Consider the following 112,170-nt stretch of genomic DNA (forward strand, 5'->3'; position numbering starts at 1 on the left):
ACGACAAAATCCACCAGGTCGTCAATGGTCTGCGGCTGGTGATAGAAACCCGGAGAGGCCGGCAGAATGGTCACGCCCATGTTCGACAGCTTGAGCATGTTCTCCAGGTGGATGCTGGAGTAAGGCGCTTCGCGCGGCACCAGGATCAACTGGCGGCGCTCCTTCAGGGTGACGTCCGCCGCCCGCTCGATCAGGTTGTTGCAAGCGCCTGTGGCGATGGCCGACAAGGTGCCGGTGGAGCAAGGCACCACCACCATCGCCGCCGGCGAGCCGGAGCCCGAGGCCACCGGCGACATCCAGTCTTCCTTGCCATACACGCGGATCTGCCCGGCAGCGGCACCGGTGTACTCGGTGAGGAAGGCCTGCATGGTCTGCGGCTTGGACGGCAGGGTCACGTCGGTCTCGGTCGCCATCACCAGCTGCGCGGCCTTGGAGATCAGGAAGTGCACTTCACGGTCTTCGCGCACCAGGCAATCCAGCAGGCGCAGGCCGTACTGGGCGCCCGAGGCGCCGGTCATCGCCAGGGTGATGCGTTCCGGGCCGTTGTTCATCGCAGTGCCTCGGCCAGCTTGCCATGCAGGCCGCCGAAGCCGCCATTGCTCATGATCACCACGTGAGTGCCCGGCTTGGCCTGGCTCTTCACCCGCTCGATGATGCCTTCCAGGGAATCGCTGACAATCGATGGCACGGTGCACAGCGCGGCGGTGGCGCCCAGGTCCCAGCCAAGGTTGGCCGGCGAATACCAGACCACTTGATCGGCCTGGTTGACGCTTTCCGGCAGCCCGTCACGGTGAGCGCCGAGCTTCATGGAGTTGGAGCGCGGCTCGATGATCGCAATCAACGGCGCATCGCCGATGCGCTTGCGCAGGCCGTCCAGAGTAGTGGCGATGGCGGTCGGGTGGTGAGCGAAGTCGTCATAGATGGTGATGCCATGGACTTCAGCGACCTTCTCCATCCGCCGCTTGACGCTCTTGAATGCGCTCAGCGCAGCGATGCCCATGGCCGGCACCACACCGACATGGCGCGCCGCGGCCAGGGTGGCCAGGGCGTTGGCAACGTTGTGCTGGCCGGTCAGGTCCCACTCGACCACGCCTTGGGCCTCGCCCTCGAACATCACTTCGAACTTCGAGCCGTCTTCGCTGAGCAGCTTGACCTGCCATTGGCCGCCCGCGCCGGTGGTTTGCACCGGGGTCCAGCAGCCCATGTCGATCACCCGCAACAAGGCCGGTTCGGTGGTCGGGTGGATGACCAGGCCTTCGCTCGGGATGGTCCGCACCAGGTGGTGGAACTGCCGTTCGATAGCCGGCAGATCGGGGAAGATGTCTGCGTGATCGAACTCGAGGTTGTTCAGGATCGCCGTGCGCGGACGGTAGTGCACGAACTTCGAGCGCTTGTCGAAGAAGGCACTGTCGTATTCATCGGCCTCGATCACGAAGAACGGTGTGCCACCCAGGCGGGCCGACACCGAGAAGTTCTGCGGCACGCCGCCGATCAGGAAGCCAGGGCTCATGCCCGCATGCTCCAGCACCCAGGCCAGCATGCTGCTGGTGGTGGTCTTGCCGTGGGTGCCGGCGACCGCCAGGACCCAGCGGCCTTGCAGCACATGGTCGGCCAGCCATTGCGGGCCGGAAACATAGGGCAGGCCCTTGTTCAGCACATACTCCACCGCCGGGTTGCCGCGGGACATGGCGTTGCCGATCACCACCAGGTCCGGCGCCGGGTCAAGCTGGGCCGGGTCGTAGCCCTGGGTCAACTCGATGCCCTGGGCTTCGAGCTGGGTGCTCATCGGCGGGTAGACGTTGGCATCGGAGCCGGTGACATGATGGCCCAGCTCTTTGGCCAGAACCGCCATCGAGCCCATGAAGGTGCCGCAAATACCGAGAATATGAATGTGCATAGAAGGCCTCGTAAAACATCGAGGCAGGTTAGCGTAGAGGGCTGCAAATCGCACTCTTTAGCTGATGGGGGAACACACGGTTGTCATTGCCGGAGGCTATGACGAGTTCTGTGGGGCTTTTGCCGGGGAATCGCCCGAACGCGGTTGGGGGCTTGGACCGCGGTTACCGATGTATCGGCGGCTGCGCCGCCTGTCGCGAGCAAGCTTCGCTCCTACAGGTGCGCATTGCTTTGTAGGAGCAGCCGGTCGACGCTCGATTGCCCGCGATGAACGATGACACGGTGCCAGGCCTAGCGAGCGATCCCATGCTTGCGCAGCTTTCTATAGAGGGTGTTGCGGCTCACCCCCAGCTGCTTGGCGGTGTGGGTCATGTGCCAACGCTGTTGCTCCAGGGTGTTGAGCAAGGCCAGGCGTTCGGCATCGTCCAGCGGGTATTCCCCCGCCTCCTCGACAGCTGCCGGCACCGGCGCCGGGCGGCCCTGGCGAATCATCGCCGGTATATCCTCCAGGCCGATTCGCCCGTGGTCGCAGAGCGCCGCCAGGGTGCGCAACACGTTGCGCAGTTGCCGCACATTGCCTGGCCAATGGAAGTCCAGCAGGGCCTGGCGCGCCGGGCCGTCGAGCGACACCTGCTGATCGCCGGCTTCCTCCGCCAGGAGAAAGTCCAGCAACTGGGATTTGTCGCTGCGCTCGCGCAGCGCCGGCAAACTGATTTCCAGGCCATTGAGCCGGTAATACAGATCCTCGCGGAAGCTGCCATCCCGTACCCGCTCCAGCAGGTCCCGGTGAGTGGCGCTGATGATGCGCACGTTGACCGCCTGCGGCTCGCCGCCGATAGGCACCACCATGCGATCTTCCAGCACCCGCAGCAGACGGGTCTGCAAGGCCAGCGGCATATCGCCGATTTCATCGAGGAACAGCGTGCCGCCATCGGCCTGCTGCAACTTGCCGCGCATGCCTTCCTTGCGCGCCCCGGTGAAGCTGCCGCCGCGATAACCGAACAGCTCGCTTTCGATCAGGCTTTCGGGAATCGCCGCGCAGTTCAAGGCAACGAAGGCTTTCTCCGCCCGCTGGCTGGCCTGGTGCACCGCCTTGGCGAACGCCTCCTTGCCGGAGCCGGTCTCGCCGTTGATCAGCAGCGGCACATCGCGCTCGAACACCCGTAAGGATTTGCGGAAGTCTTCTTGCAGGGCCGCATCGCCCAGGCAGATCCCGGACAGGCGCGGCCGCTCTTCCACCAGCGCCCTCGGCGGCAACGGTTTCGGCACGCTGCGCGGCTGGCCGCGCAACACCGCGAACAGATGCCGGCCATCGCGGGTACGCAGCGGCCAGCTGGCGCTGGCATTGATACTGGCGCGGCCCAGCAGCTCGTCCAGCGAGCAGTCGAAAAAGGCTTCCACCGGTTTGCCCAGCAAGCCGCCGCGAATATGCCCCAGCAGGTTCAAGGCGCTCTGGTTCACCGCGCTGATCCGCCCTTCCCCGTCGAACGCCAGCAAGCCTTCGCTGAACAAGCCGACGGACTCGGCCTGCAGGTGAAAACGCAGCAACCATTGATTGTCGAAATAGCGCAGGAAATAGCAGCTCTCGATCATCTTCGCCGAGAGATTGACCAGGGCCATGGTGTGGAACTGGCTCTGCCGCGACACATCCGGGCGCGCCGAGGAAACGTCGAGCACCGCCAGCAGTTCGCCGTGGGGGTCGAACACCGGGCTGGCCGAGCAGGTCAGGCCGGTGTGACGGCCACGGAAGTGCTCGTCCTGATGGATGGTCAGGGACTGGCGCTCCACCAGGCAGGTACCGATGCCGTTGGTGCCCTCGCAGGCCTCGCTCCAGTCGGCGCCGAGCCAGAGCCCGGCACGCTCGAAAATCTTGCGCTCGGTGGGCGCGGTGACGCAGTTGAGGATCACCCCGCGGGCGTCGGTCAGCAGCACCGCATGACCAGCGCCAGACAGCTGCTGGTGCAGGCTGGTCATCTCATTGCCAGCGATCTGCAGCACCTGCTGCAGGCGTTCGCGGCTTTCCAGCAGGCGGCCATGTTCGAGCACGGTAGGCGCCATGCTCAGGGCCGGGTCGAGGTGATAGTCCTCCAGGCAACGCAGCCAGGAACGGGCGATGGAAGGATCGCTGCCAGGCCCCTGCAGATGGGCCTTGCCTTGGGTCACGGTCAGCACTTGCTGGGCGTGCCGGGTGAGGTGATTGCTGTGCATTTCTTATTGTTCTCCCCGAGAGGTAAGACCCGGATCGCTCGTCAAGCGAACCCTGTAGCCGCTGCAGAAGGCTGCGATAAGGTCCGCAGGGCCTTTAGCGGTTGCCAGAACGACGCCCGCTTTGCGGTCGATCGCAGCCTTCGGCAGCGGCTACATCGACTCCTTCAGATCAAGGCGAAGCCCAGCATCCTCCAGCCATGGACGCATTGCAATGCCGCTTCGACCAATGAGTCACGGGCTGTACCATAAAGGGTACAAAGTGTCACCTGCCATGTGCCACAACTGCCACAGACACTCGGCGCTCGGCCGCTGAAACATTCGCAAACCCTTGATTTACCTGGCCTGCAACGCAGTGGCCCGGGCTTTGCTCTACGCTTTTACAAGCGCAACAGCGCGTCCTCCCCTATAAGCACAAAAGCCAGGAGATACCCACCATGCGTTATGCACACCCCGGTACTGAAGGCGCTATCGTTTCGTTCAAGAGCAAATACGGTAACTACATCGGCGGCGAATTCGTCGCGCCTGTCAAAGGTCAGTACTTCACCAATACCTCGCCAGTAAACGGCCAACCGATCGCCGAATTCCCGCGCTCCACCGCCGAAGACATCGAGAAAGCCCTGGACGCCGCCCATGCCGCCGCCGATGCCTGGGGTGCCACCTCGGCACAGGCCCGCTCGCTGATCCTGCTGAAAATCGCCGACCGCATCGAGCAGAACCTCGAACTGCTGGCCATCACCGAAACCTGGGACAACGGCAAGGCCGTGCGCGAAACCCTCAACGCCGACATCCCCCTTGCCGCCGACCACTTCCGTTACTTCGCTGGCTGCCTGCGGGCCCAGGAAGGCAGCGCCGCGGAAATCGACGGCAACACCGTGGCCTATCACATTCACGAACCGCTGGGCGTGGTCGGGCAGATCATCCCGTGGAACTTCCCGCTGCTGATGGCCGCCTGGAAACTCGCGCCTGCCCTGGCCGCCGGTAACTGCGTGGTACTCAAGCCGGCCGAGCAGACCCCGCTGGGCATCTGCGTGCTGATGGAACTGATCGGCGACCTGCTGCCGCCGGGCGTGCTCAACGTAGTGCAAGGCTTCGGCAAGGAAGCGGGCGAAGCCCTGGCGACCAGCAAGCGCATCGCCAAGATCGCCTTCACCGGTTCGACCCCGGTGGGCTCGCACATCATGAAATGCGCCGCCGAGAACATCATCCCGTCCACCGTGGAACTGGGCGGCAAGTCGCCGAACATCTTCTTCGCCGACATCATGCAGGCCGAACCGAGCTTCATCGAAAAGGCCGCCGAAGGCCTGGTGCTGGCGTTCTTCAACCAGGGCGAAGTCTGCACCTGCCCGTCCCGCGCCCTGGTGGAAGAGTCGATCTACGACGAGTTCATGCAAGTGGTGATGAAAAAGGTCGAGCAGATCAAGCGCGGCGACCCGCTGGACACCGACACCATGGTCGGCGCCCAGGCATCCGAGCAGCAGTTCGACAAGATCCTCTCGTACCTGGAAATCGCCAAGGGCGAAGGCGCGCAGCTGCTGACCGGCGGCAAGGTGGAAAAACTCGAGGGCAACCTGGCCAGCGGCTATTACATCCAGCCGACCCTGCTCAAGGGCAACAACAAGATGCGCGTGTTCCAGGAAGAAATCTTCGGCCCGGTGGTGAGCATCACCACCTTCAAGGACGAAGCCGAAGCCCTGGCCATCGCCAACGACACCGAGTTCGGCCTCGGCGCCGGCCTCTGGACCCGCGACATCAACCGCGCCTACCGCATGGGCCGGGCGATCAAGGCCGGTCGTGTGTGGACCAACTGCTACCACCTGTACCCCGCCCACGCGGCGTTCGGCGGTTACAAGAAGTCCGGCGTCGGCCGTGAAACCCACAAGATGATGCTCGACCACTACCAGCAGACCAAAAACCTGCTGGTGAGCTACGACATCAATCCGCTGGGCTTCTTCTAAAGCCAATCAAGCCAGGGACAAGGGTGGAGCCGCCAGTGCGGCTTCACCCTTGGGGGCCGGTCGCGAACACGCTTGCGATGACGGCCTCAAGGCAAAACACACCATCGCCTTGCAACACCGATCCGGTCTGCCGACCGGGCACAACAATAAGAACAGGTGAACCCTTATGCCTAGCGAACATACCGGCGTGCAGCCGGCTGGCTCTTCGGTCGACTTTGAAAAAGTCGGCTCCGACTATTTCCAACAACGCGAACTGAAAAAAGGCGCGGCAGGCTGGGTCCTGCTGGTGGGCCTGGGTGTGGCCTACGTCATCTCCGGCGACTATGCCGGCTGGAACTTCGGCCTGGCCCAGGGCGGCTGGGGCGGCATGTTCCTCGCCACCTTGCTGATGGCCACCATGTACCTGTGCATGTGCTTTTCCCTGGCCGAACTGTCCTCGATGATCCCTACCGCCGGCGGCGGCTACGGTTTTGCCCGCAGTGCCTTCGGCCCCTGGGGCGGCTTTCTCACCGGGACCGCGATCCTCATCGAATACGCCATCGCCCCGGCGGCAATCGCGGTGTTTATCGGCGCCTATTGCCAGTCGCTGTTCGGGATCGGCGGCTGGATGATCTACCTGGCGTTCTACATCGTGTTCATCGCCATCCACATCTTCGGGGTCGGCGAGGCGCTGAAGCTGATGTTCATCATCACCGCCGTCGCCGCCCTGGCCCTGGGCGTGTTCCTGGTGGCGATGGTGCCGCACTTCTCCGTCGCCAACCTGCTGGACATCCCGGTCACCGAGGCCGTGGGCGCCAGCAGCTTCCTGCCGTTCGGTTATGTCGGCGTGTGGGCGGCGATTCCCTACGCCATCTGGTTCTTCCTGGCGGTCGAAGGCGTGCCGCTGGCCGCGGAAGAAACCAAGAACCCCAAACGCGACCTGCCGCGCGGCCTGATCGGCGCCATGCTGGTGCTGCTGAGCTTCGCCCTGCTGATCCTGGTGATCGGCCCGGGCGGCGCGGGGGCCAACGCCCTGCTGACCTCGGGCAACCCGCTGGTGGAAGCCCTGGCCAAGGCCTACGGCGGTTCGACCTGGATGGGCAGCTTCGTCAACCTGGTGGGCCTGGCCGGCTTGATCGCCAGCTTCTTCTCGATCATCTACGCCTACTCCCGGCAGATTTTCGCCCTGTCCCGCGCCGGCTACCTGCCGCGCAAGCTGTCGGAAACCAACAAGAGCAAGGCGCCGGTCCTGGCGCTGGTGATCCCCGGGATCATCGGCTTCGGCCTGTCGCTGACCGGCCAGGGCGACCTGCTGATCCTGGTGGCGGTGTTCGGCGCGACCATCTCCTACGTGCTGATGATGGCCGCGCACATCACCCTGCGCATCCGTCGCCCCAAAATGGATCGTCCGTACCGCACCCCGGGCGGTATCTTCACCTCCGGCGTGGCCCTGGTACTGGCCTGCATCGCCGTGGTGGCGGGCTTCCTGGTGGATCCGCGGGTGGTCATTGGCGCCGCGATCATCTATGGAGTATTAATTGCTTACTTTGCTTTCTACAGTCGGCATCACTTGGTAGCAGGCACGCCCGAAGAAGAATTCGCGGCCATTCAGAAAGCTGAAGAAGCCTTGCACTAACCGCCGAAAACCTCGACGCAGGGTTGGTTCCCTGCGTCGTCACGGAGAACCTGTATGGCAAGTTTCGCCCACACCGTCGGCGCCCAGACCTACCGCTTCGACAGCCTCAAGGACGTCATGGCCAAGGCCAGCCCGGCACGCTCCGGGGACTTCCTGGCCGGCGTCGCCGCCCTCAACGACGGCGAGCGGGTCGCCGCGCAAATGACCCTGGCGGACATTCCGCTCAAGCATTTCCTCGAAGAAGCACTGATTCCCTACGAAACCGATGAAGTCACCCGGTTGATCATCGACACCCACGACAAGGCCGCCTTCGCCACCGTCAGCCACCTCACGGTCGGCGGTTTCCGCGACTGGCTGCTCAGCGACGCCGCCGACGAACAGAGCCTGCGTGCCCTGGCCCCCGGGCTGACCCCGGAAATGGCCGCCGCCGTGTCGAAGATCATGCGCGTCCAGGACCTGGTGCTGGTGGCACAGAAGATCCGCGTGGTCACCCGGTTCCGCGGCACCCTGGGACTGCGCGGGCGGCTGTCGACGCGCCTGCAACCCAACCACCCGACCGACGAACCGGCCGGCATCGCCGCGAGCATTCTCGACGGCCTGCTCTACGGCAACGGCGACGCCATGATCGGCATCAACCCGGCCACCGACAGCATCGCCTCGATCTGCGCCCTGCTGGAAATGCTCGACGCGATCATCCAGCGTTATGAAATCCCCACCCAGGCCTGCGTGCTGACCCACGTCACCACCTCCATCGAGGCGATCAACCGTGGCGTGCCGCTGGACCTGGTGTTCCAGTCGATCGCCGGCACCGAGGCGGCCAACGCCAGTTTCGGCATCAACCTCAATGTCTTGCAGGAAGGCTACGAGGCTGGCCTGAGCCTCAAGCGCGGCACCCTGGGGCAGAACCTGATGTATTTCGAAACCGGCCAGGGCAGCGCACTGTCGGCCAACGCCCACTTCGGCGTCGACCAGCAGACCTGCGAAACCCGCGCCTATGCGGTGGCCCGGCACTTCAAGCCGTTCCTGGTGAACACCGTGGTCGGCTTCATCGGCCCGGAGTACCTGTACAACGGCAAGCAGATCATCCGCGCCGGCCTGGAAGACCACTTCTGCGGCAAGCTGCTGGGCGTGCCCATGGGTTGCGACATCTGCTACACCAACCACGCCGAAGCCGACCAGGACGACATGGACACCCTGTTGACCCTGCTGGGCGTGGCCGGGATCAACTTCATCATGGGCATCCCCGGCTCCGACGACATCATGCTCAATTACCAGACCACCTCCTTTCACGACGCGCTCTACGCCCGCCAGACCCTGGGCCTGAAACCGGCGCCGGAGTTCGAGCAGTGGCTGGCGAAAACCGGCATCTTCACCCAGCCCGACGGCAAGGTGCAGTTCGGCCACAACCTGCCGCCGGCCTTCCGCCAGGCGCTGGCACAGCTTCAGTAAGGACAGGCTTATGGACAAACACCCGACCGACAGCCAGAACCCCTGGCTGGAGCTGCGCCGCCTGACCCCGGCGCGCATCGCCCTGGGCCGCACCGGCACCAGCCTGCCCACCGGCGCCCAGCTGGACTTCCAGTTCGCCCACGCCCAGGCCCGCGATGCGGTGCACCTGCCCTTCGACCATGCCGGGCTGAGCAGCCAACTGGCCGAACGCGGCCGCGGCAGCCTGCTGCTGCACAGCGCCGCCAGCGATCGCCACAGCTACCTGCAACGCCCGGACCTGGGGCGCAAGCTCAGCGACGCGTCGGCCCAGGCCCTGCGCGAGCACGCCTGCGCCAACCCGGGCGGGGTGGATCTGGCGGTGGTGGTAGCAGACGGTCTGTCGGCACTGGCAGTGCATCGCCATACCCTGCCGTTTCTCGCCCGTTTTGAAGAGCAGACCGAGGCCGAGGGCTGGTCGCTGTCACCGGTCATCCTGGTGGAACAGGGCCGGGTGGCGGTGGCCGACGAAATCGGCGAGCTGCTCGGCGCGAAAATGACCGTGATCCTGATCGGCGAACGCCCGGGGCTCAGCTCACCGGACAGCCTGGGGCTGTATTTCACCTACAACCCGAAGGTCGGGCTCACCGATGCCTATCGCAACTGCATCTCCAACGTGCGCCTGGAAGGCCTGAGCTACGGCATGGCGGCCCACCGTTTGCTGTACCTGATGCGCGAGGCCTGCAGGCGGCAGCTCTCGGGGGTCAACCTGAAAGACGAGGCCCAGGTGAACACCCTGGACAGCGACGCGCCCGACACCCTCAAGGGCAATTTCCTGCTGGGGCCTGCAAAGCCGTGACTTTTCGAGACGATTGCGCTTTTTCCACGCTTTAGGCAGCATCGAAACACGGCTGCCCGAGTAATGAACCGTTTGCCGTCGTATCCATTCGAAGTTGAGGACAACTCATGCGGATTACTCAAGCGACCCTCGAACACCTGGATCTGTTGACCCCCCTGTTCGTCAAATACCGCGAGTTCTATGGCGCCCTGCCGTTTCCGGACTCGTCCCGGGCCTTCCTGGAAAAGCGCCTGCGCCGCAAGGAGTCGGTGATCTACCTGGCCCTGCCCGACGATGACGACAAGAAACTCCTCGGTTTCTGCCAGCTCTACCCCAGCTTCTCCTCCCTGTCCCTCAAGCGCGTATGGATCCTCAACGACATCTATGTCGCCGAAGACGCTCGCCGCCAGCTGGTGGCCGACAACCTGATCCGCACCGCGAAGAAAATGGCCAAGGACACCCATGCCGTGCGCATGCGTGTTTCCACCAGCAGTGATAACGAAGTGGCGCAGAAAACCTATGAATCCATCGGTTTTCGCGAAGATACCGAGTTCAAGAACTACATATTGCCGATCAGCGACGACTAAGCCCCCATCTGGAACACCCCCATCCCCCCTTCGACAGCGCCTGCCAAGACGCTGTCGAAGGCCATGCTCTTTCGCCTCTGGCCAGTCAGCGCCGCCAAGACACTCCCCGCTACAAACTCAACGCCCATTTCACCTATCAGGTCTTATAATGCCGACCTTTTCGGGGCGTAAGATGAATCTGCGCCAGCTGTAAGTTTTTGCCCCAGTCATTGCACAGACCCGCCGAGTCGGGCCGTCACCACAGGTGCCTCAATGGATTTCAACCCGATCGACCTCATCCTCCATCTCGACGTTTACCTCGACATGTTGGTGACCAACTACGGGCCATGGATCTACGCCATCCTGTTCCTGGTGATTTTCTGTGAAACCGGCCTGGTGGTGACGCCGTTCCTGCCTGGCGACTCCCTGCTGTTCATCGCCGGCGCGGTCGCCGCCGGTGGCGCCATGGACCCGGTGCTGCTCGGCGGCCTGCTGATGCTGGCGGCGATCCTCGGCGACAGTACCAACTACATCATCGGCCGAACGGTCGGCGAGCGTTTGTTCAGCAACCCGAACTCGAAGATCTTCCGCCGCGACTACCTGCAAAAAACCCACGACTTCTACGACCGCCACGGCGGCAAAACCGTGACCCTGGCGCGTTTCCTGCCGATCATCCGCACCTTCGCCCCGTTCGTCGCCGGCGTGGCCAAGATGCCTTACCCGCGTTTCTTCGCCTTCAGCGTGGCCGGCACCATCCTCTGGGTCGGCGGCCTGGTGACCCTCGGCTACTTCTTCGGCAACGTACCGTTCATCAAGAAAAACCTGTCGCTGCTGGTGGTGGGCATCATCCTGCTGTCGCTGGTGCCGATGATCATCGGCGTGGTGCGCAGCCGCCTGGGCCGCTCGGCAGCAAAGGCCGAAAGCCACTGATCGGTATGTGGCCCCTCAGCACCTGGCGCCGCCGGCGTCGGCTGGCCAAGCACCCGATTGCCGATGAAATGTGGCAACGGGTGCGCCAGCACCTGCCCTTTCTCGATGGCCTGAGCGCTGCCGAGGACCAATGGCTGCGGGAAACCAGTGTCCTGTTTCTCGCCGACAAGCACCTGAGCGCCCTGCCCGGGGTCGAGCTGCACCAGTTCGAGCGCCTGCTGCTGGCCGCCCAGGCCCAGTTGCCGCTGCTGCACCTGGGGGATTTGAACTGGTACCAGGGCTTTCACGAAATCGTCCTCTACCCCGACGACTTCCTCAGCCCCCAGCGCCATCGCGATGCCAGCGGCGTCGAACATGAATGGGACGGCGAACACAGCGGTGAAGCCTGGCAACAGGGCCCGATCATCCTGGCCTGGCCCGGCGTGCTCGCCAGCGGCGGCTGGGAAGCCTACAACCTGGTGATCCACGAGCTGGCGCACAAGCTGGACATGCTCAACGGCGATGCCAACGGCCTGCCGCCGCTGCACAGCGACATGCGCATCAGCGACTGGGCCCAGGTAATGCAGGCGGCCTACGACGACCTCAATCGCCAGCTCGACCACAACCCGGACGCCGAAACCGCCATCGATCCTTACGCCGCGGAAAACCCCGCGGAGTTCTTCGCCGTCACCAGCGAATACTTCTTCAGCGCCCCGGACCTGCTCCACGAGGCCTATCCGAAGGTCTACGAGCAACTGCAGCTGTTTTACCGGCAGAATCCCCTGGCCCGGCTCCAGCAACTGCAGGCCAGCGACCCGCACTACCAGCAACACTGAGGTGTCCACCAGAGCCAGTCTGCTGGCGAAATAATCGCCGGCCCTGACGAGTGCCGCTGAACTAAACGCGCCGCAGCGACTCTTCTTTTCGCAAGCAATCGAGCGTCGCGAGCCGCTCCTGCGCAGGGTTTTCGGCGTTTGGCCCAAGGCGTCCATACGTCCTTCGGTACGTGGCATAGCCCTTGGAATATGCCTATAATCGCCGCCACTTTTTGGTCAATCCGGCCAAGACATTTTGGTCAACTAACGGGGGCATCGCCCAATGAGCTACAGCAAGATTCCGGCTGGCAAAGACCTGCCGAACGACATCTACGTCGCAATCGAGATTCCGGCCAACCACGCGCCGATCAAATACGAAATCGACAAAGACAGCGATTGCCTGTTCGTTGACCGTTTCATGGCCACCCCGATGTTCTACCCGGCCAACTACGGCTACATCCCGAACACCCTGGCCGACGACGGTGACCCCCTCGACGTACTGGTAGTCACTCCTTACCCGGTTGCTCCAGGCTCGGTGATCCGCGCCCGTCCGGTCGGCATCCTGAACATGACCGACGACGGCGGCGGCGATGCCAAAGTCATCGCTGTTCCTCACGACAAGCTGTCCCAGCTGTATGTCGACGTGAAGGAATACACCGACCTGCCAGCACTGCTGATTCAGCAGATCGAGCACTTCTTCGCGAACTACAAGGATCTCGAAAAAGGCAAGTGGGTGAAGATCGAAGGCTGGGACGGCGCAGACGCCGCCCGCGCCGCGATCACGAAGTCGGTTGCCGCCTACAAAGGCTAAAAAGCAGCTGCACGCTTGCAGCGACAAGCCTCAAGAAAAAGCCCCGGTCATCCGGGGCTTTTTTATGCCTGCCGAATATTGCCCCTCCCTCAGACGCCAAACACCTGGGTTTTCTACCCGCCAACAGCTCTTCGCGCTGGGAATTCTCCTCGAATATCAGTATGCTGCGCCCCACCTTTGCGCATCGACCTGTTCAACCGGTCAGATCCGCCCGACGCGGCAGATGATTTTCTCGCCAAGTCCCACAGCCAGCCGCAAGAGCTGGGTGTACGTTTTGCAGGCTGGTGCGGTTTACCAAAAATGAACCAAGCCAGTCCCCGAGAAGCCGGCCACAAGCCGGCTTTTTAATGCCTGGAATTTGCCCTCCCCTGCGCGAACGGCCCTCAGCGCCCGGAGCGGCAGCCGCTGCGAGCCGTTGACCGTCAATGGCTGAGCATCTGCAACGGGGCGCTGCGGGTAATCGACTCTATGCGCTGCGCGCCAAGCCCGAACTCCTTGAACCATTGCCGGCTCAGGTCCAACCATGGGCGAATGTCCGGCTGGCTGGTTTGACCCAGGTCCGAGCTGTAGACCACCCGTGGCAGCTCGCGCAATACCTCGCCGAAATCCTCCTTGCTCTGGTAGCCCAGCAAGTAGGTCAGCGCGGTCTGCTCGATATAGAGCGAAGGCAGGCTCTTGAGCTCAAGAAGGTCGGCCGCACTCAGCCCGGTCAGCGGATTGGCCGGCTGGTTGAGCATCAACCGCGGCACCTGCAGCCGATCCGCCGCCGCTACCAGCAAAAGCACCTCCTCGCGATTGGCATGGCCGGTGGAGATCACCACCGGGTAATCCCGGCTCATCCGCAACACATCCAGGGTGGCGCGGTTCAATCGCTGGCGGTCATCGCTGACGGTCAGCGGCTTCACGGGGCGCTGGCCAAGGATCGGGTGACTCAACTCCCTAGCCAGCCGGCTGGTATGCGAGCGCCCCGTCACGGTGGGCAAATGCACGATAAAACGCAGGTCGGCGGCGCCATGCTGGCACAGCGAGCGTTCGACCACCCGCCAGTCGATACCGCCGGCAATCTCGTTGAGCACGATTGAACCGGACACCGGCAGCCCTTGCTGGCGGGCCTCCCAGGCCTGGGCCGCGGTACAGCCCAGGTGGTTCTTGAGCACCACCCAGCCGTCCTGCGCCTGATACTCGCTACCGGCCCGCAGCGCGCTGTGACGCCGCAGATAAGCATCAGGGCCGGCATGGTAATGGACATCGATGAAGCGTGCCCGGGCGGGCTCGGTTACCGCTGTCGACGCGCTCATGCATGGGCCTCCAGGTCGATCCCCAGATGGCTGCGCACGCTGGCGCGCACCCGCGCCAGGTCATCCAGCAGCGGACGCATGCCCGCACCGGGAACGCCCACCGCCAGATGCTGCGCGGACGCCTGGAAACTGACATTGGTCGCCCTGACCAGCTGCGAACTCTCGCCGAAGATGCTCAACAAGCGCCCCGGCCAGGCCGAGACCTGCGGCTCCACATTGAGTTCGTTCAACAGGCGGAACCCCTGGTCCAGGCGCCGCCCGGCCTGCTCGTCGGCCGTCGCCGCTGACGCCGGCTGGCGCGCCGCCGGTTTCGCCCGGGCCGGCAACACCCATTGATCGAGCAGCATCAGGGCGGTATCGACATCCCCGGCGCTGGCCAGGTCGGCCATCGCCCCCAGGCGCCGGTCGAGGATCTTGTCGGCCCGGGTCGGCGAGGAAATCAGTAGCGCCTGCGCCGCCTGCCGGCCCACAGCGGTCGCCAGCAGCCCCTGGACCACCGCACCGCCCAGGGCGGACCCGGCGATCAGGGCGATCGGCCCCAACGGTTCGAGCACCCCGGCCCAGCGCTGGGTGAAGTCGGTGAACGGCTCATCGTCGTCGGTCAGCAGCGAGAGCGTGTCGAAGATGACCACCCGATAGCCTTTATCGACCAGCGACTGGGTCAGGGGGGCAAAAAACTGGCCTTCGTCCCAGGTGGGCATGACCGGCGACATCACCACCACCAGTTCCGGGCCCAGGCCAAACTGCACATGTACGGGAGCATTGCTGTTCATATCGATTCCTTTGGGCAAGAACACAGGGCGTGCGGCTCAGGCGAACCGTCGGCCGGCAACACGCAGCGCCTGCTCCGCGCCCCGCACGGTCTGCTCGACGATGGTGGCGGCGGGCAGGACATCGTTGATCAGGTCGGCGACTTCACCGGTCCAGATGGCGCGCACGTCGGTGTTGTCTTCGCGCAGCGCTTGCGCGTAGTCCTCGGCCACGCTGGCCGGCGCCCGCACCAGTTCCTGTTCGAACCCCACCCAGCGTGCGGTGAAGTCGTTGGCCAGGGCCCGACCGCTGTACTGCTCGGGCCATTCGATACCGCGCACCAGATCGAACGCACGGGTGCGCACCAGGTCGCCAGCGGTGGCCTGGAGCAGGCGCTGCTTGACCTTGGCGGACGGCAGCGCTTCGTCGCTGGCCAGGAAACGCGTGCCCAGCATGGCCCCGTCGGCCCCCAGCAAAAGTGCCGCGGCCAGCCCCCGGCCATCGGCGATGCCGCCGGCGGCGATCAGTACCGCATCCTCGCCCACCGCATCGCGCACGGCCGGCAGCAAAGGCAAGGAGGCTCGCCGCAAGCTATGCCCGCCGGCTTCGGCACCCTGCACGATCAAGGCATCGGCCCCGGCATCCAGCGCGGCCAGCGCCTGATCGACGTCATGCACCTGAACGATGGCCAGCGCACCGCTGTCCTTGATCGGGGCAATAAAGGGCCGGGCATCGCCAAACGACAAGGCGACCACGTCGGGCCCATAGGACAGGGCCAGGTCCAGCAGTTCGAAGCGCTTGGCCACGGTGAACATCACCAGGCCGACGCCCCACGGTTCCTCGACGTCGCTCATCAGCGCCAGCTCGGTTTTCATCCAGTCCGGATCGCCATAGCTGGCCCCGACCAGGCCAAGCCCGCCGGCCCGGGAAACCGCGGCGGCGAGTCGCCCGCCAGCAGCACCGCCCATGGGCGCCAGCACCACCGGATGGCTGATGTTCAACAGTCGGGTCAGCGCGGAATCAAAATTGCTCACGGTGTATCTCCTTGATGTACCGATAAAAGTCGCTGAACGACGGGCCCGCGACACCCAGCATGGGCGGGCCCGCCTTCCCCTCAGGCGAGCGCCGCGGCCACCGGGGCAGTGGCGGCCGGAATGTAGTCGTTGACCTTGTAGAGGTGGAACTCCCAGGTGCCGGTTTCCTTCAGCCGGGAATAACGCGACATGAACTGCTCATCGGAGAACAGAGAGTCAAACTCCTCCTTGCTGCTCCATTGCGCCTGATTGATCACGGTCTTGCCGTCGATACTCTTGAACAGGCGGCTCCACTGGAACGACGGATAGTTCTGCGCCACATAACCCACGGCCGAGCGCAGTACATCGAGGGCGGCGTCCTGCTGCCCCTCGAATACATGTACGACGTTGACCAGGAAAATCGCATCGCTCTCATCGGCGGTAGGTGCATCGAATGCAGTCAGGTTGCTCATGTTGCCTCCAGGAAAAAACAGAATGGTCGGGGCCAGATCAGTGAATCAGCTCGCAGGACTGGGCCGGCTTGCCGTCCTGCCAGAGCAGGGGCGAAATGCGCTCGTTGACGCGCGACTTCTCGACCCGTCCGACAATCACCTCGTGGGTGGCGTAGGACAGCCGCGCATCGACGCTGCAGAACAGCGTCGCCTGGGCATCCGACAGATACGGCAGGTCGTCGGCAGACTCCCATTGGCCATGTTCGAAGCGCGCACTGCCCTTGAGCTGGCCGGCGAAGATGCCGACCAGCCGGCTTTGCGTGGCATCGAGCAGGTTCACGCTGAAACGCTGGTTGGCCAGCAGCGGCTGGTACAGGCTAGCCGTGCGGTTGATGCAGATCAGCAGCGACGGCGGTTCGGTGCACAGCGAGCTGACCGCCGTGGCGACCATGCCGCTGCGCGAGCCATCGACGCCGGTGGCGATGATGGAAACCGTGCTGGTCAGGCGCCGCATGGCGCGCTTGAAGTCCTCGGCCAGCGCCTGCTCGGAGGGCTCGACGGCCAGCGCCAAAGCGCTGCGGGCACTCATGCGACCGCTCCGATGATGACCCTGGAGCTGTTATAGGGCTGGCGCAGGCCGGCCTCTTCCATGCGTGGCAGGACGTCCTGGAGAAACTCGTCGAGGCCGCTCTTGTAGTCGAGCCAGGTCAGGCAGATGCCGTCGATGCCCAGGTCGCTGTAGCGCTGGAACTGCTCGGTGATCATTTCCGCGGTCCCGACCAGGGGCACCCCGGCGAACCCGGCCTTGAAGTGGAAGCGGAAGCGCTCGGCGTCCTCGGTGTTGGCGAACATGCCGCTCTGGATGCCGATCTCCGAAGTGACGTTATCCAGGGCGACTTCATCGCCGTGCTGATTGACGTAGTAGTCGAGGTACTTCTCGGCTTCTTCCAGGGTGTCCTTCTGCACCACGTAGGAGTAGACCCAGATCTGGATCTCGCGGCCGAATTCCAGGCGAGCCAGGTCGCGGTAGGCCTTGATCTGCGCGCGAATGGTGTCGTCGTCATCCTCGTGCTTGAGGATCAGGAACGCCGCGTCGCAATGCTCGGCGCAGAACCTGCGGCCGCGCTCGGAACCCCCGGCATTCATCAGGAACGGCTGGTTCAGCGGCTTGGGCTGGGCAAAGCCCTGGGCGATATTGAAGAAGTCGCCCTTGTGGTCGAAGTTGCCCGGTTCGTTCCAGGCCAGCCGGGCGATTTTCAGCCACTCGTCGGCGTGGTCGTAGCGCCGGTCATGCTCCAGCTGCACCCCGCCGTTGAACATGCCCATCTCCTTGCCGTACCAGCCGCAGATCATGTTCAGGCCGAAGCGACCGCCGCTGATATGGTCGATGGTCGCGGCCTGCTTGGCAGCGAACAGCGGATGCACGGTCGACAGGTGCGAGGTGGTGAACAGCGCGATCTGTTCGGTCACCGACGCCAGCCCCGCCGCCCAGGTATAGGTTTCGAACGACACCCCCATCGGATCGCTGGCACCGCCCCAGCCGCGCCAGCGGCCCACCGGCAGCAGCAGTTCCAGGCCGGCCTTGTCGGCTTTCCTGGCGACTTCCAGGTTGCCGCTCCAGTCAGAGGCGTCCAGGCGCTCCGGGACCGTGGTCAGGGTGCAGCCACCCTCGATATTGAGGGCGAAGACCCCCAGCTTGATTTTGTTGGTGCTGCTGCGCATCGGGTTGGTCTTGATCTTTGCCGGATGATTCGAAGTCATTACTGCTCTCCTTGATCGAGGAACGTGACGCGTCGTTTCGCATCACGCCTGTGCATCGCACGCAGGTTGCCGCTCAGGCGGCGCTCGGGGTTTTCGCCTCGGCCGCGAGCCATGGCTGGTCATAGCGGTGCAGGCGGCGCGCCTCCGCCAGCGACAGGCCCTGGCTGACCGAGGCGATGATGTCGCGCTCGGTCTTTTCCACGGCAATGGCGCGCTTGATGACCTCTTCGGCCTTGTCGATGGGGATCACCAGGCAACCGCTGGCATCGCCGACGATCAGATCGCCGGGATGGATGGTCACGCCGCTGACCTCGACCGCCACCTGGGTGGCCTTGAGCTGCACGCGGTTCTTGCCCGACTGCATGAACCGCCCGCGGCTGAACAGCGGGTAATTGAGACGGGTCACGGTGTCGATATCCCGCGCGACCCCGTCGATCAAGGTGCCGCGCACGTTCCGCTGCACTGCCACGTGGGTCAGGATGTCGCCCCAGACCGTGGCGTCCAGCCGCCCGGCGTTGCTGGAAACCACCACCGAGCCAGGCGGCACCTCATCGATGTAGTTGGCGGCGTTCTTGAAACCGTCGTTCTGGTTGACCGGCTCGTAGAGCACGGTAAAGGCGAAGCCGCTGCACCGGGTGCCGGGCACTTGCTGGATGATGCCCAGCAACCCGGCGTCGATGCCGAGGCTGTCGAGGGCATCGCTCAGCGAGGCGGTATCCAGCGCGGCGCATTGTTCCAGCAGGGAGGCGCGTTGTTGCTCCGAGAGTGAAGAGGTGCTCATGCATGACTCCTTGCGGGCAAAGCCCGAGCGTTTTCGGTATTCGGGATGAGTTGGCGAAGGTTGGCCACGCTCCGCCGGATGATGGCCGCGGCGCATTGCCCGGTGGTCGCCTGGCCGCCACTGTCGTAGGTCTGGCAGTCGTGCCTGACCACCTGCGTCACCGCCTGCTCGATGGCCTGGGCCTGGGCGTGGTAACCCAGGTGTTCGAGCAGCAGGGCCAGGGACAGGAACATCGCGCTGGGGTTGGCCTTGTCCTGGCCGACATGGGCCGGGGCACTGCCATGCACCGGCTCGAAGTAGGCCCCGGCGTCGCCGATGTTCGCGCTGGGGGCGAACCCCAGCCCGCCCATGACCCCGGCCCCGAGGTCGGAAAGGATGTCGCCGAACATGTTCTCCGCGACGATCACTCCAAAGCGCTCCGGACGACGGATCATCCACAGCGCCACGGCGTCGACGTTGTCGATGTTGTAGGCGATATCCGGGTAGTGCGCGGCCACCTCCTCGAGGATCCCCCTGGCGAACGCACCGCTGTAGCGCAGCACATTGGGCTTGTCCGCCAGGGTCACGCGCTTGTAGTCATGCTGGCGGGCGTATTCGAAGGCGAAGTGGAACAGCCGGGTCAGGCCGGCCCGGGTCTGCAGCCGCACCGTCATGGTCGCGTCCTCGGCGCTATCGCGGCTCCAGGGCGCCCCGGCCAGCTCCCGTGCCTTGAGCAACGGCTCGAACTCGGCGGGGATCGAGGCGAAGTCGAGACCGGCGTAAAGCCCCTCGGTGTTCTCGCGGATCACCGTGAAACGGAACCGCCCCTCACCGAGTACATCGGTGACCGGCCGCACGTTGGCATACAGGCTCAGGCGCTGGCGTAGCTGGATCACCGGCGAGACGTACACCCGCGAGGTGTTGCGCAAGGCCTCGGGCAACTCTTTCTCGGCTTCCTGCAGGGCCTTGCTGGTGATGGCGCCGAGCAGCGTGGCGTCGGCCGCGGCGATCTTCGCCCAGGTCTCGGCCGGGACCGGATCGCCGCCGGTGCGCCAGCACTCCCAGCCGATCTGGCCGAAGTCCAGGTCGATGGGCAGCTCCAGGGCATCGAAGATCGGCAGTATGGCCTCGACGACTTCACTGCCGATGCCGTCCCCGGGCAGCACGCAGACTCGATGACGCGTCGGTTTGCCCGACTGCGCCGATTGCTGGAGTGCGCTCATCACATCTTTCCTTCGGCGGACAGATGAGCCGGGAAGCTGGACCGGGAAATCACCAGCGGCCGTACCGCGTGCCGCTGGATCAGGTCCTGCTCGTGCATCGCCCGGAGCGCCTGGAATGTCGAGCTGATCTGCAGCCGGGACATGGTGTCCTCCAGCCGCTGCTGAACATCGAAAGGCAAGTTGTAGGCACCCAGCATCACATCCATGAGCGGGGTCGGCAGGCTGCTCAGTGGAACGCTCTGCGCGGTGTATTCGGACAACTGCAGGGCCTTGACCAAGTCGTAGCCATTGGCACTTCCGACCCGCTCCAGATAGGCGATAAACATGCCCAGGTGCAAGTTGCCCGCGCCCTTGCCCATGCCGCAAATCGAAGTGTCGATATATTCGGCACCGGCCTCGACGGCCGCGATGGAGTTGGAAAGCGCCAGGGAAAGATTATTGTGCGCATGGAACCCCAGGGGCACATGGACTCTTCTGGATATCCGACTTACTAGCCGTTCGACATCATCCGGAATCATATTGCCATTAGAGTCGGCGAAATAAATGACATCGGCCCCGGCGCCTTCCGCGCGCAATGCCATATCCGTCACGGTTCCCGGTGTTTGCGTGGTGATGTGGGTGATATTGGCGCTGGCCTGAAAGTTGAACGACTTGGCTAACTCGATAGTTGCCACGCCTTGTTCAAGTTGCTCGGCACGCAAACACACCCGGATCATTCCGACGCCATGTTCGGCGAGCATTTCAAAGTCTTCGCCCGTCACATTACGCGGATGCACCATGACACACAGCCCTAGTTGACCGCGCGCGGCACGACGCAGCGATTCAATATATTCAGGGCTGACCGAACTGCTCAGTCCGTGTTCTTTCTTGCGTATGAAAGAACCGTTGCAATAACCGATCTCGGCATGCCCAACCCCCACGTCGACAAGGTGTCCGACAGCATTGGCGGCATAATCGGTGGTGAACTCGAAGTTGTTACGATAACCACCATCACGGAGCGTTACATCAATAATCTTTACGTTATTCATGATCCCAATTCCTTCTGTGAGCTCGCTATAAAACTCTGGAAGCGCACGCAAGTACGTCCCGGGTTTCGTTAGTAGTAACGTGACCGTAATGCAGGATTATTCCCAAACGCTTTTTACAGGCATGAGTCGAGGGCCAGAGAGGCCAAGAGCAGAACTTGATAAATGTTTTTCAACATCAGAGCTTCGACGGCCAGCGAATCAATATCGTTGGACAATCGAATTCTTCGCTGTTTTTTTTATTATGGTTTCAGACCGCAACCGGAGAAGCGTGTGCCGTATCCGGGTGGGGGACTATTGAAAACCCTGGCATGGGTTTTCAACCGTCGGGGGAGCAAGCATGTTTCTTGTTATGGGGCTGATACTGAAATCTGCCCGCTTGTTTGTAAACTCCCCGTATTTACCCTGGGGGGTTAAAAAATTCACCTTGTGTTAACACCAGACTGAACTACGCCCCCCTGTAAAAACGCTTTTAAAAGAATTGCTCAGTTGGAAAGCAGCTGACCAGGAAGTCCATTAACGAACGAATGGGTGCCTCTTTGCGCAAATCCTCATGAACCACTAGCCAGATATCGATCATCAAGTCCGCATAATGAAACTGCGCCTTTGCCAATTCGGGGTCTTTCAGGCCATAGAAGTTGGGCAGCAAGGCAATGCCGATGCCGGCGCGGGCCGCCGAGGCCTGGACTTCGAGACTTCTGGCGCGCAGCACCACCGGGCGCTCCCCGGCGACCTCGCGCAACCACATCTGTTGCCGGGAATGCTCCATGCTGTCGTCATAGACGATGTATTCGTATTGCTCGCTGGTGTGCTCCGCCAGGTAGCCCTGGCTGCCGTACAGGCCAAAAGACACCGTCCCTATCTTGCGCGCCACCAGGTCCATCTGGGTCGGCCGGCACAGGCGGATCATCAGGTCCGGCTCGGGATTGCACAGCGTGCCGATATCGTCCTGCATCAACAGGCTGACATTGATCGACGGGTGTTCACGGCGCAGGCGCCCCAGGTGCGGGGCGATGAACTCCGAGGTCAGCAACGGCGGCGCGCTGACCGCGAGATCGGCGACCATCTCGGTCTGCACGGAGAGCGCCACCTTGGAAATCGCCTTGGCGTCCTTCTGCATCCGCCCGGCGATTTCCGCGATGCGGTGGCCGAACGGCGTGATCTCGTAGTTGCGTTTGCGCCGGTCGACCAGCTTGAGGTTCAGCGACGACTCCAGCGCCGCTATCCGTCGCGCCACCGTGGCATGCTCGACGCCCAGCTCGCGTGCCGCGCTGCTGAGCGACTGGGTGCGGGCGAAGGTGACGTAATGGCGAAGGTTTTCCCAGTCGAACATGCTGCTGTCGCGCGACTCCAGCCCCGTGGGCCAGTTGCAGGAGGGGTTGGACACAGTCAAGGGATTCATGAGGCCTCGATCGATTCTCAATGGAAAAACAACCCAGGCGGTCGACCCAAAGGCTTCCATCCTGGAGATCCTTGGTTGGGAACGTAAAGCCGATGCCAGCCGCGCACGGATGAAAAAACCCTCATCCGTGCGGGCCACCCTGCATCGTAGAACTCAGTCTGCCGCGACGGGCGCGCCTCCCTTGCGCGGTGCGGCACTGAAAAACAGGACTTTGACCACGATGACCATCAAGGCCAGCGCGGCGAACAGCAAACCACTGTAGAGAGTGCCCTGCAAGCCCAGGCGCGCCAGGAACCAGCCGCCAGTTGTCGACCCTATGGTCACGCCCAGATTGATGAACGAGATGTAGATGCCGGTGGCGAATTCCGGGGCCTCCGGCGCTTCGGAGGTCAGCCAGATCTGCGTGACGATCAGCCCGCTGGTATGGGTCGCGCCCCAGATCACCACGATCACCAGCATGGTCAGCAGCGACGGGCCGGCGAACAGGTACAGCAAGCCGTAGGCGCCCGCCAGCAGGATCGGGTGCAGGATCGTCGTGCGGACCATGTTCTGGCCGATCAGCTTGCCGGCATACAGGTTGCCGGCAACGCCGCCGATACCGAAGACCACCAGCAGGATGCTGATCAGTTGCGCGCTCATCCCGGCTTCCCGGGCCAGGTACTCGGCCGAATAGCTGTACACGGAGAACATCGCGGCAAAGATCAGCGTCGAGGCGGTAATGTTCAGCCACAGCGGGAACTTGCGCAGGATGGCCAGTTGGTCGCCATAGGACACGGCCCGATTGCCGGGCGCGTCCGGCAGCCTGGCGATGATCCCCAGGCCGGCGATGCAGTTGACCAGGGCGCAGAACAGGAACGACGCCTCGTAGGAGAATTGCGCGGCGACCAGTGTCGTCAGCGGCACCCCCAGCACCATGCCCATGCTGGTGCCGACGAACGCCTTGGCCGCGGCACGGGTCGACTCTCCAGGCGGATAGAGCGAGGTGGCCGCGACGAAGGCCAGGGAAAAATACACCGGGTGAAACAGCGCCGGGATGATGCGCAACACCATCAGCGATTCGAAGTTCGGCGCATAGGCCGACAACACGCTGGTGCCGGCAAAGACGAACAGCGCGAGGGTCAGGACCTTCTTGCGGTTGAAGCGCGACAGCAGCAACACCATGATCGGGCCGCAGGCCGCGATGATCAGCGCGAACAGCCCCACCAGCAGCCCCGCCTGCGAAGCACTGATGGCGAAGCGCTCGATGATCACCGGCAGGATCCCGACCACGCCGAACTCGATGGTGTAGACGCCGAACAGGCCCAGGGCCAGGAAGTAGATCGGATGGAGCATTTTCATGACACGGACTCCAGCGTGACCACCACCTTGCCGAACTGATCGCCGGCCTCCAGATAGCGGTGGGCATCGACGATCTGCTCGAAGGCGAAGGTCCGGGCAATCACCGGGCGCAGCGTCCCCGCCTCCAGGCCGGCGATCACATAGGCCTTGCCGGCCTCGAGCAACTCAGGCCGGGAGGTGATCTCGTGCAGCAGGTAGCCGCGCAGCGTCAGGCTCTTGCTCAGGACCTTGAACAGCGGGAAAGGCGACGGCTCGCTGCTCAAGGCGCCATACACCAGGATGATCCCGCCGCGGGCCGCGGCATCGACCAGTTGTTCCAGGAACGGCCCACCCACCGGATCGAAGATCACCCGGGCGCCCTGGCCCGAGGTAATCCGCTCGACCTGTCGATTGAAGTCCGCCTGCTCGCTGGTCAGCACATGCGCCGCGCCGGCCGCCAGCAACTGTTCGTGCTTGGCCGCGGTGCGGCTGACGGCGATCGGGATCGCCCCGACCTGGTTGGCAATCTGGATCGCCGCCAGGCCGACACTGCTCGAAGCGGCCGTGATCAGCACGAACTCCCCCGGCTGCAGGGCGGCAACCTGGATCAACGCGCCCCAGGCCGTGACGTACTGCATCCATACCGCCGAGGCCTCGGCGAACGACAGGCTGGCGGGATGCTTGACCAGCATCGCGGCCGGCAGCACCGCGAGTTCGGCATAGGTGCCCCACTGCGCGATCGAGATCGGCGGCACAAGGCTGACGATATCGCCCACCGCGAACTCGCCGGCCCGGGCCCCGACGGCCTCGACGATGCCCGCCGCCTCATACCCCAGTCGGGAAGGAAACTCGGCCTGTTCCAGGTACTGGCCGGAACGGAACATCGACTCCGCCCGGTTCAGGCCGATCGCCTTGACGCTGATCCGTACCTCATCGGGCCCCGGAGCGGGAACCTCGATGTCATCGATCCTGAGTACTTCAGGACCACCGTATTGGCTAAAACGCACGACGCGTGTCATTGACTGTCCCCTTGTTTCATTGATTGCAGATGACTGTAGAGTGCTTGCGAATCCTGAAAAACCGCCTCCCGTTCCGTTCTCAACGGACCGTCAGCTCCGCAATGGGCGGCTCGGGCGCGGCCTGGACCGCAGGGGTCCGGCGGGTGGCGAGCAGCCGCAGCGCGACATAGAACACCGGGGTGAACAACAGCCCGAACAGGGTTACCCCGAGCATGCCGAAGAACACCGCGACGCCCATGGCGTGGCGCATCTCGGCGCCGGCGCCGGTGGAGAGCACCAGGGGCACGACGCCCATGATGAAAGCGATGGAGGTCATCAGGATCGGGCGCAGGCGCAGCTGGCTGGCCTGGACGGCGGCGCGGACGATGCCCTGCCCCTGCAGTTCGAGTTCCCGGGCGAACTCGACGATCAGGATGGCGTTCTTGCTGGCCAGCCCCACCAGGACCATCAGGCCGATCTGGGTAAAGATGTTGTTGTCGCCCTGGGTCAGCCAGACACCCAGCAGCGCCGACATGATGCCCATGGGCACGATCAGCAGGATGGCCACCGGCAACAGCAGGCTTTCGTACAGCGCCGCCAGCACCAGGTACACCAGCAGCATGCAGATCAGCAGGATCCACACGGTGGAGTCGCCGGAAATGATCTGTTGGTAGGTCAGCTCGGTCCATTCGAACTTGATGCCCTTGGGCAGCGTCTCGGCGGCAATCCGTTCCACCGCGGCCTGGGCCTGGCCGGACGAATAACCGGGGGCCGGGCCACCGTTCAGGTCGGCGGCGGTGTAGCCGTTGTAGCGCACCACCATTTCCGGCCCGTACGTGGGATGGACCTCCACCAGGCTGCCCAGCGGCACCATGTTGCCGTCGGCGTTGCGCGCCTTCAGCTGGCCAATATCGTCGGCATGGGCCCGGAACGGCGCATCGGCCTGCACCCGCACCTGGTAGACCCGTCCCAGCAGGTTGAAATCGTTGACGTACAGCGAGCCCAGATAGACCTGCAAGGTGTCGAACACATCGGTCATCGCGACATTCGATTGCTTGGCCTTGATCCGGTCCAGATCGACCTTCAGCTGCGGAACGTCGATCTGGTAGCTGGAAAAGCTCGGCCCCAGCTCGGGTGCCTGCGCGGCTTGCTTGAGGAAGGCACGTACCGCTGCATCGAGCTTTTCGAAGCCCAGCGCGCCACGGTCTTCCAGTTGCAGCTTGAACCCGCCCAGGGTCCCCAGCCCCAACACCGGAGGCGGCGGAAAGACCCCGGTGAACGCCTCCTTGATGGCGGAGAATTGCTGGTTCAATGCCGCCGCGATGGCCGTGGCGCTGGTTTGCGAACCGTGCCGGTCGGCGAACGGTTCGAGGATGACAAAGATGATGCCCGCGCTTGACGAGTTCATCAGGCCATTGACCGACATGCCGGGAAATTCCAGGGTGTGGGCCACGCCCGGTTGTTTCAGGGCGATTTCGTTCATCCGCTGGATCACCTGCTCGGTGCGTTCGAGCGAGGAGCCGTTGGGCAGCTGGGCCAGGCCGACCAGGAACTCCTTGTCCTGGGCCGGGACGAAACCGCCGGGCAACGAATGGCCGAGCCAGGCCGTCAGGCCGAGCAACACGGCGTACAGGCCCAGGGTCATGCTTTTGCGCTGGATAACCCGGCCCAGGTTATTGCCGTAGGACTGCTCGCCTCGCGCCGACAGCCGGTTGAAGCGGCTGAACAAGGGTCCCAGCAGCCGATCGATCCCGCGACTGAGCCGATCCCGCGGCTGGTCATGCCCCTTGAGCAGCAGCGCACACAGGGCGGGCGACAAGGTCAGGGAGTTGAACGCCGAGATCAGGGTCGAGATGGCGATGGTCAACGCGAACTGCTGATAGAACTGTCCGGTCAACCCAGGCATGAACGCCAGCGGCACGAACACACTCACCAGGGTCAGGGTGATCGCGATGATCGGCTTGCTGACTTCGTCCATTGCCTTATAGGAAGCGGCCTTGGGCGTAAGGCCCAGGGCAATGTTGCGCTCGACGTTCTCGACCACCACGATCGCATCGTCGACCACGATGCCGATGGCCAGCACCATCCCGAACAGCGACAGCGCATTGATCGAAAAACCGCAGGCCAGCATCAATGACAGGGTGCCGATGATCGACACGGGCATGGCCAGCAGCGGGATTATCGAGGCGCGCCAGGTCTGCAGGAACAGGATGACCACCAGCACCACCAGCAGCGTCGATTCGAGCAGGGTCTGGATCACCGCCAGAATGCTGGAGCGAACGAACTGGGTGGGGTCGAACACGATCTTGTAGTCGACCCCGGCGGGCATGTCTTCCTTGGCCTGGCGCATGATTTCGCGCGCCTGCGCGGAGATCGCCAGGGCATTGCCGCCAGCCATCTGGAACACCCCGAAACCCACCGCTGGCTTGCCGTCGACCAGTGAGCGCAAGCCGTAGTCCGAAGCCGCCAGTTCGACCCGGGCCACATCGCGCAGGAACGTCACCGCGCCGCCGGCAGAGCTCTTGAGGATGATGTCGCCGAATTCCTTTTCCGATTTCAGGCGCCCCAGGGTATTGACCGACAGTTGTTGCGCGACATCCGTGCGCATCGGCTGACCGCCGATGACCCCGGCGGCCACCTGGACGTTCTGTTCGCGGATCGCCGCGACCACATCGTTGGCGCTCAAGCCGCGCTGGGCGACTTTCTGCGGGTCCAGCCAGATGCGCATCGCGTAGTCGCCACCGCCCCAGATGCGCACCTCGCCGACGCCCGGGATACGCTCCAGCTGGTTCTTGATGTTGAGAATGCCGTAGTTGCGCAGGTAGGTAGCGTTGTACTGGTCATCGGGGGAAACCAGGTGGATGGCCAGCGTCTGGGTCGACGACGACTTCATCGTCACCACCCCCAGCCGGCGCACGTCCTCGGGCAGCCGCGGCAGCGCTTGCGAGACCCGGTTCTGCACCAGTTGCTGGGCCTTGTCCGGATCGGTGCCGACCTTGAACGTGACGCTGAGTGTGAGGTTGCCGTCGCTGTTGGCCTGCGACTGCATGTACAGCATGTCCTCGACACCGTTGATCTGCTCCTCGAGCGGCGCCGCGACCGTCTGCGCCACCACCGCCGGGTTGGCGCCCGGGTACTGGGCGTTGACCACGATCAGCGGCGGCACCACATCGGGATACTCCGAGACCGGTAGGCGGAACAGCGAGATGATCCCGGCCAGCAGGATCAGGGTCGACAGGGCGCCGGCGAAGATCGGCCGGTCGATGAAGAAACGGGAGAAATTCATGGCTGGGTGCTCACGTCCGCGCGCTGGGCCAGCAGCGGCCTGACGGTATCCCCAGGCCGTGCCCGGTGCAGGCCGTTGATCACCACCCGCTCGCCGGGCTGCAGGCCGGAATCGATGATGCGCAGATTGCCGACCAGGTTGCCGGGGCTGATGCGGCGGTACTCCACCTGATCATTGGCGGTCACCACCAGCACGAATTTCTTGTCTTGATCGGTGCCTATCGCACTGTCATCGATCAACACCGCCTGGCGCTCAGGGCCACCGCCAAGCTTGATCCGGGCCAGCATGCCGGGCCTGAGCAGGCCGTCGGCGTTGTCGAAACTGGCGCGCACGCGCAACGTGGCCGACTGCAGGTCGAGCTGATTGTCCAGCGAGGCCAGCTTGCCCTCCCGTGGGAAATCCGTTTCGTTGGACAGCCCGAGCATGACCGGCACCGCATCCGGCCGGGCACTGCTTTGGTTGAGGTAACGCAGGAACGTCTGCTCGTCGACGTCGAACGCGGCGTAGATCGGCGACAGCGATACCAGGGTGCTCAGCGGCGCGGCATTTTCCCCAGCGCTGACGATATTGCCTGTCGTCACCAGGGCATTGGACATGCGCCCGCTGACCGGGGCAGTGATCCGGGTGTGGGCCAGGTCCAGCCGAGCGCTGTCGAGTATCGCCTGGGCCTGCCTGACATTGGCCTGGGCTTCGCTGGCGGCGTTCTGCTTTTCGTCCAGGTCGCGCATGGCGATGGCATTGGAGTTGATCAGCCGCTGGGCCCGGCCCAGGTCGGTGGCGGTGTACTGGCTTCGCGACTTGGCCGCGGCCAGGCTCGCCTGGGCTTCCTCGACCCGTGCGGCATAGGGCCTGGCGTCGATTTCAAACAGCAGGTCGCCCTCCTTGACGATCGCCCCGTCCTTGAAATGCACGGCGACGATCGTCCCCGATACCAGGGGGCGGATGACCACCTTTTCGACCGCCTCCAGCCGCCCGGAATAGTTCTGCCAGTCCGTCACGGGCCTGGACAGCACCATGGCCACGTCGACTTCGGCGGCCGGCGGCGCCACGCTGGCCTTCGCCGTGGTGGACGGTTCGCCACGCAGCACGACTACCAGCGCGACCACCACGGCGCAGGCCAGCGTGGCGCGAATCATGAGAGCGCTGCCCGAGCGCCCGGATCGTATCGAGTCCATAAAACAACTTCCCTGTTATGAGGCCATTGGTTGAGAGAGGGTCAGGACGTTGCTTCGGGCTGGGCCAGGCTGCCGCCCAGCACCCTGGCCTTGCCGGTCCGGCCCCAACGCTGCATGACGGGGCGCTCGACAAAGTTGAACAGCAGCCAGCCGCCGAAGATGGAGAGCGCGAAGGTGAGCGCGACGATCAGCGTGGCGCTGCCGTTATCGAACAGGCGGCCGCCGAGCAGCTGGGTCGCCAGGGTCATGATCAGCAGGTGGATCATGTAGAAGCCGAACGAGATCTCCCCCAGCCAGACCATCCAGCGCGTGTTGAGCAACCCTTTGCGATCCTTCAGGTCGCTGGCGGCGATCGCGGTGATCAGCGCCGCGACCGGCACCAGCGTCACCAGGTTGAGGCTGTACTGGAAAGGCACATACATGGCCGCCACGTAGCTGCCGACCAGCAGCGCGAAGGCCCAGGGCACGCTCAGGTCGATCCAGCGGCCGGCCATGAGGATCCGCGCCATGAGCATGCCCAGCACGAACTCGAACAGCCGCGCGGGCGGGAAGTAGTAGGCCCACCACCACTGGCTCAGGGAAATCGGGTACTCGTTGATCAGTGGCGTGGCCGGGGCCAGCAGACGTATGGCGACTTGCGTCAGGGCCAGGCCCGCGACCATCGCCCAGGCCCAGCGCCACAGCCGCTGCTCGGCAATGTTCCAGACCAGCTTGAGCGCCAGGGGAAACAGCAGATAGAAGAACATCTCGCAGCACAGCGACCAGGACGGGCCGTTGACGCTGAGGAAGGTGTCCATCCGTGGAATCCAGGAATGCACCAACAACAGATTGGGCAGCCAGATCGCCACGCTGGCCGCCGGCACGCTGAACAGCAGCATCGCCAGCAGCCAGGTGGCGATGTGGTTGGGGTAGATCTTCAGTAAGCGGCGCTTCCAGAAGCCGGTCAGGCTGTCGCCCTTGCGCGCCGACCAGGTGATCACAAAGCCACTGAGCACGAAAAAGAACGACACGCCGAGCCAGCCGCCACCGCTGAAGATGCGCTGGAAGACATCGATCACGTCGCTGTCGGCGTAGGGGTTGAAACCGATGATCCGGGTCAGCGACGCATGGAACATGAACACCATAGCCGCGGCGAAAAAGCGTATTCCCGTGAGCGAATCGAGTTTGCTGTGCACATGCGAATGGTAGAACTCTGCTTTTTTCATTATCCGATCCCCATAGAGTCACGGCGCGCCCGACGACGCGTGCGCGTGCCGAGCGTGCTCCCGATAAAAACCATCAATGGCGTTGCGAACTTGCAGGCAATGTTGCGAGGGGTACGGCAATGCAGATCGCTGAGCGAACCGTCTTTATTCGATGTTTGCGTGCCGGCCCCCAGCTGGTAGGGGCCGGCACCTGTTCACTGGCCGTAGACGGCGTTGCACAGGTCGACAGTGAACTGCCCGAACATGCCTTCGAAGGCGGTGTTGGTGAAGGCGACCACCGTCAATTGCTCGGCCGGGTCGACGAACCACGAATGCCCATAGGCGCCGCCCAGCCGCCAGCTGCCGGCCGACTCGGCGGTCTGCGCCGCCGCCGGGTCCTTGAGCACCGTGAAGCCCAGGCCAAAGCCGCGTCCGGGCCAGTTTTCCAGCTCCAGATCGGCGGTCTGGTTGCTGGTCATTTCATCGACCAGGGCTTGAGGCAGCAGCGGCGCGCCACCCTTGCGCAGGGTTTCGAGCAGCGTCAGGAACTCACCGGCGCTCCCGATCAGGCCCGAGCCACCGGAGTCATAGGCATGCGGGTCCAGGGCCCGGGCCGGGTCCAGCTTGATGCCCGCGGTGCCCTCGAAGACCGGGACCACTTCCAGCGCCTCGATACGATGCGGCCGTGGCTGATCGTTCAGGTACGCCGCGGTCAGGCGGCTGACGTCTGAAACCTTGAAACTGGTGTCGTGCAACTGCAGTGGCTGGACCACCAATTGATCGATCGCCACGGCGAGGGTCGTGCCATGCACGGCGGCGATCAGCCCGCCCAGGACGTCGGTGGCGATCGAGTAGCCCCAGTTGCTGCCGGGTTTGTACTGCAATGGAATCTGGCCCAGGCGGCGCAGGTTCTCTTCCAGCGAAAGCTCGCTGCGCTCCAGCCCGTCGGACACCCCGGCGGCGTGATAAGGGCCGCCCTCGGCGCTTTCCAGGAAGCCATAGGAAAGACCGGCGGTATGGCTCAGCAGCTGGCGCAGGGTAATGGTCGCGGGCTGGCCGTCGTTCAGGGTTGGCTTGAAATACGGCAACCAGCGGCTGATGTCATCGTCCAGCTGGATCTTGCCCTGGGCGACCAGCACCAGCGCCGCCACCGAAGCGATCGGCTTGGAGACCGAAGACAGCCGGAACAAGGCATCTTCACGCATCGGCACTTGCGCTTCCCGGTCGGCCAGGCCCGCCGCGCGGCGATAGATGAGCTCGCCGCGATGAGCCACCAGCACCACGGCGCCCACCAGGCGCTGGTCGTGCAGGGTCTGTTCGAGCACGGCATCGATCCGTGAGGCCACCTGGGTGGACTCGAACGAGCGAAGAGACTGTAGCGGGCGAAGCGGTTCGTTGACTGACATAGCTGACCCCAAATTGCTGAATGGTTGAACTGGATGCAGCGATGGTAGAACCGGCCACGGTAGGGAAACAGAGGTTACAATTCCGGGGTCCACGGACATTTTTGTCCGCAATCAAAGGAGTGAGTGTTGGATAAGCTCAATGGCATCACCGTGTTCGTCCAGGTCGCCGAAAGCCGCAGTTTCGTCGCGGCGGGCCGCTTGCTCGGGATCTCCGCCTCGGCCGTGGGCAAGAGCATCGCCCGCATGGAAGAGAAACTCGGCACCCGGCTATTCCACCGCAATACCCGCAGCATCAACCTGACCAGCGAGGGCTCGCTGTTCCTGGAACGCTGCCGCCGAGTGCTCAACGAGCTGGAAGCCGCAGAGCAGGAACTCTCCAGCTCCAGCGAGACGCCACGCGGCAAGCTGCGCATCAGCCTGCCGCTGCTGGGCAACGTTTTGTTCATGCACCTGTCGCGCTTCATGCAGCGTTATCCGGACATCCAGCTGGAGCTGGACTTCACCGACCGGCTGGTGGACGTGGTCGAGGAAGGCTTCGACGCCGTGCTGCGCACCGGCCAGTTGCACGACTCCCGCTTGATGGCCAGGAAACTCGACAGCTTCGGCTTCTACCTGGTGGGCGCACCCAGCTACTTTGCCAGCCACGGTTACCCGGCCACGGTCGAGCAGCTGCAGGAGCACCACTGTCTGCATTACAAACTGCCGTCGACAGGCAAGCTGGAAAAATGGCCGCTGACGGGCCTCGCCGAAGGCGCCGAGCTGAAGGTGCCGGCGACCATGGTCTGCAATAACCTGGACATGCTGATCCACATGGCCAGGCAAGGCCTGGGCATCGCCTGCGTCCCCGAATTCGCGGTGCGCGAGGCACTGGATGCCGGCGAACTGGAATCGATCCTGCCCGATCGGGTGCAGCGCACCCTGAACATCCAGGTGGTATGGCCATCGAGCCGCCACCTCACACCGAAACTGCGGGCGTTCATTGACTTTATCTGTGACGGCGGGGGGCGGGGGTGAGGGTTGGCCAGCGTGCGGTTCAGAACAATGAGGCAGCCCTACCTGCGCCATTCAGCCCGCTCGACGTAAGGTTCTTCGCTTTCTATTGAGCGACTTTTCCTAGAAACTCCCACCTGCTTGCGCCTATAAAACCTGCTCTCTAGGCTCGACCTGTCACTGCCCATTCAGTGACCGGGTTTAGCAGCTCGGAGCTTCACACTAGGCGCATAGCATCACCTACCGTCTGACCGAGTCAGCACGTCATGGTGGCTGTGCGCAGGGCACCCTAGGGTGCGCCGGTTTCTAGTGTCCGGTCTGCTAACCTGCGTACAGCTGCCACCCACTCGTTTAGCAGCGACAACTGGCAGCTCCACTTACACTGGAGATGCACCATGAAAAAGCTGGTCCCCGATCCACCCATGCCCCTGCCCGGGCAATTCAGAACCCCCGAACACGACCTCGCCACCCAGCGCATCCGCCTGGCCCTGGTCTCGAACAATCATGAGCCTTCGATTCTCAATAGCCTGAGAGACACCGCCTCCACCGCCGTGGGCCGTGACTCTCTGTTCAATGTCCGCCCCGGCATCAGCGCCGAAGAAGCCTTGGTCCATGTGTCGCTGCTGCTCGATTGCGCGGTACAGGTCAGCGATGAAATCAGCGAACGCGCCAGCGGTGTGGAACGCGGGCTGATCTGGTCGATGATCCACTCGGTGGAAATGGCCAATGCCGTAGTGAACGCACTGCTCGATGCCAATCGGCCGACCGAGGCCACGGCCTTGCGTTAAAGGCTCAAGTAGCCGAAGGCAGGAACGGGGCGAATATTCATTCGCCCCTCTTTATAGAGGCGCTCTTATTGATCGGCCCTCTGCAAGCCTGAAGTAAAACCTTTATGGGGCTGGATGCGACCGCCACTCTCATCAAGACGCCCCATGCACCCGCGCCGTCATCTCCAGCCCCAGGGCGCGCATCACCGCCAGCAGGGTCTTCAGGGTCGGGTTGCCCTTGTCACTGAACGAGCGGTACAGCTGCTCGCGGGACAGCCCGGTTTCATGGGCCAGTTCGGTCATGCCCTTGGCCCGCGCCACCACGCCCAAGGCTTTGGCGATGTAGCCGGCATCGCCGGTCTCGAAGGCGTCCGCCATGAACAGGGCAATGGCCTGCGGGTCACGCAGGGACGTGGCGGGGTCATAGTCGAAAAGCGGTTCGTTCATGATCGACTCCAACGATGGGCCAGGTATTTGGCCAGTTCTATATCGCGGCTCTGGCGACTCTTGTCGCCGCCGCATAACAGGATGACGAGTTGCAGGCCGCACTGCTGGAAGTAAACCCGGTAGCCCGGCCCGTAATGGATGCGCAACTCACTGACGCCTTCGCCCACCGGAGACACGTCCCCGGCAAGGCCGTTGGCCAGGCGAAAAATCCGCGCAGCGATCAACGCCCTGGCTCTGGGATCCTTGAGCCTGTTTTCCCACTCCATAAAGGTCGCGATCTGTTTGATCTCGATCATCCCGCAACTGTAGTTTCAAGACTACAGTATTTGAAAGCGTATTTGTATTGCAAAGCACTGCCAGCGCACAGGCCGATAGCGATCCGCGCCATCGCGTGGTGAAATCGAACAGCCGACCCTTTCTTGCTGTCTCAATGCCTTAAAGCCCCCCCACTTCCCTGTAAGGACGCCCCATGAGAAAGCTGTTCCCCCTGCTGCTCCTCGCCGCGGCTTTCCATCAACCCCTCGCCCTCGCCGACTGCGCCAGCTCGCCCAAGCCGGTGGCCGAGGCCTTCTACAACTGGTACCTGGAAAGTTTCAGCAACGAAAAAGACCCGATCACCGATGACCTGCCGCACCTGCAGCAGTACGTCACCCAAACGCTGATCGAACGGATCAAGAAGCAGATGAGCAGCCCCGAAGGGCTGGAAGAGGACTACTTCCTCAAGACCCAGGACTACATGGATGAGTGGCTGACCCAGATCAAGGTCAGCGAACCGCAGGTGCAAGGCGCCTCGGCGCGCGAGTCGGTGACCCTGGGCAATACGCCGGACACCACGCAGATCGTCGACCTGCTGCTGGTCAAGGACAAAGGCTGCTGGAAGATCAACGAGGTGCTGGCCACCACGGATCAGAGCGAGTGATCCGCGGCGGCCGGCCAGGCAGGGTCAGATATCGAGAATGATCTTGCCGAAGTGCTGGTTGCTTTCCTGGTAGCGGAAGGCATCGACTATCGCCTCCAGGGCGAAATGCTTGTCGAGGATCGGATGCATGCCGTTGGCATCGATGGCGCGGACCATGTCCTGCTGCTGCCGGCGGTTACCCACCAGCACGCCTTGCAGGCGCAGTTGCTTGACCAGCGCGGTGACGATCGGGAACTCACCCGCCACGCCGGTCAGGATGCCTATCACCGAGATATGGCCACCGGCCCGGGCGGCGATCATCGACTGTTCCAGGGTGGCCGGGCCGCCGACTTCGATCACGTGGTCGACGCCACGGCCGGCAGTGAGTTTCTGCACGGTTTCGCCCCAGGTAGGGTCCTTGCGGTAGTTGATCAGGTGATCGGCACCGAGGGCTTTCAGCCGTTCCAGCTTGGCATCGCTGGACGAGGTGGCGATCACGGTGGCGCCGAGCATCTTGGCGAATTGCAGGGCGAAGATCGACACGCCGCCGGTGCCTTGCACCAGCACGGTGTCGCCAGCAGTCACCCGGCCGTCGTCCACCAGCGCACGCCAGGCAGTGAGACCGGCGGTGGTCAGGGTCGCGGCTTCGGCGTGGCTCCAGCCCTTGGGCGCACGGGTGAAGGCGGTGGCGCGAGCGGTAACGACTTCACGGGCGTAACCGTCCAGGCCGTCGCCCGGCACCGTGGCAAAGCCGACGACATTGGGCCTGCCATCCAGCCATTCGGGGAAAAAGGTGCTGACCACCGAGTCGCCAACGGCGAATTCACTGACCCCCTCGCCCACGGCGATCACTTCGCCGGCGCCATCGGCCATCGGGATGCGCGACTCGGTCGGGCCCCACATGCCGCTGACCACCGCGAAATCGTGGTAGTTGAGGGAACTGGCGCGCAGGCGCACGGTAATTTCGCCCGCTTGTGGCGCCGCGGCCGGAGCCTCGCCGACCACCACGTTGTCGTAGCCACCACCGGGTTGTACGTAGATTGCTTTCATGAACAGATCCTCCTGGGTTGCCTTTTCATTTCGAAAAATAACGAAATGTTCAAGTAAAAAAACTCAGAGCTCGCGCTTCAGTTGCTCGGTAAAGGCCGCAATGGCGGCTTCGTTACGGCGAAAGTAAGTCCACTTGCCAATGCGCGTGGCCTCGACCAGACCCGCCTGCTGCAGGATCGCCAAATGGCTGGAGGTGCTGGACGCCGAAAGCGCGGCCTTGTGCTGCAGGTGAGTCATGCAGATGCCGATTTCTTTCGGTGCGTCATGCCCCTGGGGCGGAAAGTTGCCTTCCGGGTCCTTCAGCCATTCAAGCATCTGCATGCGGATGTCGCTGGCCAGCGCTTTGATTTGATCGATGAGCATGGCGGGGATATTACGGACTTTTACGAAATGATCAAGACCTGAGCAATATCCCCGCCCCTCTTCCTATTGCTTGGGCTCGACGATCGGCCCCGGCGCTTTCACCTGGGTCATCAGGTCATCGTCCCACTGCCCCTCCACCTTGATCTGGGCCAGGGCCCCCAGTTCCATGGCCTCGATCAGGTTATGGCTGAGGTACACGTAGGTCCCCGGTTGCTTGAAGGTGTACAGCGCCGCCACCGCGGAACCGCCAGGGATAAACCAGGTTTCCATGTTGCGTTGCGGCGGGTTGGCGAACTTGCCGGTGGTCCAGACCCAGTCGCCATGGCCGCCAATCAGGTGCGGACGGCTGTCGCGGTTGGCCTGGGAGTGGATGAACAGCACGCTCTCCCCAACCTTGGAGGTCAGCGCGTTGGCCCCGGTCAGGGCGCCGACACGGCCGTTGAACACCACGTGGCTCGGGGTCAGGGTGCGCATGACCGCGCGGGTGTCCTGGTAACTGGACGCCAGGTCCGGGTAGTCCTTGTAGTGGCCGTCCTTGTCCTTGGGGATATACAGGTCGGACTCGCCGATGGTGTAGACGCGGTCGTAATGCAGGGGTTTGCCCTGCGGGTCGCGCAGGCCGTCACGGGGCAGCACCATCAGCGCGCCGTTCATGCCCGACACCACGTGCCACGGCACCATGCCTTGCGGCGCGCAGTGATAGACAAAGGTGCCGCTGCGGTCGGCCTTGAAGCGCAGCACCACTTCCTGCCCTGGCACCACCTGGGTCAGGCCCGCCCCGCCCAGGGCGCCGGTGGCCGCGTGAAAGTCGACATTGTGGGGCATGCTGTTGGTCGCCGGATTGACCAGCGTCAGCTCTATATAGTCACCCTCGTGCACCACCAGGGTCGGGCCGGGCATGGAGCCATTGAAGGTCATGGCCTGGAGCGTGGTGCCCTGGTCGTCGATGACCATTTTTTTCTCTTCGATACTCATGCGGAACTGCACCACCTTGGGCGGCCCGCTGACCACCTGCTCATGGGGATGCACCAGCGGCGGCGCGACCAGGTCGACCTTCACCCGCTGCAAACCCTCGGCCCCACCGGCCAGCGCCAGGCTGCTGGCACAGCTGCCAAGCAGCACACAGGCCCCCAATACACTTCGAAAAACACTCATTGCAGCTTCTCCTTGCCAATCAACGATGGGGCATTGCAAGGCAAGTGCGCGCAACTTTCCTTGTCGTAAAGCAAGAAATGGCGACACAGGACTGTGGACACCAATCTGCTACAAGAGAAGGCAAGGTCTGGGGACTGGTCGGTACAGATCAGAGTGATCAACTGTACAAATTTGACTCACTGTCAGCGCTGTCTGTCGAACCTGTGAATCACTTGGAAGGAGCTCATTTGAATGGGGCTCAGACGAGCCCCTCATGGCTGCTACTTTTTAGCTTTTTCGGCTTCCATTCGCTCACGTTGTTTTTCCATGGCTTCAGGAAGGTTCTTGATCATTTCGATTCCCAACTTTCCTGCCCAAATCGAGGTATTGAATAAGGTCTTACCCGCTAGCACAGCACCAGTGATCGCTGTTTCCTTCGCGCCACTGGCACCTTTCACCTCGTTATAGGCATCGCCCAAATCGTAATAGATCGAGCGTTTTTCCTGCTGTTCTTCATCGTCCATAATTCAGCTCCGTCAGCTCTACCGAACAACATCGTTGAAACCGCTGAAAAAGCGGAGCAGAGAGTCACCCACCCCGCCTGATCGAACTTGAGTGTCTTATTGCTCTACTGCCGAGATGATTTTGGCCTTTCCACGCTCTCTTTCCTTGATTTTTTCCTTTGCCTGGCTAGCGCTCGAAGCTTGGACAGTACTGGTGATAACAGAAGAGCTATCGCCGCGAGTGAACGTGACTCGGAATGACTTATTACTCATGTACTTCTCCCTGAAGTTAGAAATATGGCTTCATCATCCTAAGCCTCATCAATACCAAAATGCCACCACCCAAAAGGCATACCAAAGCCCAATTGCCTGAAACCCACCACGATCCACCGAAAACAGACGCCTTATCAAGGCGACTGAAGAAGGCCTCCGCCCCCTGCTCATTTGCCCCAACCCCCCATGTCTGCTAGTGTCGCGCCGGTTTAACGTCAACCGGGATAGCCGCCATGGCCCGCAAAAAAGCTGCCTTAGATTTCGAACAATCCCTCGCCGACCTGCAAACGCTGGTCGAGCGTCTGGAGAACGGCGAGCTGTCGCTGGAAGACTCGTTGACCGCCTTCGAGCAAGGCATCGGCCTGACCCGCGATTGCCAGGCGGCGCTGGCCCAGGCCGAGCAGAAGGTGCAGATCCTGCTGGAACGCGATGGCGAGCTGGCCGAAGAACCCTTCGACGCGGAACAGCCAGAATGATCGCGGCCTATCAGGCCAGCAGTCAGGCCCGGGTCAATGCTGCACTGGAAACCCTGTTCCACGCGCCAAGCCCGGAGCTGGCCCGTCTTTACGAGGCCATGCGCTACAGCGTGATGAACGGCGGCAAGCGCGTACGCCCGCTGCTGGCCTACGCCGCCTGCGAAGCCCTCGGCGCCCGGCCGGAGCAAGCCAACGGCGCCGCCTGCGCGGTGGAGCTGATCCACGCCTATTCCCTGGTGCACGACGATTTGCCGGCGATGGACGACGACGATCTGCGTCGCGGCCAGCCGACCACCCACAAAGCCTTCGATGAAGCCTGCGCGATTCTCGCCGGCGACGGTTTGCAGAGCCTGGCCTTCAGCGCCCTGCTCGACCCGCGCCTGAGCGATTCGAGCGCCGAGATCCGCCTGCAGATGGTCAGCGCCCTGGCGCTGGCGGCGGGCCCGGCGGGCATGGTCGGCGGCCAGGCCATCGACCTCGGTTCGGTGGGCCTCAAGCTCGACCAGAAAGCCCTGGAATACATGCACCGGCACAAGACCGGCGCGCTGATCGAGGCCAGCGTCAAGCTCGGCGCCCTGGCCAGCGGCCGGGCCGAGAAAGACGAACTCAAGTCCCTGCAGACCTATGCCCAGGCCATCGGCCTGGCCTTCCAGGTGCAGGACGACATTCTCGACGTGGAAAGCGATACCGCGACCCTCGGCAAACGCCAGGGAGCCGACATCGCGCGGGACAAACCGACCTACCCGGCCCTGCTCGGCCTGGAAGCGGCCAAGGCCTATGCCCTGGAGCTGCGCGATCAGGCCCTGCACGCACTGCGACCCTTTGACGCGGGCGCCGAGCCCCTGCGGGAGCTGGCGCGTTATATCGTCGAACGACGCAGTTGATCGACCCCGGCGCGGCAGACCGCATATCGGCCAAGTTCCGCGCTCTGCGTGGGCAGCTTGCGATGCATAAGGTAAACTGCCGCCTCTTTTATACCTATAACGATTCGCCTGATGCCCACGACGTTTCATGAGATTCCCCGCAAGCGCCCGACCACGCCCCTGCTCGACCGTGCCAACACGCCGGACGGCCTGCGCCGGTTAGGCGAAGCCGAGCTGGAAACCCTGGCCGATGAGTTGCGCCTGGAGTTGCTCTATACGGTCGGCCAGACCGGTGGGCATTTCGGTGCCGGCCTGGGCGTCATCGAGCTGACCATCGCGCTGCATTACGTCTTCGACACGCCGGACGACCGTCTGGTGTGGGACGTGGGTCATCAGGCTTATCCGCACAAGATCCTCACCGGTCGCCGCGAGCGCATGGCCAGCCTGCGCCAGAAGGACGGCCTGGCCGCCTTCCCACGGCGTTCCGAGAGCGAGTACGACACCTTTGGCGTCGGCCATTCCAGCACCTCGATCAGTGCGGCGCTGGGCATGGCCATTGCCGCCCGCCTGCTGAACAGCGAGCGCAAGGCGATCGCGGTGATCGGCGACGGCGCCCTGACCGCGGGCATGGCCTTCGAGGCGCTGAACCACGCGCCGGAAGTGGACGCCAACATGCTGGTGATCCTCAACGACAACGACATGTCGATCTCGCGTAACGTCGGCGGCCTGTCCAACTACCTGGCCAAGATCCTCTCCAGCCGCACCTACGCCAGCATGCGCGAAGGCAGCAAGAAGGTGCTGTCGCGCCTGCCCGGCGCCTGGGAAATCGCCCGTCGCACCGAAGAATACGCAAAGGGCATGCTGGTTCCCGGCACCCTGTTCGAAGAACTGGGCTGGAACTACATCGGCCCGATCGATGGCCACGACCTGCCAACCCTGATCGCCACCCTGCGTAACATGCGCGACCTCAAGGGCCCGCAGTTCCTGCACGTGGTGACCAAAAAGGGCAAGGGTTTCGCCCCGGCGGAAGTCGACCCGATCGGCTACCACGCCATCACCAAGCTCGATCCCCTGGACAGCCCCGCCGCCGCGCCGAAAAAGGCCGGCGGGCCGAAGTACTCCGGTGTGTTCGGCGAATGGCTGTGCGACATGGCCGCCGCCGACCCACGCCTGGTGGGCATTACCCCGGCGATGAAGGAAGGCTCGGACCTGGTGGCCTTCAGCGAGCGTTTCCCGCTGCGCTACTTCGACGTGGCGATTGCCGAGCAGCACGCCGTGACCCTGGCGGCCGGCATGGCCTGCGAAGGCGCCAAGCCGGTGGTGGCGATCTATTCGACCTTCCTGCAGCGCGGTTACGACCAGCTTGTGCATGACGTAGCGGTGCAGAACCTCGACGTGCTGTTCGCCATCGACCGCGCCGGCCTGGTGGGCGAAGACGGCCCGACCCACGCCGGCAGCTTCGACCTGTCGTTCCTGCGCTGCATCCCCGGCATGGTGGTGATGACCCCGAGCGACGAGAACGAGCTGCGCAAGATGCTCAGCACCGGCCACCTGTACAACGGCCCGGCCGCCGTGCGTTACCCGCGCGGTACCGGCCCGAACGCCACCATCGAGAAAGACCTGCAGCCGATCGAGATCGGCAAGGGCGTGGTGCGCCGCCAGGGCAGCAAAGTCGCCCTGCTGGTGTTCGGTGTGCAACTGGCCGAGGCGCTGAAAGTCGCCGACAAGCTGGACGCCACCGTGGTCGACATGCGTTTCGTCAAGCCGCTGGATGAAGCCCTGGTGCGCGAGATCGCCGCCAGCCACGAACTGCTGGTGACCGTCGAAGAGAACGCCATCATGGGCGGCGCCGGCGGCGCGGTCAGCGAGTTCCTGGCGCACGAGGCGATCCTCAAGCCGATCCTGCACCTGGGCTTGCCGGACCTCTATGTCGAGCACGCCAAGCCTGCGCAGATGCTGGCCGAATGCGGCCTGGACGAAGCCGGCATCGAAGCCGCCGTGCGGGAACGCCTGCGCCTGCTCGGCCTGTAAGCCTCAAAAGCGACGGCCCTTCGGGGCCGATCGCAGCCTTCGGCAGCGGCTACAGGAGTTATCCCCGGCCCCTGCCTCGCTCGCCAAGCGCCACGGATTGTCGATGAAACCCGCCCTCCTCGCCCTGCCCCTTGCCTTGCTGCCCACCGGCCAACTGCTGGCCGACAACCTCGATCGCGAACAGGCCCTCAAGCTGCCCGACACGCTGATCAGCGCCAACCGCCAGGTAGAGGCGCGCAACGACAGCAGCGCCGCCAACACCGTGTTCACCCGCGACGATATCGACCGCCTGCAACCCTCCAGCGTCACCGACCTGCTGCAACGGGTGCCTGGCGTGCAGGTGGCGCAGAGCGGCGGCCGGGGCAGCGTGCCGGGGATCTATATCCGCGGCACTTCGTCGGCCCAGACCCTGGTGCTGGTGGACGGCCAGCGCATCGGCAGTTCGAGCTCCGGCGACAGCAACCTGCAGCACCTGAATATCCAGCAGATCGAACGGGTAGAAGTGCTGCGCGGTTCGCGTTCGGTGATCTACGGCAGCGATGCCATTGGCGGGGTGATCCAGATCTTCACCCGGCGCAGCGCCGAGCAGGGCCTGCAACCGCGCCTGCACCTGGGGGTGGGCAGCCACCGGAGTTGGGAGCGCAGCATCGGCCTGTCCGGCGGCGACCAAAAGACTCGCTTCAACCTGGGCGCCAGCCTCGACGATACCGCCGGGAGCAATCGCACCCATGAGTCCTATGCCAGCGATCGCGATGATGACGCCTACCGCAACCAGTCCCTCAGCCTGAGCCTGAGCCACGCCTTCAACGACAACTGGGAAGCCGGCCTGAACCTGCTGGATAACCGCGGCAAAAGCGAGTTCGACAACCCCTTCGGACGCTTCGACAGCCGCACCTTCGAGAGCCTCCCCCAGAAGCCCTACAGCGAATTCGCGGTCAGCAGCTTCAGCAGCTATATCGACGGCCGTATCAACGAAGCCTGGAAGTCGCGCCTGGAACTGGGCCACAGCGAGAACCGCGAGAAGACCTTCGACAAGCTCAGCGACGAACGCACGGTGTTCAACACCTATCGCGACTCGGTCAACTGGCAGAACGACCTGAGCCTCGACGAACGCAACAGCCTGATCGTCGGCGGCGACTGGTACCAAGACCGGGTCAATAGCAGCACCGCCTTCGCCGAGGACAGTCGCTGGAACCGCGCGGCCTTTGTCCAGCATCGCTTCAAGGCCGACAGTTTCTCCACCGAGCTGGGCCTGCGCCGCGACCAGAACCAGCAGTTCGGCGGCCAGAACAGCTGGAGCGGCACCCTCACCCTGCCGCTGAACGCCGACAACGATGTCCTGCTGACCTACAGCGAAGGCTTCCGCGCCCCGACCTTCAACGACCTGTATTACCCCGACTTCAGCAACCCCGACCTCAAGCCCGAGACCTCGAAAAGCTACGAGCTGCAATGGCGCAGCCAGTTGAGCGAAAGCACGCGCCTGGAAACCTCGCTGTACCGCACCGACCTGGAAGACGCGATTATCTTCGGCAGCAACTCGCGCCCGCAGAACGTCGCCTCGGCACGCATCAACGGCTTCGAGGCGGCGCTGCGCCAGGAGCTGTTTGGCTGGCAGAGCAATCTGGGGCTGGCAATCATCGATCCCCGCGACCGCGACACCGGCCACACCCTGGCCCGCCGCGCCCGGCGCACCCTGAGCCTGGACCTGGACCGGCAGTTCGACCGCCTGGGCCTCGGCGCCAGCTGGCAGGCGGTGAGCAGCAGCTATGACGACCTGGCCAACCAGCAACGCCTCGGCGGTTATACCCTGCTGGGCTTGCGCGGCAGCTGGGCGCTGAATCGCGAGGTCCGGCTGGAATTGAAGGTCGACAATCTGCTGGATAAGTCCTACAGCCGGGTGCTGTACAGCCACGACGGTGCCCAATACGGGTATCGGGAGCCAGGCCGGGCCTGGATGTTCGGGGTAACCTGGACGCCGGAGCTTTAGTCATGCGGCGCCAGTGAGGGCGCTCGCGGGCAAGCCTCGCTCCTACAGACTCAACGAGGCTTGCCCGCGATGCGCTAGCCGCGGCTACTCAGGATCAAGCAATTGGCAGAGCTTGGCCGTCGCGGCGATCATCTGCCCGCTCGGCCGCTCCAGGCCTTTATCGCTGATCAGCAACAACCGGCCTTGGGCCACAGCCTTCAGCTGCGGCCAGGCTTTCCAGGCATCCAGCTGGGCCTGGGTGCTGGCCAGGATCACTTCAGGGTTGCGCTGCAGCACCGCCTCGACGCTGACCTGGGGCGCCGGCAGCGGCAGGTCGGCAAACACGTTGCGCGCGCCGCACACACTCAAGGCATCACTGATGATTTGCCCGCCGCCCACGGTGTACAGCGGCTGATCCCAGACTTGATAAAACACCGCCAGAGGCGCGCTGCGGGCATAGCGCTGACGCAGGTTGGCCAACTGCCGCCGTAACGTATGGGCACGTTCCAGGCCGCGTTGTGGGCGCCCTAGCCGGGCGGCGATGGTTTCGATCTGGGTGATGAGCTGGTCGAGGCTGTGGGGTTCGGCCACCAGGGTCGGGATACCCAGCCGGCTGAGCTGCTCGCGCTGGGCCGGGCCGACGCTGCCGGGCCAGAGCAGGAGCAGATCCGGCTTGAGGCTGAGCAGCCGCTCCATGTCCAGCTGGCCGTAGCGGCCTACCGACGGCAGGTTGTGCAATTGAGGGGGACGCTCGCCAGCATCCAGCACGCCGACCAGCAGGTCGGCGGAATCCAGCTCGACGACGATTTCCGACAGTGAAGGCGCCAGGCTGACCACGCGCTCCACGGCCAGCGCCGGGCCGCCGAGGGCCAGCAGCAGGACTGCCAGCCAGCGAGACATCAACCGAGCTGACGCGGAATGCGGTAGAGGTAGAACAGCACGGCGGTGGACAGCGCCAGCAGGATCAGCGGCACCGCTTCCAGGCCGACGAACACCGCCAGGGCGCCGATCCAGGCCGGCAGCGCCGCGGCCAGGAACGCCGCACGACGACGGGCCGCCAGCTCGATCCAGGCAGCCGGTTCTTCAAGGGTATCGAGGGCTTTATGGGTGGCGATCAACGCGCGCTTGTAGCCGCCAAAAAAACGCAGGCTGACAAACATCGAGGCCACGCCAGCGATGAAAAACGGCATCGCCAGGATCGGCAGCAGCGGCTCGCCCTGACCAAACACCAGGTTGATCACGAACAGCGGCAGCAGCGCCAGCGCCAGGTATTGCCACCAGCTGACGGCCAGGCGCCGCCGGACCTGACCGCGGGTCACGCCCGGTCTACCTCGCCCTGGTGCTCGTTGCCCATCATGTGGTCGAGCTTGCTGGCCTTGGTGGCCAGGTAGAGTTTGTTGTGCGGGTTGTGGCCGGTATGCAGCGGCACGCGCTCGGCGACGACTATGCCCATCTCGGTCAGGGCTTTGACCTTGCGTGGGTTGTTGGTCATCAGGCGCAGGGATTTCACCCCCAGGTGCTCGAGCATCGGCAGGCACATGGCGTAGTCACGCTGGTCGGCGGCAAAACCGAGGCGCTCGTTGGCTTCCACGGTGTCGGCACCGCCGTCCTGCAACTCATAGGCGCGGATCTTGTTCAGCAAACCGATGCCGCGGCCTTCCTGACGCAGGTACAGGAGCACGCCACGGCCTTCGCGGGCGATTGCCTGCAGGGCGGCTTCCAGTTGCGAACCGCAGTCGCAGCGCTGGCTGAACAGGGCATCGCCGGTCAGGCATTCGGAGTGCAACCGGCCGAGCACCGGAGCGCCATCGGCAATATCACCCAGGCTGAGCACGACGTGCTCGCGGCCGGTGGCTTCATCGAGAAAACCATGCATGGTGAATTGCGCAAAAGGGGTGGGCAGCTTGGAAGCGGCAACAAAAACGACGGGCACCGTTGTGCTCCTGATCTGTATGGGACTGGAGATTCGCAGAGGCGGCATTGTAACAGCAGCTTCCGACAGACGCTTAGGCTGAATTATCGGACATAAAGATCGAGAAGTTAGATCAACGGTCTTCAGGCGGACGCCCGGTATCGAACGGATAGGGCTGCTGCCAGCGCTGGAAAATCGGACGCAAACGGCCGTTTTTCACCAACTCGTCCATCCGCCGATCGAACAGCGCGCGCAGCACCCGGCCCCGTTCATTGTCGGCAAAGCCCAGGAACAGCGGCAGTTCGGCCAGATGGGTGCGCCTGAACTGCGCGCGGTCCTCGGCCTGGGACAGGACAAAATCGACCTCGGTCAGGGCATCGATATAGAAGTCGGCGCGACCTTGCTGGAGCATCGGCAAGATACCGACCCGCCGGCGGATTTCATTGAAACGCTGAATATTGGGCAAGTAGTCCTGGTAGCGGTAGCCGCGCACCCAGACCAGGCGGTAGTTGCCGAGCGTGGCCAGGGTCGGCGGCGAACTCGTCGCCAGGCCCAGGCTGTAGATATGGTCGGTGTCGTAGTTCCAGCGCGGATACAGGGCGCCATCGGTTTCGTCCCGATAGGAGCCGACCAGGGCATCGACTTCACGCCGCTGCACCAACCCGACCGAGCGGGTGTAGGGCACACTGCGCATGTCGAGCTTCACGCCCTGGGTCTCGAAGACTTCGCGCAGGATATCCCAGGCCATGCCCTGGCCATCGGCCTGGGTGTAGTTGTCCCACTCCTCGCTGGCCACCCGGATTTCCCCAGGCAGCGCCGCCGGCTCTGCGGCCCGGACCAGGCCGGCGGTCAAGACACAGAGCGTTACCAGCAGAGCGCGAGCGACCGGCATGGCTGATTCCTCAGGCAAAGCACCACACCAGCCCCTGCATCGCCAACCAGGCGAAGACACCGGCCAGCACGTCGTCGAGCATGATCCCGATACCGCCGTGCACATGCCGGTCGATCCAGCGAATCGGCCAGGGCTTGAGAATGTCGAAGAAGCGGAACATCAGGAAGCCCGCCAGCAACCACTGCCAGCCTTCCGGCACCAGCCACAGGGTGATCCACATGCCGACCATTTCGTCCCAGACGATGCCTTCATGGTCATGCACCCGCAGGTCGTCGGCCACCTTGCCGCACAGCCAGAAGCCGAACAGCATGGTGATGCCGAGCATCAGCCAGTAGCCCCAGTCCGGCAGCATCTGCCACAGCGGAATGAACGGTAGCGCCACCAGCGAGCCCCAGGTCCCCGGGGCCTTGGGCAAGGTGCCCGAACCGAAGCCGAAGGCCAGGAAATGCCAGGGATTACGCCAGACGGAGGGCGGCACGAACTCTGCCGGAACCTGTTTGGGATGATCTGTCACGGTGTCTCCCGAAAATGTTGATAGCCCCGAGTGCTCGGGGTGATGTCCCGCCCCTCGGCATCCAGCAGCACCACGCCCTGCCCGGCCACGACCCGGCCCAGCACATGCACCGGCCAGCCGGCGGCGAGCAGCGGCGCCAGCTCGGCTTCGGGCAAGGTGAAGACCAGCACGTAGTCGTCGCCGCCGCTGAGGGCCGCCGAGCGGGCCTCATTCTCACCGAGAAAGCTCAACAACGCCCGGGACATCGGCAGTTTTTCACTTTCGATCAGCAAGCCGACAGCCGAAGCCGCAGCAATGTGCCCGCAGTCGGCCAGCAGGCCATCGGAGATATCCAGGGCCGCGCTGGCCTTGCCACGCAGCGCCTGGCCCAGGGCCAGTTGCGGTTGCGGCGACCAGTAGTGGGCCAGCAAGGGCTCGGCGATATCCGGATCGGCGCTGCGCTGTCCGAGCACCAGGGGCAAGGCCCCAGCGCCATTGCCCAGTTCGCCACCCACACACAGCAGATCGCCCGGACGGGCACCGCTGCGGGTCAGGGCCTGGCCGGCGGGTACGCGACCGAACACAGTCATGGTCAGGGTCAACGGGCCGCGCGTGGTGTCGCCGCCTACCAGGCGCACACCACAGCTCTGCGCCATGGCGCTCAGGCCATTGGCATAGGCTTGCAGCCAATCGGCTTCGACCGTCGGCAGGGTCAGGGCAAGGGTGAAGGCGACGGGCGCGGCGCCCATGGCCGCCAGGTCGCTGACCGCCACTGCCAGCGAGCGCTGGCCGAGCAGGAAAGGGTCGCAGGGGTCTGCGAAATGCACACCGGCCACCAGGGTGTCGGTGGAAATCGCCAACTGTTCGCCGGGGGGAACAGCCAGCAAGGCGCAGTCGTCGCCAATCCCCAGTGCAACGCCCTCGCCGCCCTGCGCACAAGGCGCGGCAGCGAAGAAGTTACGGATCAGCTCAAACTCGCCCATGGCAGCTGCAAGCGCGGATCAGCGCTTGAATGCCTTCACTTCAGCTTCACGCAGACGCGGGGCCAGCTTGTCGAGTACGCCGTTGACGAACTTGTGGCCGTCGGTGGAACCGAAGACCTTGGCCAGTTCGATACCTTCGTTGATCACAACGCGGTACGGCACGTCGACGCGCTTGAGCAGTTCCCAGGTGGACAGGCGCAGGACCGCCAGTTCGACCGGGTCCAGCTCTTCGATGGTGAGGTCCAGGCAAGGGGCGAGAGCGTTGTCGATCTCGTTCTTGTTGGCCGGAACGCCGTGCAGGATCTCACGGAAGTAGGCACCGTCGATGTCGGTGAAATCGTTGTCGACCCGGAACTGCGCTTCGATCTCGTTCAGCGAGTGCTTGGCCATGTGCCATTGGTACAGCGCCTGGGTCGCGAGCTGACGGGCTTCGCGACGCTTGGCGCTCTTGGATGGCTTGCCAGCGTCCGCAGGTTTCGGATCGCGCGGGTTGAAACGATCGCTTTCGTCGCTAATCACTTGGCCTCCAACTGCGCCAGCAGGCTGACCATTTCCAGAGCGGACAAGGCAGCTTCAGCACCTTTGTTGCCGGCCTTGGTGCCGGAACGTTCGATGGCTTGCTCGATCGAGTCGACGGTCAGCACGCCGAAGGCGACCGGTACGCCGAACTCCATGGACACCTGGGCCAGGCCCTTGGTGCATTCGCCCGCCACGTATTCGAAGTGCGGAGTGCCGCCACGAATGACCGCGCCCAGGGCGATGATCGCCGCGAACTCGCCCTTCTGCGCGACTTTCTGCGCAACCAGCGGAATCTCGAAGGCGCCAGGGGCACGGATCACGGTGATGTCGCTTTCGCTCACGCCGTGACGGACCAGGGCGTCAACGGCGCCGCTGACCAGGCTTTCGACGACGAAGCTGTTGAAACGGCCGACCACCAGGGCATAGCGGCCTTTGGGGGCGATGAAGGTACCTTCGATGGTCTTCAGGGTCATTCGACAAATCTCTTAAAGAGCCGGAGCGCGTTCACTACGCGCTCACTAGTGATATTTGAACCGCGAATTTCAAGCCCGCAACAACCGGCTTTTATTCGGAGGGCACGTATTCTACAACTTCCAGGTCGAAACCGGATATCGCATTAAATTTCATCGGCGCACTCATCAGGCGCATTTTACGTACGCCCAGGTCGCGCAGGATCTGCGAACCGGCACCGACGATGCTGTAGGTGGTCGGTTTTTTCGCAGGCGCGTGCTCGGCCGTTTCGCGGATATGCGCCAGCAGCACGTCGCCGTCCAGCGGGTGGCCCAGCAACAGCACCACGCCGCTGCCGGCCTCGGCCACCGTGGCCATCGCGGCCCGCAGGCTCCAGCGGCCAGGCTGCTTGACCATCAGCAGGTCGCGCAGCGGGTCCATGTTGTGCACGCGAACCAGGGTCGGCTCTTCCGCGCAGATGTTGCCCAGGGTCAGCGCCATGTGCACGTCGCCTTCCACCGAATCACGGTAGGTCACCAGGTTGAACTGGCCCAACTCGCTGTCCAGCGGCTGCTCGGCAATCCGCTGAACGGTACGTTCGTGGATCATCCGGTAGTGAATCAGGTCGGCGATGGTGCCGATCTTGATGTTGTGTTCGGCGGCGAAGGCTTCCAGCTCGGCGCGACGGGACATGGTGCCGTCGTCGTTCATCACTTCGCAGATCACCCCGCTCGGCTCGAAACCGGCCATGCGCGCCAGGTCGCAGGCGGCTTCGGTGTGGCCGGCGCGGGCCAGGGTGCCACCCGGCTGGGCCATCAACGGGAAGATATGGCCCGGGCTGACGATGTCTTCGGCCTTGGCGTCCTTGGCGGCAGCCGCCTGCACCGTGCGCGCACGGTCGGCGGCGGAGATGCCGGTGGTCACGCCGGTGGTGGCCTCGATGGACACGGTGAACTTGGTGCCGAACCCGGAACCGTTGCGCGGCGCCATCAAGGGCAGCTTGAGCAGCTCGCAACGCTCGCGGCTCATCGGCATGCAGATCAGGCCGCGGGCGTGCTTGGCCATGAAGTTGATGTGCTCGGCCTTGCAGCACTCGGCGGCCATGATCAGGTCGCCTTCGTTCTCGCGGTCTTCGTCATCCATGAGGATGACCATCTTGCCTTGGCGGATGTCTTCAACCAGTTCTTCGATGCTGTTGAGCGCCACGCGGCACCCCCCTTCTTTCAAAATTTGAGGTTCAGGATTTGAGGTAGCCGTTAGCGGCCAGAAAACTTTCGGTAATGCCGCCGCTCGAAGGCTCCGCGGCCTTGTCGCCCAGCAGCAGGCGCTCCAGGTAACGCGCCAGCAGGTCGACCTCGAGGTTGACCTGACGGCCCGGCCGGTAGTCGGCCATGATGGTTTCGGCCAGCGTGTGCGGGACGATGGTCAGCTCGAACTCGGCGCCATTGACCGCGTTGACCGTCAGGCTGGTGCCGTCGACGGTGATCGAGCCTTTGTGGGCGATGTACTTGGCCAGGTCCTTGGGCGCGCGGATGCGGAACTGGATGGCGCGGGCATTTTCTTCCCGGGCCACCACCTCGCCGACACCGTCGACGTGGCCGCTGACCAGGTGACCGCCCAGGCGGGTGGTCGGAGTCAGGGCCTTTTCCAGGTTGACCCGGCTGCCGGCCTTCAATTGATGGAAAGCGGTGCAATCCAGGGTCTCGCGGCTGACGTCGGCCCAGAAGCCGTCGCCCGGCAGTTCCACCGCAGTCAGGCAGACGCCGTTCACCGCGATGCTGTCGCCCAGCTTCACGTCGCCCAGGTCGAGCTTGCCGGTTTCCACATACACCCGTACATCGCCGCCTTTGGGGCTCAATGCGCGGATGCTGCCGATGGATTCGATGATGCCTGTAAACATGGAGTCCTCCTCGAGAACAAGGTCGCCGCGTGGCGAAGGCCCGAAATTATACGCTCGCTGCTGGCAGAGGAATGGCAATGACTCGCCAGTCATCGCCTACGGCGCGCATTTCAATGATTTTCAGCTGCGGCGCCTCGCGCATCTGCGTCAGCGGCCAATCGAGCAGCGGTCGCGCCGAGGAACCAAGGAACTTGCCGGCGACAAAGATCTGGTACTCGTCCACCAAGCCTTGCTGGGCAAATGCCCCCGCCAGGCGCGAGCCGGCTTCCACCAGCACCTCGTTGACGCCGCGTGCGGCCAGCTCGCTCAGCAGCCGACGCAGGTCCACCTGGCCATCGACACCCGGCACGATCAGGCATTCCGGACCGTTGGCGTACTGTTCCTCCACCGCGGCGCAGGTAGCGACCAGCGCCGGCCCCGCCTTGAAGAAGGGCGCATCGAGCGGCACCCGCAGGCGGCCGTCGATCAATACGCGCAAGGGTGGACGGCTCATGGCCAGGGCGGTCTGTTCCGCGTCCAGCCCCAGTTCCTCGGCACGCACGGTCAGTCGGGCGTTGTCCGCCAGCACCGTGTCGGCACCGGTCAACACCACGCTGGCCTCGGCCCGCAGGCGCTGCACCGCGGAACGCGCGGCGGGGCCGGTGATCCACTGGCTTTCGCCGCTGGCCATGGCGGTGCGCCCGTCCAGGCTCATGGCCAGCTTGACCCGCACGAACGGCAGGCCGTGTTCCATGCGCTTGAGGAAACCCCGGTTGAGCGCCCGGGCTTCCTGCTCCATCACCCCACTGTGGGTGGCGATGCCGACCTGGGCCAGGCGCTGCAGGCCACGGCCGGCGACTTCCGGGTTGGGGTCCTGCATCGCCGCCACGACCCGCGCCACGCCGGCATCCACCAAGGCATCGGCGCACGGCGGCGTACGGCCGTGATGGCTGCAGGGCTCGAGGGTCACGTAAGCGGTGGCGCCACGGGCGTTGGCACCGGCGGCACGCAAGGCGTGGACTTCGGCATGGGGCTCGCCGGCCCGCACATGCCAGCCTTCGCCGACGACCTGGCCGTCGCGCACGATCACGCAACCGACCCGCGGATTGGGGTGAGTACTGAAGCGGCCTTTGGCGGCCAGCTCCAGGGCTCGCGCCATGTAGTGGGCGTCGAGTACCGCCTGTTCGCCGGAGATGTTCATTCTTTGCCCGGCTCGCGGGCGAGACGGTCGATCTCTTCGCGGAACTCGTTGAGATCCTGGAAGCGCCGGTAGACCGAGGCGAAGCGGATATAAGCCACTTCATCGAGCTTTTGCAGCTCGGCCATCACCAGTTCGCCAACGACCAGGGATTTGACCTCGCGCTCGCCGGTGGCGCGCAGCTTGTGCTTGATATGCACCAGCGCGGCTTCCAGGCGCTCGACGCTGACCGGGCGTTTTTCCAGGGCGCGCTGCATGCCAGCGCGGAGTTTTTCTTCGTCGAAGGGCTGACGGCTGCCGTCAGTCTTGATCAGGCGCGGCAACACCAGTTCGGCGGTTTCGAAAGTGGTGAAACGTTCACCGCAGGCCAGGCATTCACGCCGGCGGCGCACCTGTTCGCCTTCGGCGACCAGACGCGAGTCGATGACCTTGGTGTCGTTGGCACCGCAGAAGGGACAGTGCATGGTGGCAGGCAACAAAAAAAGGGAGGGCCATGGTAGCGCATCCCACTGGCAAGACAAGCCATAGCCTTTACGGTATACAGACCGACTATTATGTTTTGCACATGGAATTTCGCCTTGTTGGAGCTTCGCATGCCACTACGACCGCTCGTTCTGCTCAGCCTTTTCAGCCTGCTGGTGGCTTGCAGCAGCGACGCCCCGAAACCGGCCGCCTCCACCGTGCCGCCCCAGCAGAGTGTGAAAAAAGCCCGTGAATCCACCGACCTCGGCCCGCTGCCGGCCTACCAGCGTGAACTGAGCGGGACCCTACAGGGCGTACCGAGCGGTGCCGAAGTGGAACTGGCGCTGCTGGTGATCGACGAGCGCGGCCGGCCGCAACGTTTGCTGGCCAGCAGCAACCTGATCGGCAACAACAAGATCCTGCCGTTTCGCCTGCGCTTCAACCCCGACGTCTTCCCGGTGGGCGCCCGCGTCGAACTGCGCGGCCGCGCCAGCCAGTCCGGCCAGTTGATCCTGCACCTGCCGGCGCGACTCATCACCCAGCCGACCACCCAGGCCGTGGGCCAGCTGCAATTTGTCAAAGCACCATGACCCCACCGCTCGACCTGCAACGTGCCCTGAGCGACCTGCTGGGCGATGCCCAGCTGGTGGCCTGCGAACTGCCGGACACCGAGCTGAAGCTGTGGTTGATCGATGCCGACAATATGAACCGCGCCTTCACCCCGGAAGAAACCCGGCGAATCCTCCACGAACCGCCGTACTGGAGTTTCTGCTGGGCCAGCGGCCTGGCCCTGGCGCGCTACCTGGCCGAGCGGCCGCAGTGGGTGCAAGGCAAGCGGGTACTGGATTTCGGCGCCGGCTCCGGCGTGGCCGGCATCGCGGCGCTGAAGGCCGGCGCGCTGGAAGTGGTGGCCTGCGATCTCGACCCGCTGGCCATTGCCGCCTGCCGGGCGAATGCCGCGCTCAATGGGGTTGAACTGGGTTACTCCACGGACTTCTTCGCGGAAGCCGACCGCTTCGACCTGATCCTGGTGGCCGACGTGCTCTATGACCGTGCCAACCTGCCGCTGCTGGATGAATTCCTCAGCCGCGGACGCCAGGCGCTGGTGGCGGACTCCCGGGTCAAGGACTTCCAGCATCCGCTGTACCGACGCCTGGAAATGCTCCACGCCCTGACCCTGCCGGATCTGGCCGAGCCCTGGGAGTTCCGCGAGGTGAGCCTGTATCACGCGCAGCGTGATTGATAGAGGACGGGCCACGTTGTGGCCTATCGCGGGCAAGCCTCGCTCCTACAAAAGAAACGCCGCCTGTAGGAACGAGGCTTGCCCGCGAAACAATCTAGCGGTCACCCCATGCCCCGCTTTCAGCCGCCCCCCGCCAAGCCTTATAGTGGTTCCATTCACGTTTTTTCGAGATCCCCCATGAGTCAGGACACGCCGTACATTTTCGACGCCAGCACCGCCGACTTCGACCAGTCGGTGATCGAGAACTCGTTCCACAAGCCGGTATTGGTGGATTTCTGGGCCGAATGGTGCGCGCCCTGCAAGGCGCTGATGCCGATGCTGCAACAGATCGCCGAGAGCTATCAGGGCGAGCTGCTGCTGGCCAAGGTCAACTGCGATATCGAGCAGGACATCGTCGCCCGCTTCGGCATTCGCAGCCTGCCGACCGTGGTGCTGTTCAAGGACGGCCAGCCGGTGGACGGCTTTGCCGGGGCGCAACCGGAATCCGCGGTGCGCACCATGCTCGAACCCCATGTGCAGATGCCGCCGCCCAAGGCCGCCGATCCGCTGGAACTGGCTGAAGCGCTGTTCGCCGAAGGCCGCATCGCCGAGGCCGAGGCCACGCTGAAAGTGCTGCTGGGCGAAGACAACAGCAACGCCAAAGCACTGATCCTCTACGCCCGCTGCCTGGCCGAACGCGGTGAACTGGGTGAAGCCCAGACCGTGCTCGACGCGGTCACCGGTGATGAGCACAAAGCCGCGCTGGCCGGGGCCAAGGCGCAGATCACCTTCCTCAAGCAGGCCGCCGACCTGCCGGACAGCGCCGACCTGAAAAGCCGCCTGGCGCAGAACCCGCAGGACGACGAGGCGGCGTATCAGCTGGCCATCCAGCAACTGGCGCGCCAGCAGTACGACGCGGCGCTGGATGCCCTGCTCAAGCTGTTCATTCGCAACCGCGGCTACAACGAAGGCCTGCCGCACAAGACCTTGCTGCAAGTGTTCGAACTGCTGGGCAACGATCACCCGCTGGTGACCACCTACCGCCGCAAGCTGTTTGCCGCGCTGTACTGATTCATAACTGGTAGCCGCGCCGGCTTATCGCAAGCCGGCTCAGCCCTCGCCTACTCGATCCAGCTGTAGAGCGGCGTATCGCCGCCGCTCACTACCTTGACCTGTGCGCTATGGCGCAGGCGCACCAGCAGGCGCTTGCCCGCCGCGGCGCTGCCGGTCAGGCCTTCCAATTGCTCCAGCAGGTCCGGGCCACTCAATTGCCCGGCCTTGCGCAGCAAGTCCCTGGCGATCTGCCACAGCGCATCGTCCTGGCTCGCCGGCTTGGCCACGGGCGCACCGCTTTCGGCTTTGGCCGCCTGCAACGGCGCCCCCAGCCGGGCACTCAGCTGATCCCAGTCGGCCTCGTCCAGTTCCAGGGTCAAATCCACCGGCCATTCGCCGATGCTTCCACGAATCCGCACCATCGCTCTGCTCCCGATCTTTTCTGACGAGCATGCTCCCATGCGTCTTGCGCAACGCCAAGCAGGCGGTCAAACTCTCGCCACTCTTGTTATAAGATTACATAACATTTTTTTCATGTTCGCTCCGGAGACTTGCCATGCGTCGTCTGCTGCTCGCCCTGCCGTTCGCCCTGTTGCCCCTGGCCATCGCTCACGCGGCCGAAAAACACGATCACGACCATGAGCACGGCAGCCTCGGCGCTCACGAGCATGGCGTGGCTCGCCTGAACGCCGCGCTGGACGGCCAGACCCTGGAGCTGGAGCTGGAAAGCCCGGCGATGAACCTGGTGGGTTTCGAACACGCGGCCAGCACCGACGCGGACAAGGCCAAGGTCGCCGCCGTGCGGGCCCAGCTGGAAAAACCGCTGGCGCTGTTCAGCCTGCCGCCCGCCGCCGGTTGCGTGGTGGCGCAACAGGAACTGGAAAGCCCGCTGTTCGGCGACAAGCCTGAGGATCACGACGAAGACCATGACGACGCGAAGGATGCCAACGGCCACGAGCATCACCACGAACACAGCGAGATCCATGCGCACTACCAGTTCACCTGTGCCACGCCGGGCGCGCTGAAGAGCCTGGACCTGGCCGGCGTGTTCAAGACCTTCCCCGCTACCCAGAAAATTCAGGTACAACTCATCTCGCCAAGTGGCCAGCAAGGCGTGGAAGCGACCTCCAAGGCCGCCAGCCTGAAGTTCTGACCGCGACTCCTGTAACCGCTGCCACAGGCTGCGATCGAGCCCGAAGGGGTCGTTGCTCTTGAGGCCCCCGGAAGGTTCTGCGGACCTTATCGCAGCCTTCGGCAGCGGCTACAAAACTCACACCATGATCGGCCCAACATGACCCAAGCACTTATCCAATTGTCCGACCTGGGCTTCAGCTGGCCCGGCCATCCGCAGTTGCTGGATATCCCGGCATTTCGCCTGGAAGCGGGTGAAACGCTGTTCCTCAAGGGCCCCAGCGGCAGCGGCAAGACCACCCTGCTCGGCCTGCTCGGCGGCGTGCAGAAACCCGATTGTGGCAGCATCCGCCTGCTGGGCCAGGAGCTGACCGAACTCTCGGCCGGCGCCCGCGACCGCTTCCGGGTCGATCACACCGGCTACATCTTCCAGCAGTTCAACCTGCTGCCGTTTCTCTCGGTGCGCGAGAACGTCGAGCTGCCCTGCCACTTCTCCAGATTGCGCGCCGGCCGCGCCGTGCAGCGCCATGGAAGTGTCGACCAGGCAGCGGCCACCCTGCTCGCCCACCTGGGGTTGAAAGACCCCGACCTGCTCGAACGCCGCGCCGACTCGCTGTCCATCGGCCAGCAACAACGGGTCGCCGCCGCCCGCGCACTGATCGGCCAGCCGGAACTGGTGATCGCCGACGAGCCGACCTCGGCGCTGGACTACGACGCCCGCGAAGCCTTTATCCGCCTGTTGTTCGCCGAATGCCGCGAGGCCGGGGCCAGCCTGTTGTTCGTCAGCCATGACCAGAGCCTGGCGCCGCTGTTCGATCGCAACCTGTCGCTGGCCGAACTCAATCGCGCCGCCACGCCCGCAGAGGTCTGAGATGTATCTGTTCCGTCTAGCCATGGCCAGCCTGGCTAACCGCCGCTTCACCGCGATCCTCACCGCCTTCGCCATCGCCCTGTCGGTCTGCCTGCTGCTGGCGGTCGAGCGGGTGCGCACCGAAGCCCGCGCCAGTTTCGCCAGCACCATCAGCGGCACCGACCTGATCGTCGGCGCCCGCTCCGGTTCGGTGAACCTGCTGCTGTATTCGGTGTTCCGCATCGGCAACGCCACCAACAACATTCGCTGGGACAGCTTCGAGCATTTCGCCAATAGCCCGAAAGTGAAATGGGCGATCCCGATTTCCCTCGGCGATTCCCATCGCGGCTACCGGGTAATGGGCACCACCGAGGCCTACTTCGAGCATTACCAGTACGGCCACCAGCAGAACCTGCAACTGGCCAGCGGCCGCGAGTTCGCCAGCGATCCGTTCGAAGTGGTGCTCGGCGCCGAAGTCGCCGAGGCCCTGCATTACAAGCTCGGCGACAAGCTGGTGCTGGCCCACGGCGTGGCGGCCATCAGCCTGGTCAAGCACGACGACAAACCCTTCACCGTGGTCGGCATCCTCAAGCGCACCGGCACCCCGGTGGACCGCACGCTGCACATCAGCCTCGGCGGCATGGAGGCGATCCACATCGACTGGCACAACGGCGTGCCGGCCCAGGGCAACGGCCGCATCAGCGCCGACCAGGCACGCAACATGGACCTGACGCCGCAAGCGATCACCGCCTTCATGCTCGGCCTGAACAGCAAGATCGCCACCTTCGCCGTGCAGCGCGAGATCAACGAATACCGCGGCGAACCGATGCTGGCGATCCTGCCCGGGGTCGCCCTGCAAGAGCTGTGGAGCCTGATGGGCACCGCGGAAAAAGCCTTGTTCGTGGTGTCGTTGTTCGTGGTACTGACCGGCCTGATCGGCATGCTCACGGCGATCCTCACCAGCCTCAACGAACGCCGCCGGGAGATGGCGATCCTGCGTTCGGTCGGCGCCCGCCCCTGGCATATCGCGACCTTGCTGGTGCTGGAAGCCTTCGCCCTGGCGCTGTTCGGCGTGCTCGCCGGGCTCGGCCTGCTGTACCTCGGCATCGCCCTGGCCCAGGGTTATGTGCAGTCGACCTACGGCCTGTACCTGCCGCTGGCCTGGCCGAGCGAGTATGAGTGGACGCTGCTCGGCGGTATCCTGATCGCCGCCCTGCTGATGGGCAGCGTGCCGGCCTGGCGCGCCTACCGACAATCGCTGGCCGATGGCCTGTCCATCCGTTTATGAGGTCTCTAGTCATGAGGTCTCTAGTCATGAGGAGCTCCGGCATGCCCCGTGCCCTGCTTGCGCTGTTGATGCTGGTCGCCCTGCCACTGTGGGCCGCCGAACCGCGGGACCTGGCCTGGTCGGAAATGATCCCGCCGGACGCGCCGGCGGAAGTGCCGAACATGAAGCCGCTGCACGACCTGTCGCAGATGAGCGACGCCCTGGCCGCCGAGTCCGCCCCGGCGGCCAAGCAGGAGATGCCCAACGCCCCGGTGGTGCAGAGCCTGGACGGCCTGTCGGTGCGCCTGCCTGGCTACATAGTGCCGCTGGAAGTCAGTGAGGAAGGCCGCACCACGGAGTTTCTGCTGGTGCCGTATTTCGGCGCCTGTATCCACGTACCGCCACCGCCCTCGAACCAGATCGTGCACGTGAAAAGCGAGGTCGGCGTGAAGCTCGACGAGCTGTATCAGCCGTACTGGATCGAGGGGCCGATGCAGGTCAAGGCGTCCACCAGCGACATCGCCGACGCGGGTTACCAGATGGAGGCGCAGAAGATCTACGTGTACGAATTGCAGGAGTGAAACCACCGGTTCTGCAGTGCCGTACATGACCTCATCGCGAGCAAGCTCGCTCCTACAGGGAACTGCATTGTTCATGTAGGAGCGAGCTTGCTCGCGATCGATTCCAAAGCGCCCGGAGCGCCCCCCGAGCGTCTCGCTCCCACGCTGATCCGGTTTTCATTGAGCTGAGTCAAAGCCTGTTCCTTGACGATCCTTACCATTGGACCTAGCCAACTCGAATCGTCCTTTGGAGCTCCCATGCACAAGTCCCTGCTCAGCGCCTCCCTGTTCGCGCTCGCGCTCGCCGCCCCGCTCGCCCACGCCCACGAAGCGGGCGACATCATCGTTCGCGCCGGTGCCATCACCGTCAATCCGAAAGCCGACAGCGGCGACGTCAAGGTCGACCGCGGTCCGTTGGCCGGTGCCAACCTCGGCGGCAAGGCGACCATGAGCAGCGACACCCAGCTGGGCCTGAACTTCGCCTACATGCTGACCAACAACATCGGCATCGAACTGCTCGCGGCCACCCCGTTCGAGCATGACGTGAAGCTCAAGGGCACCGCGCTGGACGCCGCCAACGGCAAGCTCGGTACCCTCAAGCACCTGCCACCGACCCTGAGCGTCGTGTACTACCCGCTGGACCACAAGGCCGCTTTCCAGCCTTACGTGGGTGCCGGTATCAACTACACCTGGATCTATGACGAACACGTCGGCAGCCGCGCCAGCGCCGCCGGTTTCGACAACTTCCGGGCGAAGAACTCCTGGGGCCTGGCCTGGCAGGTCGGTGCCGACTACATGCTGACCGACAACGTGATGATCAACGCCCAGGTGCGTTACGTGGACATCGACACCACCGCCTACGTGAACAACAACGCGGTCGCCGGCGGCACCCGGGCCAAGGTCGACGTGGACGTCGATCCATGGGTCTACATGGTCGGCCTGGGCTACAAGTTCTAAATCGGCCAGACAAAAAAAGGCGCCTGCAAAGGCGCCTTTTTTCATCGCTGGGGGAAAGCTCAGAGGCCCAGCAAACGTGCCAGCCCGACGCTCATCGGGGTCGGCTCGGGGAACTTGAAGCGCTGCAACAGGCGCTGGTTGTTCGCCCGCGAATGGCGAATATCCCCCGAACGCGCCGGGCCGTAGCTGATCGGTGGCAACTGCCCCACCACCTCGCCCAGGGCCTCGAGCAATTGCTTGAGGGTGGTGGCCTGGTTCAGGCCGATATTCACCGCGCCGACTTCCAGCTGCGGCATTTCCAGGGACTGCACCAGCACGTCCACCAGGTCTTCGACATACATGAAATCACGGGTCTGCTCGCCATCGCCGAATACGGTGATCGGCAGGCCTTTCTGCGCGCGCTCGCAAAAGATGCTGATGACCCCTGAGTACGGCGAGGACGGATCCTGGCGCGGCCCGAAGATGTTGAAGAAGCGGAAGATCGCCGGTTCCAGGCCATGCTGGCGGCGATAGAAATCAAGGTAGTACTCGCTGGCCAGCTTGTCCGAGGCATAGGGCGTCAGTGGCGCCTTGGGCGTGTCTTCGTCGATCGATTCGCCCTCGCCATTGTTGCCATAGACCGCCGCGCTGGAAGCGAACAGCACGCGCTTGACGCCGGCCTGGCGCATGGCTTCGCAGACGTTGAGGGTGCCGATGAAGTTGCTCTGGTGGGTACGCACCGGATCGTCCACCGAAGCCTGCACCGAGGCGACCGCCGCCAGGTGCGCGACCGCACGGCAGCCGCTCATCGCCCGTGCCACCAGGGCCGAATCGGCGACGTCGCCTTCGATCAGTTCGACCCGCGGGTTGTCCAGCGGCAGGTTGCTGGGTTTACCAGTGGACAGATCGTCGAGGATCCGCACCGAGTAACCCTTGGCGAGCAAAGCGTCGGTCAGGTGCGAACCGATGAAACCGGCACCGCCGGTGATCAGAATTGGGCCATCAGCCATGACGATAAAACCTATCCAGTAGAGCCGGGAGCGCCGCGCGCCAGGCACGTGGCTTGATCCCGAAGGTGTGCAGAATTTTCTTGCAGGCCAGCACCGCGTGCTGCGGCTCTTCGGCGGCGTCCGGCCGGGCAGCGTGGGCCTGGGCGGTCGGCGCCTCGATAGCCAGCGGATGCAGGCTGCGGGCCTCGGTGAGGATCGCCTGGCCCAGCGCCAGCGGCGTGGTCGCCTCATGGCCGGCGTAGTGGTAGGTGCCCCACAGCGGCGCGGCGCAATCGAGTTGCTTGAGCACGGAAATGATCACCCGGGCAGCATCGTCCACCGGCGTCGGGTTGCCCCGGCGGTCGTCGGCCAGCAGCAGCTCTTCGGGCTGCTCGGCACGCGCCAGGAAACGCCCCAGGGTGCCTTCGGCGCTGTCGTCCAGCAGCCAGCCGAAACGCAGCAGCACATGCTGCGGGCAGGTGGCGCGCACATTCTGCTCGATCCGCCACAAGGCCTGGCCACGCAGACCCAGCGGTACCGGTTCGTCCTTTTCGCTGTAGGCGGTGGCCCGCGAACCGTCGAACACGCGGTAGCTGGAAGGCTGCAGAAGAATGATGTTGTGATGCTGGCACAGCTCGGAAAGCCGCTCGACCGCCCGTTCCTGGCTGGCCAGGCGTGCCTCGGGGACACTCTCCGCCTGGAACCAGTCGAAGTAGTACGCAAGGTTGATCAAGGCATCCGGACGGGTGTCGTCGAGCAGTTGCGTCAGGCTCGCGGCATCCCAGCCGTCTTGCGGCGGACGGGGGGCAAGGAAACCGATGTCTTCCTCTGCACCGAGGCGAATCAGCGCCTGCCCAAGGGCATTTCCGCCGCCCAGTAACATAAGGCGCATTCGCATAGAGTCAGCAGGCCCAATCTGTTCGGAACGATGGTTTGAGTCGGCCAGACCCGCGGGTTTGGCCATGAATATTGCTCAGAATCGTTGCATTTTGCGGGTTTCCGGCGCAACCGTCACTGAGAAAGTGTAGCGCCGTCGGTCATACCGCCCCTCTGTAGCCGCTGCCGAGCCCCGCGAGGCTGCGATCGGCAACGCAGTTGCCGCAAACCCTGAGTCCGCGATCTGTCTGGAAAATCGCATTGGCTGGTTTTACGACCGCTACGTCGGAATGCCGCCCAGCTCGATCGCAGCCTGCGGCAGCGGCTACAGAGCACGTGGTGTCCGTGTAGCCACTGACGAGACAGCCTTGCAACTTCGCCCCGGCGGTCGCATAACGTTGTGCATGAACCTTCCCCAGATCCCCACCGACGCCCTGCCGGGTTTCCACCCCGCGGTCAGCGCCTGGTTCAACAGCTGCTTCCCAGCGGCGACCGCCGCCCAGGCCCGGGCCTGGCCGCTGATCCGCCAGCGCCGCTCGACCCTGATCGCCGCGCCCACCGGCTCGGGCAAGACCCTGACCGCCTTCCTCGCGGTGATCGACGAGCTGGTGCATCGTGGCCTGGAAAATGGTGGCACGCTGCCGGAGCAGACCCTGGTGGTGTACGTCTCGCCGCTCAAGGCCCTGAGCAACGATATCCAGATCAACCTGCAAGACCCGCTGGCCGGGATTACCCAACAGCTCGAACGCATGGGCCTGCCACAGTTGCGCATCAGCACCGCGGTGCGCACCGGCGACACCCCGCAAAAAGACCGCAGCGCCATGCGCAAGAGCGCGCCGCATATCCTGGTGACCACCCCCGAATCGCTGTATGTGCTGCTGGGCTCGGCCTCTGGCCGGCAGATGCTGGCCAGCACGGGCACGGTAATAGTCGACGAGATCCACGCCATCGCCGCCAGTAAGCGCGGCAGCCACCTGGCGTTGAGCCTGGAGCGCCTGCAAGCGCTGTGCGGCGAACCACTGACGCGCATCGGCTTGTCGGCCACGCAGAAGCCCATCGAAGCGGTGTCGCGTTTCCTGGTCGGTCATGAACGCCCCTGCGAGATCGTCGACATCGGCCACGCCCGGCCCCGGGACCTGGCCATCGAAGTGCCGCCCGTGCCGCTGTCGGCGGTCATGGCCAACGACGTCTGGGAGCTGGTCTACGAACGCATCGCCGAGCTGGCGCGGGAACACCGCACCACCCTGGTGTTCGTCAACACCCGGCGCCTGGCCGAACGCCTGAGCCGTCACCTGAGCGAGCGCCTGGGCAACGACGCGGTGGCCGCCCACCACGGCAGCCTGGCCAAGGAGTTTCGCCTGGACGCCGAACAACGCCTCAAGCGCGGCGATTTGCAGGTGCTGATCGCCACCGCCTCGCTGGAGCTGGGCATCGATATCGGCGATGTCGACCTGGTGTGCCAGGTCGGCTCGCCGCGCTCGATCTCGGCGTTCCTGCAAAGGGTCGGGCGCTCCGGGCACCAGGTCGGCGGCACGCCCAAGGGCCGCCTGTTCGCCCTGACCCGCGACGACCTGATCGAATGCGCCGCCCTGCTCGACTGCGTGCACCGCGGCGAGCTCGACACCCTGCAGATCCCCAGGGCGCCGCTGGATGTGCTGGCGCAGCAGATCGTCGCCGAAGTCAGCAACCAGGAATGGCAGGAACAGCCGCTGCTGGCAATGATCCGCCGCGCCTCGCCCTATAGCGACCTCGACGAAGGGCATTTCCAGGCGCTGCTGCGCATGCTCGCCGAGGGCTACAACGGGCGCCAGGGCATTCGCAGCGCCTACCTGCATCGCGATGCCGTCAACCGTAGCCTGCGCGGCCGGCGGGGCAGCCAGCTGACGGCGGTGACCAGTGGCGGCACCATCCCCGACAACGCCGACTACGCCGTGCTGCTGGAGCCCCAGGCGCTGAATATCGGCAGCGTCAACGAAGACTTCGCGGTGGAAAGCATCGCCGGCGATGTGTTTCAGCTGGGTAACACCTCGTACCGTATCCTGCGGGTGGAAACCGGCCGGGTGCGGGTCGAGGACGCCCACGGCCAGCCGCCGACCATTCCGTTCTGGCTTGGCGAAGCCCCCGGGCGCAGCGCCGAACTGTCGTTTGCCGTGGCGCGCCTGCTGGCCCGGCTCGACGCACTGCTCGGCGCCACGCCCGGCCAGTTGCAGCCGGCCCTCGACTGGCTGGGCGACAGCCTTGGCCTGGACGCCGCCAGCGCCGAACAACTGGTCGACTACCTGGCCCGCGCACGCCAGAGCCTGGGCGCGCTGCCGTCCCAGGACACGCTGATCATGGAGCGCTTTTTCGATGAGTCCGGCGGCACCCAACTGATCATCCACACGCCGTTCGGCAGCCGGATCAACCGCGCCTGGGGCCTGGCGCTGCGCAAGCGCTTCTGCCGCACCTTCAACTTCGAACTGCAGGCCGCCGCCAGCGAAGACGCCATCGTGCTGTCGCTGTCCACCAGCCACAGTTTCGAGCTCGACGAAGTCTGGCGTTACCTGCACAGCAACGGCGCCGAACACATCCTGGTCCAGGCGGTGCTGGACGCGCCGCTGTTCGGCGTGCGCTGGCGCTGGAATGCCGGGGTGGCCCTGGCGCTGCCGCGCTTTGTCGGCGGGCGCAAGGTGGCGCCGCAGATCCAGCGGATGAAAAGCGAAGACCTGATCGCCAGCGTGTTTCCCGACCAGATCGCTTGCCTGGAAAACCTCGCCGGCGAACGGCAGATTCCCGATCACCCGCTGGTGGAGCAGACCCTGGACGACTGCCTGCACGAAGCCATGGACAGCGAGGGCTGGCTGAAGCTGTTGCGGCGCATGGAACGCGGCGAGTTGCGCCTGATCAGCCGCGACCTGCCAGCGCCCTCGCCCCTGGCCGCGGAGATCCTCAGCGCCCGGCCTTACACCTTCCTCGACGATGCGCCTTTGGAAGAGCGGCGGACCCAGGCCGTGCTCAGCCGTCGCTGGAGCGACCCCGAATCCAGCGACGACCTCGGCGCCCTGGATGCCGAGGCCATCCAGTCGGTGCGCGAGGAAGCCTGGCCCGCCCCCGGCAACCCGGATGAAATGCATGAAGCGCTGATAAGCCTGGCCTGCATCGGCGAGCACGAGACCCAAGCCAACCCGCAGTGGAGCGCTTGGCTGCAAGCCCTGGCGGACAGCGGCCGCGCCAGCCGGTTGCAGATCGACGACAAGCAGGCCCTGTGGCTGGCCGTCGAGCGCCTGGGTTGCCTGCGGGCGATTTATCCACAGGAGCCGCTGCAACCGGTCCTCGAGGCTCTGCCCGGCTTCGATGAGCAATGGCAGCGCGATGAAGCGCTGCTGGAGGTGATTCGAGCCCGGCTCAGCGGCTTCGGCCCCTTGCCGCTGGAGAGCATCGCCGCGCCCCTGGGCCTGAGCGCCAGCGAGGTCGCCCAGGTCCTGGCGCAACTGGAAAGCGAAGGTTATGTGCTGCGCGGCCGCTTCAGCCCCGGCGAGGTCCGGGAGGAGTGGTGCGAACGGCATCTGCTGGCGCGGATTCATCGCTACACCGTCAAACGCCTGCGCCGGGAGATCGAACCGGTATCGCTGCAGGACTTGATGCGCTTTCTGTTCGACTGGCAGCACCTGTCCAGCGCCACCCAGGGCCAGGGCAGCGCCATGCTGGCGCAGACGGTCGCCCAGTTCGAGGGCTATGCCGCCGCAGCCGGTGCCTGGGACAGCGACCTGCTGCCGGCGCGGATCAAGGATTACTCCGCCACCTGGCTGGATGAGCTGTGCCGCAACGGCAAGGTGGTCTGGAGCCGCCTCAGCGCCCCGCACAAAGCCGCTGGTGCAACCTTGCGCAACACGCCGATCGTGTTGCTGCCCCGCAGCCAGGTCGCGCTGTGGAGCGGTTTGGGCGCGCAACCCGACAGCAGCGAGCTGTCGCCCAAGGCACAGAAGGTCCATGAAGCCTTGAGCCAGCACGGCGCCTTGTTCTTCGATGAGTTACAGCACGAAGCCCATGTCCTGCGCACCGAACTGGAGATCGCCCTGCAGGAACTGGTGGCCGCCGGGCTGGTGAATGCCGACAGTTTTGCCGGCCTGCGCGCCTTGATCACCCCGGCCAGCAAGCGCCAGGCCCGCAGCAGCCGACGCGGGCGCGGAGCGCTGGTCGGCGGCATGGACGATGCGGGGCGTTGGGCCCTGCTACGGCGCCCGTCGCAGGTGCTGGAGGGCGTCGGCAGCCATGCGCAGGCACTCCCACCGGACACCCTGGAACACATCGCCATGACCCTGTTGCGACGTTATGGCGTGGTGTTCTGGCGCCTGCTGGAGCGCGAGGCCGACTGGCTGCCGAGCTGGCGCGAACTGCTGCGCACTTTCCATCGGCTGGAGGCCCGCGGCGAAATCCGTGGCGGGCGTTTTGTCAGCGGCCTGGCCGGCGAGCAGTTCGCCCTGCCCGAGGCCATCGCCCTGTTGCGCGAAGTTCGCCGGCGCCCGCTGGATGGCAGCCTGACCGCGGTGTGTGGCGTCGACCCGCTGAACCTCGCCGGCACCCTGCTGCCCGGGCAGAAGGTTCCGGCCCTGGCCGGCAACCGGCTGGTGTACCGCGACGGCCTGCCCGCGGCCGCCGAGATCGCCGGCAAACAGCATTTCTGGCTGGACCTCGAGCCGCAGGCCAGCCTTGAACTGCGGACCCGGTTGATTCGCCACTGACGTTGGGCCACGGGCGGCCTGGGGCATCGCGTCGGTTTAATCGCGAGCAAGCTTCGCTCCTACAGAAGCCTGACCATTCGATATTTGCTCGCAGGTCAAATATCAAATACCGAAACCGCTATTTTTCCGCACGAGTCGAATCCGGACACTGCGCTCCATTATCGAATCCACCGGAGTTGCAGCCATGCCCATTGCCTTGCTCGCGCTGACCCTCAGCGCCTTCGCCATCGGGACGACCGAGTTCGTCATCGTTGGCCTGTTACCCACCATCGGCGCCGACCTCGGCGTCAGCCTGCCGTCCGCCGGGCTGCTGGTCAGCCTGTACGCCCTGGGCGTCGCTGTCGGCGCGCCGGGGCTCACCGCGCTGACCGGCAAGGTCCCGCGCAAGTTGTTGCTGCTGTCGCTGATGGTGCTGTTCACCCTCGGCAACCTGCTGGCCTGGCAAGCGCCCAGCTATGAATCCCTGGTCCTGGCGCGCATCGTCACCGGCTTGGCCCATGGCGTGTTCTTCTCCATCGGCTCGACCATCGCCACCAGCCTGGTGCCCAAGGAGAAAGCCGCCAGCGCGATTGCCATCATGTTCACCGGCCTGACCGTGGCCCTGGTCACCGGTGTGCCGCTGGGGACCTTTATCGGCCAGCATTTCGGCTGGCGCGAAACCTTCCTCGCCGTGTCCGTGCTGGGTGTGATCGCCTTTATCGGCAGCCTGATCTACGTACCGAAAAACATCGCCCACAGCAAACCGGCGTCCTTGCTGCAACAACTGCAAGTGCTGAAACAACCGCGCCTGCTGCTGGTGTACGCCATGACCGCGGTGGGCTACGGCGGCTCGTTCATCGCCTTCACCTTCCTCGCGCCGATTCTCCAGGACATTTCCGGCTTCAGCGCCAGCTCCGTCAGCCTGGTGCTGCTGGTCTACGGCATCTCGGTCGCCGTGGGCAACATCTGGGGCGGCAAGCTGGCGGACAAGCGCGGCCCGATCAGCGCCCTGAAGATCATCTTCGCCCTGCTGGCCGGCGTGCTGTTGCTGCTCACCTTCACCGCCGACAACCCGTGGCTGGCACTGGCCACCGTGCTGGTGTGGGGCGCCGTGGCCTTCGGCAACGTACCGGGCCTGCAGGTCTACGTGGTGCGCCAGGCCGAACACCACACCCCGCAGGCGGTGGACGTGGCCTCGGGCCTGAACATCGCCGCCTTCAACCTCGGCATCGCCGGCGGCGCCTGGGGTGGCGGCCTGATCGTCGCCCACCTGGGGCTGATCCACACCGCCTGGATCGGTGGCCTGGTGGTGCTGGGCGCCCTGGCCCTGACCGCCTGGAGCGGGCGCCTGGATCGCCTCGGCCCGGTGTACGCCGGGCCGGCCGAGGGTTCGAGCCGGGTGGTGGCCGGGCACTGAGCCCGCCAGCAGGCCCCAAGCAGAAAAACGCAGCCCTGGCCGGCTAGTGCCGATCAGTTAAGGACGATAGTGGCGCCACTGTAGGAGCGAGCTTGCTCGCGATGGACCTGAGAGCGCCGCGTTCATCCACTCAACACGCGTTATCGTTAACGCCCATCGCGAGCAAGCTCGCTCCTACAAAGGTGGAAAGTGCCGTCCGTAGGAAGGTCGAAACTTTCCCGCCAGCCGGGCAGTCATCAAAAGACAGAGGCGGTTCGAAGACCCTGAGACGGGAGCGGACATGGCGGCGATTCATATCGGTATTTCCGGCTGGCGCTACAAGCCCTGGCGTGGAGATTTCTACCCCGAGGGGCTGACGCACAAGCGCGAGCTGCAATTCGCTTCGCGCGCGGTCAACAGCATCGAAATCAACGGTTCGTTCTACGCGCTGCAGACCCCCGAGCGTTATGCCGACTGGTATGCCGATACCCCCAGGGGCTTCGTGTTCAGCGTCAAGGCGCCGCGCTACATCACCCATATCCTGCGGCTGCGGGACGTGCACAAGCCGATCGCCAACTTCTTCGCCTCGGGCGTGCTGGAGCTCAAGGACAAGCTCGGGCCGATTCTCTGGCAGTTTCCGCCAAGTTTTCAGTTCGACGCCGAGCTGTTCGGCGCCTTTCTTCAGCAATTGCCCGCCGATACCGAACAGGCCGCCGCCCTCGCCCGCCAGCACGAACCACGCCTGAACGGCCACGCCAGCACCAAGGCCTACGGCAAAAAAGCCATGCGCCATGCCGTGGAAATCCGCCATGCAAGCTTTGCCGTACCCGAATTCCCCCACCTGCTGCGCCAGCACGGTGTGGCGCTGGTGGTAGCCGACACCGCCGGCAAATGGCCCTGTTGCGAGGACCTGACCGGCGATTTCGTCTACCTGCGGCTGCATGACGACAAGGAGTTGTATGCCAGCGGCTATACGCCCCAGGCCCTGAAGCGCTGGGGCGACCGGATCGAGGCCTGGCACAACGGCAAACAACCCGCCGATGCCCGGCTGATCGACGCCCGGCATACCCCCAGGGCGCGCAAGAGCCGGGAGGTGTTCTGCTATTTCGACAATGACCTCAAGGTCCGCGCGCCCTTCGATGCCCGCCGGTTGCTGCAGCGCTTCGGGCTCGACAAGGCGCTGGCGACGACGCCCGGCGAGCCGGCCCCGCCCGGGGTGCTGCCATGAGCCATGACGAGTCGGCCAACAGCCCGATACCACCCGCGATCGGGCTTGCCGCCACGCGCCGCTTCACGGTGCTGACGGTGAACACCCACAAGGGCTTCACCGCCCTGAACCGGCGCTTCATCCTGCCCGAGCTGCGCGAGGCGGTGCGCAGCGTGGAGGCGGATGTGGTGTTCCTGCAAGAGGTGCACGGCGCCCACGACCAGCACCCGCAGCGCTACAACAACTGGCCGAGCATGCCGCAATACGAGTTCCTCGCCGACAGCATCTGGCCGCAGTTCGCCTATGGGCGCAATGCGGTGTACCCGGCAGGCGACCACGGCAATGCGCTGCTGTCGAAGTTCCAGATCATTCGCTACGACAACCTCGACATCTCCCTGTCCGGACACGAGAGCCGCGGCCTGCTGCATTGCGTGCTGCGCCTGCCCGGCGATGCCCTGGAAGTGCATGCCATTTGCGTGCACCTGGGGTTGCGCGAAAGCCATCGCCAGCAACAGCTGGATCTGCTGCTGCAGTTGATCGCCGAGCTACCCGTCGATGCGCCCTTGATCGTCGCCGGCGACTTCAACGACTGGCGGCTGCGCGCCGATGCACGGCTCGCCCCCAGTGGCTTGCGGGAGGCCTTTGTCAGCCTGCACGGCAAGCCGGCGCGCAGCTTCCCCGCGCGCCTGCCGCTGCTGCGGCTGGACCGGATCTACGTGCGTCATCTGAAGGTCCACCGGCCCCAGGTACTGGACACCCATCCCTGGTCCCATCTCTCCGATCACGCGCCGCTGTCGGTCGAGGTCGAGCTATGAACGACATGCCCCTGGAAAAAACCACGGTGGACAGCCTGTCCGATGCCGGGCTGGCCCACGAGCCGCCACGGATGGACCTCGAATATGGCTGGCACAGCAACAACCGGGTGGTGCTGCTGGAAAATGGCGAAGCCTATTTCCCCCGGGTGTTCGAAGTGCTGCGCCAGGCGCAGAGCGAGATCCTGCTGGAGACCTTCATTCTCTTCGAGGACAAGGTCGGCCATGAGCTGCACCGCATCCTGATCGAGGCCGCACAGCGTGGCGTACGGGTCACTGTCAGCCTGGACGGCTTCGGTTGCGGCGAACTGAGCACCGAGTTCCTTGCCGCCATGAGCAACGCCGGGGTGCGCTTGCAGATATTCGACCCGGCGCAGCCGATTTTCGGGGTGCGCACCAACTGGTTCCGCCGCCTGCATCGCAAGATAGTGGTGGTCGACGGCGCCATCGCCTTTGTCGGCGGGATCAACTTCTCCGCCGATCACCTGGCCGATTTCGGCCCCCAGGCCAAACAGGATTACTCGGTAGAGATCCAGGGGCCGGCGGTGGTGGATATCCACCATTTCGCCCTGCTGCAAGGCGACCGCCCGGCCCGCGCCCGCTACTGGTGGCAACGCCGCCGGCAGCGCCGCGCGCAGTTGGCCCTGACCGACCATGACGGCCAGGTACGCCTGGTCTATCGCGACAACCGCCTGCACCGCAGCGATATCGAAGAGGTCTACCGCTTGGTGCTGCGCGGGGCCCGGCAGCGGGTGGTAATCGCCAATGCCTACTTCTTCCCCGGCTATCGGCTGCTGCGCGAGATCCGCAACGCCGCGCGCCGTGGCGTCGAGGTACGGCTGATCCTGCAGGGCGAGCCGGACATGCTGGTGGCCAGGCTGGCGGCACGCATGCTCTATGACTACCTGCTCAAGGATGGCGTGACCATCTACGAATATTGCGAACGGCCACTGCACGGCAAGGTGGCGCTGGTGGACGACGACTGGAGCACCGTGGGCTCGAGCAATCTCGACCCGCTGAGCCTGTCGCTAAACCTGGAAGCCAATGTGCTGATCCGCGACCGGGCCTTCAATCACGACCTGTTCGAGCGCCTCGACCGGCTCAGCCGCGACCACTGCCAGGCCATGCCGGCCAAGGGCTCCGGCCGCGGCCGCCTGTGGCGCCTGACCGTGGGCTTCCTGGTGTTTCACATCCTGCGTCACTTTCCGGCCTGGGCCGGCTGGCTGCCCGCCCACAAGCCGCTATTGAAGCCCTTCGGCCAGGCCGCCCCCCAGCGGGAGTCGCCCCATGAGCCGCACTGACGCCCATGGCTCGACGCCCGCCGCGTCGCATGCCCGGTCGCACTGGCAACGCCTGAAGAAACCGCTGACCATCGCCTTCTTCCTGCTGCTGATCGTGCTGTTCACCCTGCTGGCCCGGCGCATCGACTGGAGCGAAGTGCTCAGCACCCTGGCCGACTTCAAGGTGCGCACCCTGGTCATCGCCGCGAGCCTGACCCTGGCCAGCTTCCTGGTCTACGCCTGCTTCGACCTGATCGGGCGCACCTACATCCGGCAGAACCTCGGCTGGCGGCAGATCCTGCCGGTGGGGTTCATCAGCTATGCCTTCAACCTCAACCTCAGCACCTGGGTCGGCGGGATCGCCATGCGCTACCGGCTGTACTCCAGGCTCGGGGTAAGCGCCGGCAACATCGCCAAGATCCTCGGCCTGAGCCTGGCCACCAACTGGTTCGGCTACATGGCCCTGGCCGGCACCGTGTTCGCCAGTGGCCTGATGAAGTTGCCGCCCGGCTGGCAGCTCAGCAACGGCGCGTTACAGGGGGTGGGCGTCCTGCTGCTGGTGCTGGGCGTGGGCTACCTGGCGGCCTGTCGGTTTTCCCGGCGGCGCGAGTGGTCGATACGCGGGGTCGAGATCAACCTGCCCTCGTTGCACATGGCCCTGTTGCAACTGGCCCTGGGCGCGCTCAACTGGTCGCTGATGGCAGCGGTGATCTTTACCCTGCTGCCCAGCAAGCTCGATTACCCGGTGGTGCTCGGGGTGCTGCTGATCAGCAGTATCGCCGGGGTCATCACCCATATTCCGGCGGGGCTCGGGGTGTTGGAGGCGGTGTTCATCGCCCTGCTGCAACATGAGGTGTCCCGCGGCAGCCTGCTGGCCGGGTTGATCGCCTACCGGGCGATCTACTTCATCCTGCCGCTGCTGATCGCGCTGCTGATGTACCTGCTGGTAGAGGCCAGGGCCAAGGCGTTGCGCGTGGAGAAAAAGCCGCGCAAAGGCGGCTGACGCTATCGCGACAAACGCGCGCGTTCCTCTCCGGGAGCGAGCTTGCGCACCTCATTCAACCAGCGCTCCCGACTATTGCGACTGAATGATGCTCAACCGTTCTCCCACCACCATTTCCGTGATCCAGTCCACCAGGATCGAGGTGTAGGCCTGCTGCGACACGGGATCGCTCAGGGCATGGTCGGCGCCGTCGATGATCCGGTGGGTCATGGAATGGGTCTGCTGGCAGGCCGCGCGGTAACTCATGATGGTGGCGTGTGGCACATGCTCGTCGGTCTCCGACTCCACCAGCAGCACATCCCCGGTGAACGCCGCGCAGGCATGCAGCGCCCGGTTGCTGTCCATGCGCACCAGGCTGCTGCGGTAATCCAGCAGGTCGGCCTTGTCCAGGTCGCGCTTGGGGCTGTTCCAGGCTTCGTCGCGGTACAGCGCCGGGACCCGCAGCGCCAGCCAGCGCACCGGTCGCAGCGAGGTCAGGATGCTCGCCAGGTAGCCACCGTAACTGGTGCCCACCACGGCGATCGCCGAGGTATCGAGGGCCGGGTGGGCCAGCAGGCGATCATAGGCCGCCAACAGGTCGCGCAGGTTGTCTTCGCGGGTCACGCGGTTCAGCGGGATACCGCTGCCGGCGTGGCCCCGCAGGTCGAAGGTCAGGCACACGCAACCCAGCCCGGCGATGCCCCGGGCGCGCTCCAGGTCGCGTTCCTGGCTACCGCCCCAGCCGTGGACAAACAGTACGCCGGGGACTTTCGACCTGGGAGTGAGGAAAGTCCCGCTCATCTGCTCGTCATCGATGTCGATTTGAATGCTTTCGCTTCTAGCCGTCATAGGATTGGACCGTTGCATATTTGAGAAGAAAGTCACTGTGCTCCGCGGGCCCGCGATAGACCTCGATGGCATCGGCCGGCAAAGGCTGGTCGACATAGGTTTCCACCGCGGACACACGAATCACGCGCATGCCCGGATGGTCGATAAAGGCCTGCAAAGCCGCCACTTCGGCGCTGCTGGCACCGCCCATGCGCCACGATTGCTCGAGTACGCCGCTGCGCTGCCGGCCTTCGGCGTCCAGGCCCTGGGCGATGTCGTAATTGCGCCGGGAGGCGAAAAACCGCGGATAGGCCTCATCGGCGGCGGCGTCGAAAACCCGGGCCTGCTGCACCGCCTGGCGCACGTCCGGCGGCAGTGGTAGCGCCAGCAACTCAGGGTAGCCCCCCTGCACCACCAACAGCTCGGAGCCACCGTAGACCTGCTCGCCGTCGGCGTCCTCGGTCAGGTACTGCTGGCCGCAGTAGCTGAGGACATGGCCGGCGATAAAGGACTGGCCGGCGCTGTAGGTGACCACCTGTTGCAGATCCTGCTCCAGGACCACGCCTTCATTGAACTGCCGGGCGACCTCCGGTTGCGTCAGCAGCTCGTCGAAGTGCTCCGGGCTCTCGATCACCTGCTGGCCACGACCGGCGCAGGCATGGATCGGCTTCATACGGATCGGTCCGCTGTAAAGCAAATGGCTGGCCGCTGGCCGGGCATCGTTCAGGGAGAACACGCTCAGGCCGTCCAGCACCACATTGCGCACCCGCCGGGAGAACAGCGGCGCCCACCCCGGCGGGGCCACGGCGTTCTTGTTCAGCAAGCCATGGGTGATGGCCTTGGTGCAGATAAAGTCATGCTCGACATACCCGCCCCACAGGTCGTCCGGCCCCGTGACCCGCAATTGCCGGGCCGCGGCAGGGCCGACGATGGTCTGCGTCGGCAACAGGTACAGCTCGTCCTGGCCATGCACGAGCGGGTCGTAGTCACCGGCGAATTCCAGCCCGAGGATTTGTGCCAGCCACCGGGCCAGCGCGCGATTGGTCTCCACGACATGCTGCGAGGCCCCAGGGTGGACCGAGTGGGCGACCACCCGTTTCTTGCGTTGCGTCGGGGTCATGCGTCCCCCTTCGTCATCGGTGTGATGAATGTGCAAGGAAGGGTGCAGGGATCACGCCAAGGCCCGGGGGGAGTCGAATAGCCCCTGGATAAGCGCTCTACGCCATCGTTGCTGGCATTGGGCCTGTCTTATTTTGCACGATCGGCCGGCGCCGCCCGGTATTTTGCACGACTCGCGGGGGTCAGCCCTGCCCGGCCCGCGCCAGCGGTGTCGGCGGCGTCACGCCGAAACGCGCGCGATATTCGCTGGGCGCCAGCCCGGTGATCTTCTTGAAGGTGGCGCGGAACGCCCCAGGGTCCTGGTAACCGACCGTCCAGGCGATATGGTCGATGGTGCCGTTGGTGAACTCGAGCATTTCCCGGGCCTTGCCCACCCGCAGGTGCTGGCAATATTCGGTGGGCTTGAGCCCGGTGGCGGCCCGAAAGCGCCGCAGGAAGGTGCGCTCCTCCAGCCCGGCCTGCTGCGCCATGACGGCGAGGGAAACGTCCACCGCGCCATTGGCCTGCAGCCAGTGCTGCACCTTGAGGATCGCCGCGTCGCCGTGGCCGAGGATCGGCGCGAAGTTACTGCCGCACTGGCTGGCGCTGTCGCTGTGTTCGATCACCAGAAAACGCGCGGTGCCGCTGGCGATGCTCGGGCCTAGCAGGCGGTCGACCATGCGCAACCCGAGTTCGGACCAGGCCATCAGGCCGGCGGTGGTGATCAGGTCGCCATCGTCGACGATCGGCTTGTCGGCGTTCAGGCGGATGTTCGGGTAGCGCTCGGCGAACTGCTTCGCCGAGGTCCAGTGAGTGGTGGCACTGCGACCGTCGAGCAGGCCACTTTCGGCCAGCAGGATCGAGCCGACACAGACCCCGCCCAGGGTCGCGCCATTGGCATGCTGCTGGCGCAGCCATTGGGTCAGCGCCTGCGGTGCCTGCGCCCGGGAGAAGCCGGCCACCGAGGGTGGGATCAGCACCGCCAGCAATGGCCCCTCAACATCAGGGTGACTGTCGTATACCCGTATAGGCGCCTGGTCGGCCTGCGCCTGCCAGTGGCTGATGCGCAACAGCGGCAACTGCGTACTGCGTTGTTCGGCGGCGATACGGTTGGCGACCCCGAACAGGTCGGTCAAGCCATGCACCGCGGCCATCTGTGCCCCGGGATAGATCAGCACGCCCAGCTCGGCGACGGCGCTTTCCATACCCATTGTCAGTTTTCCCCCTGCTATTGTCGGTGCGGCCAATCCTCGACCGGCCCGCCGGAGCCAATACTGGACTCCACAGCCAGCCACTATTTCAGAGGACACACCCATGGCCAAGCAAGCGCTCATCGTAGTCGATATCCAGAACGACTACTTCCCCAACGGCAAGTGGCCCCTGGTGGGCGTCGAAGCCGCCGCCGACAACGCCGCGCGGCTGATCCAAGCCTTCCGTGACAGCGGCCAGCAGGTGGTGCACATCCGCCACGAATTCACTTCCGACAGCGCGCCGTTCTTCACCCCCGGCTCCAGCGGCGCACAACTGCATCCCAAGGTCAGCAACCGCGCCGACGAACCGGTGGTGCTCAAGCACTTCGTCAATTCGTTCCGCGAAACCGAGCTCGAAGCCATTCTCGACCAACACGACATCGAACAACTGGTGGTGGTCGGCAGCATGAGTCACATGTGCATCGACGGCGTCACACGCGCTGCCGCCGACCTGGGCTATGGCGTCACAGTGATCCATGACGCCTGCGCCACCCGCGACCTCGAATTCAATGGTGTGGTGGTGCCAGCGGCCCAGGTCCACGCTGCATTCATGTCGTCCCTGGGGTTCGCCTACGCCAGCGTGCTGTCCACCGATGAGTTTCTGGCGGGCAGCCGCTGATTCTGTCGGGCCCTTCCTTGCTGGAGGCTCTGGGACAACGGAGTCCCCAGCACCGAACTTGCGATAGATAGAAAGCAAAAAGCCCGTAGCGTTTGCGCGCTACGGGCCTTTTTCATGCCGTTGCCGAGAGGGCTCTCTTAGAACGGAATATCGTCATCGAAGCTGTCGTCGAAGTTCTGCGCCGGCTGTGGCGAGGACTGCTGAGGCGCTGGACGCGATTCGCGTTGTGGCGCCTGCGAAGGCTGTGGACGCGACTGCTGCGGACGTGGCGCGGAGTTGCCCATGCCCTGACCCTGGTCGCCCTGTGGACGGCCGCCCAGCAGCTGCATGGTGCCCTGCATGTCGACGATGATTTCAGTGGTGTAGCGCTTGATGCCGTCTTTTTCCCACTCGCGGGTCTGCAGCTTGCCTTCGATGTAGACCTGCGAACCTTTGCGCAGGTATTCGCCGGCGATTTCCGCGACCTTGCCGAACATCGACACACGGTGCCACTCGGTCTTCTCGACCTTCTGACCGGTTTGCTTGTCGGTCCACTGTTCGCTGGTGGCCAGACTCAGGTTGGTCACGGCGTTACCGTTAGGCAGGTAGCGAACTTCAGGATCCTGGCCGCAAGTGCCGACCAATATGACTTTGTTAACCCCACGGGCCATAACGTTCTCCTAGGCTTCGCACGCCGATCGGGCTGGGTTGACCAGCTGCTCGAGGGTCGCGCGATCCAATAATTCGGTGTCCAATTTGATGTAAATGGCGGCTTCTTCGGCCACCATCACTGCATCTGTTACCCCAACAACGGCCTTCAGGCGCTCGACCAGACCGGCTTCGCGGATCGCTTCGGGCGATAACGGCAAGCGCAGGCTCGTCACGTAAGGAGGTTCGCGCATGGTAACAGCAAAGGCCAACCACAGGGCAGCAAGTCCTGCACACCCCAGGAACACAACCGACAAACCGCCATGCTGGAACAACCAGCCGCCGAGAATGCCACCCAGCGCCGAACCGAGGAACTGGCTGGTGGAATAGACCCCCATGGCCGTGCCCTTGCCGCCGGCCGGTGAAACCTTGCTGATCAGCGACGGCAGCGAAGCTTCCAGCAGGTTGAACGCGGTGAAGAACACCACCGTGCCGATCACCAGCGCCCGCAGGCTGTCGCCGAACTCCCAGAAGAATAGCTCGGTGAGCAGCAGCGTACTGACCGCGCCCAGCAGAACTCGTTTCATTTTGCGTTTTTTCTCGCCGTAGATGATGAACGGGATCATGGCGAAGAAGGAGATCAACAGCGCGGTGAGGTAGACCCACCAGTGCTGTTCCTTGGGCAGGCCGGCTTTTTCCACCAGGGCCAGCGGCAAGGCGACGAAGCTCGACATCAGCATCGCATGCAACACGAAGATACCAAGATCCAGGCGCAACAGGTCCGGATGCTTGAGCGTCGGCAACAGCGCCTGGCGCGCGACCCCGGACTCACGGTGCTGCAATGGGCCGGTCGAGTGCGGCACCATGAAGGCAACGATGAAAATGCCCAGCAGCGCCATGCCGCCGGTGGCGAAGAACAGCCCGGACAAACCGAAAGCGCGGGTCAGCAGCGGGCCGGCCACCATGGCCACGGCAAAGGACAGGCCGATGGTCATGCCGATCATGGCCATGGCCTTGGTGCGGTGCTGCTCGCGGGTCAGGTCCGACAACAGCGCCATGACCGCCGCGGAAATCGCCCCGGCACCCTGCAGGATGCGCCCGGCGATCACGCCCCAGATCGAGTCGGCGTTGGCCGCCAGCACACTGCCCAGGGCAAAGACGATCAGCCCCAGGTAAATCACCGGACGACGACCGATACGGTCGGAAATGATCCCGAACGGGATCTGGAAAATCGCCTGGGTCAGGCCGTAAGCGCCGATCGCCAACCCGATCAGGGCCGGGGTCGCTCCTGCCAGATCCATCCCATAGGTCGCCAGGACCGGCAACACCATGAACATGCCAAGCATACGGAAGGCGAACACCAGGGCCAGACCGCTTGCCGCGCGGGTCTCGGCGCCACTCATGCGCTCGCTGTGGGGATCATGCATGGAAAAACCTCGTGTGAACCGGCGGCGATTCTACCAGTCCGATCGATTGACGGGGTATATGGCGACGCTTTGCCGCGCAGGTTTCATCTACGGCTGCACAGACCTCATTTGATAGTGTGCATCCATCCAGTATTTGCCCTTATACTCCTACGTTTTCGACGCCCGCCGAGCGAGGCCACTTTGGACAAGATCCTGATTCGTGGGGCCCGAACCCACAACCTGAAGAACATCGACCTGACCCTGCCACGGGACAAACTGATCGTCATCACCGGCCTGTCCGGATCCGGCAAATCGTCTCTGGCGTTCGACACCTTGTACGCCGAAGGCCAGCGCCGTTATGTCGAGTCGCTGTCGGCCTATGCCCGGCAATTCCTGTCGATGATGGAAAAACCCGACGTCGACACCATCGAAGGTTTGTCGCCAGCGATTTCCATCGAACAGAAATCCACCTCGCACAACCCGCGCTCCACCGTTGGCACCATCACCGAGATCTACGACTACCTGCGCCTGCTGTATGCCCGCGTGGGTACGCCACGCTGCCCGGATCACGACATCCCGCTGGAAGCCCAGACCGTCAGCCAGATGGTCGACCTGGTGCTGGCCCAGCCGGAAGGCAGCAAGCTGATGCTGCTGGCGCCGGTGATTCGCGAGCGCAAGGGCGAGCACCTGTCGGTCTTCGAGGAACTGCGTGCCCAGGGCTTCGTTCGCGCCCGGGTCAATGGCAAGCTCTACGAGCTGGATGAGTTGCCGAAGCTGGATAAACAGAAAAAGCACTCGATCGATGTGGTGGTCGACCGCTTCAAGGTCCGCACCGACCTGCAGCAGCGTCTGGCCGAGTCGTTCGAGACCGCGCTGAAGCTGGCCGACGGTATCGCCCTGGTGGCGCCAATGGACGACGAACCCGGCGAAGAAATCATCTTCTCCGCGCGCTTCGCCTGCCCGATCTGCGGCCACGCCATCAGCGAACTGGAACCCAAGCTGTTCTCCTTCAACAACCCGGCCGGTGCCTGCCCGACCTGCGACGGCCTGGGGGTCAAGCAGTTCTTCGACATCAAGCGCCTGGTCAATGGCGAGCTGACCCTGGCCGAAGGGGCGATTCGCGGCTGGGACAGGCGCAACGTCTATTACTTCCAGATGCTCGGCTCGCTGGCGTCGCATTACGGCTTCAGCCTGGAAGTACCGTTCAACCAGCTGCCGGCCGACCAGCAGAAGGTCATCCTCAACGGCAGCGGCACGCAGAACGTCGACTTCAAGTACCTCAACGATCGTGGCGATATCGTCAAGCGCTCCCACCCGTTCGAAGGCATCGTGCCGAACCTGGAACGTCGCTACCGCGAGACCGAATCGGCCACCGTGCGCGAGGAGCTGGCCAAGTTCCTCAGCACCCAGCCGTGCCCGGACTGCCGTGGTACCCGCCTGCGTCGTGAAGCACGCCACGTGTGGGTCGGCGAGAAGACTTTGCCGGCCGTCACCAGCCTGCCGATCGGCGATGCCACCGATTACTTCGGCACCTTGTCGCTGACCGGACGCCGTGGCGAGATCGCCGACAAGATCCTCAAGGAGATCCGCGAGCGCCTGCAGTTCCTGGTCAACGTCGGCCTGGACTACCTGACCCTGGATCGCAGCGCCGACACCCTGTCCGGCGGCGAGGCGCAGCGGATCCGCCTGGCCAGCCAGATCGGCGCCGGCCTGGTAGGAGTGATGTACATCCTCGATGAACCCTCCATCGGTCTGCACCAGCGCGACAACGACCGTCTGCTGGGCACCCTGAAACACCTGCGGGATATCGGCAACACGGTGATCGTGGTCGAACACGACGAGGACGCCATTCGCCTGGCCGACTATGTGGTGGACATCGGCCCGGGCGCCGGCGTGCATGGCGGGCAGATCGTCGCCGAGGGCACTCCCGACGAGGTGATGTCCCATCCCGACTCGCTGACCGGCAAGTACCTCTCCGGTCGGGTGAAAATCGCCGTGCCGACCAAGCGTACGCCACGCAACAAGAAGCTTTCGCTGTCCCTCAAGGGGGCCCGCGGCAACAACTTGCGCAACGTCGACCTGGAGATTCCGATCGGCCTGCTGACCTGCGTGACCGGTGTCTCCGGCTCGGGCAAATCGACCCTGATCAACAACACCCTGTTCCCCCTCAGTGCCACGGCGCTGAACGGCGCGACCACGCTGGAAGCCGCTGCGCACGACAGCATCAACGGCCTGCAGCACCTGGACAAGGTGGTGGATATCGACCAGAGCCCGATCGGTCGCACCCCCCGCTCCAACCCGGCGACCTACACCGGGCTGTTCACGCCGATTCGCGAACTGTTTGCCGGGGTTCCCGAATCGCGCTCGCGCGGCTACGGTCCGGGCCGCTTCTCCTTCAACGTCAAGGGCGGACGCTGCGAAGCCTGCCAGGGCGACGGCCTGATCAAGGTGGAAATGCACTTCCTGCCGGATATCTACGTGCCGTGCGATGTGTGCAAGAGCAAGCGCTACAACCGCGAAACCCTTGAGATCAAATACAAGGGCAAGAGCATCCACGAGGTCCTGGAAATGACCATCGAGGAAGCGCGGGAGTTCTTCGACCCGGTGCCGGCGCTGGCGCGCAAGCTACAGACGCTGATGGACGTGGGGCTGTCCTATATCAAGCTGGGGCAGTCGGCGACGACCTTGTCCGGCGGTGAAGCGCAGCGGGTCAAGCTGTCTCGCGAGCTGTCCAAGCGCGATACAGGGAAGACCCTCTACATCCTCGACGAGCCAACCACCGGCCTGCACTTCGCCGATATCCAGCAGTTGCTGGACGTTCTGCATCGCCTGCGCGACCACGGCAACACTGTGGTGGTGATCGAGCACAACCTGGATGTGATCAAGACTGCCGACTGGCTGGTGGACCTGGGGCCGGAAGGCGGTTCCAAGGGCGGACAGATCATTGCCGTGGGTACACCGGAGCAATTGGCAGAGATGCCGCAATCCCATACCGGTTACTACCTCAAGCCACTGCTGACCCGCGACCGGGCCTGAGCCCCATGAAAAAGCCCCTGCCATTGGGAAATGGCAGGGGCTTTTTTGTGCCCGTCAGAGCCCTGCAGTTGCCTGCAGGAAAGGGCTAGCGCATCAGAACTGCGACTGCAGGTAGTTTTCCAGACCGATCGACTTGATCAGACCCAACTGCTTTTCCAGCCAGTAGGTATGGTCTTCTTCGGTATCGGCCAACTGCACACGCAGGATGTCGCGGCTGACATAGTCCTTGTGCTTCTCGCACAGCTCGATGCCCTTGCACAGTGCTGCGCGGACCTTGTACTCCAGGCGCAGATCAGCGGCGAACATATCCGGCACGGTGGTGCCGATATCCAGATCGTCAGGGCGCATGCGTGGCGTGCCTTCGAGCATCAGGATGCGGCGCATCAATGCATCGGCGTGTTGAGTCTCTTCTTCCATCTCGTGATTGATGCGCTCGTAGAGCTTGCTGAAGCCCCAGTCTTCATACATACGCGAGTGGATGAAATATTGGTCACGTGCTGCCAGCTCGCCCGTCAGCAACGTGTTGAGGTAATCGATTACGTCCGGGTGACCTTGCATCGCCCTACATCTCCCTGCTTGAAAGTCTGTATTTTGAACCAAGCTGACTTGCAGGTCACTGTAAAAACGCTAACAAAGTGAAGAATTCCGGAGAAAAGTAGCCGAAAAAACGCAAAAACCGCCCAAATGAGGGCGGTTCTGCTTATCGTTTAGACTTAGTTAAGCTGTACACCCAACGCCTTTGCGACACCTTCTCCATAAGCCGGGTCAGCCTTGAAGAAATGTTGCAGCTGACGCTGAACCACATCCGAGCTGACACCCGCCATCGCACCGGCGATGTTGTTGATCAACAGGGCTTGCTGCTGATCGTTCATCAGGCGGAACAGAGCGCCTGCATGGCTGTAGTAGTCGGTGTCTTCGCGGTGATCGTAACGATCCGCCGCACCGCTGAGTGCCAAGGCCGGCTCTGCGTAGCGAGGAGCCTGTTTCGGCGCGTCGGCGTAGCTGTTCGGCTCGTAGTTCGGTGCCGCGCCGCCATTGCTGCCAAAGGCCATGGCGCCGTCACGCTGGTAGCTATTCACTGGGCTGCGTGGGGCGTTGACCGGCAGTTGCTGGTGGTTGGTGCCAACACGGTAGCGATGAGCGTCGGCGTAAGCGAATACGCGGCCTTGCAGCATGCGATCCGGCGACAGGCCGACACCCGGAACCATGTTGCTAGGACCAAAGGCAGCCTGCTCGACTTCCGCGAAGTAGTTCAGTGGATTGCGGTTCAACTCCAGCTCACCGACTTCGATCAGCGGGAACTCCTTCTGCGACCAGGTCTTGGTCACGTCGAACGGGTTCTCGTAATGAGCGGCAGCCTCAGCCTCGGTCATGATCTGAATGCACACGCTCCATTTCGGGAAGTCGCCGCGCTCGATCGCGTTGAACAGGTCACGCTGGGCGTAATCCGGGTCGGTACCCGCCAGGCGGGCAGCCTCGGCCGGCGCCAGGTTCTTGATGCCTTGCTTGGTCTTGTAGTGCCATTTCACCCAGTGACGCTCGCCTTTGGCGTTGATCAGGCTGTAGGTGTGGCTGCCAAAGCCGTGCATATGACGATAGCCGTCCGGAATCCCGCGATCCGAGAACAGGATGGTGACCTGGTGCAGCGCTTCAGGCGAGTGCGACCAGAAGTCCCACATTGCCTGACCGCTCTTCAGGTTGCTCTGCGGCAGACGTTTCTGGGTGTGGATAAAGTCGGGAAACTTCAGCGGGTCGCGAATGAAGAACACAGGTGTGTTGTTGCCAACGATGTCCCAGTTACCTTCTTCGGTATAGAACTTCAGGGCAAAGCCGCGTGGGTCACGCTCGGTATCAGCCGAACCACGTTCGCCACCTACGGTCGAGAAACGCAGGAACGTAGGGGTTTGCTTACCTACGGACTCGAAAAGCTTGGCGCTGGTGTATTCGGTGATGTCCCGGGTCACGGTGAATGTACCGTAGGCACCCGAACCCTTGGCGTGCACGCGACGCTCAGGAATGTTTTCACGGTTGAAATGGGCAAGCTTCTCGATCAGATGAAAATCATCGAGCAGCAGCGGGCCACGAGGGCCAGCAGAACGGGAATTCTGGTTATCGGCGACTGGAGCGCCACTTGCGGTGGTAAGCGTTTTGTTTTGGCTCATGCTCAATCTTCCTCTGTCAGTCTTGGAACTGCCGGCTAATCGGCTGACGAGGAGTATCGACCATCAAGATGACAGCATCAAATGCATTAAATGATTACTATCGATAGTATTTTTCTAATACAACAGACACAAAAAACCGGGCACTAGGCCCGGTTCTTTGTATTTGACGTCTTACTCAGCGGATACAGCTTCACCGCCGACAGCACGATCAACCAACTCGACGTACGCCATAGGCGCGTTGTCGCCAGCGCGGAAACCGCACTTGAGGATGCGCAGGTAGCCACCCTCACGGGTAGCGTAACGCTTGCCCAGGTCGTTGAAGAGCTTACCAACGATAGCTTTCGAACGAGTACGGTCGAAAGCCAGGCGGCGGTTAGCCAGGCTGTCTGTCTTGGCCAAAGTGATCAGCGGCTCAGCAACGCGGCGCAGTTCTTTGGCTTTCGGCAGTGTAGTTTTGATCAGCTCGTGCTCGAACAGCGACACCGCCATGTTTTGGAACATGGCCTTGCGGTGCGAGCTGGTGCGGCTCAGGTGACGACCACTTTTACGATGACGCATGGTTCATTCCTTACCAAACACAACGTTCGGTGATTACGACGATCAGGCAGTCGCCTTGTCGTCCTTCTTAAGACTTGCAGGCGGCCAGTTGTCGAGGCGCATGCCGAGGGACAGACCGCGGGAGGCCAGAACGTCCTTGATTTCAGTCAAGGATTTCTTGCCAAGGTTCGGAGTCTTCAACAGTTCTACTTCGGTACGCTGAATCAGGTCGCCGATGTAGTAAATGTTTTCCGCCTTAAGGCAGTTAGCCGAACGTACAGTCAGTTCCAGATCGTCAACCGGGCGAAGCAGGATCGGATCGATCTCGTCTTCCTGCTCGATTACCACTGGCTCACTGTCACCCTTGAGGTCGACGAACGCAGCCAACTGCTGTTGCAGGATGGTTGCAGCACGACGGATAGCCTCTTCAGGATCCAGGGTACCGTTGGTTTCCAGATCAATAACCAGCTTGTCCAGGTTGGTACGCTGCTCGACACGGGCGTTTTCCACCACGTATGCGATACGGCGAACCGGGCTGAACGAAGAGTCAAGCTGCAAGCGACCGATGCTGCGGCTTTCATCTTCATCGCTCTGACGCGAGTCTGCCGGTTCATAACCACGACCACGAGCTACTACGAGCTTCATGTTCAGGGCGCCGTTAGACGCCAGGTTAGCGATTACGTGATCGGGGTTAACGATCTCGACATCATGATCCAGCTGAATATCGGCAGCGGTAACCACCCCCGAACCCTTCTTCGACAAGGTCAGCGTAACTTCGTCACGGCCGTGCAGCTTGATAGCCAGACCTTTAAGGTTCAACAGGATTTCAATTACGTCTTCCTGTACACCTTCGATGGCGCTGTACTCGTGGAGCACACCGTCAATCTCGGCCTCGACTACTGCACAGCCGGGCATTGAGGACAACAGGATGCGGCGCAGCGCGTTGCCCAGGGTGTGGCCAAAACCACGCTCGAGAGGCTCGAGGGTGATCTTGGCGCGGGTTGGACTGACAACCTGCACATCAATATGGCGGGGTGTCAGGAACTCATTTACCGAAATCTGCATGGATGCACCTATTTTCTAGCCCTTACTTGGAGTAGAGCTCGACAATCAGGCTTTCGTTGATGTCGGCGGACAGATCACTGCGAGCTGGAACGTTCTTGAAAACGCCCGACTTCTTCTCAGTGTCTACTTCTACCCATTCTACGCGGCCACGTTGGGCACACAGATCGAGAGCTTGGACAATGCGAAGTTGGTTTTTTGCTTTCTCGCGAACAGCAACCACGTCACCAGCACGAACCTGGTAGGACGGAACGTTAACGGTCTGACCGTTTACGCTGATCGACTTGTGCGATACCAGCTGACGGGATTCGGCACGAGTCGAACCGAAGCCCATACGGTATACAACGTTGTCCAGACGGCATTCGAGCAGTTGCAGCAGGTTCTCACCGGTTGCACCTTTCTTGCCAGCAGCTTCTTTGTAGTAGCCGCTGAATTGACGCTCGAGAACGCCGTAGATACGACGGACCTTCTGCTTTTCACGCAGTTGGGTGCCGTAGTCGGACTGGCGACCGCGGCGCTGGCCGTGGATACCAGGTGCTGCTTCGATGTTGCACTTGGATTCGATAGCGCGCACGCCGCTCTTCAGGAAGAGATCGGTGCCTTCGCGACGAGCCAGTTTGCATTTTGGACCAATGTAACGAGCCATTCTTTACAATCTCCTGGATTACACGCGGCGCTTCTTCGGCGGACGGCACCCGTTGTGCGGGATTGGCGTCACGTCGGTGATGCTGGCGATCTTGTAGCCACAGCCGTTCAAAGCGCGGACTGCGGATTCACGACCTGGACCTGGGCCCTTGACGTTAACGTCGAGGTTTTTCAGGCCATATTCCAGCGCAGCTTGACCAGCACGCTCAGCAGCTACTTGAGCAGCGAACGGGGTGGACTTGCGGGAACCGCGGAAACCCGAACCACCGGAGGTTGCCCAGGAAAGAGCGTTACCTTGACGGTCGGTGATGGTCACGATGGTGTTGTTGAAAGACGCGTGGATGTGGGCGATGCCATCAACCACTGTCTTTTTAATCTTTTTACGAGGACGAGCAGCAGGTTTTGCCATGACTAAATTCCTGTCGATTCGCTGGTGCGATTACTTGCGGATCGGCTTACGCGGACCTTTGCGAGTACGCGCGTTGGTCTTGGTACGCTGACCGCGTACTGGCAGACCACGACGATGGCGCAGACCGCGGTAGCAGCCCAGATCCATCAAGCGTTTGATTTTCATGTTGATTTCGCGACGCAGGTCACCTTCAGTGGTGAACTTCGCCACTTCGCCACGCAGCTGTTCAATTTGCTCGTCGCTCAGATCCTTGATCTTTGCGGCTGGGTTGACCCCAGTCTCTGCACAGATTTTCTGCGCAGTCGTGCGACCAACACCATAGATGTAGGTCAGCGAGATAACAGTATGCTTGTTATCTGGAATGTTAACGCCTGCAATACGGGCCATTCAGTGGGACTCCAATTGACAGCTACCTACGCCCCGGAAGCCAAGAAATAGGGCGCGAGATAATATCGCTGTAATAACAAATAATCAACCCAGCAGCGCACTAGCTGCTGGGCTTGAAGCACAATCACACTCAGCCTTGGCGCTGTTTGTGACGCGGTTCCGCGCTGCAAATTACTCGAACAACACCTTCGCGGCGAATAATCTTGCAGTTACGGCACAGCTTTTTCACCGATGCACGAACTTTCATCACCAACTCCTCGAACCTTATGGGTCAGCGCAGCATGCCGCTGCCGTAACCCTTCAGGTTGGCTTTCTTCATCAGGGATTCGTACTGGTGCGAAACGAGGTGCGATTGTACTTGCGACATAAAGTCCATAACAACCACGACCACGATCAGCAACGAGGTCCCGCCAAGGTAGAACGGAACGTTTGCTGCAACCACCAGGAACTGGGGCAACAGGCAGACGGCCGTCATATATAGAGCACCGAACATGGTCAAGCGGGTCAGAACGCCATCAATGTAGCGCGCCGACTGCTCACCTGGACGGATGCCCGGAATAAAGGCACCGGACTTCTTCAGGTTTTCCGCTACGTCTTTCGGATTGAACATCAACGCCGTATAGAAGAAGCAGAAGAAAATAATCCCTGCACTAAACAGCAGAATATTCAACGGCTGACCAGGAGCGATCGACTGCGAGATGTCCTGCAACCAGCCCATACCTTCAGACTGACCGAACCAGGCACCCAACGAAGCCGGGAACAGCAAAATGCTGCTCGCGAAAATAGCAGGAATAACGCCTGCCATATTCACTTTCAGCGGCAAGTGGCTAGTCTGCGCAGCAAACACCTTGCGGCCCTGCTGACGCTTGGCATAGTGAACAGCAATACGACGCTGGCCACGCTCAATGAACACCACAAAACCGATAATCGCTACTGCCAGCAAACCGATGGCAACCAGGGCAAAAATGTTGATATCACCCTGACGCGCAGACTCGAAAGACTGCCCGATCGCTCTCGGAAGACCGGCGACGATACCTGCGAAAATCAACATCGAGATACCGTTGCCAACACCACGCTCAGTAATCTGCTCACCCAGCCACATCATGAACATCGCACCAGCCACAAAAGTGGATACCGCGACGAAATGGAAGCCAAAGTCACCAGTGAACGCAACGCCCTGCCCTGCCAGGCCAACGGACATGCCGATGGCCTGAACAAGAGCTAGGACGACAGTGCCGTAGCGGGTGTACTGGCTGATCTTGCGACGGCCAGCTTCACCTTCCTTCTTCAACTGCTCCAGTTGCGGACTGACGGCGGTCATCAGCTGCATGATGATCGATGCCGAGATGTACGGCATGATCCCCAGTGCAAAGATGCTCATCCGCTCCAGCGCGCCGCCGGAAAACATGTTGAACAAGCTAAGAATGGTCCCCTCATTCTGTCGAAACAGGTCTGCGAGTCGGTCAGGGTTGATACCTGGAACCGGGATGTGTGCGCCTATTCGGTAGACGATAATCGCCAAGAACAGAAAACGCAGACGAGCCCAGAGTTCAGACATACCGCCTTTGCCGAGCGCAGAGAGAGCACCTTGCTTAGCCATTTATTCCTCGAACTTGCCGCCAGCTGCTTCGATAGCCGCACGCGCACCTTTGGTGGCTGCGATGCCCTTGATAGTCACAGCGCGAGTAACTTCGCCGGACAGCATGATTTTCACACGCTGTACGTTTTGGTTAATCACGTTGGCATCCTTCAGGGACTGCACGGTGACGATGTCGCCTTCCACTTTAGCCAGCTCGGACAGACGCACTTCTGCGCGGTCCATGGCTTTCAGGGATACGAAACCGAACTTCGGCAGGCGACGATGCAGCGGCTGTTGACCGCCTTCAAAGCCTGGAGCAATGGTGCCACCGGAGCGGGAAGTCTGACCTTTGTGACCACGGCCACCAGTCTTACCCAAACCACTACCGATACCACGGCCCGGACGATGCTTTTCGCGACGGGAACCCGGCGCTGGACTCAGATCATTGAGTTTCATCGATTAACCCTCGACACGCAGCATGTAGTAAGCCTTGTTGATCATCCCGCGGTTCTCGGGAGTATCCTGGACTTCTACAGTGTGACCGATGCGACGCAGACCCAGACCCTTAACGCACAGTTTGTGGTTAGGGATACGGCCGGTCATGCTTTTGATCAGCGTTACTTTAACGGTAGCCATGATCAGATGATCTCCTGGACGCTTTTGCCACGCTTGGCGGCAATGGATTCAGGGGACTGCATTGCTTTCAAACCCTTGAAAGTGGCGTGAACCACGTTTACTGGGTTAGTCGAGCCGTAGCACTTGGCCAGAACGTTCTGAACGCCAGCAACTTCGAGGACAGCACGCATAGCGCCGCCAGCGATGATACCGGTACCTTCAGAAGCAGGCTGCATGTACACCTTCGAAGCGCCGTGAGCGGACTTCATTGCGTACTGCAGAGTGGTGCCGTTCAGATCAACCTGGATCATGTTGCGGCGAGCAGCTTCCATTGCCTTCTGGATCGCAGCAGGCACTTCACGCGACTTGCCACGGCCGAAGCCAACGCGACCTTTACCATCACCAACCACGGTCAACGCGGTAAAAGTGAAGATACGGCCGCCTTTTACGGTTTTGGCTACGCGGTTAACTTGAACCAGCTTCTCGATGTAGCCTTCGTCGCGCTTTTGGTCGTTATTTGACATAACTTAGAACTCCAGCCCAGCTTCACGAGCAGCATCAGCCAGCGCCTTGACGCGGCCGTGGTACTTGAAGCCAGAGCGGTCGAAAGCCACCTGCGAGACGCCAGCGGCTTTTGCACGCGTAGCGACCAGCTGGCCAACCTTAGTGGCCGCGTCGATGTTGCCAGTGGCGCCATCACGCAGTTCTTTATCCAAAGTCGAGGCGCTTGCCAGGACTTTGTTGCCGTCGGCCGAAATGACCTGGGCGTAGATGTGCTGCGAAGAGCGGAACACGCAGAGACGCACGACTTCGAGTTCGTGCATTTTCAGGCGTGCTTTGCGAGCGCGACGCAGTCGAGTAACTTTTTTGTCGGTCATTTGCTATGCCCTACTTCTTCTTGGCTTCTTTACGACGGACGACTTCGTCCGCGTAGCGCACACCTTTACCTTTGTAAGGCTCTGGTGGACGGAAGTCGCGGATCTCAGCGGCCACTTGACCTACCAGCTGCTTGTCGATGCCCTTGATCAGGATATCGGTCTGGCTAGGAGTCTCAGCGGTGATGCCTTCCGGCAGCTCGTAGTCCACTGGATGCGAGAAGCCAAGGGCCAGGTTCAGCACTGTGCCTTTTGCTTGCGCTTTGTAACCAACACCGACCAGCTGGAGCTTGCGCTCGAAGCCTTGGCTTACGCCTTGGACCATGTTGTTTACCAACGCACGAGTGGTACCGGCCATTGCGCGAGTTTGTTGGTCGCCATTGCGAGCAGCGAAACGCAGCTCACCAGCTTCCTGAACAATTTCAACGGACGAGTGTACGTTCAGTTCGAGAGTGCCCTTGGCACCCTTCACCGAAAGCTGTTGGCCGGCGAATTTAACTTCAACACCAGCTGGCAGCTTAACGGGGTTCTTAGCGACGCGAGACATGCTTATCCCCCCTTAGAACACAGTGCAAAGAACTTCGCCGCCGACACCGGCAGCGCGCGCAGCACGATCAGTCATCACACCTTTGTTGGTGGAGACGATAGACACGCCGAGACCGCCACGAACTTTCGGCAGATCTTCAACGGACTTGTACTGACGCAGGCCTGGACGGCTAACGCGCTTCACTTCCTCGATGACCGGACGGCCTTCGAAGTATTTCAGCTCGATGGACAGCAGTGGCTTGGTTTCGCTGCTGATCTGATAACCCGCGATGTAACCTTCGTCCTTCAGGACTTTTGCTACAGCCACCTTCAGCGTGGAAGACGGCATGCTTACGACGGACTTTTCAGCCATCTGGGCATTACGGATTCGAGTTAGCATGTCCGCTAACGGGTCCTGCATACTCATGGGCTAGACGCTCCTGATACAAAAAAAATGAGCCTTGCGGCTACAGCTTGTCGCCGAGAAATTCCGGGCAAAAAACACGGGCTCAGGCGAGCCGGTCATTCTAGACACACCCCAGAAATGAATCAAGCCCCAAAAGGGGCTTGATTCATGTTCAAGGTCACCAGTGGTCAGGATCTTGCGACCCCGAACACCGCGACTTTGATAGCTATTACCAGCTGGCTTTAACCAGACCTGGTACGTCACCACGCATTGCAGCTTCACGCAGCTTGTTACGGCCGAGGCCGAACTTGCGGTAAACGCCGTGCGGACGACCAGTCAGGCGGCAGCGGTTACGCATGCGCGAAGCGCTCGCGTCACGCGGCTGCTTCTGCAGAGCTACGGTAGCTTCCCAACGCGCTTCTGGACTTGCGTTCAGATCGACGATGATAGCTTTCAGCGCTGCACGCTTGGTGGCGTACTTGGCAACGGTGAGCTGACGCTTCAGCTCACGGTTTTTCATGCTCTTCTTGGCCATTTTCCTACTCCAATCAGTTGCGGAACGGGAATTTGAAAGCACGCAGCAGAGCGCGGCCTTCATCATCGTTCTTGGCAGTGGTGGTCAGGGTAATGTCCAGACCGCGGAGAGCATCGATCTTGTCGTAGTCGATTTCCGGGAAGATGATCTGCTCTTTCACGCCCATGCTGTAGTTGCCACGACCATCGAAGGACTTGGCATTCAGGCCGCGGAAGTCGCGAACCCGAGGCAGGGAGATCGACAGCAGACGATCCAGGAACTCGTACATACGCTCACGGCGCAGGGTCACTTTGACGCCGATCGGCCAACCTTCACGGACTTTGAAGCCAGCGATGGATTTCCGAGCGTAGGTCACAACGACTTTCTGGCCGGTGATCTTTTCCAGGTCAGCAACAGCGTGCTCGATGACTTTTTTGTCGCCGATCGCTTCGCCCAGACCCATGTTCAGGGTGATTTTGGTAACGCGCGGAACTTCCATCACGTTCGAAAGCTTAAGTTCATCCTTAAGTTTCGGAGCGATTTCCTTCCGGTAAATCTCTTGTAGTCGTGCCATGGTCTTCTACCTAGCAGTGTTCAAGCATCAACCGCTTTTTGGGTCGACTTGAAGACACGAATTTTTTTGCCGTCTTCTACTTTGAAACCAACGCGGTCAGCCTTGTTGGTTTCGCCGTTGAAAATGGCGACGTTGGAAGCGTGCAGTGGCGCTTCTTTCTCGACGATACCGCCCTGTACGCCCGACATCGGGTTAGGCTTGGTATGACGCTTGACCAGGTTCAGACCACCAACAACCAGACGGTTGTCAGCGAGAACCTTAAGCACCTTACCGCGCTTACCCTTGTCTTTGCCGGCGATCACGATGATCTCGTCGTCACGACGAATCTTTTGCATGTCGGATCTCCTTACAGCACTTCTGGGGCGAGCGAGACGATCTTCATGAACTTCTCAGTACGAAGTTCACGGGTCACTGGCCCAAAGATACGGGTGCCGATCGGCTCTTGCTTGTTGTTCAACAGAACAGCAGCGTTGCCATCAAAGCGGATGATGGAGCCGTCAGCACGACGGACACCATGGCGAGTGCGGACTACAACAGCAGTCATCACTTGACCTTTCTTCACCTTACCGCGAGGAATTGCTTCCTTGACGGTAACTTTGATGATGTCACCGATACCAGCGTAACGACGATGGGAGCCACCCAGCACCTTGATGCACATAACGCGGCGAGCGCCGCTGTTATCGGCCACATCGAGCATGGATTGAGTCTGAATCATATAATTTCTCCGACCCTTAGCCCTTAGACTTCCACAGCGCGTTCGAGAACATCAACCAGAGCCCAAGACTTGGTCTTGGCCATCGGACGAGTTTCACGAATAGTGACTTTGTCGCCGATGTGGCACTGGTTGGTTTCGTCGTGCGCGTGCAGCTTAGTCGAACGCTTAACGTATTTACCGTAGATAGGGTGCTTAACGCGACGCTCGATCAGAACGGTGATGGTCTTGTCCATCTTGTCGCTGACAACACGGCCAGTCAGCGTACGGACAGTTTTTTCGGCTTCAGCCATGATTACTTACCTGCCTGCTGGTTGAGCACAGTCTTCACGCGAGCGATGTCACGTTTAACTTGCGAGAGCAGATGAGACTGCCCCAACTGGCCAGTTGCCTTCTGCATACGCAGATTGAACTGGTCGCGCAGCAGGCCGAGCAGTTGCTCGTTCAGCTGCTGTGCGGATTTTTCACGAAGTTCATTCGCTTTCATCACATCACCGTCCGTTTAACAAAGGAGGTGGCGAGCGGCAGCTTTGCAGCAGCCAGGGCGAAAGCCTCACGCGCCAGCTCTTCAGAAACACCCTCGATTTCATACAGGACTTTGCCTGGCTGAATCTGGGCAACCCAGTATTCGACGTTACCCTTACCTTTACCCATCCGAACTTCGAGTGGTTTCTTGGAAATAGGCTTGTCCGGGAATACACGGATCCAGATCTTGCCGCCACGTTTTACGTGACGGGTCAGAGCACGACGCGCTGACTCGATCTGACGAGCGGTGAGACGACCACGAGCAACAGACTTCAGCGCGAACTCGCCGAAGCTGACTTTGCTACCGCGCAATGCCAGACCACGGTTGTGGCCGGTCATTTGCTTGCGGAACTTCGTACGCTTTGGTTGCAACATTTGGCGTACCCCTTACTTAGCAGCTTTTTTACGAGGCGCTGGTGCTTGTGGCTTCAGCTCTTCTTGGCGACCACCAATTACTTCGCCTTTGAAGATCCAAACCTTCACACCGATCACACCGTAAGTGGTGTGAGCTTCGTAGGTGGCATAGTCGATATCGGCACGCAGGGTGTGCAGTGGCACACGACCTTCGCGATACCATTCAGTACGTGCGATTTCAGCACCGCCGAGACGACCGCTCACTTGGATTTTGATGCCTTTGGCACCAATGCGCATGGCGTTCTGTACTGCGCGCTTCATAGCGCGACGGAACATTACACGACGCTCCAGCTGCTGAGCTACGCTCTGGGCAACCAGCATACCGTCGAGCTCCGGCTTGCGGATCTCTTCGATATTGATGTGCACAGGCACACCCATTTGCTTGGTCAGGTCCTGACGCAGTTTCTCAACATCTTCACCTTTCTTGCCGATCACGATGCCGGGACGAGCGGTGTGGATGGTGATGCGTGCAGTTTGAGCCGGACGATGGATATCGATACGGCTTACGGACGCGCTTTTTAGTTTGTCTTGGAGGTACTCACGCACATTCAGATCTGCGAGCAAATAGTCCGCATAAGTCCGACCGTCTGCGTACCAGACGGAGGTGTGCTCCTTGACGATTCCCAGGCGAATGCCAATGGGATGTACTTTCTGACCCATCTCTTCGACTCCGTTACTTGTCAGCAACCTTGACAGTGATATGGCAAGACCGCTTGACGATGCGATCAGCACGGCCTTTGGCACGTGGCATGATGCGCTTCAGCGAACGCCCTTCGTTGACGAAAACGGTGGAGACCTTCAGGTCATCAACGTCTGCGCCTTCGTTATGCTCGGCGTTGGCTACGGCCGACTCCAGCACTTTCTTCATGATCTCGGCGGCTTTCTTACTGCTGAAAGCCAACAGGTTGAGCGCTTCGCCCACCTTCTTCCCGCGGATCTGGTCGGCGACCAAGCGGGCTTTCTGGGCGGAGATTCGAGCGCCCGACAACTTAGCGGCTACTTCCATCGTTCCTTACCCCTTAACGCTTGGCTTTCTTGTCAGCCACGTGCCCGCGATATGTACGGGTACCGGCGAACTCGCCCAGTTTGTGGCCGACCATGTCTTCGTTCACGAGAACTGGAACATGTTGACGACCGTTATGCACAGCAATGGTCAGACCGACCATTTGTGGCAGGATCATGGAACGGCGCGACCAGGTCTTAACTGGTTTGCGATCGTTCTTTTCCGCCGCCACTTCGATCTTCTTCAGTAGGTGAAGATCAATAAAAGGACCTTTTTTCAGAGAACGTGGCACTGTCGTATCCCTCTATTTACTTGCGACGACGGACGATCATTTTGTCGGTACGCTTATTACCACGAGTCTTCGCGCCCTTAGTCGGGAAGCCCCATGGCGATACCGGATGACGACCACCAGAGGTACGACCTTCACCACCACCATGTGGGTGGTCAACCGGGTTCATGGCAACACCACGAACGGTTGGGCGAACGCCACGCCAGCGTTTGGCACCAGCTTTACCCAGCGAACGCAGACTGTGCTCGGAGTTCGAGACCTCGCCCAGGGTCGCACGGCATTCAGCCAGGACTTTACGCATCTCACCAGAACGCAGACGCAGGGTCACATAGACACCTTCACGAGCGATCAGCTGAGCCGAAGCACCAGCGGAACGAGCGATTTGCGCGCCTTTACCTGGCTTCAGTTCGATGCCGTGTACGGTGCTACCAACTGGAATGTTACGCAGTTGCAGAGCGTTGCCCGGCTTGATCGGTGCCAGAGCACCTGCGATCAGCTGGTCGCCAGCGCTCACGCCTTTAGGGGCGATGATGTAGCGACGCTCGCCGTCTGCGTACAGCAGCAAAGCGATGTGAGCAGTACGGTTTGGATCGTATTCGATACGCTCGACAGTGGCAGCGATGCCATCTTTGTCGTTGCGACGGAAGTCGACCAGACGATAGTGCTGCTTATGACCACCACCAACGTGACGAGTGGTAATACGGCCATTGTTGTTACGACCACCAGACTTCGATTTCTTCTCGAGCAGCGGTGCGTGAGGAGCGCCTTTATGCAGCTCCTGATTGACCACCTTGACCACAAAACGGCGGCCAGGGGAAGTCGGTTTGCATTTAACGATTGCCATGATGCACCCCTTCCTTACTCAGCACTGCTGCTGAAATCGAGATCTTGGCCTGGCTGAAGGGAGATAACTGCCTTCTTCCAGTCATTACGCTTGCCCAGACCGCGAGCGGTACGCTTGCTCTTACCCAGAACGTTCAGGGTAGTAACGCGCTCCACTTTCACGCTGAACAGGCTTTCGACGGCCTTCTTGATTTCCAGCTTGGTTGCATCAGTAGCAACCTTGAAAACGAACTGGCCTTTCTTGTCTGCCAGAACCGTAGCCTTCTCGGAAACGTGCGGGCCAAGCAGAACTTTAAATACGCGTTCCTGGTTCATCCCAGCAGCTCCTCGAATTTCTTCACGGCCGACACAGTGATCAACACTTTGTCGTATGCGATCAGACTAACTGGATCGGAACCTTGTACGTCACGCACATCAACGTGTGGCAGGTTACGAGCAGCCAGGTACAGGTTCTGATCAACAGCGTCAGACACGATCAGAACGTCGGTCAGACTCATGTTGTTCAGCTTGCCCAGCAGATCTTTGGTTTTCGGAGTTTCAACAGCGAAATCCTGAACCACGACCAGACGATCAGTACGCACCAGCTCAGCAAGGATGGAACGCATTGCTGCGCGATACATCTTCTTGTTCAGCTTCTGGGAGTGATCCTGTGGACGAGCTGCGAAAGTGGTACCGCCGCCACGCCAGATTGGGCTACGGATAGTACCGGCACGAGCACGGCCAGTACCTTTCTGACGCCACGGGCGCTTGCCGCCACCGGAAACGTCGGAACGGGTCTTTTGCTGCTTGCTACCTTGACGGCCGCCGGCCATGTAGGCCACGACTGCTTGGTGAACCAGCGTCTCGTTGAATTCGCCGCCAAATGTCAGTTCGGAAACTTCGATCGCTTGAGCGTCATTTACATTTAATTGCATGTCAGCTTCCCCTTAACCGCGAGCCTTGGCCGCCGGACGTACAACCAGGTTGCCGCCAGTAGCGCCAGGAACAGCACCCTTGACCAACAACAGATTGCGTTCAGCGTCGACGCGCACTACTTCCAGGGACTGCACGGTCACGCGCTCAGCGCCCATATGACCGGACATTTTTTTGCCCTTGAATACACGACCAGGAGTCTGGCACTGGCCAATAGAGCCCGGGACGCGGTGGGAAACGGAGTTACCGTGGGTGTTATCTTGACCGCGGAAATTCCAACGCTTGATGGTACCGGCGAAGCCTTTACCTTTCGACTGACCGGTAACATCTACCAGTTGGCCAGCTGCGAAGATTTCTGCATTGATCAGATCGCCAGCTTGGTACTCGCCTTCTTCAAGACGGAATTCCCAAACGCCACGACCGGCAGCAACGTTCGCTTTAGCGAAGTGACCTGCTTGAGCAGCAGTCACGCGCGAAGCACGACGCTCACCTACAGTGACTTGCACTGCACGATAGCCATCGGTTTCTTCAGTTTTGAACTGGGTGACGCGATTCGGCTCGATCTCAATGACCGTGACCGGAATGGAGACACCTTCTTCGGTGAAAATACGGGTCATACCGCATTTACGACCGACTACACCAATAGTCATGTTGTAAACCTCATGAGTGTACGGGGCTTTCACCCGCTATGGCCGCCCATTTCAGAGCGTTACACGACTAAGACCGAGTCTTAGCCGAGGCTGATCTGCACTTCCACACCTGCCGCAAGATCAAGCTTCATAAGTGCATCAACGGTTTTATCCGTTGGCTGGACGATGTCCAGTACGCGCTTATGAGTACGGATCTCGTACTGGTCACGCGCGTCTTTGTTGACGTGCGGGGAGACCAGAACGGTGAACCGCTCTTTACGGGTAGGCAGTGGAATAGGACCACGCACTTGAGCACCAGTACGTTTCGCGGTTTCCACGATTTCCTGGGTGGATTGGTCGATCAGGCGATGGTCGAAAGCCTTCAACCTGATACGGATTTGCTGATTTTGCATTGGATTTCAGACTCCAGGCTGCTATTCCCACCGGGCGCAATACGCCCGTTAAAAGGAGGCGCAATTCTATAGACGGTCCCACAGAGTGTCAACCCAATAAAAAAGCCCCCGCAAGCGGGGGCTTTTTCATGAGTCGTCGATTACTCGATGACTTTAGCTACGACGCCAGCGCCGACGGTACGACCGCCTTCACGGATAGCGAAACGCAGACCATCTTCCATCGCGATGGTTTTGATCAGAGTGACAGTCATCTGGATGTTGTCACCTGGCATTACCATTTCAACGCCTTCTGGCAGCTCGCAGTTACCAGTCACGTCAGTAGTACGGAAGTAGAACTGTGGACGGTAGCCTTTGAAGAACGGAGTATGACGGCCGCCTTCTTCTTTGCTCAGAACGTACACTTCAGCAGTGAACTTGGTGTGCGGCTTAACGGTACCTGGCTTAACCAGAACCTGGCCACGCTCAACGTCGTCACGCTTGGTGCCACGCAGCAGAACGCCGCAGTTCTCGCCAGCACGACCTTCGTCGAGCAGCTTGCGGAACATTTCAACGCCGGTGCAGGTGGTTTTCTGAGTTTCGCGCAGACCGACGATCTCAACTTCTTCCTGGATGCGAACGATACCACGCTCAACACGGCCAGTTACCACGGTGCCACGACCGGAGATCGAGAACACGTCTTCGATAGGCATCAGGAACGGCTTGTCGATAGCACGCTCTGGCTCTGGGATGTAGGTATCCAGAGTTTCTACCAGCTTCTTAACAGCGGTAGTGCCCATTTCGTTGTCGTCTTGGCCGTTCAGAGCCATCAGAGCCGAACCGATGATGATTGGAGTGTCATCACCCGGGAAGTCGTAAGTGCTCAGCAGATCGCGCACTTCCATCTCAACCAGTTCCAGCAACTCAGCGTCGTCAACCATGTCAGCCTTGTTCAGGAAGACAACGATGTACGGAACGCCTACCTGACGGGACAGCAGGATGTGCTCACGAGTTTGTGGCATCGGACCATCGGCAGCCGAGCAAACCAGGATCGCGCCGTCCATCTGGGCAGCACCAGTGATCATGTTTTTGACGTAGTCGGCGTGGCCTGGGCAGTCAACGTGCGCGTAGTGACGAATGTTCGAATCGTACTCTACGTGCGCGGTGTTGATGGTGATACCACGAGCCTTTTCTTCTGGGGCGCTGTCGATCTTGTCGAAGTCAACACGAGCCGAACCGAAAACCTCGGAGCAGACGCGAGTCAGAGCAGCAGTCAGAGTGGTTTTACCGTGGTCAACGTGACCAATGGTACCAACGTTGACGTGCGGTTTGTTACGTTCAAATTTTTCTTTAGCCACGACAGTGAACCTCTTGCCTAAAGGGCTGGATTAGCCTTGTTTTTTAACGAGTGCTTCGACGATATTCGACGGAGCTTCGGCGTACTTGGAGAACTCCATGGAGTAGCTCGCGCGACCCTGGGACATGGAACGAACGTCGGTCGCATAACCGAACATTTCACCCAGCGGCACTTCAGCACGGATAACCTTGCCAGAGACCGAGTCTTCCATACCCTGGATCAGACCACGACGACGGTTCAGGTCACCCATCACGTCACCCATGTAGTCCTCAGGGGTTACTACTTCAACCTTCATGATCGGCTCAAGAACTACGCCCTTGCCCTTCTCACGCAGCTGCTTGGTCGCCATGGAGGCCGCTACCTTAAACGCCATCTCGTTAGAGTCGACGTCGTGGTAAGAACCATCAAACACGGTAGCCTTCAGGCCGATCAGCGGATAGCCGGCGACAACGCCGTTCTTCATCTGCTCTTCGATACCCTTCTGGATTGCCGGGATGTATTCCTTCGGAACCACACCACCAACGACCTCGTTGGCAAACACCAGACCTTCAGTGATATTGCCTTTTTCGTCGACGTCTGCCGGAGCAAAACGAATCCAGCAATGACCGAACTGGCCACGACCGCCGGATTGACGAACGAACTTACCTTCAACTTCACAGCCGACGGTGATCTTCTCGCGATAGGAAACCTGCGGCTTACCGATGTTGGCTTCTACGTTGAATTCACGACGCATACGGTCAACAAGGATATCCAGGTGCAGCTCACCCATACCCGAAATGATGGTCTGACCGGTTTCTTCGTCAGTCTTGACGCGGAACGACGGGTCCTCCTGAGCCAGCTTGCCCAGAGCAATACCCATCTTCTCCTGGTCAGCCTTGGTTTTCGGCTCTACAGCAACCGAAATCACCGGCTCAGGGAAGTCCATACGCTCAAGGATGATCGGCTTGTCGATATCGCAAAGCGTGTCACCAGTGGTGACGTCTTTCATACCGATCAGAGCAGCAATGTCGCCTGCACGTACTTCTTTGATCTCTTCGCGCTGGTTCGCGTGCATTTGCACCATACGACCAACACGCTCCTTCTTGCCCTTGACCGAGTTGATCACGGAGTCGCCGGAGCTCAGGAAACCCGAGTAAACGCGAACGAAGGTCAGAGTACCCACGAACGGGTCGGTGGCAATCTTGAACGCCAGAGCCGAGAACGGCTCGTTGTCGTCAGCGTGACGCTCGTCAACGATTTCGTTGTCGTCGGTGCTGTCCGGATGAACGCCCTTGATCGCAGGGATCTCGGTCGGAGCCGGCAGGAAGTCGATGACAGCGTCGAGAACCAGCGGAACACCCTTGTTCTTGAACGAGGAACCGCAGACAGCCGGAACGATCTCGCTGGCCAGGGTGCGCGCACGCAGGCCTGCCTTGATCTCTTCGACGGTCAGCTCACCTTCTTCAAGGTACTTGTTCATCAGCTCTTCGTTAGCTTCGGCAGCAGCCTCAACCATGTTGGAGCGCCACTCGTTAGCCAGGTCCAGCATATCGGCAGGAATTTCTTCCTCGCGATAGGTAGTACCCTTGTCGTCGTCGTTCCAGTAGATAGCCTTCATCTTGATCAGATCGATCTGACCTTCGAAGTTATCTTCTGCACCGATAGCCAGCTGAACTGGAACCGGAGTGTGACCCAGACGGTTTTTGATCTGAGCAACAACGCGCAGGAAGTTGGCACCAGCACGGTCCATCTTGTTCACGTAAACAACACGTGGAACGCCGTATTTGTTGGCTTGACGCCATACGGTTTCGGACTGAGGCTCAACACCGGAAGTACCGCAGAACACAACGACCGCGCCGTCGAGTACGCGCAGCGAGCGCTCTACTTCAATGGTGAAGTCTACGTGGCCTGGGGTATCGATAACGTTTACACGATAGTTATCGTATTGGCCGCGCGAACCTTTCCAGAAGGTAGTTACAGCAGCGGAGGTAATGGTGATACCACGCTCCTGCTCCTGCACCATCCAGTCGGTGGTAGCAGCACCGTCATGCACCTCACCCATCTTGTGGCTGAGACCTGTGTAGAACAGGATCCGCTCGGTAGTGGTAGTCTTGCCCGCGTCAACGTGGGCACAGATACCGATGTTACGGTAGCGGTTGATTGCTGTAGTACGAGCCATAAAGCCCTCGCAAAATGAATGATGCCGATATTAGAAGCGGTAGTGCGAGAAAGCCTTGTTGGCTTCAGCCATACGGTGTACGTCTTCACGCTTCTTAACTGCAGCACCTTTGCCTTCGGCAGCGTCCAGCAGTTCGCCAGCCAAGCGCAGAGCCATAGATTTCTCGCCGCGCTTACGGGCGAAGTCTACCAACCAGCGCATTGCCAGAGCGTTACGACGGGACGGACGAACTTCGACCGGAACCTGGTAAGTAGCACCGCCAACACGGCGCGACTTCACTTCGACCAGCGGAGCGATGGCGTCGAGAGCTTTCTCGAAGATTTCCAGGGGATCGCTGTTCTTGCGTTCTTTAACTTTTTCCAGCGCGCCATAAACGATACGCTCGGCAACGGCTTTCTTGCCGCTTTCCATTACGTGGTTCATGAACTTGGCGAGGATCTGGCTTCCGTATTTCGGATCGTCCAGAATCTCACGTTTGGCTGCTACGCGACGTCTTGGCATGATAAGCCCTCAAACGGTCTTCAGGTTAGCTCGGGACAGTTGATCCAAAGGACTCGTGCCCGACCTTACTCTTATCGACTCAATAAAATAATTAACTGCAAAACGGCCGATTACTTCGGACGCTTGGTACCGTACTTCGAACGACCTTGGTTACGACCTTTAACGCCGGAGGTATCCAGGGAGCCGCGAACGGTGTGGTAACGAACACCTGGCAAGTCTTTTACACGACCGCCGCGGATCAGTACCACGCTGTGTTCTTGCAGGTTGTGGCCTTCACCACCGATGTACGAGGAAACCTCGAAACCGTTGGTCAGACGCACACGGCATACTTTACGCAGTGCCGAGTTAGGTTTTTTCGGCGTAGTGGTATACACGCGAGTGCACACGCCACGACGTTGCGGGCAGTTCTGCAGCGCAGGTACGTCGGATTTCTCGACGATACGCTTACGCGGCTGACGTACCAGCTGGTTGATAGTTGCCATCTACTAGCTCCACTGTTGTCTTTCGACATAAACAAAATGGCAGGGCGCAAGCCCCACCAAATTTAGGGGTACAAGAGTCTAAAGAGGATCTTGTCCCCAGTCAAGGCAAGGCCCCGGCCTCCCCGATCAGCGAACTCCGACAAAATCGTCTTGATTCGTGAGCGGAAAAGCCAGGGCCCTATCTCAATCTACTGCAGACCTCAGTTACCGCTGGAGTTCAGCGCTTCGGTCAGTGCAGCTTCAACTTCACTTGCGCTTACGCGCAGCGGCTTGTCGGCATCACGACGACGCTTACGCTCGCTGTGATACGCCAGGCCGGTACCAGCCGGGATCAGGCGACCCACGACAACGTTTTCTTTCAGGCCGCGCAGGTAATCGCGCTTGCCGGTTACCGCCGCTTCGGTCAGTACGCGAGTGGTCTCTTGGAAAGAGGCCGCCGAGATGAACGATTCGGTCGACAGCGACGCCTTGGTGATACCCAGCAGAACGCGGGTGAACTTGGCGACAAACTTGTCTTCGGTGTTCAGACGCTCGTTCTCTACCAGTACGTGAGTCAGTTCCATCTGGTCGCCCTTGATGAAACTGGAATCGCCGGATTCAGCGATCTCAACCTTACGCAGCATCTGACGCAGGATGGTCTCGATGTGCTTGTCGTTGATCTTCACGCCTTGCAGACGGTAAACGTCCTGAATCTCGTTCACGATGTACTTGGCCAGCGCACTCACACCCAGCAGACGCAGGATGTCGTGTGGATCGCTTGGACCGTCGGAGATAACTTCGCCGCGGTTTACCTGTTCGCCTTCGAAGACGTTCAGGTGGCGCCACTTCGGAATCAGCTCTTCGTACGGATCGCTACCGTCGTTCGGGGTAATGACCAGACGGCGCTTGCCTTTGGTCTCTTTACCGAACGCGATGGTGCCGCTGACTTCAGCCAGGATCGAGGCCTCTTTCGGACGACGAGCTTCGAACAGGTCGGCAACACGCGGCAGACCACCGGTGATGTCACGAGTCTTCGAAGTTTCTTGCGGAATACGCGCGATAACGTCACCGATCGCGATCCGCGCACCGTCCGCAACACCGACCAGGGCGTTGGCTGGCAGGAAGTACTGGGCCGGTACGTCGGTACCTGGCAACAGCAGATCTTTGCCATCGTCACCCACCATCTTCACTGCAGGACGGATGTCCTTACCTGCAGCCGGACGGTCTTTGGCATCGAGAACTTCAATGTTGGTCATACCGGTCAATTCGTCAGTCTGACGCTTGATCGTGATGCCTTCTTCCATGCCCACGTAGGTCACGGTACCTTTCATTTCGGTAACGATTGGGTGGGTGTGCGGATCCCACTTGGCCACGATAGAGCCAGCGTCGACCTTGTCACCCTCTTTAACCGAAATCACAGCACCGTACGGCAGCTTGTAACGCTCGCGCTCACGACCGAAGTCGTCAGCAATCGCCAGCTCACCGGAACGGGACACAGCAACCAGATGACCATCCACTCGCTCAACGTGCTTCAGGTTGTGCAGACGGACGGTACCGCCATTCTTCACCTGAACGCTGTCGGCCGCGGAGGTCCGGCTTGCCGCACCACCGATGTGGAACGTACGCATCGTCAGCTGGGTACCCGGCTCACCGATGGACTGAGCAGCGATAACGCCGACAGCTTCACCGATGTTCACCTGGTGACCACGAGCCAGGTCGCGGCCGTAGCACTTGGCGCAAATGCCGTAGCGGGTTTCACAACTGATCGGTGAACGCACGATCACTTCGTCGATGCTGTTCAGCTCGATGAACTCAACCCACTTCTCGTCGACCAGAGTGCCGGCAGGAACGATGACGTCCTCGGTACCTGGCTTGAATACGTCACGGGCAATAACACGACCCAACACGCGCTCACCCAACGGCTCTACAACGTCGCCGCCTTCAATGTGCGGAGTCATTACCAGGCCGTGTTCGGTGCCACAGTCGATCTCGGTTACAACCAGATCCTGCGCCACGTCCACCAGACGACGAGTCAGGTAACCGGAGTTCGCAGTTTTCAACGCGGTATCCGCCAGACCTTTACGAGCACCGTGAGTCGAGATGAAGTACTGGAGTACGCTCAGACCTTCACGGAAGTTCGCAGTAATCGGCGTTTCGATAATGGAACCATCCGGCTTGGCCATCAGACCACGCATACCGGCCAGCTGACGAATCTGTGCTGCGGAACCCCGCGCACCCGAGTCGGCCATCATGTACATCGAATTGAAAGATTCTTGCTCGACTTCGTCGCCGTGACGGTCGATGACCTTCTCTTTCGAGAGGTTGGCCATCATCGCCTTGGAGACTTCGTCGTTCGCTTTCGACCAGAGGTCGATCACTTTGTTGTACTTCTCGCCCTGGGTCACCAGGCCGGAGGCGTACTGGCTCTCGATCTCTTTCACTTCGTCGGTGGCAGCACCGATGATGCGGGCTTTTTCATCCGGGATAACGAAGTCGTTAACACCGATAGAAACGCCGGAAATGGTCGAGTAAGCAAAACCGGTGTACATCAACTGGTCAGCGAAGATCACGGTCTCTTTCAGACCAACCACGCGGTAGCACTGGTTGATCAGCTTGGAGATCGCCTTCTTCTTCATCGGCAGGTTGACGACGTCGTACGACAGACCTTTTGGCACAACCTGGAACAACAGCGCACGGCCGACAGTGGTGTCGACGATACGGGTGTTGGTCACGCTGCCGCCATCACGATCGTTGACGGTTTCGGTGATCCGCACCTTGACCTTGGCATGCAGTGCGGCTTCGCCGGCACGGAACACACGGTCAACTTCCTGCAGATCCGCGAACACACGACCTTCGCCCTTGGCGTTGATCGCTTCACGAGTCATGTAGTACAGACCCAATACAACGTCCTGCGACGGAACGATGATTGGCTCACCGTTGGCTGGCGACAGGATGTTGTTGGTCGACATCATCAACGCACGCGCTTCCAACTGGGCTTCCAGTGTCAGCGGTACGTGCACGGCCATTTGGTCGCCGTCGAAGTCGGCGTTGTACGCAGCACAGACCAGAGGGTGCAGCTGGATAGCCTTACCTTCGATCAGTACCGGTTCAAACGCCTGGATACCCAGACGGTGAAGGGTCGGTGCACGGTTGAGGAGCACTGGGTGTTCGCGAATCACTTCGGCGAGAACGTCCCAAACCTCTGGCAGCTCGCGCTCGACCATCTTCTTCGCGGCTTTGATGGTGGTGGCCAGGCCACGCATTTCCAACTTGCCGAAAATGAACGGTTTGAACAGCTCGAGAGCCATTTTCTTAGGCAGACCGCACTGGTGCAGACGCAGGGTCGGGCCTACGGTAATTACCGAACGACCGGAGTAGTCAACACGCTTACCGAGCAAGTTCTGACGGAAACGACCTTGCTTACCCTTGATCATGTCAGCCAAGGATTTCAGAGGACGCTTGTTGGAACCGGTGATAGCGCGGCCACGACGACCGTTGTCGAGCAGTGCGTCGACGGCTTCCTGCAACATACGCTTTTCGTTGCGCACGATGATGTCCGGAGCGGACAGATCGAGCAGGCGCTTCAAGCGGTTGTTACGGTTGATCACTCGACGATACAGATCGTTGAGGTCGGAAGTCGCGAAACGACCACCATCCAGCGGGACCAGTGGACGCAGATCTGGCGGCAGAACCGGCAGAACGGTCAGCACCATCCACTCTGGCAGGTTGCCGGAACCCTGGAAGGCTTCCATCAACTTCAGACGCTTGGACAGTTTCTTGATCTTGGTTTCCGAGTTGGTTTGCGGAATCTCTTCGCGCAGACGGCCAATCTCGTGCTCCAGGTCGATAGCGTGCAACAGCTCGCGGACAGCCTCGGCACCCATGCGGGCGTCGAAGTCGTCACCGAACTCTTCCAGTGCTTCGAAGTACTGCTCGTCGTTGAGCAACTGACCTTTTTCCAGAGTGGTCATGCCCGGGTCGATAACGACATAGCTCTCGAAGTAGAGAACACGCTCGATATCACGCAGGGTCATGTCCATCAGCAGGCCGATACGGGACGGCAGCGATTTCAGGAACCAGATGTGGGCAACTGGCGAAGCCAGTTCGATGTGCGCCATGCGCTCACGGCGAACCTTGGCCAGTGCAACTTCAACGCCGCACTTTTCGCAGATCACGCCACGATGCTTCAAGCGCTTGTACTTACCGCACAGGCACTCGTAATCCTTTACCGGGCCAAAGATCTTGGCGCAGAACAGGCCGTCACGCTCAGGCTTGAACGTACGGTAGTTGATGGTTTCCGGCTTTTTAACTTCACCGAACGACCACGAACGGATCATCTCAGGCGAGGCCAATCCGATACGGATGGCGTCGAACTCTTCGACTTGACCCTGGTTTTTCAGCAAATTCAGTAGGTCTTTCAAGGCCTTTCCTCCTGGCGGAGCAGAGAGCGGGCAATCCTGCCCCGCTCTCGATTCGCGTCACGTGTTATTCGGTTTCCAGATCGATATCGATGCCGAGGGAACGAATTTCTTTGATCAACACGTTGAAGGACTCGGGCATGCCCGGCTCCATACGGTGATCGCCGTCCACGATGTTTTTGTACATCTTGGTCCGGCCGTTCACATCGTCCGACTTCACTGTGAGCATTTCTTGCAGAGTGTATGCAGCACCGTATGCTTCCAGTGCCCAGACCTCCATCTCCCCGAAACGCTGACCACCGAACTGCGCCTTACCACCCAGCGGCTGCTGGGTAACCAGGCTGTACGAACCGGTAGAACGAGCGTGCATCTTGTCGTCTACCAAGTGGTTCAGCTTCAGCATGTACATGTAGCCAACAGTAACCGGGCGCTCGAACTTGTTGCCGGTACGGCCGTCGGTCAGTTGCATCTGGCCGCTTTCTGGCAGGTCCGCCAGTTTCAGCATGGCCTTGATTTCGCTTTCCTTGGCACCGTCGAACACCGGAGTGGCCATCGGCACGCCGCCGCGCAGGTTTTTCGCCAGATCCAGGATTTCCTGATCGGAGAAGCTATCCAGATCTTCGTTACGACCACCGATCTGGTTGTAGATCTCGTCCAGGAACTTACGCAGTTCCGCGACCTTGCGCTGCTCTTCGACCATGCGGTTGATCTTCTCGCCCAGACCTTTGGCCGCGAGGCCCAGGTGAGTTTCGAGAATCTGACCAACGTTCATACGCGAAGGTACGCCCAACGGGTTGAGGACGACGTCGACCGGGGTGCCGTTGGCATCGTGCGGCATGTCTTCAACCGGCATGATCACCGAGACCACACCCTTGTTACCGTGACGACCGGCCATCTTGTCGCCCGGCTGGATGCGACGACGGATTGCCAGGTAAACCTTGACGATTTTCAGCACGCCTGGAGCCAGGTCATCGCCCTGCTGCAGCTTGCGCTTCTTGTCTTCGAACTTGTCGTCCAGCAGACGGCGGCGATCAACGATGTAGGCCTGGGCCTTCTCGAGCTGCTCGTTCAGAGCATCTTCAGCCATGCGCAGTTTGAACCACTGGCCATGCTCAAGACCGTCGAGTACTTCGTCGGTGATTTCCTGACCTTTCTTCAGGCCGGCGCCGCCTTCGGCTTTGTGGCCGACCAGAGCGGAACGCAGACGTTCGAAAGTGGCGCCTTCGACGATACGGAACTCTTCGTTCAGATCCTTGCGGATCTCGTCGAGCTGGCTCTTCTCGATCGACAGGGCACGAGCGTCACGCTCTACACCGTCACGAGTGAAGACCTGTACGTCGATGACAGTACCCTTGGTACCGGTAGGTACGCGCAGGGAGGTGTCTTTAACGTCGCTGGCTTTTTCACCGAAGATTGCACGCAGCAGTTTCTCTTCCGGAGTCAGCTGGGTCTCGCCTTTCGGAGTGACCTTACCGACCAGGATGTCGCCTGCGCCTACTTCAGCACCGACATAAACGATACCGGCTTCGTCCAGCTTGTTCAGTGCAGCTTCACCCACGTTCGGGATGTCCGCAGTGATTTCCTCTGGGCCAAGCTTGGTGTCACGGGCCACACAGGTCAGTTCCTGGATGTGGATCGTGGTGAAGCGGTCTTCCTGGACCACACGCTCGGACAGGCAGATGGAGTCTTCGAAGTTGAAGCCGTTCCATGCCATGAACGCGATGCGCATGTTCTGACCCAGAGCCAGTTCACCCATGTCGGTGGACGGACCGTCGGCCATGATGTCGCTGCGCTGAACCCGATCACCCTTGCTCACCAGCGGACGCTGGTTGATGCAGGTGTTCTGGTTGGAGCGGGTGTATTTGGTCAGGTTGTAGATGTCGACACCGGCTTCGCCTGGCTCAACTTCGTCATCTGCAACACGAACCACGATACGGCTGGCATCAACCGAGTCGATCACGCCGCCACGACGAGCCACGACGCAGACGCCGGAGTCACGGGCAACGTTACGCTCCATGCCGGTACCTACCAGCGGCTTGTCGGCACGCAGGGTTGGTACAGCCTGACGCTGCATGTTCGACCCCATCAACGCACGGTTGGCGTCGTCGTGCTCGAGGAACGGAATCAGCGACGCCGCAACCGAAACTACCTGCTTCGGCGAAACGTCCATCAAGGTGACGTCTTCTGGCGCCTTGACGGTGAATTCGTTCAGGTGACGAACAGCTACCAGCTCGTCGATCAGCTGACCTTTGTCGTTCATGGTCGCCGAAGCCTGGGCGATCACGTGATCGGCCTCTTCGATAGCGGACAGGAACACGATTTCGTCGGTCACCAGACCTTCTTTCACCACACGGTACGGGCTCTCGAGGAAGCCGTACTGGTTGGTGCGAGCATAGGCGGCCAGGGAGTTGATCAGACCGATGTTCGGACCTTCCGGCGTCTCGATCGGGCATACACGACCGTAGTGAGTCGGGTGTACGTCACGAACTTCAAAGCCTGCACGCTCACGAGTCAGGCCGCCTGGGCCGAGTGCAGAGACACGGCGCTTGTGGGTGATCTCGGACAGCGGGTTGTTCTGGTCCATGAACTGGGACAGCTGGCTGGAACCGAAGAACTCCTTCACCGCCGCCGCCACTGGCTTGGCGTTGATCAGGTCTTGCGGCATCAGGCCTTCGCTTTCAGCCATCGACAGACGCTCTTTGACCGCGCGCTCTACACGCACCAGGCCAACGCGGAACTGGTTCTCGGCCATCTCGCCTACGCAGCGAACACGACGGTTACCCAGGTGGTCGATGTCATCGACGATGCCTTTGCCGTTACGGATGTCGACCAGAGTCTTCAGAACCGCAACGATGTCTTCCTTGCACAACACGCCGGAACCTTCGATCTCGGTACGACCGATACGACGGTTGAACTTCATCCGGCCGACCGCAGACAGGTCATAACGCTCAGGGCTGAAGAACAGGTTGTTGAACAGGGTCTCGGCCGCATCCTTGGTTGGAGGCTCGCCAGGACGCATCATGCGATAGATCTCGACCAACGCTTCCAGCTGGTTGGTGGTGGAGTCGATCTTCAGAGTGTCGGAAACGAACGGACCGCAATCGATATCGTTGGTGTACAGCGTTTCGATGCGCACAACCTGAGCCTTGGCGATCTTCGCCAGGATCTCGGTGTTCAGCTCGGTGTTGCACTCTGCCAGGATTTCGCCGGTGGCCGGATGCACGATGACCTTGGCGGTAGTACGACCCAGGACGTAGTCCAGAGGCACTTCCAGCTCTTTGATCCCGGCTTTTTCCAGCTGGTTGATGTGGCGAGCAGTAATACGACGACCCTGCTCGACAATAACCTTGCCTTTGTCATCCTGAATATCGAGGACCGCAATTTCACCACGCAGGCGCTGAGGCACCAACTCCAGGCTCAGGCTTTCGCCGCGCACGTGGAATACGTTGGTGGTGTAGAAAGCGTCCAGCACTTCTTCAGTGGTGTAGCCCAACGCACGCAGCAGTACCGATGCAGGCAGCTTGCGACGACGGTCGATACGCACGAATACGCAGTCTTTCGGGTCGAACTCGAAGTCCAACCAGGAACCGCGGTAAGGAATGATACGTGCGGAGTACAGCAGCTTACCGGAGCTGTGCGTCTTGCCACGGTCGTGGTCGAAGAATACGCCAGGGGAACGGTGCAGCTGGGAAACGATTACACGCTCGGTACCGTTGATTACGAAGGTACCGTTCTCAGTCATCAGGGGGATTTCACCCATGTAGACTTCTTGCTCTTTGATGTCCTTGATCGCTTTGTTCGACGATTCTTTGTCGAAAATGATCAGACGAACTTTTACCCGCAAAGGTACGGCGTAAGTTACACCGCGCAGCACGCATTCTTTGACATCAAATGCCGGTTCGCCCAGGCGATAACCGACATACTCCAACGCAGCATTGCCGGAGTAGCTGATGATCGGGAAAACGGATTTGAAGGCCGCATGCAGGCCCACGTCGCGGAACTGATCTTTAGTCGCTCCCGCTTGCAAGAATTCACGATACGAATCCAGCTGGATGGCCAGGAGGTACGGCACATCCATGACGTCCGGCAACTTGCTAAAGTCCTTGCGGATACGTTTTTTCTCAGTATATGAGTAAGCCATCAGCGTTCCCCAGCTTGGTCACCTGCTTATTTGGCCCCTCCCGACGGGAGCAGCCAGAAAATCGTGCAAACCCTTTGGTTTGCGCCACCGCACAGGGTGGTTACAGCACGTTAGAAGCACCGACCCAGTCGGCTGCCAATAACGGAAAAAGGCCGGTGGCAAGAGCCACCAGCCATCAGCCTCAGCTTAACGCTTGGGCTGGAGACACAAAGTCGATGCTTACTTCAGCTCGACTTTAGCGCCTGCTTCTTCCAGAGCTGCTTTGGCTTTGTCAGCGGCTTCTTTAGCAACGCCTTCCAGAACCATGGCAGGAGCACCGTCAACTACAGCCTTGGCTTCTTTCAGGCCCAGACCGGTCAGTTCACGTACAGCCTTGATCACGTTAACTTTCTTCTCGCCAGCTTCGGTCAGCATGACGTTGAATTCAGTTTGTTCTTCAACAACAGCGGCAGCAGCAGCTGGGCCAGCAGCGGCAACAGCAGCGGTAACGCCGAAGGTTTCTTCCATTGCTTTGATCAGCTCAACAACTTCCAGAACGGTTTTCTGGCCGATTGCTTCGATGATTTGCTCGTTAGTCAGAGACATGACTATAAATTCCTGTATTGGGGTGACAGCCTACGCAGCCATCAAATTAAACATATGATTTTGAAAGGGCTTGCAGTGCCTTAGGCAGCAGCAGCTTCTTTCTGGTCGCGAATGGCCGCCAGAGTACGAGCCAGCTTGCTGGTAGCGCCTTGGATCACGCTCATCAGCTTCGCAATAGCTTCGTCGCGAGTTGGCAGCGAAGCCAACACGTCGATCTCGTTTGCTGCGAGGTACTTGCCCTCGAACGCAGCTGCCTTGATCTCGAACTTTTCCTGACCCTTTGCGAACTCTTTGAAAATACGAGCAGCAGCGCCCGGATGTTCCTTGGAGAATGCAATCAGGGTAGGGCCGACGAACGCGTCGTTGAGCACGTCATATTGAGTGCCTTCAACAGCGCGCTTGAGCAGGGTGTTACGTACGACACGTACATACACGCCAGCTTCGCGGGCCTCTTTACGGAGTCCGGTCATAGCGCCTACTGTCACACCACGGGCATCAGCCACGACAGCGGACAGAGCGCCTTTGGCAGCCTCGTTGACTTCAGCGACGATGGCCTTCTTGTCTTCGAGTTTAATTGCCACGGGTTCAACTCCTGCTTGTTACCGTTTCATCCAACCGAGGCCGGATGTCGTTTTGGTGTCTGATTCGGTAAGGAACCGGGAGCACCATCTGCGTAGGCTTGTGGTTTAAGACTTGCGTCGCCTACGGTCTTGGATAGCCCCCGCCAGGCAGGGACCCCAATCTTTCAATTGACGCAATCTCTTGCGTCAACCTGTGTCTTATACGTCCAGCGAACCCTGGTCGATGACCAGACCTGGGCCCATAGTGGTGCTCAGGGTAACGCGCTTGACGTAGATACCTTTCGAAGAAGCTGGCTTGATACGCTTCAGATCAGCGATCAGGGCTTCAACGTTTTCCTTCAGCTTGATGGCGTCGAAGCCAACCTTGCCAACAGAGGTGTGGATAATGCCGTTTTTGTCGGTGCGATAACGAACCTGACCAGCCTTGGCGTTTTTAACAGCGCCTGCTACGTCTGGAGTTACGGTACCAACCTTAGGGTTAGGCATCAGACCACGTGGGCCGAGGATCTGACCCAGTTGACCTACAACGCGCATTGCATCCGGGGAAGCAATAACCACGTCATAGTTCAGGTCGCCGCCTTTCATTTCGGCAGCCAGGTCGTCCATACCTACGCGATCAGCGCCGGCAGCCAGGGCAGCTTCAGCAGCTGGACCTTGGGTGAACACAGCTACACGTACAGTCTTGCCAGTGCCATGTGGCAGCACGGTAGCGCTGCGAACAACCTGGTCAGATTTACGTGGGTCAACGCCCAGGTTTACAGCGACGTCGACAGACTCGCTGAACTTGACGGTCGACAGCTCGGTCAGGAGAGCAGCTGCGTCTACGAAGCTGTAGGCCTTGCCCGCTTCAATCTTGCCCGCGATAGCCTTTTGGCGCTTGGTCAGCTTAGCCATTACACACCCTCCACGTTAAGGCCCATGCTACGAGCAGAACCGGCGATAGTACGCACGGCTGCATCCATATCAGCTGCAGTCAGATCCGCGTTTTTGGTTTTCGCGATTTCTTCCAGCTGAGCACGGGTAACGGTGCCAACCTTAACGGTGTTCGGACGAGCGGAACCGCTGGTCAGGCCAGCAGCTTTCTTCAGCAGAACCGAAGCAGGGGTGCTCTTAGTTTCGAAAGTGAAGCTGCGGTCACTGTAAACAGTGATGATCACAGGAGTCGGCAGACCTGGCTCAAGACCCTGGGTACGGGCGTTG

General features: G+C 61.9%; 116 protein-coding genes (2 of these 116 cut by a window edge). 31 read left to right on the forward strand and 85 right to left on the reverse strand.

Annotated elements, in window-relative coordinates; translation table 11 throughout:
* From ubiX to J4D28_RS01100, 3 genes are all read right to left on the reverse strand, one after another.
* Positions 1 to 551, reverse strand: the 5' portion of a protein-coding gene (gene ubiX, locus J4D28_RS01090; protein WP_007927126.1) for a flavin prenyltransferase UbiX. It extends 82 nt beyond the left edge of the window; 551 of the gene's 633 nt are visible here — the first part of the coding sequence; the start codon lies at positions 549 to 551; its stop codon lies beyond the left edge, outside the window.
* Positions 548 to 1,897, reverse strand: a complete 1,350-nt coding sequence (mpl, locus tag J4D28_RS01095; protein WP_016702691.1) for a UDP-N-acetylmuramate:L-alanyl-gamma-D-glutamyl-meso-diaminopimelate ligase — start codon at positions 1,895 to 1,897, stop codon at positions 548 to 550. Before mpl ends, ubiX begins: the two co-directional genes overlap by 4 nt.
* Before the next feature lie 290 nt (positions 1,898 to 2,187).
* Positions 2,188 to 4,104: a sigma-54-dependent Fis family transcriptional regulator gene (locus J4D28_RS01100; protein WP_038635518.1), complete on the reverse strand. Its 1,917-nt coding sequence runs from the start codon at positions 4,102 to 4,104 to the stop codon at positions 2,188 to 2,190.
* 434 nt (positions 4,105 to 4,538) lie between these two features.
* Between J4D28_RS01100 and J4D28_RS01105 the strand changes: the two genes are divergently transcribed.
* The 8 genes from J4D28_RS01105 to ppa all read left to right on the forward strand — a co-directional run bounded on the left by J4D28_RS01105 (position 4,539) and on the right by ppa (position 13,038).
* Positions 4,539 to 6,059, forward strand: a complete 1,521-nt coding sequence (locus tag J4D28_RS01105; RefSeq protein WP_007924088.1) for an aldehyde dehydrogenase family protein — start codon at positions 4,539 to 4,541, stop codon at positions 6,057 to 6,059.
* Between the two features lie 166 nt (positions 6,060 to 6,225).
* On the forward strand, positions 6,226 to 7,674 hold the full coding sequence (gene eat / locus J4D28_RS01110; protein WP_009051053.1) for an ethanolamine permease: 1,449 nt from the start codon (positions 6,226 to 6,228) through the stop codon (positions 7,672 to 7,674).
* A 54-nt stretch (positions 7,675 to 7,728) separates the two neighbouring features.
* The gene (locus J4D28_RS01115) at positions 7,729 to 9,123 is read left to right on the forward strand and encodes an ethanolamine ammonia-lyase subunit EutB (RefSeq protein ID WP_009051054.1); all 1,395 of its coding nucleotides are present in this window, start codon (positions 7,729 to 7,731) and stop codon (positions 9,121 to 9,123) included.
* Positions 9,124 to 9,133: 10 nt separating this feature from the next.
* Entirely contained in the window at positions 9,134 to 9,958 is an 825-nt protein-coding gene (eutC, locus tag J4D28_RS01120) for an ethanolamine ammonia-lyase subunit EutC (protein WP_009051055.1), read from the forward strand.
* Positions 9,959 to 10,065: 107 nt separating this feature from the next.
* Positions 10,066 to 10,524, forward strand: coding sequence for an N-acetyltransferase (locus tag J4D28_RS01125; protein ID WP_009051056.1), 459 nt, complete (start codon positions 10,066 to 10,068; stop codon positions 10,522 to 10,524).
* A 252-nt stretch (positions 10,525 to 10,776) separates the two neighbouring features.
* A complete protein-coding gene (locus tag J4D28_RS01130; RefSeq protein WP_007924093.1) occupies positions 10,777 to 11,433 on the forward strand; it encodes a DedA family protein in 657 nt (218 codons plus the stop codon).
* A 5-nt stretch (positions 11,434 to 11,438) separates the two neighbouring features.
* Positions 11,439 to 12,248: a zinc-dependent peptidase gene (locus J4D28_RS01135; RefSeq protein WP_009051057.1), complete on the forward strand. Its 810-nt coding sequence runs from the start codon at positions 11,439 to 11,441 to the stop codon at positions 12,246 to 12,248.
* A gap of 262 nt (positions 12,249 to 12,510) precedes the next feature.
* Positions 12,511 to 13,038, forward strand: a complete 528-nt coding sequence (gene ppa / locus J4D28_RS01140; RefSeq protein ID WP_007933577.1) for an inorganic diphosphatase — start codon at positions 12,511 to 12,513, stop codon at positions 13,036 to 13,038.
* Between the two features lie 422 nt (positions 13,039 to 13,460).
* Here the strand turns inward: ppa and J4D28_RS01145 are convergent, their stop codons facing one another.
* The 16 genes from J4D28_RS01145 to J4D28_RS01220 form a co-directional block, all read right to left on the reverse strand.
* Positions 13,461 to 14,336 (reverse strand): DUF6282 family protein, encoded by an 876-nt coding sequence (locus J4D28_RS01145; protein ID WP_038635522.1) that lies wholly within the window; start codon positions 14,334 to 14,336, stop codon positions 13,461 to 13,463.
* Complete coding sequence (locus J4D28_RS01150) at positions 14,333 to 15,109, reverse strand: alpha/beta hydrolase (RefSeq protein WP_041987423.1); 777 nt, start codon at positions 15,107 to 15,109, stop codon at positions 14,333 to 14,335. The genes J4D28_RS01145 and J4D28_RS01150 overlap by 4 nt, the downstream gene beginning before the upstream one ends.
* A 36-nt stretch (positions 15,110 to 15,145) precedes the next feature.
* Positions 15,146 to 16,120, reverse strand: a complete 975-nt coding sequence (locus tag J4D28_RS01155) for a nitronate monooxygenase family protein (protein ID WP_009051060.1) — start codon at positions 16,118 to 16,120, stop codon at positions 15,146 to 15,148.
* A gap of 80 nt (positions 16,121 to 16,200) precedes the next feature.
* A complete protein-coding gene (locus tag J4D28_RS01160; protein ID WP_009051061.1) occupies positions 16,201 to 16,572 on the reverse strand; it encodes an antibiotic biosynthesis monooxygenase in 372 nt (123 codons plus the stop codon).
* 37 nt (positions 16,573 to 16,609) lie between these two features.
* Complete coding sequence (locus J4D28_RS01165) at positions 16,610 to 17,140, reverse strand: flavin reductase family protein (protein ID WP_103330765.1); 531 nt, start codon at positions 17,138 to 17,140, stop codon at positions 16,610 to 16,612.
* A complete protein-coding gene (locus J4D28_RS01170) occupies positions 17,137 to 18,312 on the reverse strand; it encodes an LLM class flavin-dependent oxidoreductase (RefSeq protein WP_038635527.1) in 1,176 nt (391 codons plus the stop codon). The genes J4D28_RS01165 and J4D28_RS01170 overlap by 4 nt, the downstream gene beginning before the upstream one ends.
* A 73-nt stretch (positions 18,313 to 18,385) precedes the next feature.
* Positions 18,386 to 19,093 (reverse strand): RraA family protein, encoded by a 708-nt coding sequence (locus tag J4D28_RS01175; RefSeq protein WP_009051064.1) that lies wholly within the window; start codon positions 19,091 to 19,093, stop codon positions 18,386 to 18,388.
* Positions 19,090 to 20,295: an isocitrate/isopropylmalate dehydrogenase family protein gene (locus J4D28_RS01180; protein ID WP_037006019.1), complete on the reverse strand. Its 1,206-nt coding sequence runs from the start codon at positions 20,293 to 20,295 to the stop codon at positions 19,090 to 19,092. Before J4D28_RS01180 ends, J4D28_RS01175 begins: the two co-directional genes overlap by 4 nt.
* Positions 20,295 to 21,323, reverse strand: coding sequence for a nucleoid-structuring protein H-NS (locus J4D28_RS01185; RefSeq protein WP_009051066.1), 1,029 nt, complete (start codon positions 21,321 to 21,323; stop codon positions 20,295 to 20,297). The genes J4D28_RS01180 and J4D28_RS01185 overlap by 1 nt, the downstream gene beginning before the upstream one ends.
* A 469-nt stretch (positions 21,324 to 21,792) precedes the next feature.
* Positions 21,793 to 22,722, reverse strand: a complete 930-nt coding sequence (locus J4D28_RS01190; protein WP_016702681.1) for a LysR family transcriptional regulator — start codon at positions 22,720 to 22,722, stop codon at positions 21,793 to 21,795.
* 153 nt (positions 22,723 to 22,875) lie between these two features.
* Positions 22,876 to 24,060 carry an MFS transporter gene (locus tag J4D28_RS01195; RefSeq protein WP_009051068.1) on the reverse strand — a complete coding sequence of 395 codons (1,185 nt, stop codon included), beginning with the start codon at positions 24,058 to 24,060 and terminating at the stop codon, positions 22,876 to 22,878.
* Positions 24,057 to 25,058, reverse strand: a complete 1,002-nt coding sequence (locus J4D28_RS01200; RefSeq protein ID WP_028683476.1) for a zinc-dependent alcohol dehydrogenase family protein — start codon at positions 25,056 to 25,058, stop codon at positions 24,057 to 24,059. The genes J4D28_RS01195 and J4D28_RS01200 overlap by 4 nt, the downstream gene beginning before the upstream one ends.
* 79 nt (positions 25,059 to 25,137) lie before the next feature.
* Positions 25,138 to 28,323 (reverse strand): efflux RND transporter permease subunit, encoded by a 3,186-nt coding sequence (locus tag J4D28_RS01205; protein ID WP_028683475.1) that lies wholly within the window; start codon positions 28,321 to 28,323, stop codon positions 25,138 to 25,140.
* Positions 28,320 to 29,498, reverse strand: a complete 1,179-nt coding sequence (locus tag J4D28_RS01210; protein WP_256587557.1) for an efflux RND transporter periplasmic adaptor subunit — start codon at positions 29,496 to 29,498, stop codon at positions 28,320 to 28,322. Before J4D28_RS01210 ends, J4D28_RS01205 begins: the two co-directional genes overlap by 4 nt.
* Before the next feature lie 41 nt (positions 29,499 to 29,539).
* Positions 29,540 to 30,703 (reverse strand): acyltransferase, encoded by a 1,164-nt coding sequence (locus J4D28_RS01215; protein WP_016702677.1) that lies wholly within the window; start codon positions 30,701 to 30,703, stop codon positions 29,540 to 29,542.
* Positions 30,704 to 30,897: 194 nt separating this feature from the next.
* Entirely contained in the window at positions 30,898 to 32,088 is a 1,191-nt protein-coding gene (locus J4D28_RS01220; RefSeq protein ID WP_028683472.1) for a serine hydrolase, read from the reverse strand.
* A gap of 126 nt (positions 32,089 to 32,214) precedes the next feature.
* Here J4D28_RS01220 and J4D28_RS01225 point away from each other — a divergent pair, with 126 nt between their 5' ends.
* Together J4D28_RS01225 and J4D28_RS01230 are read left to right on the forward strand one after the other, a co-directional pair.
* Positions 32,215 to 33,102 (forward strand): LysR family transcriptional regulator, encoded by an 888-nt coding sequence (locus tag J4D28_RS01225; RefSeq protein ID WP_009051074.1) that lies wholly within the window; start codon positions 32,215 to 32,217, stop codon positions 33,100 to 33,102.
* Positions 33,103 to 33,473: 371 nt separating this feature from the next.
* Positions 33,474 to 33,866 (forward strand): DUF6124 family protein, encoded by a 393-nt coding sequence (locus tag J4D28_RS01230; protein ID WP_028683470.1) that lies wholly within the window; start codon positions 33,474 to 33,476, stop codon positions 33,864 to 33,866.
* A gap of 132 nt (positions 33,867 to 33,998) precedes the next feature.
* Here the strand turns inward: J4D28_RS01230 and J4D28_RS01235 are convergent, their stop codons facing one another.
* Positions 33,999 to 34,292 (reverse strand): addiction module antidote protein, encoded by a 294-nt coding sequence (locus tag J4D28_RS01235; protein ID WP_009051076.1) that lies wholly within the window; start codon positions 34,290 to 34,292, stop codon positions 33,999 to 34,001.
* Positions 34,289 to 34,588 carry a type II toxin-antitoxin system RelE/ParE family toxin gene (locus tag J4D28_RS01240; protein WP_009051077.1) on the reverse strand — a complete coding sequence of 100 codons (300 nt, stop codon included), beginning with the start codon at positions 34,586 to 34,588 and terminating at the stop codon, positions 34,289 to 34,291. The genes J4D28_RS01235 and J4D28_RS01240 overlap by 4 nt, the downstream gene beginning before the upstream one ends.
* Positions 34,589 to 34,761: 173 nt before the next feature.
* Here J4D28_RS01240 and J4D28_RS01245 point away from each other — a divergent pair, with 173 nt between their 5' ends.
* Entirely contained in the window at positions 34,762 to 35,211 is a 450-nt protein-coding gene (locus J4D28_RS01245) for a DUF3828 domain-containing protein (RefSeq protein WP_009051078.1), read from the forward strand.
* A 24-nt stretch (positions 35,212 to 35,235) separates the two neighbouring features.
* On the opposite strand, the gene J4D28_RS01250 is transcribed toward J4D28_RS01245, so the two are convergent.
* The 4 genes from J4D28_RS01250 to J4D28_RS01265 form a co-directional block, all read right to left on the reverse strand.
* A complete protein-coding gene (locus J4D28_RS01250; RefSeq protein WP_009051079.1) occupies positions 35,236 to 36,240 on the reverse strand; it encodes an NAD(P)-dependent alcohol dehydrogenase in 1,005 nt (334 codons plus the stop codon).
* A 63-nt stretch (positions 36,241 to 36,303) separates the two neighbouring features.
* On the reverse strand, positions 36,304 to 36,603 hold the full coding sequence (locus J4D28_RS01255; RefSeq protein ID WP_009051080.1) for a helix-turn-helix transcriptional regulator: 300 nt from the start codon (positions 36,601 to 36,603) through the stop codon (positions 36,304 to 36,306).
* A gap of 63 nt (positions 36,604 to 36,666) precedes the next feature.
* Positions 36,667 to 37,758 carry a copper-containing nitrite reductase gene (nirK, locus tag J4D28_RS01260; RefSeq protein ID WP_009051081.1) on the reverse strand — a complete coding sequence of 364 codons (1,092 nt, stop codon included), beginning with the start codon at positions 37,756 to 37,758 and terminating at the stop codon, positions 36,667 to 36,669.
* 260 nt (positions 37,759 to 38,018) lie between these two features.
* Positions 38,019 to 38,261 (reverse strand): hypothetical protein, encoded by a 243-nt coding sequence (locus J4D28_RS01265; protein ID WP_009051082.1) that lies wholly within the window; start codon positions 38,259 to 38,261, stop codon positions 38,019 to 38,021.
* A gap of 485 nt (positions 38,262 to 38,746) precedes the next feature.
* Here J4D28_RS01265 and J4D28_RS01270 point away from each other — a divergent pair, with 485 nt between their 5' ends.
* The 4 genes from J4D28_RS01270 (at position 38,747) to J4D28_RS01285 (ending at position 43,870) form a co-directional block, all read left to right on the forward strand.
* A complete protein-coding gene (locus J4D28_RS01270; RefSeq protein WP_007924102.1) occupies positions 38,747 to 38,989 on the forward strand; it encodes an exodeoxyribonuclease VII small subunit in 243 nt (80 codons plus the stop codon).
* The gene (gene ispA / locus J4D28_RS01275) at positions 38,986 to 39,873 is read left to right on the forward strand and encodes a (2E,6E)-farnesyl diphosphate synthase (protein ID WP_038575447.1); all 888 of its coding nucleotides are present in this window, start codon (positions 38,986 to 38,988) and stop codon (positions 39,871 to 39,873) included. The genes J4D28_RS01270 and ispA overlap by 4 nt, the downstream gene beginning before the upstream one ends.
* A gap of 111 nt (positions 39,874 to 39,984) precedes the next feature.
* Positions 39,985 to 41,883 carry a 1-deoxy-D-xylulose-5-phosphate synthase gene (gene dxs / locus J4D28_RS01280; protein ID WP_103330767.1) on the forward strand — a complete coding sequence of 633 codons (1,899 nt, stop codon included), beginning with the start codon at positions 39,985 to 39,987 and terminating at the stop codon, positions 41,881 to 41,883.
* Between the two features lie 103 nt (positions 41,884 to 41,986).
* Complete coding sequence (locus J4D28_RS01285) at positions 41,987 to 43,870, forward strand: TonB-dependent receptor domain-containing protein (RefSeq protein ID WP_103330768.1); 1,884 nt, start codon at positions 41,987 to 41,989, stop codon at positions 43,868 to 43,870.
* Positions 43,871 to 43,954: 84 nt separating this feature from the next.
* Here J4D28_RS01285 and J4D28_RS01290 read toward each other — a convergent pair whose 3' ends face one another.
* The 12 genes from J4D28_RS01290 to nrdR form a co-directional block, all read right to left on the reverse strand.
* Positions 43,955 to 44,749 carry a cobalamin-binding protein gene (locus tag J4D28_RS01290; protein WP_009051086.1) on the reverse strand — a complete coding sequence of 265 codons (795 nt, stop codon included), beginning with the start codon at positions 44,747 to 44,749 and terminating at the stop codon, positions 43,955 to 43,957.
* Complete coding sequence (locus J4D28_RS01295) at positions 44,749 to 45,168, reverse strand: hypothetical protein (protein ID WP_016702669.1); 420 nt, start codon at positions 45,166 to 45,168, stop codon at positions 44,749 to 44,751. The genes J4D28_RS01290 and J4D28_RS01295 overlap by 1 nt, the downstream gene beginning before the upstream one ends.
* A complete protein-coding gene (gene ribA / locus J4D28_RS01300) occupies positions 45,165 to 45,782 on the reverse strand; it encodes a GTP cyclohydrolase II (RefSeq protein ID WP_007924108.1) in 618 nt (205 codons plus the stop codon). Before ribA ends, J4D28_RS01295 begins: the two co-directional genes overlap by 4 nt.
* 112 nt (positions 45,783 to 45,894) lie before the next feature.
* Positions 45,895 to 46,653, reverse strand: coding sequence for an ABC transporter substrate-binding protein (locus J4D28_RS01305; RefSeq protein WP_028683463.1), 759 nt, complete (start codon positions 46,651 to 46,653; stop codon positions 45,895 to 45,897).
* Positions 46,654 to 46,663: 10 nt separating this feature from the next.
* Positions 46,664 to 47,167, reverse strand: coding sequence for a phosphatidylglycerophosphatase A (locus J4D28_RS01310; RefSeq protein WP_009045821.1), 504 nt, complete (start codon positions 47,165 to 47,167; stop codon positions 46,664 to 46,666).
* Entirely contained in the window at positions 47,164 to 48,129 is a 966-nt protein-coding gene (gene thiL / locus J4D28_RS01315) for a thiamine-phosphate kinase (protein ID WP_009051089.1), read from the reverse strand. The genes J4D28_RS01310 and thiL overlap by 4 nt, the downstream gene beginning before the upstream one ends.
* 18 nt (positions 48,130 to 48,147) lie before the next feature.
* Positions 48,148 to 48,648: a transcription antitermination factor NusB gene (gene nusB / locus J4D28_RS01320; RefSeq protein ID WP_009051090.1), complete on the reverse strand. Its 501-nt coding sequence runs from the start codon at positions 48,646 to 48,648 to the stop codon at positions 48,148 to 48,150.
* Positions 48,645 to 49,121: a 6,7-dimethyl-8-ribityllumazine synthase gene (gene ribE, locus J4D28_RS01325; RefSeq protein ID WP_007924117.1), complete on the reverse strand. Its 477-nt coding sequence runs from the start codon at positions 49,119 to 49,121 to the stop codon at positions 48,645 to 48,647. The genes nusB and ribE overlap by 4 nt, the downstream gene beginning before the upstream one ends.
* A 91-nt stretch (positions 49,122 to 49,212) precedes the next feature.
* Positions 49,213 to 50,304 (reverse strand): bifunctional 3,4-dihydroxy-2-butanone-4-phosphate synthase/GTP cyclohydrolase II, encoded by a 1,092-nt coding sequence (ribBA, locus tag J4D28_RS01330; RefSeq protein WP_016702666.1) that lies wholly within the window; start codon positions 50,302 to 50,304, stop codon positions 49,213 to 49,215.
* Between the two features lie 31 nt (positions 50,305 to 50,335).
* Positions 50,336 to 50,998: a riboflavin synthase gene (locus J4D28_RS01335; RefSeq protein WP_009051091.1), complete on the reverse strand. Its 663-nt coding sequence runs from the start codon at positions 50,996 to 50,998 to the stop codon at positions 50,336 to 50,338.
* 46 nt (positions 50,999 to 51,044) lie between these two features.
* Positions 51,045 to 52,178: a bifunctional diaminohydroxyphosphoribosylaminopyrimidine deaminase/5-amino-6-(5-phosphoribosylamino)uracil reductase RibD gene (ribD, locus tag J4D28_RS01340; RefSeq protein WP_009051092.1), complete on the reverse strand. Its 1,134-nt coding sequence runs from the start codon at positions 52,176 to 52,178 to the stop codon at positions 51,045 to 51,047.
* Positions 52,175 to 52,639, reverse strand: coding sequence for a transcriptional regulator NrdR (nrdR, locus tag J4D28_RS01345; protein ID WP_007924133.1), 465 nt, complete (start codon positions 52,637 to 52,639; stop codon positions 52,175 to 52,177). Before nrdR ends, ribD begins: the two co-directional genes overlap by 4 nt.
* Before the next feature lie 129 nt (positions 52,640 to 52,768).
* On the opposite strand from nrdR, the gene J4D28_RS01350 reads away from it, so the two are divergent.
* The 3 genes from J4D28_RS01350 to trxA all read left to right on the forward strand — a co-directional run bounded on the left by J4D28_RS01350 (position 52,769) and on the right by trxA (position 54,930).
* Positions 52,769 to 53,227, forward strand: coding sequence for a hypothetical protein (locus J4D28_RS01350; protein WP_009051093.1), 459 nt, complete (start codon positions 52,769 to 52,771; stop codon positions 53,225 to 53,227).
* Entirely contained in the window at positions 53,224 to 53,880 is a 657-nt protein-coding gene (locus tag J4D28_RS01355) for a methyltransferase (RefSeq protein ID WP_028683461.1), read from the forward strand. The genes J4D28_RS01350 and J4D28_RS01355 overlap by 4 nt, the downstream gene beginning before the upstream one ends.
* Positions 53,881 to 54,057: 177 nt before the next feature.
* Entirely contained in the window at positions 54,058 to 54,930 is an 873-nt protein-coding gene (trxA, locus tag J4D28_RS01360; protein ID WP_028683460.1) for a thioredoxin, read from the forward strand.
* Positions 54,931 to 54,980: 50 nt separating this feature from the next.
* On the opposite strand, the gene J4D28_RS01365 is transcribed toward trxA, so the two are convergent.
* Positions 54,981 to 55,334: a hypothetical protein gene (locus J4D28_RS01365; RefSeq protein WP_016702661.1), complete on the reverse strand. Its 354-nt coding sequence runs from the start codon at positions 55,332 to 55,334 to the stop codon at positions 54,981 to 54,983.
* A 134-nt stretch (positions 55,335 to 55,468) separates the two neighbouring features.
* Between J4D28_RS01365 and J4D28_RS01370 the strand changes: the two genes are divergently transcribed.
* The 5 genes from J4D28_RS01370 to J4D28_RS01390 all read left to right on the forward strand — a co-directional run bounded on the left by J4D28_RS01370 (position 55,469) and on the right by J4D28_RS01390 (position 59,677).
* On the forward strand, positions 55,469 to 56,065 hold the full coding sequence (locus J4D28_RS01370; protein ID WP_016702660.1) for a DUF2796 domain-containing protein: 597 nt from the start codon (positions 55,469 to 55,471) through the stop codon (positions 56,063 to 56,065).
* 138 nt (positions 56,066 to 56,203) lie between these two features.
* The gene (locus J4D28_RS01375) at positions 56,204 to 56,914 is read left to right on the forward strand and encodes an ABC transporter ATP-binding protein (protein ID WP_009051098.1); all 711 of its coding nucleotides are present in this window, start codon (positions 56,204 to 56,206) and stop codon (positions 56,912 to 56,914) included.
* 1 nt (position 56,915) lies between these two features.
* Positions 56,916 to 58,181 (forward strand): ABC transporter permease, encoded by a 1,266-nt coding sequence (locus tag J4D28_RS01380; protein ID WP_038635565.1) that lies wholly within the window; start codon positions 56,916 to 56,918, stop codon positions 58,179 to 58,181.
* A 41-nt stretch (positions 58,182 to 58,222) separates the two neighbouring features.
* Positions 58,223 to 58,741, forward strand: a complete 519-nt coding sequence (locus J4D28_RS01385; RefSeq protein ID WP_041987488.1) for a DUF3299 domain-containing protein — start codon at positions 58,223 to 58,225, stop codon at positions 58,739 to 58,741.
* A gap of 237 nt (positions 58,742 to 58,978) precedes the next feature.
* The gene (locus J4D28_RS01390; protein WP_009051101.1) at positions 58,979 to 59,677 is read left to right on the forward strand and encodes an OmpW family protein; all 699 of its coding nucleotides are present in this window, start codon (positions 58,979 to 58,981) and stop codon (positions 59,675 to 59,677) included.
* 59 nt (positions 59,678 to 59,736) lie between these two features.
* On the opposite strand, the gene J4D28_RS01395 is transcribed toward J4D28_RS01390, so the two are convergent.
* Together J4D28_RS01395 and J4D28_RS01400 are read right to left on the reverse strand one after the other, a co-directional pair.
* Positions 59,737 to 60,666, reverse strand: a complete 930-nt coding sequence (locus J4D28_RS01395; protein ID WP_103330769.1) for an NAD-dependent epimerase/dehydratase family protein — start codon at positions 60,664 to 60,666, stop codon at positions 59,737 to 59,739.
* The gene (locus tag J4D28_RS01400) at positions 60,659 to 61,543 is read right to left on the reverse strand and encodes a sugar nucleotide-binding protein (protein ID WP_023969342.1); all 885 of its coding nucleotides are present in this window, start codon (positions 61,541 to 61,543) and stop codon (positions 60,659 to 60,661) included. Before J4D28_RS01400 ends, J4D28_RS01395 begins: the two co-directional genes overlap by 8 nt.
* A gap of 382 nt (positions 61,544 to 61,925) precedes the next feature.
* Between J4D28_RS01400 and J4D28_RS01405 the strand changes: the two genes are divergently transcribed.
* The 6 genes from J4D28_RS01405 to J4D28_RS01430 all read left to right on the forward strand — a co-directional run bounded on the left by J4D28_RS01405 (position 61,926) and on the right by J4D28_RS01430 (position 71,919).
* Positions 61,926 to 66,242 (forward strand): DEAD/DEAH box helicase, encoded by a 4,317-nt coding sequence (locus J4D28_RS01405; RefSeq protein ID WP_103330770.1) that lies wholly within the window; start codon positions 61,926 to 61,928, stop codon positions 66,240 to 66,242.
* Between the two features lie 184 nt (positions 66,243 to 66,426).
* Positions 66,427 to 67,638 (forward strand): MFS transporter, encoded by a 1,212-nt coding sequence (locus tag J4D28_RS01410; protein WP_103330771.1) that lies wholly within the window; start codon positions 66,427 to 66,429, stop codon positions 67,636 to 67,638.
* Positions 67,639 to 67,918: 280 nt separating this feature from the next.
* Positions 67,919 to 68,845 carry a DUF72 domain-containing protein gene (locus J4D28_RS01415; protein ID WP_103330772.1) on the forward strand — a complete coding sequence of 309 codons (927 nt, stop codon included), beginning with the start codon at positions 67,919 to 67,921 and terminating at the stop codon, positions 68,843 to 68,845.
* Positions 68,842 to 69,639: an endonuclease/exonuclease/phosphatase family protein gene (locus tag J4D28_RS01420; RefSeq protein ID WP_101283709.1), complete on the forward strand. Its 798-nt coding sequence runs from the start codon at positions 68,842 to 68,844 to the stop codon at positions 69,637 to 69,639. Before J4D28_RS01415 ends, J4D28_RS01420 begins: the two co-directional genes overlap by 4 nt.
* Entirely contained in the window at positions 69,636 to 70,937 is a 1,302-nt protein-coding gene (gene clsB, locus J4D28_RS01425) for a cardiolipin synthase ClsB (RefSeq protein WP_028683453.1), read from the forward strand. The genes J4D28_RS01420 and clsB overlap by 4 nt, the downstream gene beginning before the upstream one ends.
* Positions 70,924 to 71,919 carry a lysylphosphatidylglycerol synthase domain-containing protein gene (locus tag J4D28_RS01430; RefSeq protein WP_101283711.1) on the forward strand — a complete coding sequence of 332 codons (996 nt, stop codon included), beginning with the start codon at positions 70,924 to 70,926 and terminating at the stop codon, positions 71,917 to 71,919. Before clsB ends, J4D28_RS01430 begins: the two co-directional genes overlap by 14 nt.
* Positions 71,920 to 71,991: 72 nt before the next feature.
* Here the strand turns inward: J4D28_RS01430 and J4D28_RS01435 are convergent, their stop codons facing one another.
* The 3 genes from J4D28_RS01435 to J4D28_RS01445 form a co-directional block, all read right to left on the reverse strand.
* Positions 71,992 to 72,747: a S9 family peptidase gene (locus tag J4D28_RS01435; RefSeq protein ID WP_009051110.1), complete on the reverse strand. Its 756-nt coding sequence runs from the start codon at positions 72,745 to 72,747 to the stop codon at positions 71,992 to 71,994.
* Entirely contained in the window at positions 72,737 to 73,846 is a 1,110-nt protein-coding gene (locus J4D28_RS01440; protein ID WP_103330773.1) for a DUF3182 family protein, read from the reverse strand. Before J4D28_RS01440 ends, J4D28_RS01435 begins: the two co-directional genes overlap by 11 nt.
* A gap of 181 nt (positions 73,847 to 74,027) precedes the next feature.
* A complete protein-coding gene (locus J4D28_RS01445; RefSeq protein WP_016702648.1) occupies positions 74,028 to 75,035 on the reverse strand; it encodes a GlxA family transcriptional regulator in 1,008 nt (335 codons plus the stop codon).
* Between the two features lie 103 nt (positions 75,036 to 75,138).
* Here J4D28_RS01445 and J4D28_RS01450 point away from each other — a divergent pair, with 103 nt between their 5' ends.
* A complete protein-coding gene (locus J4D28_RS01450; protein ID WP_016702647.1) occupies positions 75,139 to 75,693 on the forward strand; it encodes a cysteine hydrolase family protein in 555 nt (184 codons plus the stop codon).
* Between the two features lie 137 nt (positions 75,694 to 75,830).
* Here the strand turns inward: J4D28_RS01450 and J4D28_RS01455 are convergent, their stop codons facing one another.
* Complete coding sequence (locus tag J4D28_RS01455; RefSeq protein ID WP_009045846.1) at positions 75,831 to 76,343, reverse strand: single-stranded DNA-binding protein; 513 nt, start codon at positions 76,341 to 76,343, stop codon at positions 75,831 to 75,833.
* Between the two features lie 9 nt (positions 76,344 to 76,352).
* Positions 76,353 to 77,747 (reverse strand): MFS transporter, encoded by a 1,395-nt coding sequence (locus J4D28_RS01460; protein ID WP_009051114.1) that lies wholly within the window; start codon positions 77,745 to 77,747, stop codon positions 76,353 to 76,355.
* A 180-nt stretch (positions 77,748 to 77,927) separates the two neighbouring features.
* On the opposite strand from J4D28_RS01460, the gene uvrA reads away from it, so the two are divergent.
* The gene (gene uvrA, locus J4D28_RS01465; protein WP_009051115.1) at positions 77,928 to 80,762 is read left to right on the forward strand and encodes an excinuclease ABC subunit UvrA; all 2,835 of its coding nucleotides are present in this window, start codon (positions 77,928 to 77,930) and stop codon (positions 80,760 to 80,762) included.
* 93 nt (positions 80,763 to 80,855) lie between these two features.
* Here the strand turns inward: uvrA and bfr are convergent, their stop codons facing one another.
* From bfr to rplK, 40 genes are all read right to left on the reverse strand, one after another.
* Positions 80,856 to 81,320, reverse strand: coding sequence for a bacterioferritin (gene bfr, locus J4D28_RS01470; protein ID WP_007924173.1), 465 nt, complete (start codon positions 81,318 to 81,320; stop codon positions 80,856 to 80,858).
* Positions 81,321 to 81,475: 155 nt separating this feature from the next.
* On the reverse strand, positions 81,476 to 82,924 hold the full coding sequence (locus tag J4D28_RS01475; protein WP_016702645.1) for a catalase: 1,449 nt from the start codon (positions 82,922 to 82,924) through the stop codon (positions 81,476 to 81,478).
* Positions 82,925 to 83,095: 171 nt separating this feature from the next.
* A complete protein-coding gene (gene rplQ / locus J4D28_RS01480; RefSeq protein WP_007924175.1) occupies positions 83,096 to 83,482 on the reverse strand; it encodes a 50S ribosomal protein L17 in 387 nt (128 codons plus the stop codon).
* A 42-nt stretch (positions 83,483 to 83,524) separates the two neighbouring features.
* Positions 83,525 to 84,526 (reverse strand): DNA-directed RNA polymerase subunit alpha, encoded by a 1,002-nt coding sequence (locus J4D28_RS01485; RefSeq protein WP_007924176.1) that lies wholly within the window; start codon positions 84,524 to 84,526, stop codon positions 83,525 to 83,527.
* A gap of 22 nt (positions 84,527 to 84,548) precedes the next feature.
* The gene (gene rpsD, locus J4D28_RS01490; protein ID WP_003176404.1) at positions 84,549 to 85,169 is read right to left on the reverse strand and encodes a 30S ribosomal protein S4; all 621 of its coding nucleotides are present in this window, start codon (positions 85,167 to 85,169) and stop codon (positions 84,549 to 84,551) included.
* Between the two features lie 18 nt (positions 85,170 to 85,187).
* Positions 85,188 to 85,577 (reverse strand): 30S ribosomal protein S11, encoded by a 390-nt coding sequence (gene rpsK, locus J4D28_RS01495; protein WP_007924177.1) that lies wholly within the window; start codon positions 85,575 to 85,577, stop codon positions 85,188 to 85,190.
* Positions 85,578 to 85,607: 30 nt separating this feature from the next.
* Complete coding sequence (gene rpsM / locus J4D28_RS01500) at positions 85,608 to 85,964, reverse strand: 30S ribosomal protein S13 (RefSeq protein WP_009045849.1); 357 nt, start codon at positions 85,962 to 85,964, stop codon at positions 85,608 to 85,610.
* 130 nt (positions 85,965 to 86,094) lie between these two features.
* Positions 86,095 to 86,211, reverse strand: coding sequence for a 50S ribosomal protein L36 (gene rpmJ / locus J4D28_RS01505; protein WP_002555468.1), 117 nt, complete (start codon positions 86,209 to 86,211; stop codon positions 86,095 to 86,097).
* Positions 86,212 to 86,235: 24 nt separating this feature from the next.
* A complete protein-coding gene (secY, locus tag J4D28_RS01510) occupies positions 86,236 to 87,564 on the reverse strand; it encodes a preprotein translocase subunit SecY (protein WP_007924182.1) in 1,329 nt (442 codons plus the stop codon).
* Positions 87,565 to 87,999: a 50S ribosomal protein L15 gene (gene rplO / locus J4D28_RS01515; protein WP_007924183.1), complete on the reverse strand. Its 435-nt coding sequence runs from the start codon at positions 87,997 to 87,999 to the stop codon at positions 87,565 to 87,567.
* A 3-nt stretch (positions 88,000 to 88,002) separates the two neighbouring features.
* Positions 88,003 to 88,179 (reverse strand): 50S ribosomal protein L30, encoded by a 177-nt coding sequence (gene rpmD / locus J4D28_RS01520; RefSeq protein ID WP_003176408.1) that lies wholly within the window; start codon positions 88,177 to 88,179, stop codon positions 88,003 to 88,005.
* Positions 88,180 to 88,181: 2 nt separating this feature from the next.
* Positions 88,182 to 88,682: a 30S ribosomal protein S5 gene (gene rpsE, locus J4D28_RS01525; RefSeq protein ID WP_007924184.1), complete on the reverse strand. Its 501-nt coding sequence runs from the start codon at positions 88,680 to 88,682 to the stop codon at positions 88,182 to 88,184.
* Between the two features lie 3 nt (positions 88,683 to 88,685).
* Positions 88,686 to 89,036 (reverse strand): 50S ribosomal protein L18, encoded by a 351-nt coding sequence (gene rplR, locus J4D28_RS01530; RefSeq protein ID WP_003186037.1) that lies wholly within the window; start codon positions 89,034 to 89,036, stop codon positions 88,686 to 88,688.
* 10 nt (positions 89,037 to 89,046) lie between these two features.
* A complete protein-coding gene (gene rplF / locus J4D28_RS01535) occupies positions 89,047 to 89,580 on the reverse strand; it encodes a 50S ribosomal protein L6 (RefSeq protein ID WP_007924185.1) in 534 nt (177 codons plus the stop codon).
* A gap of 12 nt (positions 89,581 to 89,592) precedes the next feature.
* Positions 89,593 to 89,985 carry a 30S ribosomal protein S8 gene (rpsH, locus tag J4D28_RS01540; RefSeq protein ID WP_003228724.1) on the reverse strand — a complete coding sequence of 131 codons (393 nt, stop codon included), beginning with the start codon at positions 89,983 to 89,985 and terminating at the stop codon, positions 89,593 to 89,595.
* Positions 89,986 to 90,193: 208 nt separating this feature from the next.
* Positions 90,194 to 90,499, reverse strand: coding sequence for a 30S ribosomal protein S14 (gene rpsN, locus J4D28_RS01545; RefSeq protein WP_003228726.1), 306 nt, complete (start codon positions 90,497 to 90,499; stop codon positions 90,194 to 90,196).
* A gap of 13 nt (positions 90,500 to 90,512) precedes the next feature.
* Entirely contained in the window at positions 90,513 to 91,052 is a 540-nt protein-coding gene (gene rplE / locus J4D28_RS01550) for a 50S ribosomal protein L5 (RefSeq protein ID WP_007924186.1), read from the reverse strand.
* Between the two features lie 20 nt (positions 91,053 to 91,072).
* Positions 91,073 to 91,387, reverse strand: coding sequence for a 50S ribosomal protein L24 (gene rplX, locus J4D28_RS01555; protein ID WP_003186046.1), 315 nt, complete (start codon positions 91,385 to 91,387; stop codon positions 91,073 to 91,075).
* 11 nt (positions 91,388 to 91,398) lie between these two features.
* The gene (rplN, locus tag J4D28_RS01560; protein WP_002555479.1) at positions 91,399 to 91,767 is read right to left on the reverse strand and encodes a 50S ribosomal protein L14; all 369 of its coding nucleotides are present in this window, start codon (positions 91,765 to 91,767) and stop codon (positions 91,399 to 91,401) included.
* Between the two features lie 23 nt (positions 91,768 to 91,790).
* Complete coding sequence (rpsQ, locus tag J4D28_RS01565) at positions 91,791 to 92,057, reverse strand: 30S ribosomal protein S17 (RefSeq protein WP_003194644.1); 267 nt, start codon at positions 92,055 to 92,057, stop codon at positions 91,791 to 91,793.
* 2 nt (positions 92,058 to 92,059) lie between these two features.
* The gene (gene rpmC / locus J4D28_RS01570) at positions 92,060 to 92,251 is read right to left on the reverse strand and encodes a 50S ribosomal protein L29 (protein WP_002555481.1); all 192 of its coding nucleotides are present in this window, start codon (positions 92,249 to 92,251) and stop codon (positions 92,060 to 92,062) included.
* Complete coding sequence (rplP, locus tag J4D28_RS01575; RefSeq protein ID WP_003228729.1) at positions 92,251 to 92,664, reverse strand: 50S ribosomal protein L16; 414 nt, start codon at positions 92,662 to 92,664, stop codon at positions 92,251 to 92,253. The genes rpmC and rplP overlap by 1 nt, the downstream gene beginning before the upstream one ends.
* Positions 92,665 to 92,676: 12 nt before the next feature.
* Positions 92,677 to 93,363 carry a 30S ribosomal protein S3 gene (gene rpsC / locus J4D28_RS01580; protein ID WP_007924192.1) on the reverse strand — a complete coding sequence of 229 codons (687 nt, stop codon included), beginning with the start codon at positions 93,361 to 93,363 and terminating at the stop codon, positions 92,677 to 92,679.
* A 13-nt stretch (positions 93,364 to 93,376) separates the two neighbouring features.
* Positions 93,377 to 93,709, reverse strand: coding sequence for a 50S ribosomal protein L22 (gene rplV / locus J4D28_RS01585; protein ID WP_003103908.1), 333 nt, complete (start codon positions 93,707 to 93,709; stop codon positions 93,377 to 93,379).
* A gap of 13 nt (positions 93,710 to 93,722) precedes the next feature.
* A complete protein-coding gene (gene rpsS / locus J4D28_RS01590; RefSeq protein ID WP_002555486.1) occupies positions 93,723 to 93,998 on the reverse strand; it encodes a 30S ribosomal protein S19 in 276 nt (91 codons plus the stop codon).
* Positions 93,999 to 94,014: 16 nt separating this feature from the next.
* Complete coding sequence (gene rplB, locus J4D28_RS01595; RefSeq protein WP_007924198.1) at positions 94,015 to 94,839, reverse strand: 50S ribosomal protein L2; 825 nt, start codon at positions 94,837 to 94,839, stop codon at positions 94,015 to 94,017.
* Between the two features lie 14 nt (positions 94,840 to 94,853).
* A complete protein-coding gene (gene rplW / locus J4D28_RS01600) occupies positions 94,854 to 95,153 on the reverse strand; it encodes a 50S ribosomal protein L23 (RefSeq protein WP_002555488.1) in 300 nt (99 codons plus the stop codon).
* Positions 95,150 to 95,752 (reverse strand): 50S ribosomal protein L4, encoded by a 603-nt coding sequence (gene rplD / locus J4D28_RS01605; RefSeq protein ID WP_007924200.1) that lies wholly within the window; start codon positions 95,750 to 95,752, stop codon positions 95,150 to 95,152. The genes rplW and rplD overlap by 4 nt, the downstream gene beginning before the upstream one ends.
* Before the next feature lie 12 nt (positions 95,753 to 95,764).
* A complete protein-coding gene (gene rplC / locus J4D28_RS01610) occupies positions 95,765 to 96,400 on the reverse strand; it encodes a 50S ribosomal protein L3 (protein ID WP_007924205.1) in 636 nt (211 codons plus the stop codon).
* An 80-nt stretch (positions 96,401 to 96,480) separates the two neighbouring features.
* Positions 96,481 to 96,792: a 30S ribosomal protein S10 gene (gene rpsJ, locus J4D28_RS01615; protein ID WP_003186070.1), complete on the reverse strand. Its 312-nt coding sequence runs from the start codon at positions 96,790 to 96,792 to the stop codon at positions 96,481 to 96,483.
* A gap of 140 nt (positions 96,793 to 96,932) precedes the next feature.
* Positions 96,933 to 98,126, reverse strand: a complete 1,194-nt coding sequence (gene tuf / locus J4D28_RS01620; RefSeq protein WP_016702644.1) for an elongation factor Tu — start codon at positions 98,124 to 98,126, stop codon at positions 96,933 to 96,935.
* A gap of 30 nt (positions 98,127 to 98,156) precedes the next feature.
* Positions 98,157 to 100,283 carry an elongation factor G gene (fusA, locus tag J4D28_RS01625; protein ID WP_009051119.1) on the reverse strand — a complete coding sequence of 709 codons (2,127 nt, stop codon included), beginning with the start codon at positions 100,281 to 100,283 and terminating at the stop codon, positions 98,157 to 98,159.
* Between the two features lie 30 nt (positions 100,284 to 100,313).
* Positions 100,314 to 100,784, reverse strand: coding sequence for a 30S ribosomal protein S7 (rpsG, locus tag J4D28_RS01630; RefSeq protein ID WP_007925959.1), 471 nt, complete (start codon positions 100,782 to 100,784; stop codon positions 100,314 to 100,316).
* Between the two features lie 110 nt (positions 100,785 to 100,894).
* On the reverse strand, positions 100,895 to 101,266 hold the full coding sequence (gene rpsL / locus J4D28_RS01635; RefSeq protein WP_003186084.1) for a 30S ribosomal protein S12: 372 nt from the start codon (positions 101,264 to 101,266) through the stop codon (positions 100,895 to 100,897).
* Between the two features lie 200 nt (positions 101,267 to 101,466).
* A complete protein-coding gene (rpoC, locus tag J4D28_RS01640; RefSeq protein WP_009051120.1) occupies positions 101,467 to 105,666 on the reverse strand; it encodes a DNA-directed RNA polymerase subunit beta' in 4,200 nt (1,399 codons plus the stop codon).
* Positions 105,667 to 105,730: 64 nt separating this feature from the next.
* Entirely contained in the window at positions 105,731 to 109,804 is a 4,074-nt protein-coding gene (gene rpoB, locus J4D28_RS01645) for a DNA-directed RNA polymerase subunit beta (protein WP_007925957.1), read from the reverse strand.
* A gap of 219 nt (positions 109,805 to 110,023) precedes the next feature.
* The gene (gene rplL, locus J4D28_RS01650) at positions 110,024 to 110,389 is read right to left on the reverse strand and encodes a 50S ribosomal protein L7/L12 (RefSeq protein ID WP_007925956.1); all 366 of its coding nucleotides are present in this window, start codon (positions 110,387 to 110,389) and stop codon (positions 110,024 to 110,026) included.
* An 80-nt stretch (positions 110,390 to 110,469) separates the two neighbouring features.
* A complete protein-coding gene (gene rplJ / locus J4D28_RS01655; RefSeq protein WP_007925954.1) occupies positions 110,470 to 110,970 on the reverse strand; it encodes a 50S ribosomal protein L10 in 501 nt (166 codons plus the stop codon).
* 198 nt (positions 110,971 to 111,168) lie between these two features.
* Entirely contained in the window at positions 111,169 to 111,864 is a 696-nt protein-coding gene (gene rplA / locus J4D28_RS01660) for a 50S ribosomal protein L1 (RefSeq protein ID WP_009051121.1), read from the reverse strand.
* On the reverse strand, positions 111,864 to 112,170 hold the 3' portion of the coding sequence (gene rplK / locus J4D28_RS01665; protein ID WP_003176435.1) for a 50S ribosomal protein L11. The gene runs 125 nt beyond the window's last position; 307 of the gene's 432 nt are visible here — the last part of the coding sequence; its start codon lies beyond the right edge, outside the window — the gene reads right to left on this strand; the stop codon is at positions 111,864 to 111,866. Before rplK ends, rplA begins: the two co-directional genes overlap by 1 nt.

Source organism: Pseudomonas sp. GW531-T4, assembly GCF_017349615.1.
Taxonomy (GTDB): domain Bacteria; phylum Pseudomonadota; class Gammaproteobacteria; order Pseudomonadales; family Pseudomonadaceae; genus Aquipseudomonas; species Aquipseudomonas chlororaphis_I.

Bases quoted from the DNA above. Each gene is read 5' to 3' on its own strand.
- mpl (WP_016702691.1), bottom strand. From the start codon at position 1,897: ATGCACATTCATATTCTCGGTATTTGCGGCACCTTCATGGGCTCGATG.
- J4D28_RS01100 (WP_038635518.1), bottom strand. From the start codon at position 4,104: ATGCACAGCAATCACCTCACCCGGCACGCCCAGCAAGTGCTGACCGTG.
- J4D28_RS01105 (WP_007924088.1), top strand. From the start codon at position 4,539: ATGCGTTATGCACACCCCGGTACTGAAGGCGCTATCGTTTCGTTCAAG.
- eat (WP_009051053.1), top strand. From the start codon at position 6,226: ATGCCTAGCGAACATACCGGCGTGCAGCCGGCTGGCTCTTCGGTCGAC.
- J4D28_RS01115 (WP_009051054.1), top strand. From the start codon at position 7,729: ATGGCAAGTTTCGCCCACACCGTCGGCGCCCAGACCTACCGCTTCGAC.
- eutC (WP_009051055.1), top strand. From the start codon at position 9,134: ATGGACAAACACCCGACCGACAGCCAGAACCCCTGGCTGGAGCTGCGC.
- J4D28_RS01125 (WP_009051056.1), top strand. From the start codon at position 10,066: ATGCGGATTACTCAAGCGACCCTCGAACACCTGGATCTGTTGACCCCC.
- J4D28_RS01130 (WP_007924093.1), top strand. From the start codon at position 10,777: ATGGATTTCAACCCGATCGACCTCATCCTCCATCTCGACGTTTACCTC.
- J4D28_RS01135 (WP_009051057.1), top strand. From the start codon at position 11,439: ATGTGGCCCCTCAGCACCTGGCGCCGCCGGCGTCGGCTGGCCAAGCAC.
- ppa (WP_007933577.1), top strand. From the start codon at position 12,511: ATGAGCTACAGCAAGATTCCGGCTGGCAAAGACCTGCCGAACGACATC.
- J4D28_RS01145 (WP_038635522.1), bottom strand. From the start codon at position 14,336: ATGAGCGCGTCGACAGCGGTAACCGAGCCCGCCCGGGCACGCTTCATC.
- J4D28_RS01150 (WP_041987423.1), bottom strand. From the start codon at position 15,109: ATGAACAGCAATGCTCCCGTACATGTGCAGTTTGGCCTGGGCCCGGAA.
- J4D28_RS01160 (WP_009051061.1), bottom strand. From the start codon at position 16,572: ATGAGCAACCTGACTGCATTCGATGCACCTACCGCCGATGAGAGCGAT.
- J4D28_RS01165 (WP_103330765.1), bottom strand. From the start codon at position 17,140: ATGAGTGCCCGCAGCGCTTTGGCGCTGGCCGTCGAGCCCTCCGAGCAG.
- J4D28_RS01170 (WP_038635527.1), bottom strand. From the start codon at position 18,312: ATGACTTCGAATCATCCGGCAAAGATCAAGACCAACCCGATGCGCAGC.
- J4D28_RS01175 (WP_009051064.1), bottom strand. From the start codon at position 19,093: ATGAGCACCTCTTCACTCTCGGAGCAACAACGCGCCTCCCTGCTGGAA.
- J4D28_RS01180 (WP_037006019.1), bottom strand. From the start codon at position 20,295: ATGAGCGCACTCCAGCAATCGGCGCAGTCGGGCAAACCGACGCGTCAT.
- J4D28_RS01185 (WP_009051066.1), bottom strand. From the start codon at position 21,323: ATGAATAACGTAAAGATTATTGATGTAACGCTCCGTGATGGTGGTTAT.
- J4D28_RS01190 (WP_016702681.1), bottom strand. From the start codon at position 22,722: ATGAATCCCTTGACTGTGTCCAACCCCTCCTGCAACTGGCCCACGGGG.
- J4D28_RS01195 (WP_009051068.1), bottom strand. From the start codon at position 24,060: ATGAAAATGCTCCATCCGATCTACTTCCTGGCCCTGGGCCTGTTCGGC.
- J4D28_RS01200 (WP_028683476.1), bottom strand. From the start codon at position 25,058: ATGACACGCGTCGTGCGTTTTAGCCAATACGGTGGTCCTGAAGTACTC.
- J4D28_RS01205 (WP_028683475.1), bottom strand. From the start codon at position 28,323: ATGAATTTCTCCCGTTTCTTCATCGACCGGCCGATCTTCGCCGGCGCC.
- J4D28_RS01210 (WP_256587557.1), bottom strand. From the start codon at position 29,498: ATGGACTCGATACGATCCGGGCGCTCGGGCAGCGCTCTCATGATTCGC.
- J4D28_RS01215 (WP_016702677.1), bottom strand. From the start codon at position 30,703: ATGAAAAAAGCAGAGTTCTACCATTCGCATGTGCACAGCAAACTCGAT.
- J4D28_RS01220 (WP_028683472.1), bottom strand. From the start codon at position 32,088: ATGTCAGTCAACGAACCGCTTCGCCCGCTACAGTCTCTTCGCTCGTTC.
- J4D28_RS01230 (WP_028683470.1), top strand. From the start codon at position 33,474: ATGAAAAAGCTGGTCCCCGATCCACCCATGCCCCTGCCCGGGCAATTC.
- J4D28_RS01235 (WP_009051076.1), bottom strand. From the start codon at position 34,292: ATGAACGAACCGCTTTTCGACTATGACCCCGCCACGTCCCTGCGTGAC.
- J4D28_RS01240 (WP_009051077.1), bottom strand. From the start codon at position 34,588: ATGATCGAGATCAAACAGATCGCGACCTTTATGGAGTGGGAAAACAGG.
- J4D28_RS01245 (WP_009051078.1), top strand. From the start codon at position 34,762: ATGAGAAAGCTGTTCCCCCTGCTGCTCCTCGCCGCGGCTTTCCATCAA.
- J4D28_RS01250 (WP_009051079.1), bottom strand. From the start codon at position 36,240: ATGAAAGCAATCTACGTACAACCCGGTGGTGGCTACGACAACGTGGTG.
- J4D28_RS01255 (WP_009051080.1), bottom strand. From the start codon at position 36,603: ATGCTCATCGATCAAATCAAAGCGCTGGCCAGCGACATCCGCATGCAG.
- nirK (WP_009051081.1), bottom strand. From the start codon at position 37,758: ATGAGTGTTTTTCGAAGTGTATTGGGGGCCTGTGTGCTGCTTGGCAGC.
- J4D28_RS01265 (WP_009051082.1), bottom strand. From the start codon at position 38,261: ATGGACGATGAAGAACAGCAGGAAAAACGCTCGATCTATTACGATTTG.
- J4D28_RS01270 (WP_007924102.1), top strand. From the start codon at position 38,747: ATGGCCCGCAAAAAAGCTGCCTTAGATTTCGAACAATCCCTCGCCGAC.
- ispA (WP_038575447.1), top strand. From the start codon at position 38,986: ATGATCGCGGCCTATCAGGCCAGCAGTCAGGCCCGGGTCAATGCTGCA.
- dxs (WP_103330767.1), top strand. From the start codon at position 39,985: ATGCCCACGACGTTTCATGAGATTCCCCGCAAGCGCCCGACCACGCCC.
- J4D28_RS01285 (WP_103330768.1), top strand. From the start codon at position 41,987: ATGAAACCCGCCCTCCTCGCCCTGCCCCTTGCCTTGCTGCCCACCGGC.
- J4D28_RS01290 (WP_009051086.1), bottom strand. From the start codon at position 44,749: ATGTCTCGCTGGCTGGCAGTCCTGCTGCTGGCCCTCGGCGGCCCGGCG.
- J4D28_RS01305 (WP_028683463.1), bottom strand. From the start codon at position 46,653: ATGCCGGTCGCTCGCGCTCTGCTGGTAACGCTCTGTGTCTTGACCGCC.
- thiL (WP_009051089.1), bottom strand. From the start codon at position 48,129: ATGGGCGAGTTTGAGCTGATCCGTAACTTCTTCGCTGCCGCGCCTTGT.
- ribE (WP_007924117.1), bottom strand. From the start codon at position 49,121: ATGACCCTGAAGACCATCGAAGGTACCTTCATCGCCCCCAAAGGCCGC.
- J4D28_RS01335 (WP_009051091.1), bottom strand. From the start codon at position 50,998: ATGTTTACAGGCATCATCGAATCCATCGGCAGCATCCGCGCATTGAGC.
- ribD (WP_009051092.1), bottom strand. From the start codon at position 52,178: ATGAACATCTCCGGCGAACAGGCGGTACTCGACGCCCACTACATGGCG.
- nrdR (WP_007924133.1), bottom strand. From the start codon at position 52,639: ATGCACTGTCCCTTCTGCGGTGCCAACGACACCAAGGTCATCGACTCG.
- J4D28_RS01350 (WP_009051093.1), top strand. From the start codon at position 52,769: ATGCCACTACGACCGCTCGTTCTGCTCAGCCTTTTCAGCCTGCTGGTG.
- J4D28_RS01355 (WP_028683461.1), top strand. From the start codon at position 53,224: ATGACCCCACCGCTCGACCTGCAACGTGCCCTGAGCGACCTGCTGGGC.
- trxA (WP_028683460.1), top strand. From the start codon at position 54,058: ATGAGTCAGGACACGCCGTACATTTTCGACGCCAGCACCGCCGACTTC.
- J4D28_RS01365 (WP_016702661.1), bottom strand. From the start codon at position 55,334: ATGGTGCGGATTCGTGGAAGCATCGGCGAATGGCCGGTGGATTTGACC.
- J4D28_RS01370 (WP_016702660.1), top strand. From the start codon at position 55,469: ATGCGTCGTCTGCTGCTCGCCCTGCCGTTCGCCCTGTTGCCCCTGGCC.
- J4D28_RS01375 (WP_009051098.1), top strand. From the start codon at position 56,204: ATGACCCAAGCACTTATCCAATTGTCCGACCTGGGCTTCAGCTGGCCC.
- J4D28_RS01380 (WP_038635565.1), top strand. From the start codon at position 56,916: ATGTATCTGTTCCGTCTAGCCATGGCCAGCCTGGCTAACCGCCGCTTC.
- J4D28_RS01385 (WP_041987488.1), top strand. From the start codon at position 58,223: ATGCCCCGTGCCCTGCTTGCGCTGTTGATGCTGGTCGCCCTGCCACTG.
- J4D28_RS01390 (WP_009051101.1), top strand. From the start codon at position 58,979: ATGCACAAGTCCCTGCTCAGCGCCTCCCTGTTCGCGCTCGCGCTCGCC.
- J4D28_RS01395 (WP_103330769.1), bottom strand. From the start codon at position 60,666: ATGGCTGATGGCCCAATTCTGATCACCGGCGGTGCCGGTTTCATCGGT.
- J4D28_RS01400 (WP_023969342.1), bottom strand. From the start codon at position 61,543: ATGCGAATGCGCCTTATGTTACTGGGCGGCGGAAATGCCCTTGGGCAG.
- J4D28_RS01405 (WP_103330770.1), top strand. From the start codon at position 61,926: ATGAACCTTCCCCAGATCCCCACCGACGCCCTGCCGGGTTTCCACCCC.
- J4D28_RS01410 (WP_103330771.1), top strand. From the start codon at position 66,427: ATGCCCATTGCCTTGCTCGCGCTGACCCTCAGCGCCTTCGCCATCGGG.
- J4D28_RS01415 (WP_103330772.1), top strand. From the start codon at position 67,919: ATGGCGGCGATTCATATCGGTATTTCCGGCTGGCGCTACAAGCCCTGG.
- J4D28_RS01420 (WP_101283709.1), top strand. From the start codon at position 68,842: ATGAGCCATGACGAGTCGGCCAACAGCCCGATACCACCCGCGATCGGG.
- clsB (WP_028683453.1), top strand. From the start codon at position 69,636: ATGAACGACATGCCCCTGGAAAAAACCACGGTGGACAGCCTGTCCGAT.
- J4D28_RS01430 (WP_101283711.1), top strand. From the start codon at position 70,924: ATGAGCCGCACTGACGCCCATGGCTCGACGCCCGCCGCGTCGCATGCC.
- J4D28_RS01435 (WP_009051110.1), bottom strand. From the start codon at position 72,747: ATGACGGCTAGAAGCGAAAGCATTCAAATCGACATCGATGACGAGCAG.
- J4D28_RS01440 (WP_103330773.1), bottom strand. From the start codon at position 73,846: ATGACCCCGACGCAACGCAAGAAACGGGTGGTCGCCCACTCGGTCCAC.
- J4D28_RS01445 (WP_016702648.1), bottom strand. From the start codon at position 75,035: ATGGGTATGGAAAGCGCCGTCGCCGAGCTGGGCGTGCTGATCTATCCC.
- J4D28_RS01450 (WP_016702647.1), top strand. From the start codon at position 75,139: ATGGCCAAGCAAGCGCTCATCGTAGTCGATATCCAGAACGACTACTTC.
- J4D28_RS01455 (WP_009045846.1), bottom strand. From the start codon at position 76,343: ATGGCCCGTGGGGTTAACAAAGTCATATTGGTCGGCACTTGCGGCCAG.
- J4D28_RS01460 (WP_009051114.1), bottom strand. From the start codon at position 77,747: ATGCATGATCCCCACAGCGAGCGCATGAGTGGCGCCGAGACCCGCGCG.
- bfr (WP_007924173.1), bottom strand. From the start codon at position 81,320: ATGCAAGGTCACCCGGACGTAATCGATTACCTCAACACGTTGCTGACG.
- J4D28_RS01475 (WP_016702645.1), bottom strand. From the start codon at position 82,924: ATGAGCCAAAACAAAACGCTTACCACCGCAAGTGGCGCTCCAGTCGCC.
- rplQ (WP_007924175.1), bottom strand. From the start codon at position 83,482: ATGCGTCATCGTAAAAGTGGTCGTCACCTGAGCCGCACCAGCTCGCAC.
- J4D28_RS01485 (WP_007924176.1), bottom strand. From the start codon at position 84,526: ATGCAGATTTCGGTAAATGAGTTCCTGACACCCCGCCATATTGATGTG.
- rpsD (WP_003176404.1), bottom strand. From the start codon at position 85,169: ATGGCTCGTTACATTGGTCCAAAATGCAAACTGGCTCGTCGCGAAGGC.
- rpsK (WP_007924177.1), bottom strand. From the start codon at position 85,577: ATGGCAAAACCTGCTGCTCGTCCTCGTAAAAAGATTAAAAAGACAGTG.
- rpsM (WP_009045849.1), bottom strand. From the start codon at position 85,964: ATGGCCCGTATTGCAGGCGTTAACATTCCAGATAACAAGCATACTGTT.
- rpmJ (WP_002555468.1), bottom strand. From the start codon at position 86,211: ATGAAAGTTCGTGCATCGGTGAAAAAGCTGTGCCGTAACTGCAAGATT.
- secY (WP_007924182.1), bottom strand. From the start codon at position 87,564: ATGGCTAAGCAAGGTGCTCTCTCTGCGCTCGGCAAAGGCGGTATGTCT.
- rplO (WP_007924183.1), bottom strand. From the start codon at position 87,999: ATGAAACTCAATGATCTGAGTCCAGCGCCGGGTTCCCGTCGCGAAAAG.
- rpmD (WP_003176408.1), bottom strand. From the start codon at position 88,179: ATGGCTACCGTTAAAGTAACGCTGATCAAAAGCATGACCGGCCGTATC.
- rpsE (WP_007924184.1), bottom strand. From the start codon at position 88,682: ATGTCAAATAACGACCAAAAGCGCGACGAAGGCTACATCGAGAAGCTG.
- rplR (WP_003186037.1), bottom strand. From the start codon at position 89,036: ATGACCGACAAAAAAGTTACTCGACTGCGTCGCGCTCGCAAAGCACGC.
- rplF (WP_007924185.1), bottom strand. From the start codon at position 89,580: ATGTCTCGCGTCGCTAAGAACCCCGTTAAGCTGCCAGCTGGTGTTGAA.
- rpsH (WP_003228724.1), bottom strand. From the start codon at position 89,985: ATGAGTATGCAGGACCCGTTAGCGGACATGCTAACTCGAATCCGTAAT.
- rpsN (WP_003228726.1), bottom strand. From the start codon at position 90,499: ATGGCCAAGAAGAGCATGAAAAACCGTGAGCTGAAGCGTCAGCTCACC.
- rplE (WP_007924186.1), bottom strand. From the start codon at position 91,052: ATGGCACGACTACAAGAGATTTACCGGAAGGAAATCGCTCCGAAACTT.
- rplX (WP_003186046.1), bottom strand. From the start codon at position 91,387: ATGCAAAAGATTCGTCGTGACGACGAGATCATCGTGATCGCCGGCAAA.
- rplN (WP_002555479.1), bottom strand. From the start codon at position 91,767: ATGATTCAGACTCAATCCATGCTCGATGTGGCCGATAACAGCGGCGCT.
- rpsQ (WP_003194644.1), bottom strand. From the start codon at position 92,057: ATGGCTGAAGCCGAAAAAACTGTCCGTACGCTGACTGGCCGTGTTGTC.
- rpmC (WP_002555481.1), bottom strand. From the start codon at position 92,251: ATGAAAGCGAATGAACTTCGTGAAAAATCCGCACAGCAGCTGAACGAG.
- rplP (WP_003228729.1), bottom strand. From the start codon at position 92,664: ATGTTGCAACCAAAGCGTACGAAGTTCCGCAAGCAAATGACCGGCCAC.
- rpsC (WP_007924192.1), bottom strand. From the start codon at position 93,363: ATGGGTCAGAAAGTACATCCCATTGGCATTCGCCTGGGAATCGTCAAG.
- rplV (WP_003103908.1), bottom strand. From the start codon at position 93,709: ATGGAAGTAGCCGCTAAGTTGTCGGGCGCTCGAATCTCCGCCCAGAAA.
- rplB (WP_007924198.1), bottom strand. From the start codon at position 94,839: ATGGCAATCGTTAAATGCAAACCGACTTCCCCTGGCCGCCGTTTTGTG.
- rplW (WP_002555488.1), bottom strand. From the start codon at position 95,153: ATGAACCAGGAACGCGTATTTAAAGTTCTGCTTGGCCCGCACGTTTCC.
- rplD (WP_007924200.1), bottom strand. From the start codon at position 95,752: ATGCAATTAAATGTAAATGACGCTCAAGCGATCGAAGTTTCCGAACTG.
- rplC (WP_007924205.1), bottom strand. From the start codon at position 96,400: ATGACTATTGGTGTAGTCGGTCGTAAATGCGGTATGACCCGTATTTTC.
- rpsJ (WP_003186070.1), bottom strand. From the start codon at position 96,792: ATGCAAAATCAGCAAATCCGTATCAGGTTGAAGGCTTTCGACCATCGC.
- fusA (WP_009051119.1), bottom strand. From the start codon at position 100,283: ATGGCTCGTACTACAGCAATCAACCGCTACCGTAACATCGGTATCTGT.
- rpsG (WP_007925959.1), bottom strand. From the start codon at position 100,784: ATGCCAAGACGTCGCGTAGCAGCCAAACGTGAGATTCTGGACGATCCG.
- rpsL (WP_003186084.1), bottom strand. From the start codon at position 101,266: ATGGCAACTATCAACCAGCTGGTACGTCAGCCGCGTAAGCGTATCGTC.
- rpoB (WP_007925957.1), bottom strand. From the start codon at position 109,804: ATGGCTTACTCATATACTGAGAAAAAACGTATCCGCAAGGACTTTAGC.
- rplL (WP_007925956.1), bottom strand. From the start codon at position 110,389: ATGTCTCTGACTAACGAGCAAATCATCGAAGCAATCGGCCAGAAAACC.
- rplA (WP_009051121.1), bottom strand. From the start codon at position 111,864: ATGGCTAAGCTGACCAAGCGCCAAAAGGCTATCGCGGGCAAGATTGAA.